Genomic DNA, 114411 nt, shown 5'->3' with positions numbered 1-114411 from the left:
CGAAGTCGACGTCGTCCACCTCGCGCAGGGTCGCCAGGCCGGCGCCCAGCTTTTTCTGCAGGGCTGCGGCTTCCTCGGCCAGCGCCTGGGCGTTGAAATCGAGCGGACCGTTCATCTCAGCGCTCCTTCTTCTTCGCGACATGCTTCTTCACGGCACGCCCCTTCGCGGCATGGGCGGTCTCGCGTTCGGTCATCGGCTCCGGGGCCATCGGCGCGGCGATCCCGGACATGGCGAACAGCGGGCCGCGCTTGATGCTGCGCGCATCGTGCGCGGCCTTGGCCGCGCTCTTCCTGCCGGCGGGCTTGACGGCGGGTTTCTTGCTGGCCGGTTTCTTGCCTGCCGCCCGTCGCGCGGGCGCCTTGACGACGCGCGGTGCGGGGGTCGCCGTCTGCGGCGGTGCCGACGCCGCGGCGCGCGCGGCCGATGGCGCGCGCCCCTGGGCCTCGCGCAACCGCCGCACCTGCCGTTCCAGCTCGACGATCTTGCGGTGCGCGCCGTCGAGTTCGCTGCGCGTGGGCATGTCCAGCAGCGCGCAGGCCTGCTCGACCTCGCGCTGGATGCCGCCGCGCAGGCGCATCTGTGCATCGACCATGCCCGCGTAGACCTGGCGGAACTCGCGCGAGAGCGCGATCCTGGCGTAGGCGTCCTCGGCGGCGTCCACCCACAGGTCGAACAGTGCGCGCGCCGTCTCGATCTTCCTGCCCGCGTCGGCGTGCTCGGACAGCTTGCGCTCGAACAGCGCGTAGGCGTCCTCGGTCGCCTTGAGCATCAGCGTGTTGTAGTCCTGGGTGCGCTGCTGGTAGTCCAGGTGCGCCTGCGCCAGGCGCTGCCAGCGCTCCTGGTGCTCGCGCGCCAGGCCGAAGGTCGGCAGTTGCAGCCAGGCGGCGCCTTCGTGGCGGAAGCCCTCGAAGGCGTTCATCCAGGGCGCGGCCTGCTGCAGCCAGCGCTCGAAGCTCTGCGCGCCCTGCCCGTGCATGGAGCCGGTGAATTGCGAGAAGGGATTGCCGCCGGCCGCGCCCAGCATGCGCTTCCAGGCCTGCGCGATCTCGTGCGCGCCGGCGTCGCCGCCGGCGAACTGCCCCGCCAGCTGCTGCATCTGCGCGAACCAGTGGCCGGCCTGGCTGCGCAGCCGGCCGACGGCGTCGTTCGCCTCGGGAACGCCGCCCTGGGCGAAGGCGGCCCACCCCTCCAGCGCCGCCTGCCACGGCGAGGCCGGCGCGCCGCGCGGCGGCAAGCCGCCGGCCGACGCCATGCCGCGCAGCGCCTCGTTCCAGGCCTTCCAGTACTGCCGGGTCAGCGCCTCGAAACCGTCCGGCGCCCCGGCGCCGCCCTCATTGCCGTCCCGCATCGAGCTTCTCCAGAATCAGGCGTTGTTCGAAACCGGACCGATGATAGCAACGCCCGGCGACAGGAAACGTTCGCGCGGCCGCCGGCCCTCAGGGCTTGGGAATGCGCAGCGTCTTGCTGATCATCAGCGAGCCGGACAGGGCGTAGAGCAGCGCCAGCGGATGCAGCTGCCACGGCCCCAGCGTCCATACGCCCAGCCACAGCGAGGCGCCGATGTGGCCGCCCCAGGCGGCGACGGCCAGCACCATCACGATCGCCAGGCTGGTCGGGATCGGCGTGCCCTCGAAATACTTCACCTTGTCGCCGCCGTCGGCGAGCGTCTCGGCGGTGACGTTGTAGCGCGCCAGGCGGCTGACGCCGCAGCCGACGAAGTAGCTCAGGATCACCCAATCCCAGCCCCCCTGCAGGCCGCAGGCGTAGCCCAGCGCCGCGGGCGCCACGCCGAAGGAAATCACGTCGGCCAGCGAGTCGAGTTCGCGCCCGAGCGTGGAGGCCACCTTGCGCCAGCGCGCGATGCGGCCGTCGAGGGCGTCGAAGACGAAGGCCAGCGGAATCAGCGCCATGCCGATCAGTAGATCCCGTCGGCTGTTGTCGAGTGCGCCGCCCTCCTGCAGGAAGCGCATCGCCGCGAACACCGCCCCGGTGCCGCAGAAGGCATTGGCCAGGGTGAACCAGTCGGCCAGGTGGAAATCGCGGAGCATGGAGAAATGGCGTCGTGTCATGCCGTCGTCCGGTTCGTTTCGAAAGCCGCCGTCATCGGCCGCCGCCGGCCTGGGCCTGCTCGCGGCGGTTGCGGGCGCCCTGCAGCGCCGCTTGCGATTGCGGGACATGCTCGCGCACCGCCCGCACGAAGGCGCGCGCCAGCGGAGCCGGCAGGCGGGTTCCCGGCTCCGCATCGACGCGCCGATAGTCGAAGATGCGCTTCTGGGCCCAGGGATCGAAACGGGCGGTGCCCAGGCTTTGCGCGCCATCGAGGAATACCTGCGAAGTCGGCACCACCACGCGCGTCTCCCGCGCACCCGGTTCGATCACCCACACCGCGACCGTGTGGTTGGCGGCGGGCCACAGCAGGCCGACCTGCGAGCGCTTCGACAAGCCGATGGCGTGCGCGACGAAGGCGAACAGCGCCGAAAGCTCGTCGCATTCGGCGATCGCGGTGATCGCCGGCAAATCCGCGCCACGCGAGGCCGCGAGCCCGCGCCATTGCGCCCAGATCCGATCCGACTGCGGCTGCTGATCGGTGATCCGCCACGCGAGGCCCCACAGTCCCCCCGCGCGCGTGGCCTCGAAGGCGAGACGGACGCGGACATAGTCCAGGTACAGCGCCTGGTCGTCGCGCCGCGCCAGCTCGGGAAGCAGGCTCTCGAAATCGCGGCGCACCTGCGGCGCGCGCGCCAGCACGGGCACCTCGGCGGCCAAAGCCGCGAACAAGGACTCCAGCCGCACCTCGTCCTGGCCAGGGAACGGGTCCGGCGACGGCGGCGCCGGGACGAGGGCATCACGCGCCGGAGGTTGTGCTCGCGCCATGCCGGCATCCGCCCCGCCCTCTTCGGCGGACGAACAGGCCGAGACGAGCATGGCGGCCAGGAGCGCCGCCGACGCACGGCGTGCAGGGGCCGCACCCGGTGTTCTCGCGCGATCATCCACGGCCTTCGTCATGGCGCCACGATACCCGCCATCGGCCACAAGGCGCCAATGCGGCTTTGATGCCCTTCGCGCACCCGCCGTTTCGGGCGCGAGTGCCGGCAATCAGCGCGGCAGTGCCAGGTGCGCGGCCGTCAGCGGCTTGCCGGCGCCGCGCAGCGCGGTCTCGATGGTGGCGCTGGCCGGCAATGGCGCGCCGTCGAGCGCGGCGTCGACGCGGTCGAGCGCCGCGTACACGTAGGGCAGCAGCGGCACGTAGCGCGCGGCATAGTCCGGCAGGCCGAGGAAGGCGTCGAAATGCTGGGCGTGGCGCACCTGCCAATAGCGCACGTCGCGGCCGGCGGCCTGCGCCTGCGCCACCCACGGCCGGCTGCTGAAGGCGATCGGCACCAGGCCGTCGTCGGTGCCGTGCACCACGATCACCGGCAGGCCGCGGCGCGGCAGGCCGGCACGCACCTCGGCGATGCCCTTGCGCACGCGCAGCGCATCGGCGCTCTCGCCGTCGTTCAGGGCGCGCAGGCATTGCAGCCCGGCGAAGCCAGGGTCCGGCACCGCCGCCGCCTTGGCGTCGAGCAATCCGACGCCGGCGCCCGGCGGAATGCCGGCGGCATCGCTCCACCAGGCCGCGCGTTCCCCGGCGCTGGCCGCGCGCGCGCGCAAGTCGGCGCCCTGCGCCGCGAAGGCATAGCCGCAGGGATGCTCGCCCACGCCATAGCGGCCATAGGCCGAGGCGTAGGTGGCGGCGACCGCGCGCCACAGGTCGAAGCCGGCCGAGAGGGCGCCCGCGCGCAGTGAGGCCTCGCTCCAGCCGCCGTCGAGCATGCGTGCGTAGGCCGAGGCCGCCTGCGCGGCCGCGTCCCCGCCCTCGACCAGGCCGGCGGCCTTGAGCGAGGCGCAGCGCGCCGCCCACAACGGTTCGACCTGGGCGCGCAGCGGCGGCTGCGCCAGATCCTGCAGATGCAACAGCGCGCAGGGCATCAGCAGCGCGGCCTCGGTGCTGTAGTCGTAGATCGAGCGCGCGCCCTCCGCCTGCACGTTGGGTTCGCCGGCGACGACCGCGTCGAGCCAGTCTTGGGTGCCGTCCAGTTCGGCGGCGCGCAGCACCGCGCCGCCGCCGTTGGAAATGCCCACCGCGATCACGCGCGTGTTGTCGAAGGTGAAGGGCGCGGCCTCGGGCATCGCCTGGCCGAGCGCGTGCAGCGCGAACTCGGCGGCCTGCTTCACGTGCCGCCCCCAGTCGGCCTCGGGATTGTCCTGCGAATGGGCGTGCTTGAAGGCCACGCCCGAGGCGTTCACCGGCGCGTCGGGGACGAAGGCGAGGTCCGCGTCGACGCCGAGCGCGCCCGGCGTGCCGTCGGCGCGTGCGCCGGCCTGCGCGTCGAGATCGAAATAATCGGTGCCCGCGCCCTTGTCGGTGTAAGCCACCGCGCAGCCCTTGGGCAGACCCCAGGCGCCGGCGACCGCGATGGCGCCGTAGATGCCGCGCGAGCCGGAGGACGCGCTCACCACCACGCAGCGCTTCTTCGCGTCGAAGGCGTCGGGCACCTGCACCAGCACGCGGTGCGGCTGGCGCGCACCGGGCAGCCTGGCGTAGGCGGAGTATTCGCGGCCGGGCACCTTGGCCAGGTTGCCGTAGACCTCGCCAAAGCCGCCGCCCGGGGCGAGATCGGCGATGCCGCGCCAGTTGTGCCAGAGCGCGCGGCGGCGCAGTTCAGCGGCAGTGGGACGGGCGGCGTCGGCGAAGGCCGGCGGCGTCATCGCGCGCAGGCCGTCCAGGCCGAGCCCGGCGCTGAGCAGATCGTCGGCGCCGCGGTGCTCGCTGCTGCGTTCCGAGGTGAACATGGGAGTCTCCGTGGCGCCGCGGCGCGGCCCGCTGGCGCAGGCGCCCAGCAGCAAGGCGAGGGACAGGACGGCGCAGGCGCGAATCGGAAGTCTGGTCATGCCGACACGTTAGCAAGGCCCGGGGCGGCCTTCATCGTACTTTGGTACCACGGCGCGCGCGGCGCCGCGCCCGATGCCTGCCGGGCAATTCCTGCCAGAATGGCCAGATGCCGCTGCTGCTGATCGCCGACGACCATCCGCTGTTCCGCGCCGCCCTGCGCCAGGCCGCGGCCGACGCCGTCGACGCGCTGCAGGTGCGCGAGGCCGGTTCCCTCGACGCCGTGCTGGCGGCGCTGGACGCCGAACCCGGCATCGACCTGGTGCTGCTCGACCTGCACATGCCCGGCAATCACGGCCTGGCCGGGCTGGCCGCGATCCGCGCCCAGCATCCGGGCGTGGCGGTGATCGTGGTCTCGGCCAACGACGACCCGCAGGTGGTGCGCCGCGCGCTCGATCACGGCGCCGCCGGCTACCTGCCCAAGAGCGCCGGCCTGGACGAGCTGCGCGAGGCGATCCGCAGCGTGATGGCCTGCGAGCAATGGCTGCCCGCCTCGCTGCGCGCGAGCGTGGCGCGGGCGCAGTCCTCCGGCTACGACAGCGCGCTGGCCGCACGCCTGGCCAGCCTGTCGCCGCAGCAGTTCCGGGTGCTGGCGCTGGTGGCCGAAGGCCTGCTCAACAAGCAGATCGCCGATCGCCTCGACGTGCAGGAGCGCACGGTGAAGGCGCACCTGTCGGCGATCTTCGACCGCCTGGGCGTGCGCAACCGCACCCAGGCCGGCGTGGTGCTGCGCGAGCTGGAACTCAGCGACCCGGCGCGCCGCCTCGAATCGTGAAGCACTCGACCGGACAACGGCGCGACCGTGCCGCATCCGTCTCCTCGATGGCCGTGCAGGCAGCGGCATGAAGGCCGCGACACGGGCGATGCCATGGGCGATCGCCTTGCTGATGTCCGGTTGCATCCATGCGCAGGATGCGGCCAGGACCGCACCGTCCGTGCGCGAGGCCGGACACGGCGAAGACACCTCCCGCCCGATGCGCAAGCAGGATTACATCCAGTGCCTGTTGCGCATGGAGGAGTCCCTGAGCCAGCGGATCGCCGGCGAGCGCGCGACCGCCGGGGCGGAGAAAGCCGACGACGACGCCAAACAGTGCATCGCCCGCAGCAGGCGCGAGCTCTCCGATCCCGGGCAGGCGGCCCTGTTCGAGCGCGCGCTCGGCTTTTACGACACGGGGATGGCGACCGGCTCCGAGGACGCGTCGATGCGGTTCTCCCGGGCGGCCCTGGAGTTTTCCTGGGCGCTGGACTAGACCTTAGGGGTGTTGCGCGGCAAGCAGGCGATCGAGCACCGATTTCAGCGCCAGCGGCTTGAGCGGCTTGGCCAGCAGCGGCAACCCGGCCTCGTGGACGGCGCGGCGCACGGCATCGCCGCCGTCGGCGCTGAGGATCAACGTCGGACGCGGGCCGAAGCGCTGCGCCAGGCGCGCATGCAGCGCGGCGCCGGTGTCGCCGCCGTCGAGGTGGTAGTCGAACAGCCACAGCGCCGCCTCGCGTTCGGCCAGCACGGACTCGGCCTGCGGGCCATCGGCCGCCGCCAGCACCTGGCAGCCCCAGCTTTCCAGCAATCCCCGCAGCGACCGCAGCGCATCCGGTTCGTTGTCCACGATCAGCACGCGCGTGCCGGCGAGGCCGGCGCGCCCGGTCGCGGCGACCGCGGGCGCGCGCGCGGCCACGCGCGGCACCGACAGCGCGAACACGGTGCCGTGGCCCACGCGGCTGCGCAGCGACAGCGGCGCCGCCAGCAGGCGCGCGATGCGATCGGCGATCGCCAATCCCAGCCCCAGCCCCTGCCCGGCCGCGCCCTCGCCGCGGCGGAACTCCTCGAAGATCGCCGCGCGCTGTGCGGCGGCGATGCCCGGGCCGGTGTCGTGCACCTCGATGCGCAGCGACTCTCCCTCGCGGCGCACGCCGAGCAGCACGCCGCCGTCGGCCGTATAGCGCACGGCGTTGGCGAGGAAGTTCTGCAGCACGCGGCGCAGCAGCTGCGGATCGCTGCGCACCCAGGCCGCGGTCGGCACGCAGGCGAAATCCAGACCGCGCTCGGCCGCCAGCGCGCGGAACTCGGAGGCCAGCGGGTCGAGCACGTCGGCCAGCGGGAATTCGCGCCACTGCGGCGCCAGCCCGCCCGCCTCCAGCCGCGACATGTCGAACAGGCCGGTGAGCAGGTCGGCGGTCGAGTCCAGCGCGCCGCGCAGCTGCGCCGCCGCCTCGCGCTGCAACGGTGCCGCGAGCTGCTGCGACAGCGTGTCCGTGAACAGGCGCGCGGCGTGCAGCGGCTGCATCAGGTCGTGGCCGATGGCGGTGAGGAAGCGGCTCTTGGCCTCGTTGGCGTGCTCGGCCTCGCGCTTGGCCGATTCCAGCAAGGCGGTGCGCTCGCCCACGCGCTGTTCCAGCGTCTCGTTGGCCTGGCGCAGGCCGCGCTCGACGCGGCGGAACGCGGTGACGTCGGTGAAGGTCGCCACGAAGCCGCCGCCGGGCAGCGGGTTGCCGCGGATTTCCACGGTCATGCCTTCGGCAGCCCCGCTTCCGCTCCCGCCGGCGTCGGGCAGCACGCGCTCGGACAGGTGCGGCGTGCCGGCGCGCATCCAGGCCAGGCGCCTTTGCAGCGCGTGCTCGATCTCCTGCGCCGGCAGCAGCCGCTGCAGGGTCCAGCGGCTGAGATCGGCGATCGGGCGGCCGACCTGCAGCAGCTCCGGCGGATAGCCGAACAGCTCGGCGTAGCGGCGGTTCCACGCCACCAGCCGCAACTGCGCATCGACCACGCTGATCCCCTGGCTCATGTTCTCCAGCGCGCCTTCCAGCAGACGCTGGTTGAAGCGCAGGTCCTGCGAGGCCTCGCCGACGATCGTGGCGACGGTCTCGAGATCGGGTCCCAGGTCCGGGCCGGCCTGCCGGCGCGCGGCATCGAGCAGCAGCCGCGCCGATGCGCTGCCGAGCACGGCGGCGAGTTCGCGCTCCAGCCGCGCCTCGATCTCCGGCGGCACCGGCCCGCGTTCGGGCGCGTCCGCCAGCAGCGCGTCGACGCTGCGCGCGGACAGGAAGCGGCGTCCCGCCCCGCGCAGCGTGCGCGCATCCGCGCCGCGGGCGACCGCGCGCGGCGCCACGCGCACCGCCGCCGCCAACAGCGTGGCCAGCGTGCCGGTGAACAGGCTGGCGCCGACGGCGCGGCCGAGCCGGCTCCATCCGGTCAGCCCGAACAGCGCACCGGGCGACAGCCAGGCGATGCCCAGCGGCCCCTGCCGCGTCCAGTCCGGGCCGCCGCTCCACATCGGCGCCAGCATCACCCAGGCCCAGGTGGCGAACGCGGCCAGCACGCCGATGCTGGCCGCGCGCGCCGGCGTCTGCGGCCGCCACACCGCGAAGACCAATGCCGGCGTCAGCGTCGCCAGCGCCGAGAACGACACCGCGCCGACATCGGCGAGCGCGTCGTTGCCGGCGATCAGGCGGCTGTAGGCCCAGGCCAGCAGCATGATCGCGACGATGCCGCCGCGGCGCAGCAGCAGCACGTCGCCGCGGCGGTCCGCATCGCCGCCGCGCCCGCGCGACCACGCCCCGCGCAGCAGGCCCGGCGCGAACCAGTGGTTGCCGATCATCAGGCTGAGCGTCAGCGTGCTCACCACCACCATGCCGGTGGCCGCGCTCAGGCCGCCGAGGAAGGCGAACAGCGCCACGCCCTCGTGTCCGCGCGAGAAGGGCAATGCCAATGCGTACATGTCCGAGGGCACGCTGTCGCCGAGCAGCGTCGCGCCGGCGCGCGCCAGCGGCAGTGCCGGCAGGGCGATCAGCAGCAGGTACAGCGGAAACTGCCAGCGCGAGGTGCGCACGTCGCCCGCGTCGCGGCACTCCACCACGCCGACATGGAACTGGTGCGGCAGGATGAACATCGCCAGCGCGCCCAGCAGCACCAGCGGCGCGAAGCCGTCGCTGGTCTGCGGCACCGACGGCGGCGGTGCCTGCGGCAGCGCATCCAACCCCAGCCAGACGAAGGCGCCCAGCGCCAGCATCGCCGCCAGCTTGAACAGCGACTCGAAGGCGATCGCCAGCACCAGCCCGTGGTTGTGCTCGACCGCGCTGGCGCGGCGCGCGCCGAACAGCATCGCGAACAGCGCCATCGCCAGCGCCACGTACAGCGCGCCGTCGCGCCAGAACGCCACCTCGGCGACGGCGCCGCCGCCGGTCAGGGTGGAGAAGCTCATCGTCACCGCCTTCAGCTGCAGGGCGATGTACGGGATCAGGCCAAGCGCGGCGACCAGGGTCACCACCGCCGCCAGCCAGGCGTCCTTGCCCAGGCGCGTGGCGATCAGGTCGGCCAACGAGGTGGCATTGGTCTCGCGCGCCAGCCGCACCAGCCGCACCATGAAGGCCACCGCCAGCGCGTAGAAGGCGATGGCGCCGAGGAAGGTCGGCGGCAGCGGCCAGCCGTAGCGCGCGGCCTGGGTGACGGTGCCGTAGAACGACCACGAGGTGCAGTGCACCGCCAGCGACAGCGCGTAGACGTGGCGCCAGTGCCGCGCCAGCGCCGCCGGGTGGCGCTCGCCGTACAGGGCGGTGCCGAACATCAGCGCCAGCCACAGCACCGCGGCCAGCACGACCACGCCGATGCTCAGCATCGGCGCGCCCCTGGCCGCGGCGGGAGTCCTTCCCCCTGCACGGCAACCGCCGCTTTCATGCAAGGCACGAAGCGATTCGCGTGCAACGGGTACTCAATGCGCTGACGGGGAGCGTGAAACAACGCCATGGCGGATTCGCAACCGGAGAATTGCGATGCGAGTTGGCAAGCCGCCGCCATCCGGCTCGGCCTACTTGACGCCTTCGGTGCGCTTTACGATACGCGTTCTGCCATCGGGCTCGATCTCGAACTCGTAGGTCACCAGATCGACCCGCTCCTCCTGGGCGATCGATATCCGGTACACGAGCGTGGACAAAGCCTTGATCTCGACAATGCCGCCGCCGCCCGTGTTCGGGTAAGTCGCCGCCAGGTCTTCCAGGGCCGCCTGGATCAGACACTGCGTCCTCGCCAGCGCGGGCTCATGGCACATCCGGGGCGGCGTTGCCGGCGCGGCGCCCCGGCCCCAGGCAGGGGCTGCGAAGCAGGACAAAGCCGCCATCGCCAAAGCCACCGTTCCCCCCAACCGGGCCGTCCTCATGAGCTCCCCGCTATCCGCCTGTCCAGGCGCAAGCATATCCGCTTCGGTCCGCGGGGGCCGCTCCGCCCGATGCGGCCCACGGCGACGCCGGCCTTGCGCACCGGAGCGGCCGCCGCGTCCTTGCGGTCGCATCGCGTCCCTGTCGGGGCCGTTTCCTGGAAACGCCGCCTCAGAACTCGTAGCGCGCGCTGAGCATGTACTGGCGCGGCGCGCCGTAGAAGCCGGTGAGCACGCCGTAGGCGGCGATGTTGTAGCCGGTGGTGCGGTATTCCTTGTCGGCCAGGTTGCTGCCCTGCAGCGAGAACGACCAGCGGTCGTCGTAGCGCCAGGTCACCCCCGCGTTGACCAGGCCGTAGGCGCCCTGGCGGATCAGCGGACTCAGGTCGGTGGTCGGCCAGACCTCGCTCTGGTAGCTGTAGCCCACGCGCGCCGACAGGTTGCCGCCGTTGGCCAGGTCGGTGCGGTATTCCAGGTTGAGCGCGCCCGAGAACTCCGGCGCGTTGGTGAACTTCTGGGTGTCGGCGATGTTGACGCCGCCGCTGATGAACTCGTCGTACTTGGCGTCGAGCCAGGCCAGGTTGCCGCTGAGCACCCAGTTCGGGGTCGGCAGGAACTGGAACTCCACCTCGGCGCCGTCCACGGTGCCCTTGCCGGCATTGGTGAAATCGCCGAAGAAGCTCTGGCTGCCGTCGGGCAAGGTGTAGGAGGTGAACACCGACAGCTGGATGTCCTTGTACACGTTGTGGAACAGCGACAGGTTCAGGAACAGGCGCTGGTCGAGCAGCGCCATCTTGCTGCCGATCTCGTAGCTGTCCACGGACTCGTCGTCGAAGGGCTCGCCCGAGCGCGGCACCGCGGTGGTGTTGGCGCGGATGTTGAAGCCGCCCGACTTGAAGCCGCGGCTGGCCAGGCCGTAGACCATGATGTCCGGGGTGATCTGGTAGTCCAGCGAGATCTTCGGCGACACGTTCTCGAAGCTGACGGTCCTGTCGAAGTTGGCGGCCGTGGCCCAGGCGGTGGTGAAGTCGCCGTTGGTGTAGAAGCGGTTCAGCGCGATCGCGTGCTTGTCCTCGTCGGTGTAGCGCGCGCCGACGTCCAGCTTCAGGCGGTCGGTGAGGTCGAACGTCCAGTCGGCGTACAGCGCCACGCTCTTGGTCAGCACCTTGCCCTGGGTGTCGCCGTACAGCGGGTTGGTCAGCGACGGCGGCAGGAAGGGGTTCTCGAAGTGGTTGCGCACCTGTCCGCCGGCCTCGCCGTCGAAGAAGTACAGGCCCATCACGCCGCGGGCGCGGCCGCCGGCGTCGAAGTTGGCCTGCAGCTCGTGGCTGACCTGCTCGTCGCTGTAGTAGGCCAGCACGTCGACCAGCGGCAGCGGCGTCTCGTCGAAGTCGATGTTGGTCTCGGTGTCGGACTCGCGCTTGGCCACCACGTACTTGAACGCCCAGTTCTCGTTCGGGCGCCAGTTCACCGTGGCCGAGGCGCCCTTCATGGTGGTGTCGTTGACGTTGGGCATGCCGCTGCGGATGTCGTAGCGGTCGTCCAGCGGCGGATAGGCCGGCGCCAGCGGGTTGGGCGCCAGCAGCTTGGCGCCGCGCACGCCGGACTGGTCGTCCAGCCAGTCCGCGGCGAACTGCACGTCGAACGCCTCGGTGGCGAAGGCGCCGAGCTGCACGCGCACGGCGTTGATCTCCTTGTCGCTGACCTCCTGGCCGTTGCTCAGGTTCTCGCCGAAGCCGTCGCGGTTGAGGCTGGCCACCGACAGCCGCCCGCGCAGCGCCTCGCTGCCGCCGATCGGCCCGCCGATCGCGGCCTTGGCGTCGAGCTGGTTGTAGCTGCCCACGGTGATCTGGCCGAAGCCGTGGACCTGCTTGGGCAGCTCGCGGGAAATGTATTTGATGGCGCCGCCGATGGTGTTCTTGCCGTACAGCGTGCCCTGCGGGCCGCGCAGCACCTCGATGCGGCCGACGTCGAACACGTCCAGCAGCGCGCCCTGCGGCCGTGCGATGTAGACGTCGTCGAGGTAGATGCCCACGCCCGGGTCCACGCCCCACAGCGGATCGGCCTGGCCGATGCCGCGGATGTAGGCGGTGGCGGTGCTGCTGGAACCGCGCGCGGCGTAGATGGTCAGGTTGGGCACCTGCGCGTCGAGGTCGCCGATGTCCTGCACGTTGAGCTTGTCGAGCAGGGCCGGCGTGAAGGCGGTCACCGCGACCGGCACCTCCTGCAGGGTTTCCTCGCGCTTGCGCGCGGTGACGGTGATGCTGTCGAGGGTGGTCGCCGCCGTGCCGTCGGCCGGCGCGGCCGCCTCCTGCGCGTGCAGGCCGGGGGCCGCGGTCAGGCCCAGCGCGACGGCCAGGCTGAGTGTGCTGTGCTTGCGGATGGCGCGCGTCATGAAATCCCCTCGACTGATGTAGTCATGCCTGGCATGGCGATACGTGCGGCCCATGGCCGCCGACGGGGAAAGACTAGGCCCGGCGCGGGCAGGCCCGCATCGTACCTTCGGACAATGGGCCGGCGCCGGCCGCGCGCGGACACTGCCCCGGCGATGCGCGGCCTCCCCGCGCAGGGATCGTCGAATGGCTTTCGCCACCCAATTTGCCGTCGTGCTGGCCGCGCTGTGCTTCCTGATGTTCGTCGCCTACCGCGGCTACAGCGTGATCCTGTTCGCGCCGGTGGCGGCGCTGGGCGCGGTGCTGCTGACCGACCCGTCGCTGGTGGCGCCGATGTTCACCGGGCTGTTCATGGACAAGATGGTCGGCTTCCTGAAGCTGTATTTCCCGGTGTTCCTGCTCGGCGCGGTGTTCGGCAAGCTGATCGAGCTGTCCGGGTTCTCCAAGGCGATCGTCGCGGCGGTGATCCGCCTGGTCGGCGCGCGCCGCGCGATGCTGTCGATCGTGCTGGTGTGCGCCCTGCTCACCTACGGCGGCGTGTCGCTGTTCGTGGTGGTGTTCGCCGTCTATCCCTTCGCCGCGGAGCTCTTCCGCCAGGGCGACATCCCCAAGCGCCTGATCCCCGGCACCATCGCGCTGGGCGCCTTCACCTTCACCATGGACGCGCTGCCGGGCACGCCGCAGATCCAGAACATCATCCCGACCGCCTTCTTCGGCACCAACGCCTGGGCGGCGCCCTGGCTGGGCACGCTCGGCGGGGTGTTCATCCTGAGCGTGGGCATGCTGTACCTGGAATGGCGCCGCCGCGCCGCACTCGCCGCCGGCGAGGGCTACGGCGATCCGGCCAAGCTGGTCAACGAGCCCGCGCCCTTCGCCGGCGGCAAACTCGCCCATCCGCTGCTGGCGCTGTCGCCGCTGCTGGTGGTGGGCGCGGCCAACAAGCTGCTTACCGGCTGGATTCCGCAGCTCTATGGCGAGAGCCACAGCTTCCTGCCCTCGGCCACCGGCAAGGCCGCGCCGGTGGTGCAGGAGATCTCCAAGGTGGCGGCGATCTGGGCGGTGGAAGGCGCGCTGCTGCTCGGCATCGCCACCATCCTGCTGTTCGCCTGGAAGGCGGTGATGGCCAGTTTCGCCGAGGGCAGCAAGTCGGCGATCGGCGGCGCGCTGCTGGCCTCGATGAACACCGCATCGGAATACGGCTTCGGCGCGGTGATCGCCGCCCTGCCCGGCTTCCTGGTGGTGGCCAACGCGCTCGGCGCGATTCCCAACCCGCTGGTCAACGAGGCGGTCACCGTCACCGCGCTGGCCGGCATCACCGGATCGGCCTCGGGCGGGATGAGCATCGCCCTGGCCGCCATGGGCGAGACCTTCATCGCCAACGCCCAGGCCGCCGGCATCCCGATGGAAGTGCTGCACCGCATCGCGGCCATGGCCTCCGGCGGCATGGACACGCTGCCGCACAACGGCGCGGTGATCACCCTGCTCGCCGTCACCGGCCTGAGCCATCGCCAGGCCTACAAGGACGTCTTCGCGATCACCCTGGTAAAGACGCTGGCCGTGTTCGTGGTGATCGCGCTGTTCTACGCCACCGGCCTGACCTGAACGCGACGCCGCAGCGCCGCATTGTCCGGCGCGCGCGCCGGGAAACATGACCGACGCCACATTCGGCACCACGATCCGTTGGCAGCACCGTGATTTTGCACCTGCAGCGCAGGCATGCGCCGCCGCCGCGAAATTTTTCGCTCCTATACTCGAAATCGAGGGGTATGGATCGGGGGAAAATCCGCATGGCTCAACGAGACTTCCAGGGCACGGGAGACGCGCCGCTTCGCATCCGGCGCGCCGCGACGCCGCACACGCCCGCGACGGCACCGCCGGCACCTGCGCCGGACTCGCCTTCCGCGATCCGCGCCATGTTGGAACGGCGCTACGGCCATGGCCGACCGCTGCAGTTCCGCCCGGCGCCGAAGCAGGCCTTTGCCGCGGCCGCCGCCGGTGCCGCCGCGAAGGCCCCGCCGATTTCCTCGCCGCTGCCGCCGCGCAGCGCGGGCCCGGCGGTCCTGCCGACCCCGCCCTTCGCGGTGCGCGCGCTCAACAACATGAGCTTCGGCGCCACCGCCGGCGAGATCGCCGCCTTCAACGCCCTGGGCGGCAGCGACAGCGCGCGGCTGACGGCCTATGTCGACAAGCAGCTCAACTGGAGCGCCATCGACGACAGCGCGGTGGAATCGCGGCTCGGCGCCGCCGGCTACAACACGCTCGGCAAGAGCCTCACCCAGCTCTGGGCCGACCACGTGCTGCCCGATCCCGCCTACGAGGTGCGGATGCGGCCGGCCTGGGAAATCCAGCGCGCCGCGCTGGTGCGCGCGGTGCATTCCAAGCGGCAGCTGCGCGAAGTGATGACGATGTTCTGGCACGACCACTTCAACGTCACCGCCAGCGACTACGTCGGCGGTCCGGTCTACGTGCACTACGACCGCGACGTCATCCGCAAGTACGCCTTCGGCAACTTCCGCGCGATGCTCGAGGCGGTGGCCGGCAGCACGGCGATGCTGTACTACCTCGACAACCAGTCCAACACCCGCGCCGGCCCCAACGAGAACTTCGCCCGCGAGCTGCTGGAGCTGCACACCTTCGGCAGCGAGAACTACCTCGGCCTGATGGATCCCTTCCAGGTCCCGCCCTGCCCGGAGGATCCGAGCTTCCCGATCGGCTACACCGACATCGACGTCTACGAGACCGCCGCCGCCTTCACCGGCTGGACGGTGAAGAACGGCAACTGGCAGTTCCCCAGCGAGAACGACGGCAGCTTCGTCTACCGCCCGTCCTGGCACGACACCGGGCCGAAGTACCCGCTGGGCATGTTCCTCTATCCCGAGCAGGCCGCGCTCAAGGACGGCCGCGACATCCTCAATCGCATCGCCCAGCATCCGCGCGTGGCGAAGTTCATCTGCCGCAAGCTGATCCGCCGCTTCTTTTCCGATACGCCCGACCCCGCGCTGGTCGACAGCGCGGCGGCGGTGTTCCGCGCCAACTGGCAGAACGCTGACCAGATCAAGCTCACCCTGCGCCACATCCTGCTGTCCTCGGCCGCCTACGACAGTTGGGGCGAGAAGATCCGCCGTCCGTTCGAGGCGGTGGCCGCGGCGCTGCGCGCCCTCGGCAGCCAGTGGACCCTGCCCATCGGCCAGCCCGGCGACGAGTTCTCCTGGCGCATGGGCCTGTCCGGCCACACGCCCTACGACTGGCCCGCGCCCAACGGCTACCCGGACACCGCCGCCGCCTGGTCGGGCTCGAACACGCTGGGCATGACCTGGAACCTGCTCGGCTGGCTGACCGAGAAGTCGGTGGACGGCACGCCGATCGCGCCGATCCTGAGCGCCACGCGCAGCGGCGTGACGCAATGGACCTCGCGCAACCTGGTGGATTTCTGGTGCCTGCGCCTGCTCGGCTACCTGCCGGCGCGGCGCCAGGTGCTGGTCGACTTCATGCGCCAGAACGGCGCCGAGACCGAGATCATCGCCGACACCGACACCTGGGCGATCAACGACCTGAAGAAGCACTACAACCAGCAGCGGTTGCGCAGCATGGTGGCGCTGGTGCTGCTGTCGCCCGAATTCCTGGCGCGCTGAGGAGGATGCCATGTCACGCCTGATCCTCAACCGCCGCGAATTCCTCAAGGGCTGCTGCGCCACGGCGACCGCCGGCGCCGCCGGACCGGCGCTGCTGTTCTCCGATGCCGCCTTCGCCGCCGCCAATCCCTACGACACCGTGGTGCACGTGTTCCTGCGCGGCGGCATCGACGGCCTCAACCTGGTGCCGCCGGTCTCCGGCGACGACCGCAGCTTCTACGAGCAGGCGCGGCCCAACCTCGCCCTGCCGGCCTCCGGCGCCTACGCTGCGCTGCCGCTGACCCTGGCCAACGGCGCCGCCACCGGTTTCGGCCTGCATCCCTCGGCCAGCGGCCTGCGCGATATCTGGAACGACGGCAGGCTGGCGATCGTGCAGAGCTGCGGCCTGCTGACCGCCGTCACGCGCAGCCATTTCGACGCGCAGCTCTATCTCGACCTCGGCACGCCCGGCCAGCACGGCACCGGCAGCGGCTGGATCACCCGCGCCTGGAACACGCAGCCGGGCACGATCGGCAACGAAACCATGCCGGCGCTGGCGGTGAACAGCCGCACGCCGGCCAACCTGCTCGGCGCCGCGCAGGCACTGACCATGGGCAGCCCGCAGGAATTCGCGCTCAACGCCAGCGCCTGGGCCTGGCAGCGGCGCCGCGAGGGCGATCCCGCCGGCTATCGCGGCATCAGCGAAACGCTGGCCTCGCTGTGGGCCGGCGGCACCGCGCTGGAGACCAGCGGACAGCGCGCCGACCTGTCGCTGCGCGTGATCGCCGCCCAGCCCTACTCCGATCCGCCGGCCGGCTGGCCGGCCACCGCCTTCGCGCGCCAGCTGTGGACGGTGGCGCAGTCGATCCGCTTCAACCTCGGCATGCGCTATGCCGCGCTCGACCTGGGCGGCTGGGACACCCACGAGGGCCAGGGCAGCGCGGGCAGCGGCTACCACTACTTCCAGAACAAGGTCGCCGAACTGTCGCAGGCGCTCACCGCCTTCTACGCCGAGCTCAAGACCGGCGGCGAACTGCCGCGGGTCACGGTGATCGTGCAGTCCGAGTTCGGCCGCCGCGTGCGCGAGAACGGCAGCGGCGGCACCGACCACGGCTACGGCAATCCCCTGCTGGTGCTCGGCGGCGCGGTCAACGGTCGCAAGCTGTACGGCACGTGGAAGGGGCTCGATCCCGAGGTGCTGTCGAGCTACTTCGGCGACGTGCCGGTGACCACCGATTTCCGCCGCGTGCTCTCGGAACTGCTGATCCAGCGCATGGGCAACAACCAGATCGGCACGGTGTTCCCCGGCTATGCCGGCTACGCGCCGCTGGGCCTGTTCGCGGCCGGCACGCTCGCGGCCGCGCCGCCCACCGCGTCGTTGCCGGCGCGCACGGGCCAACCGCCGTCCTCCAGCCTCGTCGGCACCGCGCCGCCCGCCAGGGAACACGCACCCCAAGCCCGGCGCAGGCTGTTGTGGCGCCTGCTGGCCTGGCTGGAGCGGATGTTCGCCTAGGCCGCGGCGCGCATCCCTCGCGGCCACGTCCGGTGCCGGCCTCGCGCCCGGCACCGGGAACCCGCCGCCCGATCCGCTTCAATCGAAGTGGACGTTGTACTCCAGCCAGAACTGCCGGCCGTAGGGATCGTAGTTGCCGACCGGGTAGAACGGCCAGCCGCCCTCGCCGGTCTTGTCCAGCGGCGGATGCGTGTTGCGCAGGTTGTTGACGATCAGCGACAGCGTGTTCTTGTCGTCGAAGCGATAGCCGATGCTGCCGTTGTAGAGCATGTACGGCGCGATGCGGCCGCTGCCGTTGGCATTGGGCAGGCTGCCGTAGCGGATGCCGTAGAGCGTGGCCGACCATGCTCCCCGCTCCCACGACAGGTTGCCGTTGAGCTTGCTGCGCCAGTCGTAGAAGTCGAGCGCGTTGCGCTGGTCGGTGATCGGATCGTCGGAGAACTGGCTGTACTCGTGCTTGATCACCAGGTTGTAGGACAGGCTGGCGCGGAAGTCGCCGTAGCGGCCGCCGCTCCAGCGGTAGTTGGTCTTCAGGTCGACGCCGCTGACCCGCTCGTAGGAGGCGTTGATCGCATTGGTGAGCACGCGGCGCACCTCGTTTGGCCCCACCGGCGCGTCGGGCGGGTTGCGGACCACGCGGGCCAGCGCGTCCTGGCACAAGGGCGAATTGATGTCGCGCGGGTCTCCGCCCAGGGTGCTGCCGACGCGGCAATCGGCCTCGTTGCGCAGGATGCGGTCGGTGTCCAGGTCGGTGACCTGGTCGTCCAGGCGCACGTTGTAGTAGTCCACCGACAGATCGAAGTTCTGCGAAGGCGACCAGACCACGCCGATGCCGTAGGACTTGCCGTTCTCCGGCTTCAGGTCCGGATTGCCGGTGCTGGTGTAGTCGATGTTCAACCCCGAATAGTCGCAGTCGTCGTAGGGCTGGCCGGCGGTGCGGCAGCGCCAGTAGTCGGTCATGCCCGGGTTGTAGCCGCGCGTCTGCGCCGCGAAGACGTAGTTCATGTCGGGCGCGCGGAAGCTGGTGGCGGCGGTGGCGCGCAGCAGCAGGCTGTCCACCGGCCGGAACTCCAGGCCGGCGTTCCAGGTGCTCTTGCTGATCTTGCGTCCGGCGAAGCGGAACTCGTCGTAGCGCGCGGCCGCGCTCGCGGTCAGGCGTTCGAAGACGGGCACCTTGATCTCGGCGCCGATCGCGTAACGGTCGCGCTCCCCGCGCGCCGGAACGCCGGCACTGCTGTTCCAGAATACGCCCTGCCCCAGGCGCGGATCGGGACGGTTGCTGTAGCCCTGCTGGCCGGCCTCGACCACGGCCGCCAGATCGACCCCGCCGGCCGGCAGGTCGAACAGCTTGCCGTTGACGGTGAAGCTGAAGTTGCTGATCCAGGAGCTGTTGACGCTCTCGTAGCGGCCGGTCAGCGCGTCGTATTCGCCAGGGCTCAGCGGCCGGTAGAAGCGCGCCATGTCCGGGTTGTAGACGTTGATGCCGTCCTGCTCGCCGAGCTTGGGACCGAGAAAATACTCGTTGATGCCGGTCAGGAAGGCGCGGCGCCGGGTGCGGTTCTCGTAGCGGCCGCGGTTGTAGGCGGCCTCGTAGTCCCAGTCCGAATCGCCGAACGTGCCCTTGGCGCCGACGGTGAATGCCCAGCTGCGCTCCAGGTAGTGGCGGTTGTTGGCGTGCGCCGAGCCGATCTCCTCCGGCATGAAGTTGCGTTGCAGCACTTCCGGCGTGTTTCCGTTGCCCTGGTTGATGAAATAGCCGTTGCTGGCGGCGTCCGAGGTCCAGGTCGGCACGCTGGTGTTGTTCTGGATGCTGGCGATGCCCAGCGCGACGTCGGCGAACAGGTCGGTGCGGTCGTTCAGATGCCAGGTCAGCGCGCCGTAGGCGTCGGCGTTCTTCTTTTCGGTCTGCACCGTCCAGAACTTGGGACGGCCCTCATAGCTGCCGCAGAAATAGCCCTGGCGCGGATTGAAGGCGCGGAAGGTGGTGTCTCCGGCCAGGTAGCCGCCCGCCGCGCAGGCGTCGGCCGGGTCGATGTAGCTGTTGCGCTGGAGATCGGGACGGCGCCGGACGAACACCGAATACGGCAGGCCCGGCACGCCGGTGGGATCGTCGGCGTAGGAATCCATGAAATCGCGCTGCGATCCCCAGATCGGCTTGCGATGCAGCAATTCGATGCCGTAGACCGCATCGAAGCGATCGGTGGAGTAGCCGCTGGTGAACTGCAGGCGCTGGTTCTGCCCGCCGCCCTCCTGGGTCCCGCCCACGCGCAGGTTGAGATCGCTGCCGTCGTAGCGCTGCTTGAGGATGATGTTGACCACGCCGGCGACCGCGTCCGATCCGTAAACGGCCGACGCGCCGCCGGCGAGCACCTCGATGCGCTCGATCAGGGCGCTGGGGATATTGGCCAGGTTGACGATGCTCAGCGAGCCCTCGTAGGCGATCGGATAGTCGGCCAGGCGCCGGCCGTTGAGCAGGATCAGGGTGTGGTTCGGCCCCAGGCCGCGCAGGTTGATGGTGTTGGCCGCCGGCGTGAAGGTATTGCCGAAGTCCTCGCCCTGCACCGCGCCGTTGTTCTGCGCCAGCGCGCTGACCGCGTCGAACACGCTGCGGAAGCCCTGCGCGTCGATGTCCTCCTTCTTGATCACGGTGACCGGCGAAGGGCCTTCCAGCGTCGCGCGCGGGATGCGCGAACCGGTGACCACCACGTTGTCCAGGGTGGTGGGCTGCTCCTGCGCCGGCGCCTGCTGCTGCGCTTGCGCTGCGGCCAGCCCGGGCAATCCGAGCAGCGGAAGAAGGGCCCACGGCAATGGGCGTCGCGAATGTCTGGCGGCGTGCATGAAATGTCCTTGGCGAGAGTCGCGGCCCCTGCCGCGTGATCGTATCGTGCGGCGGGCCGTGCGATGATTCTGTGTTTGCTGCACTGCGACATACAATGAAAGGGCGGCATGTCGTGATGCCCCTGGCTTATTTGCGCGCGCACCCGGCTTCGTGATGGCCCGCGCTTGCATCGCGTGGCGGCTTTTGCCAGCCTCCGCACTCCCCTTGCCGCCGCGGACGCCATGCCCAGCCCTTCCGCCCCCGCCCCGATGGATCGCCGTATCGCATGCGCCCCCTGAGCGGGCGCGATCCGGGCAGGGAATCCCCGGCATGCCATGACTGAGGACCTGTTCCGGCGCGAGGTGCTCGACGCCAGGAAGGAGCAATGGCTCGGCACCGTGCGGCTGACCTCCTCGCGGCTGGGCTGGCCGATGGCGATCGTCGCCGCGGCGGCCGTGCTGGCGCTGCTGCTGGTGCTGGCGTTCGGCAGCTACGCGCGCAAGGAGCGCGTGCAGGGGCGCCTGATCCCGGCCGACGGATTGCCGAGCGTCGCCGCTCCGGCCAAGGGCGTCGTCGCCCGCGTGCTGGTGCGCGAAGGCCAGCCGGTACGGCGCGGCCAGGATCTGCTGGAGCTCTCCTCCGACCTCGACGCGCCGCAACTGCCGGGTGGCCTGAGCGCCGCCATCGGCGCCGAGCTCGAGCGCAAGCGCACGCGGCTGCAGGCCGACCTGGCCGACCTGCGCCAGGGCGAGGGCCAGCGCGCCGCCGCGCTGCGCGCGAAGATCGCCTCGCTCTCGCAGCAGCGGGCCGCCGCCGAACAGCGCCACCGCCTGCGCGACGCCCAGGCCGCCAGCGCACGCGCCATGCTCGAGCGCGTGCGCCCGCTGGAGAAGCAGCAGATCGTCAGCGCGGTGCAGATCCAGGGCTACGAGAACGCCGCGCTGGAGGCCGAGGCCTCGGCGCAGGCCAGCCGCCAGGAGCAGCTCGACATCGAGCAGACGCTGGCGGCCGCGCGCGCCGAGCTGCAGGTGCTGCCGCTCGACACCGGACTGCGCCGCAGCGAAATCGAACGCACGCTCGCCGACGTCTCCCAGGAGCGCGCGCGCAACCGCGTCGAGGGCGGATTGCGCCTGCGCGCGCCGCGCGCGGGCACGGTCGCCGGCCTCGGCGTCGCGGCCGGCGATGCCGTCGTCCAGGGACAGCGCCTGCTCACCCTGATTCCGCAGGGCTCCGCGCTGCGCGCCGAGCTGTGGGTGCCCAGCCGCGCCGCCGGCGCCCTGCGCGTCGGTACGCGCGTGGCGATGCGCTTCCATGCCTTTCCCTACCAGCGCTACGGCCAGCGCTATGGCCGCGTCGTCGAGCTCTCCGGCAGCGCCCTGCCCGCGCAGGAGATCCAGGCGCGCAGCGGCATCCGCCTCGACGCCCCGGCCTATCGCGCCGTGATCGCGCTGGACCCGGGATCGGGCGCCCTGCCCCTGCGCGCGACCATGACGCTGGATGCCGACCTGCTGCTCGAACGCCGGCGCCTGTACCAGTTCCTGCTCGATCCGCTGCGCGCCGGCGCCGGAGCCGCGCCTTGAGGCGCGCCGATCGCCAGCGGCTGCCGGTGGTGCAGCAGAACGAGATCGCCGAATGCGGGCTGGCCTGCCTGGTGATGGTCGCCCGCTACCACGGCCACGACATCGACCTGGCCAGCATGCGCCGGCGCTTCCCGATCTCTCTCAAGGGCGCCGGCCTGTCGCGGCTGATCGCGATCGCCGGCACGCTCGGCTTCCAGGCGCGGCCGCTGCGCGCCGAGGTGGCGCACCTGCGCGAGATCGCCCTGCCCTGCATCCTGCATTGGGACCTGAACCACTTCGTGGTGCTCAAGGAGATCGGCCGCGAGCGCGCCACCGTCCACGACCCCGCGCGCGGCGAGGTGACGATGTCGCTGGCCGAATTCGGCCGCCACTTCACCGGCATCGCGCTCGAACTCGCCCCCGCGGCGGATTTCGAGCCGCTGCGCGAGCGCCAGCGGATCTCGCTGTCCTCGCTGATCGGCCGGGTCACCGGCGTGCGCCGCGCGCTGGCCCAGGTGCTGATGCTGGCGGTGGCGCTGGAGGTGCTGACGCTGGCGCTGCCCTTGTCGATGCAATGGGTGGTCGACGACGTGCTGGTCTCGGCCGATCTCGGGCTGCTGTCGCTGATCGGCATCGGCTTCCTCGCCATCGTGGTGCTGCAGTCGGCCATCGCCGCGATGCGCGGCTGGGTCGTCGCCGGCATCGGTGCCTCGCTCAACGCGCAATGGCTGGCCAACCTGTTCGGCCACCTGCTGCGGCTGCCGCTGGACTACTTCGAGAAGCGCAGCGTCGGCGGGGTGCTGTCGCGCTTCCTGTCGCTGCAGACGGTGCAGCAGACCCTCACCGGCAGCTTCGTCGAGGCGGTGTTGGACGGGCTGACCGTCTCGCTGGTGCTGATCCTGCTGCTGCTCTACAGCCCGCTGCTCACCGCGCTGGTGCTGGCCGCCTTCGCCGCCTACGCGCTGCTGCGCTGGCTGGCCTACCGCAAGCTGTGGTCGCTGAAGGAGGAACAGCTGACCTACGTGGCACGCCAGCAGAGCCAGCTGATCGAATCCATCCACGGCGTGCAGACCATCAAGCTGGCCAACCAGCAGGCGCAGCGGCGCGCGCGGGTGGCCAACGCCACGGTGGAGGTGGCCAACCGCGAGGCGGCCATCGGCCGCGTCGCCGCCCTGTTCGGCGGCCTGTCGCGCCTGGTGTTCGGTGCGCAGCGCGTGCTGCTGATCTGGATCGCCGCCTGGATGACGCTGCGCGGGCAGTTCAGCGCCGGCATGCTAGTGGTCTTCGTCACCTACGCCGACCTGTTCGCCACCCGCACCAGCAGCCTGATCGACAAGTTCGTCGACCTGCGCCTGCTGGGACTGCACGGCATGCGCATCGCCGACATCGCGCTGGAGCCGCCCGAGCCGCATGTCACGGGCCAATACGCCGGCCCTGCGCCGGCGCCGACGCTGCAGGTGGACGGCGTCAGCTTCCGCTACGCCGAGGACGAGCCGTGGATCCTGCGCGACTGCAGCCTGCGGATCGAGGCGGGCGAATCGGTGGCCATCGTCGGCCCCTCCGGCTGCGGCAAGACCACGCTGGCCAAGCTGCTGCTCGGCCTGCTGCACCCGGCCCATGGCCGGATCGGGATCGGCGGCGTCGACATCCGCCACTATGGCCTGGGCAACTACCGCGCCCGCTTCGGCACGGTGATGCAGGACGATGCGCTGTTCGCCGGCTCGATCGCGGAGAACATCTGCGGCTTCGACGCCGACGCGACCCAGGAGGCCATCGAGACCGCCGCGCGCGCCGCGCAGATCCACGACGACATCCTGCGCATGCCCATGGGCTACGAATCCCTGGTCGGCGACATGGGCTCGACCCTCTCCGGCGGCCAGAAGCAGCGCGTGCTGCTGGCGCGCGCGCTGTACCGGCAGCCGGCGATCCTGCTGCTGGACGAGGCCACCAGCCATCTCGACGTGGCACGCGAGCGCGCCATCAACGACTGCATCGCGGGATTGGCGATGACCCGCATCGTCATCGCCCACCGCCCGGAGACCATCCTGAACGCCGATCGCATCATCGAACTGCGCGAGGGCGCCGCGATCGCGCGTAGCGTGGACGAATACGCCCGCGCATCGAAAACCGAGCGTGCAGGCCATCACGATTAAGACGCTTCTAACAACTGCTCGACAAGCTTTGCCTTAGCATCGAAACGCAGCAAAAGCCGATGCCGGACGGCTTCCGTTTCCGGCGCATGCAGGAGATGTCATGAACCAGAATGACAAGACCGAGTCCACCCGCCCGCTCGCCCGCAACGTCGCCCGCGAACTGACGCCGGCCGAAATCGCGGCGATCGCCGGCGGCAGGCCGGACACCACGCACGCCACCGGTCCCAACGGCGACGACCCGGCCGATCCGGGCCAGCTGGACTGAACCGCATCGACGACCGCATGGACGCAGTTCCTGTCGTTTGACGCGGCCCAACCGCCTGTCCGGGCGGTAGCAGTCCCGATGCGCCCCGCGAGCCGGGGCGCATTTGCGTCGAGCCCCTGGAGTCCGCATCCCGCATGACCTCGCATTCGCGCAAGCCCTCGGCCGTCGATCCGCCGGCCGCCAATCCGCTCATCCTGTCCGTCTACGCCCACGACATCCACGCCCACGCCGTGCGCTGGGGACTGCGCCGCAACGGCTACGCGCCGGTCTGGGCGCACAGCCTGGCCGACGAGGCGCTGACGCCGGCGTCGCTGGAATTCGACGACCAGGGCGGCGTCGCCGCCTTCGGCGCACTCTCGCCCGGCGCCGTCAGCAGCGTCTGGTTCCGCCGCCCGAGGTTTCCCGAACACTTCCCGCGCACCCAGGAGAGCGACCTGCCGTTCGTGCGCAACGAGTGGAAGCGCTTCCTCCTCAACGCCTACGCCGTCGCCGACGCGCTTGCGGGCACGTTCTGGGTGAACCGGCCCAACGCCGCGGTCGAGGCCGAGAACAAGCTGGTGCAGATGCGCGCCGCGCAGCGCTGCGGCCTGACCTTCCCGCGCACCCTGGTGTCCTCGGACCCGGCGCAGATCCGCCGCTTCGTCGCCGACAACGGGCAGGTGGTCTACAAGCCGTTCCAGACCCACACCTGGCAGGACGCCGAAGGCCGCATGTACAGCACCTACGCGCGCACCATCGACGCGGCGATGCTCGAGGACGAGGACAGCCTGCGCCAGTGCCCCGGCATCTACCAGGCGCTGGTGCCCAAGACCCACGACGTGCGCGTCACCGTGGTCGGCGGCCGCTTCCTCGCCGCCAGGCTCGAGGGCGGCGGCGACGCCACCTTCGTCGACTGGCGCGCCTCCTCCATCGGCAACCGCGTCAGCAGCAGCGCGACGACGCTGCCGGCGGCGCTGGAAGCGAAGATTTCCGCGCTGATGCGCGAACTCGGCATCGTCTTCGGCTGCGTCGACCTGGCCATCGACGCCGAGGGCCGCGCCCACTTCCTCGAGGTCAACCAGTCCGGGCAGTTCCTGTTCCTGGAGCATTCGGTGCCGGAGTTGCCGATCCTGCAGGCCGTCTGCGCGATGCTGGGGCAGGCCCGCGCCGATTACGCGATCGAGGCGATCCAGGGCGTGTCCTACGCCGACTACCTGGCCAGCGACGAGCACCGGGAATGGTGGGACGCCGTCAGCGGCGACATCCGCCAGGACGGAAACATCCCCGGCGTCAGCCTGGAATGAGGCGCGGCGACGCTCAGGCGGAGACGAGCGCCAGCAGGCGCGAGGCCTCGCCCGCCACCGCCAGCGGATGCGAGGCTTCCTCGTCCGCGCCGTCGCCCAGCCACCACGCCGCCGACAGGCCGGCATAGGCCAGCAGCCACTGCAGCAGGCGGCGGCGATCCAGCCGCGCCGCCTCGGCGACGACCTCGACGCGCCGCGCCACCCGCTGCGGCGCCAGCGCGAATTCCTCCTCGGGATTGCACAGCATGTTGGCGTAGTCGAAGCCGCGCTCGCCATGCAGGCGCTTGGGATCGATGGCGAGCCAGCCGCGCCGTTCGCCGAAGTCGAGCACGTTGTCGTGATGCAGGTCGCCGTGCAGCACGACCGGATCGCGCGGCGCGTCCAGCAGCGCCCGCGCGGTGGCCTCGGCCTCGGCCAGCACGCCGCCGTGCCGCGCGGCCATCGGCGCCAGCTCGACGAACCACTCGCGCAGCGTCAGCAGTCCCGCCGGCGGCGGTTCGGGGCGGGCATGCAGATCGCCGACCACGGCGCAGAGGATGCGCGTGGCCTCGTCGTCGCGGCCTTCGCGCACCATGCGCGTCAGCGATCGCGTTCCGGTGGCGCGTTCGAGCAGCAAGGCGCCGCTGGCGGCCTCGTGTGCAAGCACCCGCGCGGCGCCCCGGCCGTTCCACCACGTCATCACCACGCCGCCCAGCTTCTCTTCCGCCTCGCGCGCGAGCTTGAGCATCCCGGGCGTGCCGTCGGCGCGGCGCACGGGCAGCAGGTCGCTGCTGTGGGTATGGATCGGCGCGCCGTCGGCGACGAGTTCCCAGCGGTCGAGATAGGGAGCGAAAGGCATGCGGCGGACTCCGGGAAGTGCCGCGCCGGCCGTCGGCGGTTGCGCGCGATGCGTCCGCCCATCGCGGCGGCGACGGCTTGCTGGGTTGCGGATGAGGTGCGGCCTTCGCCGGCGGTCTTCAAGGCGCGGCGCCGCGGCGCGCGCAAAAGAAAAGCGGGCCGAGGCCCGCTTTTCCGATGCGCTGCGATGGCGGGGCCGCTTATTCGGCGGTCACGCCCTCGCCTTCCTCGACGGCCTTCATCGACAGGCGGATGCGGCCCTGCTTGTCGACTTCCAGCACCTTGACCTTGACCACGTCGCCTTCCTTGAGCTTGTCGGAGACCTTCTCCACGCGCTCGTTGGAAATCTGCGAGACGTGCACCAGGCCGTCCTTGCCGGGCAGGATGGTGACGAAGGCGCCGAAGTCCATCAGCTTGACCACCTTGCCCTCGTAGATGCGGCCCGGCTCGACGTCCGAGGTGATCTGCTCGATGCGGTCCTTGGCGGCCTGCGCGGCGGCGGCGTTCACCGAGGCGATGACGATGGTGCCGTCGTCCTGGATGTCGATCTGGGTGCCGGTTTCCTTGGTGATGGCCTGGATGGTCGAACCGCCCTTGCCGATCACCTCGCGGATCTTGTCCGGGTGGATCTTCATGGTCAGCAGGCGCGGGGCGTACTCGCTCAGCTCGCCACGCGGCGCGGTCAGCGCGCTGCTCATCTCGCCCAGGATGTGCAGGCGGCCCTGCTTGGCCTGGGCCAGTGCCACCTTCATGATCTCCTCGGTGATGCCCTGGATCTTGATGTCCATCTGCAGCGCCGAGATGCCGTTGGCGGTGCCGGCCACCTTGAAGTCCATGTCGCCCAAGTGATCCTCGTCGCCGAGGATGTCGGACAGCACGACGAAGGCGTCGCCTTCCTTCACCAGGCCCATGGCGATGCCGGCCACCGGCGCCTTGATCGGCACGCCGGCGTCCATCAGCGCCAGCGAGCTGCCGCAGACCGAGGCCATCGACGAGGAGCCGTTGGACTCGGTGATTTCCGAGACCACGCGGATCGTGTACGGGAACTCCTCCATCGTCGGCATCACCGCCAGCACGCCGCGCTTGGCGAGGCGGCCGTGGCCGATCTCGCGACGCTTGGGCGCGCCGAAGCGGCCGGCCTCGCCCACCGAGAAGGGCGGGAAGTTGTAGTGGAACAGGAAGTGTTCCTTGTACTCGCCGGCGATGGCGTCGATGATCTGGCCGTCGCGGGCGGTGCCGAGCGTGGTGATGACCAGCGCCTGGGTCTCGCCGCGGGTGAACAGCGCCGAGCCGTGGGTACGCGGCAGCACGCCGACCTTGGAGGCGATCGGGCGCACGGTGTCGAGCGCGCGGCCGTCGATGCGCACCTTGGTGTCGAGCACCGCGTTGCGCATGGTGTAGTACTCGAGGTCGCCAAACTCCTTGCCCAGGTCCGCGGCATTCCAGCCCTCGGACTCGGCGCGCGGCGCCAGGGCGCCCAGCACGTCCTTCTTGATCGCCGAGATGGCGTCGCGGCGCTGCAGCTTGTCGCGCACCTGGAAGGCCTCGGCCAGCTGGCCGCCCACGGCTTCCTTCAGCGCGGCGACCAGCGCCTCGTTCTTGGCCGGAGCCTGCCAGTCCCAGGACTTGGTGCCGGCCTCGGTGACCAGCTCGTTGATGGCGTTGATCACCACCTGCTGCTGCTTGTGGCCGAACACCACCGCGCCGAGCATCACGTCCTCGGACAGCTCCTTGGCTTCCGATTCCACCATCAGCACGGCCTGCGAGGTGCCGGCGACCACCAGCTCCAGCTCGCTGTCGGCCAGCTCGGAGGCGGTCGGGTTGAGCAGGTACTGGCCGTTCTTGTAGCCGACCTTGGCGGCGGCGATCGGGCCCTGGAACGGCGCGCCGGTCAGCGCCAGAGCGGCGGAGGCGCCGATCATGGCCGGGATGTCGCCGTCCACTTCGGGATTGAGCGAGACCACCTGGGCGATGATCTGCACTTCGTTGCGGAATTCTTCCGGGAACAGCGGACGGATCGGACGGTCGATCAGGCGCGAGATCAGCGTTTCCTTCTCGGTCGGACGGCCTTCGCGCTTGAAGAAGCCGCCCGGGATGCGGCCGCCGGCGTAGAACTTCTCGACGTAATCGACGGTGAGCGGGAAGAAATCCTGCCCTTCGCGCTGCGACTTGGCCGCCACTGCGGTGACCAGCACCACGGTGCCGTCGATCGAGACCATGACCGCGCCGCCGGCCTGGCGGGCGATCTCGCCGGTCTCGAGCGTGACCGTCTGATTGCCGTACTGGAAGCTCTTGGTAACTTTTGCCACGTTGGGAATTCCTGGATTGGGCTTGCGATGGACTAGCGATGAACCGCGCGGGGCCCCTGCCCCTGGCGGGCGGACCGGCACGGCGGGCGCCGCGCCTGATCCATAAAATAACCGCGGCGCATTGCTGCGCCGCGGCGTGGTGTTCGATTAACGACGCAGACCGAGCTTCTCGATCAGGGCCTTGTACCGCGTCGCGTCTTTGCGATGCAGGTAGTCGAGCAGGCTGCGACGGCGGTTGACCATCTTCAGCAGGCCGCGACGGCTGTGGTGATCGTGCTTGTGGGTCTTGAAGTGCTCGGTGAGGTGGCTGATGCGGGCGCTGAGCAGGGCGACCTGCACTTCCGGCGAACCGGTGTCGTTATCGCCGCGCTTGTTGTCGGCGATGATCTGGTTGGTGTCGATGGACATCTGGAGGCCTTTGGTAGACGCGAAGCCGACAGGAACGTCCCGGGATGTGCCGGAAGCGCACCGTTATGGCTCGCCGTGAACGGGATGGTGCCGGAAAAATCGGCGACGTAGTGTACCGGCCGGAGCCTTGTGAAACAAGGCTTTAACGAAACGGAACCGACGGCCAGGGGCCGGGACGGCGCCGCATCGGGCATTTTCCGGCCGCCCGCCGCCGTCCGCGGACGGCGGCGCGTCCGGATCGCACCCGGCTCAGGGCGCCTGGTCGGGCGCCGGCGCAGGCGGGGCGTCCGGCGCCGGGGCCTCCTTGGCGCCCGCCCCCTGCTTCGAGGCCGACAGCATCTGCATCGCCTTAGCCATGCCCTCGATCTCCCCGTTCAGCAACACCTTCCAGGCGCCGCCGCGCCGGCGCAGGCTGACCACCTCCATCTTGGTGATGCCGATGCCCATGGCGGTGGCGCTGGTGCGGGTGACCACATGGCGCAGGTCCTCGCCCTCGGGGACGCTGCCCAGGATCTGCGAGGCGCTGATCCCGCCGCCCATCGAGGACAGGCGCGCCATCATCCCGCCCATGAAGGCGGCGAAGAATTCGGCATCGCCGGCCTGTTTCAGGCTGGCCGGGTCGGCGCCGTCGAACAGCGCGTTCGCGCCCGGCTGGCCCGAGGCGGAGGCCGCGTCGACCACCGGCTGCAGCATGCCGCGGAAGCGCTTGAGCGCGTCCTCGTCGAACAGCGCCGCGGCGCCCTTCCAGTCCGAGGCCTTGATGCGCGCATACAGCTCGGCGGCGACGGCTTCCGGGTCGCCGGCCCCGGCAGGCGCTTGCGCCCGGCACGCCGGGGCGAAGCCCAGGACCAGCGCCAGCAACAGCGGAAACATCATGGTCTTCATCGCGTACTCCTTTTCGCAGTCATGAATTCGCAGTCATGAAAAATGCGGCGGAACGTCCCGATGGCGCCATTACCCCGGCGCGGCGGCGCCCACCGCCCAGCTGAACATGCGTTGCGGGCGCAGGCGGCCGGCGACGTCCACCTCGCCCAGTCCCAGGGCACGGCCGCGCAGATCGAAGATCGCCACCGCGCCCTCGGGCCGGAAGCCGCCCTCCACGCCTTGCCCGTGCGCCAGCCGCGCGGCCTGCACGGGGCTCACGTCGACCGGCGGCCACGAGGCCATGCCCGTCTCGATCGGCAGCAGGCAAGCATCAAGGCCGTGCTCGCTTCGCCGCGCCAGCGCCTCCAGCGCCTCGAAGGTCCACAGCCGCGGATCGCGGAAGGGATCGACCCACAGCCGCCGCAGCTCGGCGACGTGGGCGCCGCAGCCCAGCGCCTCGCCCAGGTCGCGCACCAGGCTACGCACGTAGGTGCCCGAGCCGCATTCCACGTGCAGGCGCAGTTGCGGCGCATCGGGATGGTGCAGGCTGTCGAGCAGGTCGGCGGCCGACTGCAGCTCGAAGGCATGCACGTCGATCTCGCGCTCCTCCACCTCCACCGTTTCGCCGCGCCGGGCCTTGGCGTACAGCGGCTCGCCGCCGCGCTTGAGCGCGGAGTAGATCGGCGGGCGCTGCAGGATGCGGCCGTGGAAGACGCGCAGCGCGCGGTCGATGTCGTCGATGCTCAGCGCCGGCACCGGGCGCTCGCGCAGCGGCTGCCCGTCGGCGTCGTCGGTGTCGGTGACCACGCCCAGGCGCGCGACCGTGTCGTAGGCCTTGCGCGCCCCGAGCAGGCCGCCGGCGATCTTGGTGGCCTCGCCGAAGCACACCGGCAGCAAGCCGGTGGCGAGCGGGTCGAGGCTGCCGGTATGCCCGGCCTTCTCGGCGCGGAACAGATGGCGCACGCGCTGCAGCGCCTGGTTCGAACTCAGGCCGCGCGGCTTGTCGAGCAGCAGGATGCCGTCCAGCTTGCGGAACGTGCCCTTGCGCGTGCGCGGCTTCTGGCTCATCGGGCGTGAGAATGCTTGTTCGCCGCACGCCGATCAAGGGCTCGGCGGGGCATCCGTGCCGGCGCTCGGCAGGCGCGGCCCTGCCGGCGGCGCGCCAGCCGGTCCGTCGGCCGATCGGAGGATCGCATGCGGAGGATCGAAGCGTTCGCGAACCGGCGTTACGTCGGCTCGGAACCTGTCGGCTCGGAGCCGCCCGACAGGTCGCGCAGCAGGTTGTCGATGCGCTCGCCCCGATCCACCGAATCGTCGTAGTGGAAATGCAGCTCCGGGACGTGCCGCAGCTTCACCGCGCGGGCCAGGCGGAAGCGCACTTCCGGCGCCACGGCGCGCAGCCCCTTCATCGCCTCCTCGGCGCGCTCGGGCTGCAATGCGGTGACGAACACCTTGGCGTGCGCCATGTCGCGCGTGACCTCCACGTCCGAAACGCTGACCGAGGGCAGTCCGTGCTCCTGCACGGCCTCGCGCACCAGCGTGCCCAGCTCGCGGCGGAGCTGGGCGGAAATGCGGTCGGTGCGATGGAAGGACTTCTGCGCCACTAGAACATGTCCATGCTTACAGCGTGCGCTGCACTTCGATGCGCTCGAAGCACTCGATCTGGTCGCCCGGCTGCACGTCGTTGTAGGCCTTCACGCCGATGCCGCATTCGGTGCCGCTGCGCACTTCCTCGACGTTCTCCTTGAAGCGGCGCAGCGATTCCAGCTCGCCCTCGAAGACCACCGTGTTGTCGCGCAGCACGCGGATCGGCTTGGCCTTCTTGACCACGCCCTCCACCACCATGCAGCCGGCGACGGCGCCGAACTTGGAGCTGCGGAACACGTCGCGGACCTCGGCGATGCCGATGATCTCCTCGCGGATCTCCACGCCCAGCAGGCCGGAAGCGACCTGCTTCACCTGGTCGATGACGTCGTAGATGATCGAGAAGTAGCGCAGGTCGAGCGCGTTGGAATCGATGACCTTGCGCGCGGTGGCGTCGGCGCGGACGTTGAAGCCGATGATCGTGGCCTTGGCCGCCGCGGCCGAGTTGGCGTCGGACTCGGTGATGCCGCCCACGCCCGAGACGATGACGTTGATGCGGATCTGCTCGTTCGACAGCGCGGTGAGCGCCTGGCGCAGCGCTTCCACCGAACCCTGCACGTCGGCCTTGATGACCAGGTTGAGCGACTGCTGCGCCTCGCCCTGGCCCATCTGCGCCATGATGTCTTCCATGCGGTTGCCGGCCTGGGCGACCAGGCGCGACTCGCGGCGCTTGGCGTCGCGCTGCTGGGCGACGTCCTTGGCCAGGCGCTCATCGGCGACCACCACGAAGTCGTCGCCCGCGTCCGGCACGCCGGACAGGCCCAGCACCTGCACCGGGATCGACGGGCCGGCGCTCTGCACCTGCCGGCCGTTCTCGTCGAACAGCGCGCGCACGCGGCCGTACTGCACGCCGCAGACCAGGTAGTCGCCCTTCTGCAGCAGGCCCTGCTGCACCAGCACGGTGGCGACCGGGCCGCGGCCCTTGTCGAGCGAGGATTCGATGACCACGCCGGTGGCGCGGCCTTCGGGCACGGCCTTGAGCTCGAGCACTTCGGCCTGCAGCGAGATCGCGTCGAGCAGGTTGTCCACGCCCTGGCCGGTCTTGGCCGACAGCTCCACCATCTGCGTGTCGCCGCCGAAGTCCTCGGCGACGATTTCCTGGCCGAGCAGCTCGTTCTTGATGCGTCCCGGGTCGGCGTCGGACTTGTCGACCTTGTTGATCGCCACGATCAGCGGCACGCCGGCCGCCTTCGCATGCTGGATCGCCTCGATCGTCTGCGGCATCACGCCGTCGTCGGCGGCCACCACCAGCACCACGATGTCGGTGAGCTTGGCGCCGCGCGCGCGCATCGACGTGAACGCGGCGTGGCCGGGCGTGTCGAGGAAGCTGATCACACCCTTGCCGGTTTCGACGTGGTAGGCGCCGATGTGCTGGGTGATGCCGCCGGCCTCGCCGGAGGCCACCTTGGTGCGGCGGATGTAGTCGAGCAGCGAGGTCTTGCCGTGGTCGACGTGGCCCATGATGGTGACCACCGGCGGACGCGCGACCTTGTCGCCCTGCACTTCCTCGGCGTGGGCGAGCAGCTCGGTCTCGGCGTCGTCCGCGTCGGCGCGCACGGCCTTGTGGCCGAGTTCCTCGGTGACCAGCACCGCGGTGTCGTGGTCGATGCTCTGGGTGATGGTGGCCATCACGCCCATCTTGAACAGCGCCTTGACCACGTCGCCGCCCTTGAGCGCGAGTTTTTGCGCCAGGTCGGCCACGGTGATCGCCTCGCCGATGGCGACCTCGCGCACGATCGGCGCGGTCGGCCGCGAGAAGCCGTGCTCCCCGCCGCCGCTGCGGCTCTGCTCGACGTTGCGGCGCGCCTTCGGCTTGCCGCGCGCGGTGGTGCGGCGCGCGCGCTCGGAGGCGCTCAGGTGCAGCTGGCCGGCGAAACGCGCGGCGTTGTCGTCGTCCTCGACGCTCGTCACCATGACGTGCGAGCCGCGGGTCTTGTGCTTGTGGGCCGCGCTGGTGTTGCGGTCGTCGCTGCGCGGCGCCGCCGGCTTCGGATGGCCGTGTCCGCCCACCTTGCGCGCGGCGGGAGCCTCCTCGTCGCGCTGCTCGGCCGCGCTGGCCGCGGCCAGCTGGGCCTCGGCGCGCAGCCGCTCGGCCTCGGCCTCCTCCTGGCGCTTGCGCTCGGCGGCCTCGTCGGCGCGACGCTTGTCCTCTTCGGCCAGGCGCTGCTGCTCGGACAGGTTGCGCTGCCTGGATTCCTCCAGCTTGCGCAGGATCTCGGCCTGCTCGTCGTTCTGCGGCGCGCCCTGCGCGCCGGCGGCCTCGCTGGGCTTGACCAGCGTGACCTTCTTGCGCACGACCACGTCGACGGTGGTCTTGTTCTTGCCGCCGCCGACGGTGAGTTCCTGCTTGCGGCTGCGGTTGAGCGTGATCTTCTTCGGCGCCACGGCCTCCTCGGCCGGCTTTTCGGCCTTGCCGTGGGTGCGGCGCAGGAAGCCGAGCAGCTTGACCTTCTCGGTGCTGGTCACGACCTGGTCGGGGTCGTTGAAGGGCATGCCCGCTTCGGACAATTGCTCCAGCAACTTCTCGACCGGCGTGTTCACCAGTGCGGCCAGCTTGCGGATGGTGGTTTGCTGCGACATTCGGTTTCCGATGTTTTGGTGCGCGGGCCGCGGCCCGCGCGTGATATGACGATTTTAGTTCATGGCCGGGGACCGTAGATCATGCGACGTGCGGTTTCGGTTCCGAGCCGGCGTTCAGCCTTCCCGTTCCAGCCGTGCGATCTCCTCGGCGCGGGCGGCCAGGATCAGCGCGGCGGCGCGCGCCTCGTCCAGCCCCTCGATACCGAACTCGACCACTTCGTCCGCGCCCAGGTCCGACAGGTCCTCGCTGGTGCGTACGCCGTGCTCGGCCAGGGCGAAGGCGGTCTCCTCGTCCATGCCGGCCAGCTGCAGCAGGTCCTCGGCGGGGGCGTTCTCGTCCAGCCCCTCCTCCACGGCCAGGGCGTCGTTGAGCAGCGCATCGCGGGCGCGGGCGCGCAACTCCTCGACGATGTCCTCGTCGAAGCCTTCCACCGCCAGCAGCTCGCCGACCGGCACGTAGGCGATTTCCTCGACCGTGGTGAAGCCCTCGGACACCAGGATGCCGGCGATTTCCTCGTCGACCTCCAGCTTGTCCTGGAACAGCTGGCGCGCGGCGGCCTGCTCGGCCTCCGACTTCTCGGTGACCTGGTCCTGGGTCATCACGTTGAGCTGCCAGCCGGACAGGCGGCTGGCCAGGCGCACGTTCTGGCCGCCCTTGCCGATCGCCTGCGCCAGCCGCTCCTCGGCGACGGCCAGGTCCATCGAATGCTTTTCCTCGTCGACGATGATCGACTGCACTTCCGCCGGCGCCATCGCGTTGATGACGAACTGCGCCGGGTTGTCCGACCACAGCACGATGTCCACGCGCTCGCCGTTGAGCTCGTTGGACACCGCCTGCACGCGCGAACCGCGCATGCCGATGCAGGCCCCGATCGGATCGGTGCGGTTGTCGTAGGCCACCACGGCGATCTTGGCGCGGTCGCCCGGATCGCGGGCGCAGGCCTTGATCTCGACCAGGCCCTGGCCGACTTCCGGCACCTCCAGCTTGAACAGCTCCATCATGAATTCCGGCGCGGCGCGGCTGATGAACAGCTGCGGGCCGCGGGGCTCGCTGCGCACGTCGTACAGGTAGCCGCGGATGCGGTCGCCGGCGCGCACGACGTCGCGCGGGATGGCCTTGTCCTTGGGGATGAAGGCCTCGGCGTTGCCGCCGAGGTCGACGTAGACGTTGCCGCGCTCCACGCGCTTGACCACGCCGGTCACCAGCTCGCCGACGCGGTTCTTCCAGGCGTCGACGACCTGCGCACGCTCGGCCTCGCGCACGCGCTGCACGATCACCTGCTTGGCGGCCTGGGCGGCGATGCGGCCGAATTCGGCGTTCTCGATCTGCTCCTCGATGTAGTCGCCGACCTCGGCGCCCTCGCTTTCGTCGACCGCGTCCATCAGGCGGACCTGGCGGTCGGGCGATTCCATCACCACGTCGTCGGCCACCACTTCCCAGCGGCGGAAGGTCAGGTAGCTGCCGTCCTTGGGATCGATCTGCACGCGCGTAAGCACGTCCTGGTCGTGGTAGCGCTTCTTCGCCGCGGTGGCGAGCGCCGCCTCGATGGCTTCCAGGATGACGGCTTCCGGCACGCCCTTCTCGTTGGCGACCGCGTCGACGACTAGCAACAGTTCCTTGCTCATTCTGTTAGACCTCTGAAACTTGTATGTCCGTACTTCGGTAACAATCGCGAACGCCTCCACAACCCCGCCATTTGCAGCTTCGCTGCAAATGGCCGCCCCCTTAACTTAAGGGGGCTGATTACTTCGGTTGGGATTTCGGTGCGCCCGCCGGCTTGTTGGTGGGTTTGTTCGTGGGTTGTTTCTTGGCTTGCTTGCCGGGTCGCGCGTCGCGGCCCGATTTGTCTTTTGCCGGGGCGTAGCCCAGCGCCACCCAGTCCGGGACCAGCCGCGCCTTGTCGATGTTGTCGAAGGCGACCGCGACCGGCGTGCCGTCGACTTCGAAAGTGACGGTGTCGCCCTCGACGCCGGCGATCGCGCCCTGCAGCCTGCGGCGCCCGTCCTGCGGCAGCTTCAGCCCGACCTTGGCCTGCTCGCCGAGGAAGCGCGCGAAATGCGCCGGCGAGAACAGCGGCCTGTCGACGCCCGGCGAGGAGACTTCCAGGGTGTAATTGCCGCTGATCGGGTCCTCGACGTCGAGCTGCGCCGAAACCTCGCGGCTGACCGCCTCGCAGTCCTCGATGCCGACCACGCGCCCGTCCGCGGCGTCGGCCGGCACGTCGATGTACAGGCGCAGCACCGCGCTGCCCGGCGCCGGCAGATACTCGGCGCCCAGCAGCTCCAGGCCCAGCGAGTGGATCGTCGGCGCCAGCAGAGTCGCGATTTCGGTGGCTTTGTCGGTCATCTCTTTCCGTGGGAGCTTCGTCCTCGGGCGCGTTGCGCGCGCCCGAAAACAACAAGGGGCCCGTCGGGCCCCTTGTCCGATACCACTGGATTTCGGCGCCGGGGAGCAGCATGTCCCGGCGAAGCCCGACTTTCCCGCCATCAAAAAAAGCCTCCTCGGAGGCTTTTCGTCGATCGCGAAAAGCTGGTAGCGGGGGCAGGATTTGAACCTGCGACCTTCGGGTTATGAGCCCGACGAGCTGCCAGACTGCTCCACCCCGCATCAGAAGCGGAATTATGGTGACTGGGGCCGATGATTGCAAGTCTGCCCGGAATCCCGCCATTTCGGCGTATCCGGCGCAGCGCGCCGTCCCGGTCGATCCCTCCCGTTCCGATGACGCTTCGGCGCTACCGCGGCCTGGAACATCCGGGTCGAGCCTAGCCCTGTCTTTCGCCGGCACGCTGCGCGGCCAGGACCAGGATCCGCGGGGCCTATCGGGAGCGCGGCATGCGCTCCACCGCGCCGGTCGCGGCCAGCCATCCGAGCAAGGCGCGCATCCCCTGGCGATCGGCCGGCAGCCAGGGCATGCCGCGCGCCGCGCGCCCGGCGCCGGGCGCATCCGCGAAGGGCGCCAGCAGTTCGGCCACGCTCGCCGGCCCGGTCGAATTCAAGTCGCGGAACAGGCCGGCCACCCGCTCGCCGCCGGCCAGTATGCCGCGCACGTGGCCGCCCGCGCCGCACAGCACGCGATCGGCCGCCAGATCCGTCCACGCGATCGGGAAGCGGCGGTCCCGCAGCCGCAGCAATTCGCCATCGCCGGGCCCGCGCCCCCGCTGCGCAGGCGGCGCCGGAACGAATCCGCACCCGGTCAGCAGCTGCAGATAGCCGGCGGCGACGGCCGTGCGCAGACGCTCCTCGCCCAGGTCCTGGCGAAAGCGCGCCCACGCCGACGCCATGCCGGCCGGCAAGGCCGCGCCGCCGGCGCCGAACGCCTCCGGTCGCCTCGTGCGCCGGCGCGTCGCATTGCGCGCCGGCATCGCCTGGGCGAACTGTTCCAGGTCGTAGAGCAGCTTGTGCTCGTCCCTGGGAATGCCGACGTTGACGCTGGTCGCGTAATCCGCATCGGTCGTTTCGCCGACGTGGTAGTAGCTCGCCGGCCAGTACAGGATGTCGCCCGGCTCGACGTCGATCGCGAAGGACGCCTGGAGATAGTCGCCGTAATCCAGCCGGGTCGTCACCGCGTCGTCCCAGGGGCGCCGCGCCCAGAAGCGCATCCGCTTGCGCCCCTGCAGCGGGAACATGAACGTGGCGAAGCGGTCCTTGTGCACGCCGACCGGCGTGCTCTCGTAGCTGCCGTGGAACAGCGTGGTGATCGCCCCGGAAAGCGGCAGGCCGACCTGCCGCCACAGGCCATGGAAGAAGCCGCTCCCCGCCCGCCAGACCTCCGGCGAAAAATGATGGAGATAATTCACGATCAGCGCGTACCTGGCGTCGCCCGCGACGCGGCGCGCGTAGTCGCCGAAGGAGCGCTCTTCCGGGCGCGGCGCCCAGGCCGCGCCTCCCGGCTGCAGACGCCGGCCCAGCGCGAAACGGATCGCCGGCGCCGAAGGGTCGACGGCCGGCATGACGGCCGCGCGCGCCGCCGCGCGCAAGGCGTCCTCGGCGCGATACGGCGTCGCGCCCGAGCCCCGGAACAGCACGGGCCGCCGGTCCCAGTAGCGCTCGGCGAACCGTTTCCAGTCCAGCCTGCGTTCCACCGCGTAGTGCCGCGCCGTCATTGCTGCGTCCTCTCCCCGTCGTGCAGGCGCTGCAAGGCGCGCTGGTACTCGGCCAGAGGCGGCAACCCCATCTGCCGCCGGCGCGCATCCACCTGTCGTGGCCGTGCGATCGGGCACGGCACCAGCCGCCCGCGGCGCTTGACGAACTTGCTGCCGTAGAGCTGCTTGCGCCCGGTGTTCAGCCGCCAGGCATCGGTCAGGTAGGCGACATGGCGCATCGGCACCTCGCCCCTGGCCGCGGCCTCGGTCATCAGCCGCAGGCATCTCCCCTGCAAGCCGGCCTCCTCCTGCTCCGCATGCTGGATCAACTGCGCGGCGAACTCGCAGGCGCGCTTGCCCACCATCGCCCGCGTCGGCCATCCGTGCTCGCCGATCACTTGCGCGAGCCATTGCAGGCCCGCGGCCGTCAGCGCGTCGAGATGCCGCCCCAGCGTGCGATCGCGGAACGCGCCTGCCGCCCAGACCGCGCGCAGCGGCACGTCGACGGCGCGCAGGCGCAACAGCTGCCGCCTGACGTCGCTCCGCGTCGCGACCGGCGGCGGCAACGGCTCCGGCGTGAGCCGGACGTTGCGGCGGTTCCAGGAGAAGGTCAATCTCCGTCCCGCCTGCGGCCAGTCGAAGCTGGCGCTCCCGGCGCCGGCACGCTCGATGCGAAGCTCCACGCCGAGCGCGGCATCGCGCATGCGGTAGCCGTCGCCGTGCCTGAGCAGGCCGGGAACGGCGCGCTCCAGATCCGGATGGATGTACTCGATCGCGTCCTTGATCAGCACCGCCAGGTCGACGAATTCGAGATTCCGTCCGGCGAGGACGGCGGGATCGGGAAGCATGGAAGCCGTTTCCGTCGGCTGCCGTCCCGCGGCGCGAGCCGTCGCCGGCGCGTCCGGATCGAGCCATGAGAGAGCGCCGCCGCCGGCCGGCGCGAAAAAATACGGCACGTCCAGCCGATCCATCTGCAACGCTTCCTCGCGGCTGAAGCGCGCGGCCGCACGCCCTGGTCGCGGCACGCCCTTGCCGCCGCGCCGCCGCTCGAGTTCGCGCGCGTAGCTGGCGGTGAACTTGGCGAGCACGCGCACGCGCCGGCCGCGGACCAGCGCGCGCAGATGGCGCAACAACGCATCGCGGTGCAGGTTGACGCCGGTCCACAGGTCGAACATGCCGCGCAGCATGGGCAGCAGATACGCCCCATAGCCGGTGTTGCCGAGCGTATCGCCGACGACCGTGCGGGTTTCGCTCCTCGCCCAGGGCGTGGCGATCCGATGCAGGCGCAGCGCGCCGCCGCGCGATTCCAGGAACGCCACCGGCGGCCCTTCCGCGCTGCACCAGCGCGGCTCGGACTCGAAGCCGACATGATGGAAGCCGCCCCGCCCCTTCTCGATCAGGCCGGTGCCGCTCAGGCGCCGCAGCGGACAGGAAAAGACCTCCAGATCGACGATGTACGGCATCGGCACCTTCGCTTCCCGCCGCACGCCGGCCAGCAGATTGCCCTCGCCCAGATCGGAAATCCCGAATCCGTAGCAGGCGGCGGCCAGGGCGCCGGCGCGCGTCCAATAAGCGGCCGCCTCGCGCGGCGCCAGACGCGTTCCCGTCAGCCGCAGGCGCGGCGAATCGCGCAAGGTTCCCCATTGCGGCGGCCGGTCGATCCATTCCTGCCAGCTGTAGGTCCAGCGGTCGCGCCCGTTCCCCTGCCAGACCCGCAGCGTCGGCAGCTGCACCGGGCCGGAAGCGGGTGGCAAGGCGTTGATCCATTCGAACAGCGAGACCGGCGCGCCGCTTTCGCGCGCAGCCATGAAGATGCGCTCGCCGTCGGCCGGGCGCGGCTTGTAGGCGATGGCGGCGCCACCGGCGAAGCGCAGGCGCAGGACGCGCTGCTGGCCATTGTGGGTCTCGCTCGGGCTGGCCCAGAGCGCGACGACGGGACCATCGACGGCGCCGTTCTCGAACACGCCGCCGGCAAGGTCGCGCCGCAACCGTTTCGCGAATCGCTCGAAGAACGCCTGGAAGCCGCCGCGCAGGATCTCGAGTTCGCCGGCGCGGGCCTCGCCGCCCTCGGCGCAGGACTGGAACGCCTCGCCGATCAACGGCGCGAACAGATCGGCATTCTCCAGTCCGACCAGTCCGGGGCCAAACAGGTCGCGATACGCATCCTGCACGCGACGGCACCACGGCCCCAGGGACTCGATCATCTCCACGAAGGGCACGAATGCAGGACTCGCCAACGTCGCGGCCAGCCGTTCGGCATCCTCGCGCCCGCCCAACGACCGCGCGCGGGCGATCACGCCTTCGCGGCACAGGCGCGCCACGGCCGGGAACAGGCCGCCGCCGCGGCCGCGCGCGAGGCCTTGCAGCAGTTTTTCGGTTTCCGCCGGCAACGCCGGACGCGGCCTGCGCTTGTCCGGCCTGGCCAGCACCAGCAGCGCCTGCTCGGCCGCGTAGGCGCGGGACGGGATCGGACCTCCATGCTCGCCGTGGCGCGAACTCAAGGGCTCAACCGCGCGCGCTGCCGGGAACGGATGCGGGCGGCGTTCGGCTTCGCCCGGCGGATTCGCGCGCGCCCGTCCGTCGCAACGCGCGCGCGCCGCACAACCGGTGCAGAAGCGCGAGCGCCGCGTCCTCATCGCTGCCGGACACGCCGGAACCGCATAGCTCGGCCACCGTGTGCACGCCGCCCTCCGTCAATCGCCGCCGCAACAGCTCCGAGGCCGGCGTGTCCTGCACCGCGAAGGCGTAGCCATTGACGGCCCAGACCGCCACGCCCGCCCCCATCGGCATCATCACGATGCGCGCGCCGTCCGCCATGCGCACGCGATCCCGCGGCTGCAGCGCGTCGCAGGCGACGAAGCCGGGCACGGGCTCCAGGGCGCACGCGCTGACACGGCTGGCCCACTGCACGCGCAGAGCCTGTTCGGCCTGTTCCACGGCCTCGGCTTGCGCCAGGGCGCGATGCATGCGCGCCAGAACTGCGGGCACCGCCACGGCGCCGTTCGCGCGCTTGCGGGGCGGAAAAGGCAGATAGGGCGTTTCGTCGCGCGGATGGATCTCCGCCTGGCGCATCGTCGCGAACAGCTTGCGCACTTCCTCCAGCGGCGCAGCCGGATCGTGCGGAATCACCAGCCGCAGGGCCAGGCCGCCCTCCGCGCAGCGCTCCCGCACCCGGCAGCCCGCCGGCCAGTACAGCATCCGCCCGGGCCGGCACGCGAGCGAGATTGCATTGCCGAATCGCGCGGGCACGACGGCGTCCTCGAAGCGGACGCGGATTTCGCCCTGCAAGGGCACCAGCAGTACCGATTCATTCGCGTGCGCATGGTGGCGATCGAAGCGGCCGAGAACGAGGCTGGCGACGATCGGCGACAGCGGACAGCCCACGCGATCGCACAATCCCGCGAGGAAGCCCCTGACTTCGTCCCAGGCGGCGGCATCGGCCATCAGCGGCTGTTCGATCTCCACCCGGGCTAGGTCGTTCGGCAGGCGCGCCGCAAGCCTTTGCAGATATCCCGGCAAGTCGCGATCCCTGACGCCGGGCAGCAGCGCGCCGGGCGCGCGTATCTCCTCGCCGCCGGCGAAGAAGCGCACGTTGGGCAAGGTGAAGAAGCGCATTCCGCGCCTGAACGGCTTGCTGATTTCCACCGCCAGGCGAAACGCCCGATCGCGCAGCCCGGGCCATTCGGGCGATGCGAGGCGCGCCGGCACGCGCGCCCAGCGGCGCGCGACGAAACCGTCCCAATCGAATCGACGACCGGCCGACCCGGGTCCGCTCATCGCCGCGGGAGCCGGCCCGATGCGAACGGCGGAAAGCGCCCGCCCGCGCGCGAGGCGTCGGACGGGCGCATGGCGCGCGGACTCAAACGCAATAGATCCGCGTTCTGCAGGACGTGGCCGCTGCCGCGCCCTGCGCATCCAGGCCGGCGGCTTTCGGCATCTGCTTCTGGATCTGCCCGATCAGCCGGTTCAGCTTCTCGTTGGCCTGACGACCGGAAACGTCGCTTGCGTGGTCGCGGGAGATCGCTTTCGCTTTTCTCATACCATCCTCCGTTTCGGTTGAGGGCCGGACGCGGTTCGGATGCGGGTCAGGCGATCCGCTCGTCCGGCAGGTGGTCCGTCCCGTTCCGGACGGACGCCGTCTCGTACGCTCGTCCTCTCCCCCGCATGGCGGGAGAGAGGTGTTTCAAAGCGAGATCAAGGCGAGCAATAGATGCGGATGCACGTGGTCCACTGACCGCCGCCCTTGGCATCGAGTGCGGATCCCTTCGGAACCTGCTTCTGAATCTGGCCGATCAGCTGGTTCAGCTTGTCGCTGGCCTCCTGCTTCGAAGCGTTGCATGCGCCGCTCTTCGAGCTCTTGATCGCTTTCTTCATCATTCTCTCCTCGGATTGACGGCCGGACATCCATTCGATCGTCACGACAGGTTGAATGGCCGACCTGCACCCGTCCAACCGACGGGCGTCTTGCTTGTTAGCATGATGCATACGGCAATGCAAACCGCTTCGACGCGATCGTCGCCGTTTTTTTCGCACAGGCGCCGGCGATGCCGCACGCATCGCGCATTGCTGCGTTCGCACGCGAAAAGACGCGTATTTTCACGCGGCTTTCACCGCCGGACGGGTTCGATTTTTGCGTGCTTGGCGCGGCGATGCGCTCGAACGCGCCAGCGAAGAACGCGCGGCCGTCGGCCGCGCGGAGAATCAGGCGGCGAACGCCTTCTGGCACCACGCCATCACCGGGCTCCACGCCAGGCCCAGCGCCAGCAGCGCCAGCGCGTTGACCGCGAACATCGTGCGCAGCGGACGGTTGGGCCGCACCTGCAGCGGTTCGCCTGCCGGTTCGTCGAAGTACATCACCTTGATCACGCGCAGGTAGTAGAACGCGCCGATCACCGCGAACACGATGGCGACGATCGCCAGCCACAGCAGGTCGCCCTGCAGCGCGGCGCGCAGCACCGCCAGCTTGGCCCAGAAGCCCAGGAACGGCGGCACGCCGGCCAGCGAAGCCATGATGCACAGCACCAGGCCGGCCATCCACGGGTTGCGCGCGTTCAGGCCCTTGAAGTCGTCGATGCGGTCGGCCTCGAAGCCGCGCCGCGACAGCAGCACGATGGCGCCGAACGCCGCGGCCGACATGATCGCGTAGCTGATCGCGTAGAACATCGCCGAGGCATAGCCCTGCGCGGTGCCGCTGGCCAGGCCCAGGAACAGGAAGCCGACGTGCGAGACCGTCGAGTACGCCAGCATGCGCTTGAGGTTGGTCTGCGCGATCGCCAGCAGGTTGCCGATCGCCAGCGACAGCGCCGCCAGCCCGGCCAGCAGCAGGTGCCAGTACTCGCCGAGCGGGCCGACGCCCGACTCGAGCAGGCGGTAGGTCATGCCGAACGCGGCCAGTTTCGGCGCGGAGCCGATGAACAGCGTGATCGGGGTCGGCGCGCCCTGGTAGGTGTCCGGCAGCCACATGTGGAACGGCGCGGCGCCGAACTTGAAGGCGATGCCGACCACCAGAAACACGGCGCCGGCGAGCAGCAGCAGGCGGTCGGGACCGTCGATGGCGGCCGCCGCGGCGTTGATGCCGCCCAGGTCGAGCGTGCGGGTCGCCCCGTAGACCAGCGACATGCCGTACAGCAGCATGCCCGAGGCCAGCGCGCCGAGCACGAAGTACTTCATCGCCGCCTCCGAGGACAGCGGGCTGTCGCGGTCGATGGCGACCAGCGCGTAGGAACTGAGCGCCAGCAGCTCGAGGCCGAGGTAGACCATGGTGAGGTTGCCGGCCGAGACCAGCAGCATCATGCCCGCGACCGCGAACAGCATCAGCACCGGGATCTCGCCCTTGAACAGTCCGCGCTCGCGCAGGAAGGTCCAGCCGTAGGCGAGCGCGGCCGCGCTGACCAGCAGGATCGTCAGCTTGAGCACGTCGGCGGCGGTGTCGCGCACGAACATGCCGTTGAGGACGCTGATCGGACCTTCCGTTCCCTGCGCGCCCGTGCCGGTGAACACCAGCGCGGCCGCGGCCAGCAGCACGCCGATGGCCAGGGTCTGGGTGACGATGCGGCGCCTGTCGTCGAGGAACAGGTCCAGCATCAGCAGGGCGAAGGCGCCCAGGATCACCGTCAGCTCGGGCGCCAGCGGCGCAACGTCGGCAAGGGTTCGGATTTGCGGGGTCATGTCGGCAGACATCACGGCTTGAATTCCTCAAACGTTTCGGCATGACGCGATGTCGCCATGCCGGTATGAATCGATGCCGTCCATGTCGCCACATGGCCGGCTTCGGATCGTCCTGCCCGGCCATCCGTGGCCGGGCGTTCGGCGCCGCAGCAGACGCCTTGCGGGCGTCCGCTCAGCACGCGGCCCCTCACCCTCATAGCTTGCTTGCGGCGATCTGGCTCGCCAGTTGCGCGATGGACGGTTCCATCAGGTCGGTCAGCGGCTTCGGCCAGACGCCGATCAGGAGCACGCCGACCGCGAACACGCCCAGCACCAGCGCCTCGCGTCCGTTGATGTCCTGCAGCTCGGCCACGTGCGCGTTGCCCACCTCGCCGAACATCACCCGCTTCACCAGCCACAGCGTGTAGGCCGCGCCGATGATCAGCGTGAAGGCGGCGGCGAAGGCGATCAGCGGGTGCATCTTGAAACTGGCCAGGATCACCATGAACTCGCCGACGAAGCCCGAGGTGCCCGGCAGGCCGGAGTTGGCCATCGCGAACATCACCATGAAGAAGGCGAACCAGGGCATGACGTTGGCCACGCCGCCGTAGTCCTTGATCATGCGCGTGTGCATGCGGTCGTAGAGCACGCCGACGCAGGAGAACATCGCGCCGGAGATGAAGCCGTGCGAGACCATCTGCACCATCGCGCCCTGCAACCCGAGCCGCGCGGCGTCGGCGTCGCTCGGCTCGCCGCGCATCAGGGCGAAGGCAATGAAGATGCCCAGCGTGACGAAGCCCATGTGCGAGATCGACGAATAGGCGATCAGCTTCTTCATGTCGTCCTGCACCAGCGCCACCAGACCGACGTAGATCACCGCGATCAGGCTCATCGCGATCACCAGCCAGGCCCATTCGCTGCTGGCGTCGGGCACGATCGGCAGGCTGAAGCGCAGGAAGCCGTATCCGCCGATCTTCAGCATGATCGCGGCCAGGATCACCGAGCCGCCGGTCGGCGCCTCCACGTGCGCGTCCGGCAGCCAGGTGTGCACCGGGAACATCGGCACCTTGACCGCGAAGGCGATCAGGAAGGCGAAGAACAGCCACATCTGCTCGGTGGCCGACAGCGGCATCTGGTACAGGTCGGGCAGCTGCCAGCTGCCGCCCTTCAGGTACAGGTAGACCAGCCCGACCAGCATGAACACCGAGCCGAGGAAGGTGTACAGGAAGAACTTGACCGACGCGTACACGCGCCGCGGACCGCCCCAGACGCCGATGATGATGAACATCGGGATCAGCATGCCTTCGAAGAACACGTAGAACAGCATCGCGTCCACGGCCGAGAACACGCCGATCATCAGGCCTTCCAGGAACAGGAACGCCGCGTAGTACTGGCTGACGCGCTTGTCGATCGAGGTCCAGGCGCCGATCAGCACCAGGGCGGTGGTCAGCGTGGTCAGCACGATCAGCGCCACCGAGATGCCGTCGGCGCCGAGGTGGTACTGGATGTCGTAGGCGGGAATCCACTCGCGGCGCTCGAGGAACTGCAGGCCGGCGTTGGCGTAGTCGAAGCCGGCGAACAGCGGAATGCTCAGCGCGAACACCGCCAGGGACACGACCAGCGACAGCCAGCGCGCCGCGCCGGGGCGGGCGTTGCCGAGCGCGAGCACGAGCGCGCCGCCGAGGATCGGCAGCCAGATCAGGAGACTGAGGAGAGGCCAGCTATGGAAAGGCATGTCCGTCACGAATGAAATCCCATCAAGTCCAGTAACGGATCAGCACGAACAGCAGTGCGATCAGGCCGAGGATCATCGCGAACGCGTAGTCGTACAGGCGTCCGGATTGCAGGTTGCGCAGCACGCCGGCGAACAGGCCGGTGAAGCGCGCGCTGCCGTTGACGATGGCGCCGTCGATGACCTTTTCGTCGCCCTTGCGCGAAATCCTGCCCAGCAGCACGCCGCCGCCGGCGAAGCCCTTGATCCAAAGGTCGTCCATGCCGTACTTGTTGTTGAGCACGTGGATCGGCAGCGCGAACAGCTTCGCCGCCTTGTCGGCCAGCGAAGGCTTCCACCAGTACATGGCGGTCGCCAGGGCGAAGCCCGCCAGCACCAGCCAGAACGCCGGCGCGGCGAATCCGTGCAGCGCGAACGCCACCGGCCCGTGGAACTCCTCGGCCAGCTTGCCCATCACGTCGTGCCCGGCGAGCACGTCGATCACGCCGTAGAAGAACGGCAGCGGCAGCTTCTCGTGCCCCATCACGTCGGTGCCGAACAGCATCGGGCCGACGGTGAAGAAGCCGATCAGGATCGACGGGATCGCCAGCAGCACCAGCGGCAGCGTCACCACCCAGGGCGATTCGTGCGGCTCGACCGGGCCGTGGTGGTGGCCGTGGTCGTCGTGCGCGTGCGCATCGCCGTGGTGGCCGTCGTGGCCATGGTGGTCGCCGTGGGCATGGCGGAAGCGCTCCTCGCCGAAATAGGTCAGGTACAGCAGGCGGAAGCTGTAGAACGAGGTGACGAAGGCGCCCAGCAGCACCGACCAGTAGCCGTAGGTCGCGATCCAGTTGTGCGCCTCGTGGGCGTGCTCGGCGGCGGCCTCGATGATGGTGTCCTTCGAGTAGAAGCCGCTGAAGAACGGCGTGCCGATCAGCGCCAGGGTGCCGATCACGCTGGTCCAGAAGGTGATCGGCATGTACTTGCGCAGGCCGCCCATCTTGCGCATGTCCTGCTCGTGGTGCATGCCGATGATCACCGAGCCGGCGGCCAGGAACAGCAGCGCCTTGAAGAAGGCATGCGTCATCAGGTGGTACACGGCCGCCGAGTACGCCGACACGCCCAACGCCACGGTCATGTAGCCCAGCTGCGAGAGCGTGGAGTACGCCACCACTCGCTTGATGTCGTTCTGCACCATGCCGATCAGGCCGGTGAAGAAGGCGGTGGTCGCGCCGATGAACAGGATGAAGTTCAGCGCCGTTTCCGACAGCTCGAACAGCGGCGACATGCGCGCGACCATGAAGATGCCGGCGGTCACCATCGTCGCGGCGTGGATCAGCGCCGAAATGGGCGTGGGGCCTTCCATCGAGTCCGGCAGCCAGACGTGCAGCGGCACCTGCGCCGACTTGCCCATTGCGCCGATGAACAGGCAGATGCAGATCACCGTGGCCACCGACCAGGAATGGCCGGCCAGGATTTCCATGGTCTGCCCGCCGCCGATCTTGTCGGCGGCATTGGCGAACACGGTGGCGTAGTCGAGCGTGCCGAACCAGGCCAGCACCGCGGCGATGCCGAGCAGGAAGCCGAAGTCGCCGACGCGGTTGACCAGGAAGGCCTTGAGGTTGGCGAAGATCGCCGTCGGCCGCTTGAACCAGAAGCCGATCAGCAGGTACGACACCAGGCCCACCGCTTCCCAGCCGAAGAACAGCTGCAGGAAGTTGTTGGACATCACCAGCATCAGCATCGAGAAGGTGAACAGACTGATGTAGCTGAAGAAGCGCTGATAGCCGTCGTCCTCGGCCATGTAGCCGATGGTGTAGACGTGCACCAGCAGCGAGACGAAGGTGACCACCACCATCATCATCGCGGTCAGCTTGTCGATCATGAAGCCGACGTGTGCCTCGAAGCCGCCGACCTGGAAGAAGGTGTAGACGTTCTCGTTGAACGGCGCGGCGCCCTGCCCGGCCAGCTGCCACAGCACGTAGGCCGACAGCGCGCAGCTGACCGCCACGCCGAGGATCGTGACGCTGTGCGCGCCGACCCGTCCGACCTGCTTGCGGAACAGGCCGGCGACGATGGCACCCAGCAGCGGCGCCAGCACGATCGCCAGCAGCACGGACTTGGAGATGGCGTGTTCCATACCCGGCATCGCGTCAGCCCTTCAAAGTGTCGATTTCGGCGACGTTGATCGTGCGCCGGTTGCGGAACAGCGTGACCAGGATCGCCAGGCCGATGGCGGCCTCGGCCGCGGCCACGGTGAGGATGAAGAACACGAAGATCTGCCCGGCGGCGTCGCCGAACTCGCGCGAGAAGGCCACGAAGTTGATGTTGACCGCGAGCAGCATCAGCTCGATCGACATCAGCAGGATGATCACGTTCTTGCGGTTGAGGAAGATGCCGGCGACGCTGATGCAGAACAGCACCGCGCCGAGCGCGAGGTAGTGGCCGAGCGCCAGGCCCTGTCCGAAGACTTCCATCACTTCACCTCCGCCTTGGCTTCGGCTTCCGCCGGGGCCTGCTCGACCGCCGGCTGCTCGGCCGCCATCTGCACCATGCGGAAGCGGTCGCCGGCCTTCACCCGCGCCTGCTCGCCCGGGTTCTGGTGCTTGGTGTTCGCGCGCTTGCGCAGGGTCAGCATCACCGCCGCGATCACCGCCACGGTCAGGATCAGCGCGGCCACCTCGAACGGCAGCAGGAACTCGGTGAACAGCCGGCGCGCCAGCCAGGTGGAATTGGCGATGCCCGCCTCCGCCGCCGGGTCGGCGCCGAAAGGCGTCGTGCGCGACTTGATGCCGATCAGGGTCAGCATCTCGACCAGCATCACCACCGCGACCAGCAGGCCGACCGGGAGATAGCGCACGTAGCCTTCCCGCAGCGGCGCCACGTCGATGTCGAGCATCATCACCACGAACAGGAACAGCACCATCACCGCGCCCACGTACACCAGGATCAGGGCGATGCCGAGGAACTCGGCGCCGGCCAGCAGCCAGGTGCAGGCGACGGTGAAGAAGGTCAGCACCAGGAACAGCGCGGCATGCACCGGGTTGCGGACGCTGATCACGGAAACCGCCGCGATGACGGTCACGGCGGCGAAGGCGAGGAAGGCGAGCAGAACGAAATCCATGCGGTCCTCAGCTCATCGGTACGCGGAATCGGCGGCGCGGCGCTCGGCGATCTCGGCTTCGAGCCGGTCCCCGAGCGCCAGCAGCTGCGGCTTGGTGACGATGTTCTCGCCGCGGTGTTCGAAGTGGTATTCGTGGACGTGGGTCTCCACGATCGAGTCCACCGGGCAGGATTCCTCGCAGAACCCGCAGTAGATGCACTTGAACAGGTCGATGTCGTAGCGGGTGGTGCGGCGGGTGCCGTCCGCGCGCTGCTCCGAATCGATGGTGATGGCCAGCGCCGGGCACACCGCCTCGCACAGCTTGCAGGCGATGCAGCGCTCCTCGCCGTTGGGATAGCGGCGCAGCGCGTGCAGGCCGCGGAAGCGCGGCGACTGCGGCGTCTTCTCCATCGGGTACATCAGGGTGTACTTCGGGCGCCACAGGTACTTGAAGGTCAGCCACAGGCCGCCCAGCAGCTCGAGCAGCAGCAGTCCCTTGAACCAGGAAACGATTCGACTCATCACTTGCCCGCCTCGAACACGCCGAAGTACGCCAGCAGGGCCGTCACCACGATCCAGGCGATGCTGAGCGGAATGAACACCTTCCAGCCCAGGCGCATGATCTGGTCGTAGCGGTAGCGCGGGAAAGACGCGCGGAACCAGATGAAGCAGCTGGCGAAGAAGAAGACCTTGGCGAACAGCCACCACCAGCCGTCGCCGAGGATCACCGACAGCACCGGCACGTCGGGGATCCATGCCGACGGGATCGGCGACAGCCAGCCGCCCATGAAGAAGATCGCGGTCAGGAAGCTGACCAGGATCATGTTGGCGTACTCGGCCAGGAAGAACAGCGCGAAGGCCGAACCGGAATACTCGACCATGTGGCCGGCGACGATCTCCGATTCGCCCTCCACCACGTCGAACGGCGCGCGGTTGGTCTCGGCCACGCCGGACACGAAGTAGACGACGAACAGCGGCAGCATCGGCAGCCAGAACCACTCCAGCGCGCCGGCGTCGCCGGACTGCGCCATTACTATCTCGCTCAGGTTGAGGCTGCCCGCGCCGACCATCACGCCGACCAGGGCGAAGCCCATCGCGATCTCGTAGCTGACCACCTGCGCGGCCGAACGCATCGCGCCGAGGAAGGCGTACTTCGAGTTCGACGCCCAGCCGGCGAGGATGATGCCGTACACGCCCAGCGAGGTCATCGCCAGCAGGTACAGCAGGCCGGCGTTGGCGTTGGACAGCACCAGCTGCGCGTCGAAGGGCATCACCGCCCAGGCCGCGAACGCCGGCGCCAGCGTGATCAGCGGCGCCAGGATGTACAGCGCGCGCTGCGCGCTGCTGGGCTGGATCACTTCCTTGAACAGCAGCTTGAAGACGTCGGCGAAGGCCTGGAAGATGCCCATGCCCACGTACATCGGCCCATGGCGCACGTGCATCCAGCCGATCAGCTTGCGCTCCCAGACCACGTAGAAGGCCACCGCCAGGATCACCGGCACGGCGATGACGAGGATCTTCAGCACGATCCACAGCACCACGCCGATCGCGCCCAGCGAGAGCAGCCAGTCGTGCAGCGGCGCGGTCAGGTCGGAGAGCAGGCTGGCCGTGTTCATCGATGACATGCTCGTCGGCATGCTCATAAAAGACGTGCTCATGAAAGCGGCGCTCATGCGGCCACCACCTTGACGCGGCCGGCGCCGAGCGCGGCGGTGGCGCCGTAGCCGGATTCGATCCAGGCCGCGCCCTCGGCGACGCGGTCGTCGACGGCCACCTGCAAGGTGGCGGTGCCGACGGCGTTGGAGACCTTGGCCATCGCGCCCTCGCCCACGCCCAGGACGCCGGCGTCGCGAGAATGCAGCACGATGCGCGGGCCGACATTGAGCGGATGCGCCTGCAGCGCCTCGGCGCGGCGCGTCACCGCGTCCACGCGGTAGATCGCCTGCGAGACCGCCAGCTCCAGTCCCTCGCCCGCCTCGGCCGATGCCTGAGAGGCGGCCGGCGACACGGCGCGCGGCGCGATGCCGGCGCGCAGGCCGGCCAGGTCGGTGAAGTCGAAACCGGGCAGCCCCAGGTCGCCGCCGAGCGCGCGCAGCACGCGCCAGCCGGCGCGCGCCTCGGCCGGCAGCTTGCCGCCGGGCACGGCGCTCTGCTCGAGGCCGTCGAGGTTGGTGAGCGTGGCATCGACCTCGGGCAGCAGGCCGATCGGCAGGATCACGTCGGCGACCGCACGCGTGGACTGGCAGGCGAAGTGGCTGAAGGCCACCACCTGCGCGCCGCCCAGCGCCTGCATCGCGGCCGCCTGGTCGGCGAAATCCAGCCCCGGCTCGATCCCGTAGAGAAGATAGCCGCCGCGCGGCTGGGCCAGCATGGCCTGCGCGTCGCGCGTGGCCGGCAGCACGCCCAGGCGCGCCAGGCCGAGCGCGTTGGCGCCCTGCGGGATGCGGCACAGCGCGGCGTTGTTGGCCTGCGCGAACGCGCGCGCGGCCTGGCGGATCGCGGCCGCGTGCGGACCGTTCTCCGCGATCGCGCCGACCAGCACCACGGCATGCGCGGCGCCCTGCAGCGCCTGCGCCAGCTCGCCCGAGGCCAGGGCCCCGGCGATCCGCGAAGGCGGCACGATGGTCTTGGAGGCGAGGTCGAAGGCGAACTCGAAATCGACCGGGTTGACCACGTGCAGCTTGGCGCCACGGCGCCAGGCCTTGCGCAGGCGCTGGTGCAGCAGCGGCAGCTCGTGGCGCAGCTGGCTGCCCACGATCACCACGACGTCGGCCTTTTCGATCTCCGCGACCGGCGCGGCGAATGCTTCGGCGACGGCGGCGTCGGAGAGATCGCGCTGGGCGATGCGGTGGTCGAGGTTGCCGGTGCCCAACCCTTCCGCGAAGCGCGCCAGCAATGCGCCCTCCTCGTTCGAGGTGGCCGGGTGCACCAGGATGCCGAGGTCGTCGGCGGCATTGTCGCGCAGGATCTTCGCGGCCCTGGCCAGCGCTTCTTCCCATGAGACGTCGCGCCACTCGCCGTTGTCCTTGACCTGCGGACGCAGCGCGCGGTCGGGCGCGTACAGGCCCTGGTGCGAGTAGCGGTCGCGGTCGGACAGCCAGCACTCGTTGACCGCCTCGTTGTCGCGCGGCACGGCACGCAGCACGTCGCCGCGGCGGGCGTGCAGGAACAGGTTGCTGCCCATCGCATCGTGGTAGCCGAGCGAGTCCTTGGCGATCAGCTCCCAGGGGCGCGCGCGGAAGCGGAACACCTTGTTGGTCAGCGCGCCCACCGGGCAGACGTCGATGACGTTGCCCGACAGCTCGGTGGTCAGCGGCTTGCCGTCGTAGGTGCCGATCTGCAGGTTCTCGCCGCGTTGCATGCCGCCCAGCTCGTAGGTGCCGGCGACCTCGGCGGTGAAGCGGACGCAGCGCGTGCACTGGATGCAGCGCGTCATCTCGGTGGCCACCAGCGGACCGAGGTCCTCGTCGGCGACCACGCGCTTGCGCTCCTGGAAGCGGCTGACCGAACGGCCGTAGCCGAGCGAGAGGTCCTGCAGCTCGCACTCGCCGCCCTGATCGCAGATCGGGCAGTCGAGCGGATGGTTGATCAGCAGGAACTCCATCACGTTGCGCTGCGCCTTGAGCGCCTTGTCGTTGCGCGTGAACACCTTCATGCCGTCGGCCACCGGCGTGGCGCAGGCCGGGATGGGCTTGGGCGAAGGACGCCCGCCCATTTCCGAGTCGACCAGGCACATGCGGCAGTTGGCGGCGATCGCCAGCTTGTCGTGGTAGCAGAAGCGCGGGATCGGGATGCCGGCCTTGTCGGCGGCCTGGATGATCATCGAGCCCTTGGGCGCGGCCAGCTCGACGCCGTCGATGAAGACGGTGACGTGGTCGGGCGGCAGGTTCGGGTTGACCGGCTGCGCGCTCATGCGGCGACTCCGAGCTTTTCGTCGACGATAGAACGGCCGTTGCGGATGAAGTACTCGAACTCGTCCCAGAAGTGGCGCAGGAAGCCCTGCACCGGCCAGGCGGCGGCCTCGCCGAAGGCGCAGATGGTGTGGCCTTCGATCTGGCCGGCGGCGGCCTTGAGCATGTTCAGGTCGTCGAGCGTGGCCTGCCCGTCGACGATGCGGGTCAGCACGCGGTACATCCAGCCCGTGCCCTCGCGGCAGGGCGTGCACTGGCCGCAGCTTTCCTTGAAATAGAAGCGCGCGATGCGCTGGCAGGCGCGCACCATGCAGGTGGTCTCGTCCATCACGATCACGGCGCCCGACCCGAGGCCGGAACCTGCCTTCTGGATCGCGTCGTAGTCCATGGTCAGGCCCATCATGGTCTCGGCCGGCAGCACCGGCATCGACGAACCGCCCGGGATCACGCCCTTGAGCTTGTGGCCGTTGCGCACGCCGCCGGCCATCTCCAGCAGCTCCGCGAACGAGGTGCCCAGGCGGATCTCGTAGTTGCCCGGCCGGTTGACGTGGCCGGAGACCGAGAAGATCTTGCAGCCGCCGTTGTTGGGCTTGCCCAGCTCCATGAACCATTGCGCGCCGTTGCGCACGATGGCCGGCACCGAGGCGTAGGTCTCGGTGTTGTTGATGGTGGTCGGCTTGCCGTACAGGCCGAAGTTGGCCGGGAACGGCGGCTTGAAGCGCGGCTGGCCCTTCTTGCCTTCCAGCGATTCCATCAGCGCGGTTTCCTCGCCGCAGATGTAGGCGCCGGCGCCGAGGGCGTTGTACAGGTCGATGTCCACGCCGCTGCCGAGGATGTTCTTGCCCAGCCAGCCGTGCTTGTAGGCCTCGGCGGTGGCTTCCTCGAGATGCTCGAACGGCTCGTGGTGGAACTCGCCGCGCAGGTAGTTGTAGCCGACGCTGGAGCCGGTGGCATAGCAGGCGATCGCCATGCCCTCGATCACCGCATGCGGGTTGTAGCGCAGGATGTCGCGGTCCTTGGCGGTGCCGGGCTCGGATTCGTCGGAATTGCAGAGGATGTACTTCTGCATCTCGCCCTTGGGCATGAAGCTCCACTTCAGGCCGGTCGGGAAGCCCGCGCCGCCGCGGCCGCGCAGGCCGGACTGCTTGACCATCTCGACCACGTCGGCCGGCGCGATCTTCTCCTCGAGGATCTTGCGCAGCGCGCTGTAGCCGCCGGTCTTGAGGTAGTTCTCGTACGACCAGGGCTTGTCGAAATGCAGCGTGGTGTAGACGGCCTGGTGCTCCTTCGGCGCGGGGCCGACGGGTCCATAACCTTCCGAATGGGTGGGGTGATGTGCCATGCCTGATCCAGCCTCACTTCGCCATGCTTATTTCAACTGGTCGAGCAGCTCGTCGACCTTCGCGGCGTCGAGCTTCTCGTGGTAATGGCCATTGATCACGACCACCGGCGCGCCGCAGCAGCCGGCGACGCACTCTTCCTCGCGCTTGAGGTAGACGCGGCCGTCCGCGGTCGACTCTCCCAGCTTGCAGCCGAGCTTCTTCTCGGCGTGGCGGACCAGGTCCTCGGCGCCGTTGAGCCAGCAGCTGATGTTGGTGCAGAAGGCCACGTTGTTGCGGCCGACTTTCTGCGTCTCGAACATCGAGTAGAACGTCGCCACCTCGTAGGCCCACACCGGCGGCAGGTCGAGGTACTTGGCCACGCCGGCGATCAGCTCGTCGGTGAGCCAGCCGCCGTTCTGCTCCTGCGCCGCGAACAGGCCCTGCAGCACCGCCGAACGCTTGCGGTCGGGCGGGAACTTGGTCAGCCAGTGGTCGATGTGCGCGCGCGTGCGCTCCTCGAGCACCACCATCGGGTCGACGTTGCGCGCATTCTCGAAGTTGCCGGTCGCTCTCATCGGTCGCTCGCCTTCATCGGTCCAGCTTTCATCGGTCCAGCCCTCATCGGTCGATTTCCCCGAACACGATGTCGTAGGTGCCGATCATCGCCACCACGTCGGCCAGCATGTGGCCCTTCACGATCTCGTCCATCGACGACAGGTGCGCGAAGCCCGGCGCGCGCAGGTGCACGCGGAAGGGCTTGTTGGCGCCGTCGGAAATCAGGTAGCAGCCGAACTCGCCCTTGGGCGCCTCGACCGCGCTGTAGGTCTCGCCGGCCGGCACGCAGTAGCCTTCGCTGAACAGCTTGAAGTGATGGATCAGCGCTTCCATGTCGTCCTTCATCTCCTCGCGGGAGGGAGGCGACACCTTGTAGTTGTCGAGCATCACCGGGCCCGGATTGGCCCTCAGCCATTTCACGCACTGCTCGATGATGCGCACCGACTGGCGCATCTCGGCCACGCGCACCAGGTAGCGGTCGTAGCAGTCGCCCTTCACGCCCACCGGGATGTCGAAGTCGACCTCGGCGTACTTGGCGTAGGGCTGCTTCTTGCGCAGGTCCCAGGCCACGCCGGAACCGCGCAGCATCGGGCCGGTCATGCCCCAGGCCAGCGCCTGCTCGGGCGGGATCACGCCGATGCCGACGGTGCGCTGCTTCCAGATGCGGTTGTCGGTGAGCAGCGTCTCGTACTCGTCGATGCGGTGCGGGAAGTCCTTGGCGAAGGCCTCCAGGTAGTCCAGCATCGAGCCTTCGCGCCAGGCGTTGAAGCGCTTGAGGTTGGCGCCCTTCTTCCACGGCGACTCGCGGTACTGCGGCATGCGCTCGGGCAGGTCGCGGTAGACGCCGCCCGGGCGGTAGTAGGTGGCGTGCATGCGCGCGCCGCTCACCGCCTCGTACACGTCCATCAGTTCCTCGCGCTCGCGGAAGGCGTACAGGAACACCGCCATGGCGCCGAGGTCGAGCGCGTTCGAGCCCACCCACATCAGGTGGTTCAGGATGCGCGTGATCTCGTCGAACATCGTGCGGATCCACTGCGCGCGCTCGGGCGCCTCGATGCCCATCAGGGACTCGATGGCGCGCACGTATGCGTGCTCGTTGCACATCATCGACACGTAGTCCAGGCGATCCATGTAGCCGATCGACTGGTTGAACGGCTTGGACTCGGCCAGCTTCTCGGTGCCGCGATGCAGCAGGCCGACGTGCGGATCGGCGCGCTGCACCACCTCGCCGTCCATCTCCAGGATCAGGCGCAGCACGCCGTGCGCGGCGGGGTGCTGCGGGCCGAAGTTCAGCGTGTAGTTGCGGATCTCCTGCCTGGCCTCGTTGCCGTTGCTGGCGAAGGGCAGGTGCGAGGGATGCGGATGGGCTTCGGGTTGTGCGCTCATTTCGCGCCCTCCGCCTTGCGGCTCATCTGTTCGCCGGCCGCGGTCGCGTAGCGGGCGTCGTCGCGCACCACGCGCGGAACGCCCACGCGCGGCTCGACCGAGGTCACCGGCTCGTAGACCACGCGCTTCTTCTCGGCGTCGTAGCGCACCTCGACGTTGCCGATCAACGGGAAGTCCTTGCGGAAAGGATGGCCGACGAAGCCGTAGTCGGTGAGGATGCGGCGCAGGTCCGGATGCCCCTGGAAGACGATGCCGAACAGGTCGAAGGCCTCGCGCTCGAACCAGTTGGCCACCGGCCACAGGTCAGTCACCGAGGCGACGATCGGCAGGTCGTCGTTGGGCGCGAAGGTCTTCACGCGCAGGCGGCGGTTGTTGCGCACCGACAGCAGCTGCAGCACCGCGGCGAAGCGCTGCCGCGGCACCGGCATCGGCGCCTCGCCCTGCGGCTCGGCGACCTGACGGCTGGGCGCCTCGCCGAACTTGAAGCGCCCGACGTTGCGGCCCTCCACGCCACGGCTGAAGCCTTCCGAGGACACGTCGGTGTCCCATTCGTCGCTGCCGTAGCCGAGGTAGTCCACGCCGGCGACGTCGACCAGCTGCTCGAAGCCGAACTCGTCGCGCAGGATCCTGCAGTTTCCGTGCGAGGTCTCGTTGGAGAACACGATGCCGACCTCCCCGCGCGGCTGCGCGACGCTGACCTCGGCGTCGGGGAAGCGGGCGCGCAGGCGGTCGGCGAAAGCGTTTGCGGTTTCAGCAGTCATGGCATCAGCCTTCGCGCAGGCCGGTCTTGTTGTCGCCGAAGTTGGTACCGCGGCGGATCTTCTTCTGCAGCTGCAGGATGCCGTACACCAGCGCCTCGGCGGTGGGCGGACAGCCGGGCACGTACACGTCCACCGGCACGATGCGGTCGCAGCCGCGCACCACGGCGTAGGAATAGTGGTAGTAGCCGCCGCCGTTGGCGCAGCTGCCCATCGAGATGACCCACTTCGGGTCGGGCATCTGGTCGTAGACCTTGCGCAGCGCCGGGGCCATCTTGTTGACCAGGGTGCCGGCCACGATCATTACGTCGGACTGGCGCGGCGAGGGGCGGAACACCACGCCGTAGCGGTCCAGGTCCAGGCGCGCGGCGCCGGCGTGCATCATCTCCACCGCGCAGCAGGCCAGGCCGAAGGTCATCGGCCACATCGAGCCGGTGCGCGCCCAGTTGAGCAGCACGTCGGAGCTGGTGGTGACGAAACCGCGCTCGAGCAGCGGATTCTCACCCTCGGGGCGCAGGATGTCGTCGACCCGGCCTTCCGGCAGCGGGTTGTTCATCAGGCGCGCGACGGTCTGGCTCACTCCCATTCCAGCGCTCCTTTCTTCCAAACGTAGATGAAGCCGAGCAGCAGCATGCCGGCGAAGATGCCCATCTCGACCAGGCCGAGCGGACCGAGTTCGCGGAACACGGTGGCCCAGGGCACGATGAAGATGATTTCCAGGTCGAAAATGATGAACTGGATCGCGATCAGGTAGTAGCGCACGTCGAACTGCATGCGCGCGTCCTCGAACGCGGCGAAGCCGCATTCGTACGGCGACAGCTTCTCGGGGGTCGGGCGCTTGGGCCCGAGCACGTTGCCGATGATCAGCAATGCGATGCCGATTCCGGTGGCAACGAACAGGAACAGCAGGGTCGGCAGGTATTCGGCCAGCACTCGTGTTCTCTCGGCTTGAGAGCGGAAACGAAGCGAAGAGGAGTCGGATCGGAGTCGAGGACGCTACGGCCTGCCCTTCCCTCGTTTCCTGCTCCTCTTCAGCGCATTTCCGCTCTGTGGCTATGCGAGGAATGAAGCCTGGAAAAGAAGTCCGGCGAAACCAGCTGCCCGCTCTTCCTTTCCCGTGCCCACTCCCGCTCTACTAGTAAAAATGGTGCCCAAGGGGGGACTCGAACCCCCACGACCGAAGCCGCTACCACCTCAAGGTAGTGCGTCTACCAATTCCGCCACCTGGGCAATTTCTTCCGTCCCGCGCGAGAACCCCGCGCGGAACCCGACTATTGTAAGCGTTATCGCTTGTCCTGCGGAGAGGGTTGCGCGGGCGCCGGCTGCTGTGATTGCGGTTGCGCGCCGGCCGGCTGCGCCGGCGCCTGCGGCACCGATTGCGCGGGAGCCTGCGACGGAGCGTTCTGCGTCGGCGCCGGAGGCGCCTTGGCCGGATCGGCCGCCGGGACGGTCGGGATCTGCCCCATCACGCCGAGATCCTGCTGGCCGGCCGCGGCCGGGCGGGCGCTGTGGGTGGCGTTCCAGGCCATGTACAGCGTGATCACGAAGAACGCGACCGCCAGCCACTTGGTGGCCTTGGACAGGAAGTTGGACGAGCCGCGCGCGCCGAACACGGTGGCGGAGGCGCCGCCGCCGAAGCCGGAGCCGGCCTGTGCGCCTGCGCCGCGCTGCATGAGGATCAGCGCGATCATCGCGATGGCGATGAGCACGAATATGACGTTGAGGATCAGCAACAACATTCGGGTGGGACTCTTGTCGGAATTCAGTTCGCTTGCGGGTTGCCGGAATCGGATCGCCGCAGGTCAGTTCGCCGCGGCCGAGACGATCGCCAGGAAGTCGGCGGCCACCAGCGATGCGCCGCCGATGAGCCCGCCGTCCACGTCCGGCTGCGAAAACAGCGCGGCGGCGTTATCGGGCTTGACGCTGCCCCCGTACAGCAGCGGCAGCGAATCCGCGATTGTAGCATCGCGGGAAGCGGCCTCGCCACGGATGAATGCGTGCACCGCCTGGGCCTGGTCCGGGGTGGCGGTGCGGCCGGTGCCGATCGCCCAGACCGGCTCGTAGGCGACCACGGCGCCCTCCAGGGCCTGGGCGCCGGCCAGCTCGAACAGCGGGGCCAGCTGGGCGGCGATCACCGCCTCGGTCTGGCCGCCCTCGCGCTGCTCCAGGGTCTCGCCCACGCACAGGATCGGCGTCAGGCCGGCATGCCGGGCGGCCAGGAACTTGTGCGCGACCAGCTCGCTGCTCTCGTGGTGGTACTGGCGGCGCTCGGAGTGGCCGACCAAGCCGTAGCGCGCGCCCACGTCCGCCAGCATGGCGGCCGAGACCTCGCCGGTGTAGGCGCCCTTCTCGTTCCGGCTCACGTCCTGGGCGCCGAAGGCGACCGCATGGCCCTGGAACTCGCGCACCAGGTCGCCCAGGTAGGGCAGCGGCGGCAGCAGCACGGCCTCCACGCCCGCCACCGGCAGGCCCACCACCAGGTCGCCCACCAGTTCGGTGGCGAAGGTGCGGCTGCCGTGCAGCTTCCAGTTCCCGGCGACGATCCTGCGGCGCATCTGCGACTCCTGCACGTGGAAAGGCACAGAATAGCCGATCCCCCACCCGGCCCCGGCCGGACCGAGGAGCGCAGACCCGATGAACACAGCGATTCCCGAAGGCTACGCCCTGATCACCGGCGCCTCGAGCGGCATCGGCGAGGCGATCGCCCGCGAGTACGCGCGCCGGGGCGTGCCGCTGATCCTGACCGCGCGCCGCTTCGACCGGCTGCAGGCCCTGGCCGAGGAACTGCGCCCGCAGGTGCCGGTGGTGGTGATCGCCGCCAATCTCGCCGACCCGGAGACGCCGCGCGCCCTGGTCGCCGAGATCCGCCAGCGCGCCCTGCCGGTGCGCATCCTGGTCAACAACGCCGGCTACGGCGTGCCGGGCCGCTATCTGGCCAAGGACTGGGCCACCCACGCGCATTTCCTGCAGGTGATGGTCGGCGCGGTGTGCGAGCTGACCTGGCGGCTGCTGCCGGCGCTGCGCGCCCAGGGCCACGGCCGCATCCTCAACGTGGCCTCGTTCGCCGCGCTGGTGCCGGCCGCCGACGGCCAGACGCTGTACGCGCCGGTGAAGAGCTTCATGGTGAAGTTCAGCGAGGCGCTCTCGCTGGAGAACGCCGACGCCGGCCTGCACGCCACCGCGCTGTGCCCGGGCTTCACCCGATCCGAATTCCACGACGTCACCGGCACCCGCGCGCTGATGTCCAAGCTGCCCAAGTGGATGTGGCTGCGCGCCGAGGACGTGGCCCGGACCGGGATCGAGGCGGTCGAGCGCGGGCAGGTGGTCGCGGTTCCGGGCCTGGCCTACAAGCTGATGCGGGCGCTGGCCTGGATCCTCCCCGATGCCCTGCTGCTCAGGCTGATGGCGCGCAATTCGCGCCGGATCCGCGCGATCGACTGAGGCCGCCGTCCCCGGCCGCGACACGGCGCCCAACGCGACGCCGCCGCGCGCCCTATAGTGGAGACATGTCCATGCCCCGCCCTCAGCCCGCCAGACGCTTGCCCATCCTGCCCTACCAGAAGCCGACGCTCGGCCGCGACTACTGGCTGCTGGACGACGCCCTGCCCAATGCCGACGCGGTCCGCGCGCGCTGCCTGGCCAAGACCGACTGGAACGAGGGCTATCCGTACAAGCCGGAGAGCTGGCCGGGCCTGCGCGCGATCCCCGGCCTGGAACCGGACGAGCTGGCCCACATCGAGACCTGGGTGAAGCAGGTCACCGGCGCCAAGCAGCTGAAGGTGGCCAGCACCGGGGACGACACCCACCTCAACCACAATTGCGTACAGGTGGTCGGCATCGACGAATGCCAGCCCCGGCCGCATACCGACTCGCGCCACCTGTGCCGCTACGCCGCGGTGCTGTATCTCAACCCCGCGGTGCCCGACAGCTGCGGCACCGGGTTCTATCGCCAGCGCATGCCGGGCGGCCAGCTGGGCGGCAACACGGTGATGCCGCCGCACCGCAACCTGGCCGAGGCCCTGGGCGCGCGCTTCGTGGCCCCGGACGCCTTCGTCGAGGACATGCGCATCGCGCACCGCTACAACCGCCTGCTGCTGTACCGCGCCAACCTCATCCACAGCGCCACCGGCTACTGGGGACAGACGCTGGCCGAGAAGCGCATGGCGGCGGTGTTCTTCTGGCTGACCTGAGTCCGGCCTGCGCGCGCGGGGCTATTTCCTGCGCGGCAGCTCCGGCCCCTGGTGCAGGCTGAGCAGATTGCGGTCCGGGTCGACGAAGTCCAGCGACAGGCCGCCGTCGGGCGACTCGCCCACCGGCACCACGATCTCCACGCCGCGCGCGGCCAGCGCCTCGGCGTAGTCGTCGATACCCCCGTCCAGGCTGAACACCACCACCGGGGAATCCCCGGCCTTGGCCTGGTGGACGATGAAGACCAGGACCAGCTCGCCCACCTGCGCCATGGCGAACGCGCCGTCATGGCCTTCGGTCACCTCGACCGGCAACCCCAGCGTGTCGCGGTAGAACGCGACCGAGCGCGCCAGGTCGGAAACGAAGAACACGATGGCGCCTACCTTGCAATCGGACAACATGGGCTTCTCCTGTGTGTGATCCCGTCTATCCGTTGCCGCCGGGCGCCGGAACGTGAGCACGGCGGCGGATCACCAGCAGATGGCCGTCGCCGTCGTGCGTGCCCAGGCCCGCGCCGCCGCGCAGGGCCGCCTTCAGTGCCCGGCGGACCAGGCCGAACTGCAGTTCCACGCTGCGCGCCGGATCGCGCACGTAGGCCAGCGCCAGGCTTTCCGCCCGCTCGGCCGGGCGCAACCCGGCCAGGGCCTTGCGGATGCCGGTCAACCGCTGCCGGAACGCGGCCGGCGACAGCCCCAGGATCCAGCGGATCTCCTCGGCCGATAGGCCATGCAGGGCCAGCACCGCCACCCGGCGCCCCGCCGGCGGCAGCCGGCGCAACCAGTCCGGCACGGGAACGGAGGCATCGCCGGAGCCGGTTTCCGGGGGCGCTCCCGCCGCGGCATCGTCGGCCGCGGCGCGCTCGCGGCGGCGGCGGCGCACGGCGCCGCGCGCCTGCAGCGCCGCCTGCTTGCGCAGCACGCCGGCCAGCCAGGCGGCGTCGGAGCGTCCCGCCCGCAGCGCGGCCAGCAACGCCTCCTGCACCAGGTCCTCGGCGTCGGCTTCGGTCCTGGCCAGGCCGCGGGCCTGCGCGCGGAGGCGAAGATAGCTGTCCGGCTCCATCGCGCCCCGCTCAATCCGGGGCGTGGGTGATGAACACCAGCCGGTTGCCGTCGGGATCGAGGATGACCATGTCGCGCATCTCCTCGCCGAGGTTGTTGCCGGGCGCCTGATCGACCTCGACCCCCGCGGCCAGGCAGGCGGCGTAATAGGCGTCCACGTCCATGTCGGGGAGATAGAAATGCACCAGGCCGCCGAACGCGCAGTCGCCGGTGTGCTCGGTGAGGAAGATCGTCTGGCCGTGGCGCGAGATCGAGGCGAACACCGGAAAGCCCGGCCCGAACAGGTGCGTCCAGTCCTCGGCGAAGCCCAGCCGCTCGTAGAAGCGCCTGCTGTCTTCGTAGGACTTCACCCGCAGCGCCGGAACGACCGATTGTCTCGCCGATTGCATGGCCGTCCTCGCGCCGTGAGGGTTTTCGCCTACTTCAGCTTGATCTCGCGCAGCCGCTCCTCCAGGTATCCCTGGGCGGTGATCGGCTCGGGATAGCGCTTGGGGTTGTCGGGCGTGATCGTGGACGGCAGCACGTCGATCAGGAAATCCGGATTCGGATGCAGGAAGAACGGCACCGAGTAGCGCGGCTTGCGCGCCTGCTCGCCCGGCGGATTGACCACGCGATGGGTGGTGGACGGATACACGTGGTTGGTCAGGCGCTGCAGCATGTCGCCGATGTTGACCACGATGGTGTCCGCGTCGGAAGTGAACGGCACCCATTCGCCCTTCTTCGACAGCACTTCCAGGCCGGCTGCGCTGGCGCCGACCAGCAGCGTGATCAGGTTGATGTCCTCGTGCGCGCCGGCGCGCACGTTGGGGATGTCGTCGGCGGTGATCGGCGGATAGTGGATCGGGCGCAGGATCGAGTTGCCCGAGTCGGTCTTGTCGGCGAAGTAGTGCTCCGGCAGGCCGATGTGCAGGGCCAGCGCCGCGAGCACCTGCGAGCCGAGCCTGTCGAGCGCGTCGTAGAGCGCGTAGCCCTTCTCGCGGAAGCCCTCGACCTCCTCGGGCCACAGGTTCGGCGCCATCACGTCGGTGTACTTGGAGTCGCCCGGGATCTCGCGGCCGATGTGCCAGAACTCCTTCAGGTCGGAGTGCTTGGCGCCCTTGGCCGTCTCCACGCCGAAGGGCGTATAGCCGCGCGCGCCGCCGCCGCCGGCCACGTGGTAGTGCTTCTTGGTCTCCTCGGGCAGCGCGAAGAAGCGCTTGAACACGTCGTAGGAGGCGTCGATGAGGTCCTGCGGGATGCCGTGGTTGCGGATGCCGGCGAAGCCCCACTCGCGGTAGGCCGCGCCCAGCTCGTCGACGAAGGCCTGGCGATCCTCGGGGCTGGTCGGATGGGTGAAGCGGCGGATGTCGAGGGTGGGAATGCGTGCGGTCATGGGAAGGCCTTGGGTCTTGATTCTCGGGTCTGTCGTTGGGTCGGCCGCGTCACTGCCGGCATGCCTGCCGGTCCACGGCCCGCATCATCTGGGCGAAATAGGCGCGCATCTGCACATCGTCGAGCAGCGTGCCGAGGCCCAGGCCGAACGACGGGGAGGCGAGCTCGGCGCGCAATTCGGACAGGACGAGCCGGCATGATGCGTGGCTCGCGGCTTCCCCGGCCAGCCGCGCGGCGGCGACCTGGGGATCGACCGCGTAGCGCAGGCGCAGCAAGTAGGCCAGCGTCCGCAGGCGCTCGCCGGTGTCCTTCGCGTTTGCCAGCATCGTCCAGTCCATGCCGCTCGCCTATGCCGCCCGTCCATGCCGCTCGCAACACTCAGCCGGCGGTGGCCGCCGTGCGCACCGCCTCGGCCAGCCGCTCCAGCGTAGTCTGCACCAAGTCGGCGTCGTCCGCCTCCACGGTCACGCGCACCACCGGCTCGGTGCCCGACGGGCGCAGGAAGGCGCGCCCCCTGCCCTCCACGGCCTGCTGCGCCTGGCGCAGCGCCGCCTTTACGCTGTCCGCCTCGGCCGGCCTGGCGTCGCCGTCGTAGCGCACGTTGATGGTCTTCTGCGGCACCTTGCGCAGCCCCTGCAGGGCGTCCTGCAGGCGGATGCCGCGGCGGCGCAGCACTTCCAGCACCTGCAGCGCGCTGATGATGCCGTCGCCGGTGGTGGCGCGGTCCAGGCACAGCAGATGCCCGGAAGCCTCGCCGCCGAGGATGCCCTCGTGCTCGAGCAGCGCCTGGTGCACGTAGCGGTCGCCGACCTTGGCGCGCAGGAAGCCGATGCCGGCCTCGGCGAGCGCGCGCTCGAAGCCGTAGTTGCTCATCAAGGTGCCGACCACCGGGCCGTGCAGGCGCCCGGTCTGCTGCCAGTCGGTGGCCAGCAGGAACAGCAGGTCGTCGCCGTCGCGCAGCACGCCCTCGCCGTCGACGAACAGCACGCGGTCGCCGTCGCCGTCGAAGGCGATGCCGAGGTCGGCGCCGGTCTCGCGCACGCGCGCGGCCAGGCCCTCGGGATGGGTGGAGCCGACGCCGTCGTTGATGTTCAGGCCCGAGGGATCCACGCCGATCGCGTCGACGCGCGCGCCCAGCTCGCGCAGCACCAGCGGCCCGATCTGGTAGGTGGCGCCGTGCGCGCAGTCGACCACGATGCGCATGCCGTCGAGGTCGAAATGCCGCGAGACCGAGCTCTTGCAGGCCTCGACGTAGCGGCCGACGGCGTCGCGGGTACGGATCGCCTTGCCCAGCTGCTCGGAGGTCACGGTGCTGAAGGGCTTCTCCAGCGCGGCCTCGATGGCCAGCTCGGTGGCGTCGTCGAGCTTCTCGCCCTCGGCGGAGAAGAACTTGATGCCGTTGTCGTAGTGCGGGTTGTGCGAGGCGGAAATGACGATGCCGCCGTCGGCGCGCAGCGAGCGCGTCAGGTGCGCGACCGCGGGCGTGGGCATCGGCCCCATCAGCTGCACGTCGACGCCGGCGGCCACCAGGCCCGCCTCCAGCGCGGCCTCGAACATGTAGTTGGAGATGCGCGTGTCCTTGCCGATGATCACCTGCGGGCGGCGCCACTCGCCGCCGGCCTTCATCGCCGCGCGCAGGGTATGGCCGTAGGCATTGCCCAGGCGCAGCACGAAGTCGGCCGAGATGGGGCCTTCGCCGACACGGCCGCGGATGCCGTCGGTGCCGAAATATTTGCGGGTCATCGATCCTCTCTTTCGCAGGGCGGGATTACGTCGGGGATGGCAGATGCGCCGGAGGCTTGCCGCTGCGCGCCCGTCGGCCGGACGCGCATGGAGGAAGCCGGCCGCCGCCCTCGGCCCGTTCCGCGTCGCAAACCGTCTCCGCGACATGCGGGCGGTAAGGTACACGCAATGCTTGCACTTGTTCGTGAATCCCGGACTCCGCTTCGCGCGCGCCGGCGATCGCGATGACGCCGGCGCGTCCGGTGCAGGGCCTCAGCCCTCCACCACCACGTCGTCCTCGGGCTTGGGCTGCCGGGTCAGCAGCGCCAGCAGGTGCGCGATGCGCTCGCGCAGCTCGCGCCGGTCGCAGATCTGGTCGATCGCGCCATGCTCGAGCAGGAACTCCGAACGCTGGAAGCCCTCGGGCAGCGTCTCGCGCACGGTCTGCTCGATCACGCGCGGGCCGGCGAAGCCGATCAGCGCCTCCGGCTCGGCGATGTTGATGTCGCCCAGCATCGCGAACGAGGCCGAGACGCCGCCGGTGGTGGGATGGGTCAGCACCGAAACGTAGGGCAACCCGGCCTCGCGCAGGCGCGCCAGCGCGGCCGAGGTCTTGGCCATCTGCATCAGCGAGAACAGGCTCTCCTGCATGCGCGCCCCGCCGCTGGCGGAGAAGCACACGAACGGCGCGCCGATCTCCAGCGCGCGCTCGGCGCCGAGCGTGAAGCGCTCGCCGACCACCGAGCCCATCGAGCCGCCCATGTAGGCGAAGTCGAAGGCGCTGGCGACCAGCGGCCGCTGCTTCAGCGTGCCCTGCAGCGTGACCAGCGCGTCGCGCTCGCCGGTGGACTTCTGCGCGGCCTTGATGCGGTCGCCGTACTTCTTCTGGTCCTTGAACTTGAGCACGTCGGTCGGGCCGAGCGCCGCACCGATCTCCTCTGTACTGCCGGCGTCGAGGAAGGCCGCCAGGCGCACCCGCGCGCGGATCGGCATGTGGAAGTTGCACTTGGGGCAGACCTCGAGGTTCTCCTCGAGTTCGGGCCGGTACAGCACGGCGCCGCAGCGCTCGCACTTCTCCCACAGGCCCTCCGGCACGCTGCGCTTCTTGGTCGCACCGGCCTCGGTGCGGATGCGCGCGGGCATCAATTTCTTCAGCCAGGACGACATGCGATCGGGTCAACCTCGTAGCGGCCGGGCCGCGTTCGGGAGGAAGTTTAACGCACGCGCCCTGGACGCCCGTTCAGGCGCCACCATCCAGGGCCGTACGCAAGGGCGCCAGGAACGCCTGGGCGCGCGCCGCGGCCGTGCCGGCGTCCGCGCTTTCGGCCAAGGCCGCGACCAGCGCGCTGCCGACCACCACGCCGTCGGCATCCGCGGCCATGGCCGCCGCGCTGGCGGCGTCCTTGATGCCGAAGCCGGCCACCACGGGCGCGCGGCTGGCGGCGCGGATCGTGCGCAGGCGCGCGGCGGCGGCAGCGGTGTCAAGGCGCTCGGAAGCGCCGGTCACGCCGGCGAAGCTGACGTAGTACAGGTAGCCCTGCGCGTGCTCGCACAGCCAGGCCAGGCGCGCCTGCCCGGTGGTCGGCGAGGCCAGCAGGATCAGCGCCAGGCCGTGCGCGGCGAAGGCCTCGCGGAACGGCCCCGCCTCTTCCGGCGGCAGGTCGACCAGCAGCACGCCGTCGACGCCGGCCCGCGCGGCGGCGGCGGCGAAACGCTCGGCGCCGCGGATCTCCACCGGGTTCAGATAGCCCATCAGCACCACCGGCGTCTCGGCGTCGCGTTCGCGGAAGGCGCGCACGCTCTCCAGCACGAAGGCCATGCCCGCCCCGCGCGCCAGCGCGCGCTCGGAGCTGCGCTGGATGGTCGGGCCGTCGGCCATGGGGTCGGAGAACGGCACGCCGAGCTCGATCACGTCCGCGCCGGCCGCGACCAGGGCATGCATCACCGGCACGGTAGCCTCCAGCGAGGGATCGCCGGCGGTGATGAAAGGCACCAGGGCCTTGCGCTTGCTCGCCTGGAGCCGGGCGAAACGGGTTTGGATGCGGGTCATGGCCGGTCGGTCGTCTCGTGGGAAAGGGTCATCGCTTGGATCGTTTTGGGGTCCTGGGCTTCGGCGCGGGCAACCCGGCGGCGGTGGCCGTCAGCAGGCGCCGCAGCAGCTCGGAATCGTCGAGCGCCTCGTCGATCAGGAAGTGCGGCTTGGCGCCGGGGTACGGACTGGCCTCGACGACCTCGCCGAGCAGCCGGCGCGCGGCCTCGGTGGGTTTGAGATAGAGGCTGTTGTCGCAGGCCAGGGCCACGACCTTGCCGTCCACGTACAGGGCGTATTCGCCGAACATCTTCTTGTGCGTCAGGGTGCCGGGCATGTCCGCCTGCTCGCGCACGTAGTCGATGAAATCCGCTTCGGTGGCCATGGCGGTCTCCGGCAGGCGCGCGGCGCTAGAGTTCCAGGCCCTCGCGCGCGGCGATGGTGTGTACGTCCTTGTCGCCGCGCCCGGAGAGGTTGCACAGCACCAGCCTGTCCTTGGGCAGCTCGCGCGCCAGCTTGATCGCCTGGGCGATGGCGTGGCTGGACTCGAGCGCGGCGAGGATGCCCTCGGTCCTGGCGAGCAGGTGGAAGGCCGCCAGCGCCTCGTCGTCGCTGACGCCGACGTACTCGGCGCGGCCGCTGTCGGCGAGGAAGGCGTGCTCGGGCCCTACGCCCGGGTAGTCCAGCCCGGCGGAGACCGAATGCGTCTCGATGATCTGCCCGTCGTCGTCGCAGATCACGTAGGTGCGGTTGCCGTGCAGCACGCCCGGGCGCCCGGCGGCGATGGAAGCGGCGTGCCGGCCGCTGGCGATGCCCTCGCCCGCCGCCTCGGCGCCGACGATGCGCACCTCGCGGTCGTTGAGGAAGGCGTGGAACAGGCCGATGGCGTTGCTGCCGCCGCCGACGCAGGCGGTGATCGCGTCCGGCAGGCGGCCGTATTCGGCCAGCATCTGCTCGCGCGCCTCGCACCCGACCACGGCGTTGAAATCGCGCACCATGCGCGGATAGGGATCCGGCCCGGCCACGGTGCCGATGATGTAGAAGGTGTCGCGCACGTTGGTGACCCAGTCGCGCATCGCCTCGTTGAGCGCGTCCTTCAGCGTCGCCGACCCGCTGCGCACCGGCACCACGGTGGCGCCGAGCAGGCGCATCCGGTAGACGTTGATCTTCTGCCGCTCGATGTCGGTGGCGCCCATGTACACCACGCACTCCAGCCCCAGGCGCGCGGCGACCGTGGCGCTGGCCACGCCGTGCTGGCCGGCGCCGGTCTCGGCGATGATGCGGGTCTTGCCCATGCGGCTGGCCAGCAGCGCCTGGCCGATGGTGTTGTTGATCTTGTGCGCGCCGGTGTGGTTGAGGTCCTCGCGCTTGAGCAGGATGCGCGCGCCGCCGACGTGCTCGGCCAGGCGCGCGGCCTCGTAGATCGGGCTCGGCCGGCCGACGTAATGGGCGAGGTCGCGCTCGAAGGCCTGCACGAAGGCCGGATCCACGCGCGCGGCGTCGTAGGCGGCGGCCAGCTCCTCCAGCGGGCCGATCAGGGTTTCGGCGACGAAGCGGCCGCCGTAGCGGCCGAAATGGCCGTCGGCGTCGGGGTAGCGGTGGTAATCGATCGCCGCGCCGGACGCGGCTTCAGGCTTCGGGAGGTGCGACATGGTGTTCTCCAGGACCGGGCGCCGCGGCCGCGATCGGGCCATGCGGGCGAGAAGCTGACGTATCGATCGGGCCGGGGCGGCCGCGACTCGTCCAGGCGGCGCGCTTATCGAACGGCGGCCGCGGGCACGCGGCGCCAGCGTCGCAGGGAGCGACCGAAGGGCGACGGCGGGCGATTCGAGAAGTTCATGGCGTGCGCCTAGCTTACCCAATCCACGGCGCTTCGTCTCGCGCCGGAATGCCCGGCACGCGCCGGGGTCATTCCGTGCAATCCGCCCTTCGGACCTCTTCGACGAAGCGCCGCATCTTGTCGCCGTCCTTGATGCCGGGCTCGCTCTCGATGCCGCTGGCCAGGTCCAGGCCCCAGGGACGCACCGCGCAGACGGCATCGAAGACGTTCTCCGGCGTGATGCCCCCGGCGAGCAGGAAGGGCTTCTGCAGGCCGGCCGGAATGCGGCTCCAGTCGAAGGTCTTGCCGCTGCCCCCGCCTCCGCCGCTGGCGTGGCTGTCGAACAGGAAGCCGGCCGCGGAGGGATAGCGCCCGAGCAGGGCCGGCAGCGACGCCTCGATGCCGGCATCGCCCATCGCCACCGCCTTCATGTAGGGCACGCCGAAGCTACGGCAGAAGACTTCGTTCTCGCCGCCGTGGAACTGCAGCAGATGCGGGCGGACCTGCCGCACCACCTCGCGCACCTCCTCGGCGGGGTTGTCGTTGAACAGCGCCACCGAGCTCACCATCGGCGTCAGCGCCTGGCGCAGCGCGCGCGCTTCCTCGGCGGCGATGCGGCGCTTGCTGTTCGCGGCGAAGATGAAGCCGACCGCGTCCACGCCCAGTTCGCAGGCCAGCCGCACGTCGCCCGCGCGGGTGAAGCCGCAGAACTTGATGCGGGTGCGGAATTGGGGGCGTGCCATCGTGCTGTCGATCTCCCGGATGCCAGGAGCGTACCCGCTTTGCGCCGCCGCCACGAAACCCCAACGACGGCAACCAGTTACGCCGTCAGGCTGACTTCCGTCGGCAATCCCCACGAGGCCGGATACAGCGGACCGAGGAAAACCAGCCCGGTCGACGGCGCAGTCGGCCCCGCCAGCGTGCGGTCGCGCCCGGCCAGCAGTTCGGCGATCCAGGCCTCCGGGCGCTCGCCGCGCCCGACCGGAAGCAGGCTGCCGACGATGTTGCGCACCATGTGGTGCAGGAAGGCGTTGGCCTGCACGTCGATCTCCACGAGATCGCCGTCCCGGCGCACCGAAATCGCCTGCAGGTCGCGCCGCGGATGCGGCGCCTGGCAGTGCACGGTGCGGAAGGCGGAGAAGTCGTGCTCGCCGAGCAGGGCCTGGGCGGCGCGGTGCATGGCCTCGGCGTCCAGCGGGCGGCGTTCCCAGGTCAGGTAATGGCGCTGCAGGGCCGGCCGCACGGGGCGGTTGAGGATGCGGTAGCGATAGCGCCGCGCGCGCGCGGCGAAGCGCGCATGGAACTCCGCGGCCACCGGCAGGCACCAGCGCACGCTGATCGCCTCCGGCAGCCGCGTCGTGGTGCCCAGCACCCAGGCGCGCGGGTCGCGCGGCGCATCGCTGTCGAAATGCACCACCTGGCATTGCGCGTGCACGCCGGCGTCGGTGCGGCCGGCGCAGACGGTGTCGATGCGCGCGTCGGCGACGAAGGACAGCGCCTGTTCGATGCGGGTCTGGATCGCGCCGTCGTCGTCGGCGCCGGGCTGGCTCAGGCGCTGCCAGCCGAGGAATTGCGCGCCGTCGTATTCGATGCCCAGCGCATGGCGCATGGCTGACTCCGCGCCGCCGGCGATTACAGGTCGCGCAGCAGGCGCGCGGCCTCGCCGCGTGCGGTCGCGTCGCCGCCCGCCGCCACTTCCTGCAGCAGGCTGCGCGCGGTGTCGACATCGCCCAGGTCGAGATAGGCGCGCGCCAGTTCCAGGCGCTCGTCGTCGATCGGCGTCGCGGGTTCGGTCGCCGCCGTCGAAGCGACGGCAGACGGGGCGGCGGCGGCCGACGCGGTCGAGGCCGCGGCCAGATCGCCGGCATGCCAGGTGGGCGCGCGCGTGGCCGCCGGCGGAGGCGGCGCGCGGTCGGCGCCGGGCGCGGCATCGCGGGCGGTGAGCTCGGACAGGGTCGGCGCGCTGTCGAAGACGGCGCGGCGCGCAGGCGCAGGCGCGGCCTTGCGGCGCAGGAACAGCCAGGCCAGCAGCGCCACCACGACGGCCACGGTCAGCCACGGCCAGAGCGCCACCGAGCTGCCCTGCGAGGTCGACGGCGACGGCGCGGGCGTGGCGGGCTGCTGCTGGGCGGCGAGCTTGCGCTGCGCGGCGGCCAGTTCGCCGTCCTTCATCGCGATGAGCTTCTGCTGGTCCTGCTGCAGCTTCTCCAGATCGGCCACGCGCGCCTTCAGTTCCTGCACCTCGGCATCGCGCGCGGCCAGGGTTTCCCGCGTCTGTTGCACGTCTTCTTGTCGCAGCATGTCGCCCCCGCCCTTCGCATCGAGCCCGGATTGTGTGCCGGCGCGCTGGCCGCCATTGGCCGACGGCGGCACGATCTCCAGCCGCGCGTCGGCCGTGCGCGGCGCGGCGGCCTTGTCGACCGGCTTGCGTTCGGCCGCCACGGGTTTGTTGACCGCCGCCTGCGGCGCGGCGGCGGCGGACTTGTCGTCCGTGCCGGTCTCCGCGCCGGCGACGGCCGACGGCTGCAGCACCGGCTTGCGCAGCCCATCGCGCCACTTGCCGATCTGCTCGCGCACCAGCGCGCGCGCCTCGGCGGCGTTGTGCTGCGACAGGTCCTCGGCCTGCGGAATGCGCAGGCTGGCGCCGGTGCGCAACAGGTTGATGTTGCCGCCGATGAAGGCGTCCGGATTGGCGCGCAACAGGGCCAGCATGGTCTGGTCGAGCGTCGCGTCCTGCAGGGCCAGCCCGCGCGCGATGCCCGACAGGGTATCGCCCGCCTTGACCGGTCCGTATTCGTTCGTCGTCTTGCTGGCGGCCGGAGGCTTCGCGGCCGCCGCGGCGCCGGTCGCTTTCGCCGGCGCCACCGAAGCATCGTTGCCGGGTTTCTCCAGTGGCGCGGCCGCGACCGGGGTCGGCGGGAAGGCCGCCTCCGGCCTGGCCGGTTCCGTCTTCGCCGGCTGGGCCGGGGCCGGCGCCGGTTCGGACACCGCCGTTTCCGCCGGCGCGGCGTCGCTGCCGCGCTCGATGGCGTTCGAGCTCGCCGTGGTCGGCGCCTGGATCGCCGGCTGCAGCGGCGAGGAGACCGTGCGCGGCGCGTCGAGCAGCGCGGAGTATTCGCGCACCAGCCTGCCCTGCCCCCAGTCCACCTCGACCAGGAAGGTCAGCAGCGGCTGCTGCACCGGCGCGCTGGTGGTGACGCGGATCACCGGCCGCCCCTGCGGATCGAGGGCCACGACGAACTGCAGGTCGGCGACCGCGCCCTGCGGCGGCGCCAGCCCGATGCGCGCGAAGGTTTCCGGCGAGGCCAGCCGCGCCTGCAGGTTCTCCAGCTCGGCCGGGTCGCTGGAGACGATCGGGATCTCGGCCAGCAGCGGCTGCCCGGCCTGCGACTTCACCTGGATCTGTCCCAGGCCCAGCGCGAACGCGGGGCCGGCCAGCAACGCGAACGTCGCCACCAGCGCGGCGACCAATGCTCGACGCATTGCCGCGGTGATCATGTTTCCCCGGGTCATGCGCGGCACTCTAGCCGCGCACGCCATTGATCCGCAACGGTTTCATGGAAACTGGCGCGGATTTCGCGGCGGCCGTGACCGCCGGCACGCTCAGTCCTCGAGCGCGCGCAACAGGCGCGCGGCCGCCTCGCCGGCGTTGTCCTCGCCGCTGTCGGCGACTTCCTGCAACAGGCGGCGCCCGGTCTCGAAATCGCCGAGGTCGAGATAGGCCTGCGCCAGGCGGATGCGCTTGAGGCCGTCGGATGCGGGCGAGGCGCCCGTTGCCAGCGGTCCCGCGGCGCGGCCGTGCCAGGTCGGCGCGGACGTGGCGGGCGCGGGCTCCTCTTCCTCGACGGCCGGCGACGGCACGGCGGCGGCCAGGGTCTCGGGATCGAAGGCGCGGCGCGCCGGCGCGGCGGGGCCGCGCAGCCGCGAAACCAGCCAGACCAGCAGCAGGAGCAGCACCAGCGCGCCCACCAGCCAGGGCCAGACCGGCGCGCGGTCGGCGGCGGGCGCCGCCTTCGCGGACGCCGACGCCTGCTCGGCCTCGCGCTTTTGCGCCGCGCCGGTATTGCGCTGCGCGGCGGCCAGTTCGGTGCCCTGCAGCTCGATCAGCTTCTGCTGGTCCTGCTGGATCTTCTCCAGCCCGGACAGGCGATCGCGCAGTTCGCGGATCTCGGCCTCGCGCGAGGCCAGCGTTTCCTGGGTCTGCTGCAGTTCCTGGCGCAGTTCGCCGCCGCCACCGCCCGCGGCGATGCCCGAGCGCGTACCGGCGCTCGCGCCGCGCTCGGCAGCCGAGGCCGCCGGCACGATTTCCAGGCGCGCGCTGGCCGCGCGCGGCGGCGGCTTGCTTCCCGGCGCGGCCGCCATCACCCCCGGTTTCACGGGCGCCGGCGGCGGCAGCGCCGGCGGACGCGGCGGCTCCCCGGCCAGCGCGGCCGGCTGCGGCGTGGTCGGATGCCCGCCCCGCCACTGGTTGATCTGATCGCGCACCATGATCGCGGCCTGCGCGGCGCTGAAACGCGACACCTCGGCCTCGCTGGGCGCGTGCAGGGTCGCGCCCTTGCGGATCAGGTTGATGTTGCCGCCGATGAAGGCGCCGGGATTGGTGCGCAGCAGCGCCAGCATCACCTGGTCGCGGGTATAGCCTTCCGGCCCCAGGTTGGCGGCGATCTTGCTCAGGTTGTCGCCGCCCTTCACCGGCCCGTAGCGTTCGGCCTTGGCGCCAGCGGCCGCCGGTTGCGGCGCGGGTGCGGGCGCCGCGGGCACCGGCTTCTTCTGCGCCGCGACCTCCGCCTTCGGCGCCGGCTTGGCCTCGGGCGGGGCGGCGGGCTTGGGCTTGGGGTCGGGCCTGGGCGCCGGCTTGGGCTTGGCCGGCGCCGGAATGTCGTTGCCGGCCACGGGGCGCTCGCGCGGCTTGGCCGGCGGCGGCGGGTTGCCCTGCAGCGGGATCGGGGCCGGCGGCATCTGCGCCGGCGGAACGGGCGCAGGCAGCGAGGCCGGCGCCTGCTGCGCCTGTCCCGCCAGCGGGATCGGCTGCGGCAGGTCCGGCAAGGATTCGGGCTCGCGGGCGATGGCGTTCGACGGCCCGGCCACCGGCGCCTGGATCAGCGGCGGCTGCGAGGCCGTCAGCGTGTTGGGCGTGCCCAGCGACACCGAGTACTCGCGCACCATGCGGCCGCTGCCCCAGTTCACCTCGATCAGGAAGGTGAAGAAGTCTTCCTGCACCGGCGACGCGGTGGTGATGCGGATCACCGACTTGCCGCGCTTGTCCCGCACCACCGCGAAGCGCAGTTCGGCCACCACGCCGTGCGGACGCTGCAGGCCGACGCGGGCGAAGGTCACCGCCGAGGCCAGCTGCGCCTGCACCTTCTGCAGTTCGGCCGGATCGTCGGAGACGACCGGAATCTCGGCCAGCAGCGGCTCGCCGATCCGCGACTTGATCTCGATCTGGTCGACGTCCACCGCCCACGCCGCCGGCGACATCGCGGCGGCCAGGGTCACGGCCAGCGCCAGCACCCCTGCCTTCAGCATCCCTGCCCTGAACGGTATTCCGGTCACGCGCGTTTCAACCCCGATGTCTCACTCATGGCGCGACTTTAGCCGCGCCCCGGTGACATCCGCAACGAATCCCCGTCGCGGCAGGCGCGCCGGACGCCGGAACGGGCGCCGGGCGCGCGCGGCCGCCTCAGGCCTGCTCGGCCGCCACCAGCTCGGCGACCTGCACCGCGTTCAGCGCGGCGCCCTTGCGGATGTTGTCCGAGACCACCCACAGGTCCAGCCCGCGCGGGTGCGAGAGGTCCTCGCGGATGCGGCCGACGTAGACCGCGTCGTTGCCCGAGGCATGCGTCACCGGCGTCGGGTAGCCGCCGGGCTTGCGATCGTCCACCACCTCCACGCCCGGCGCGGCCTGCAGCAGCTCGCGGGCCCGTTCCGGGGTGATCTTGCGCCGGGTCTCGATGTGCACGGCCTCGGAATGGCCGTAGAACACCGGCACGCGCACCGCGGTCGGGTTCACCTGGATGCTGTCGTCGGCGAGGATCTTGCGCGTTTCCCAGACCAGCTTCATCTCCTCCTTGGTGAAGCCGTTGTCCAGGAACTCGTCGATGTGCGGGATCAGGTTGAAGGCGATCTGCACCGGGAAGCGCTGCGGGTCGGCGTCCTGGAAGTTGAGCAGTGCGCCGGTCTGGCGGCCGAGCTCCTCCAGCGCGGAGCGCCCGGCGCCGGACACAGACTGGTAGGTCGCCACGTTGATGCGCTCGATGCCGGCCTCGCGGTGGATGGGCGCCAGCGCCACCAGCATCTGCATGGTCGAGCAGTTCGGATTGGCGATGATGCCGCGCGGACGCTGCCGCGCCGCGTCCGGGTTGACCTCGCTCACCACCAGCGGCACGTCGTCGTCGTAGCGGAAGGCCGAACTGTTGTCGATCACCACCGCGCCGGCGGCCGCGAACCTGGGCGCGTACTCCTTGGAAATGGAGCCGCCCGCGGAGAACAGCGCGATCTCCACGCCGGCCGGATCGAAGGTCGCCAGGTCCTGCACCACCACGTCGCCGTTGCCGAATTTCACTGTCTCGCCGGCCGAGCGCTCGCTGGCCAGGGCGACGAGTTTGCCGACCGGGAACTTGCGCTCGGCCAGGATGTTCAGCATGGTTTCGCCGACGGCGCCGGTGGCGCCGACGACCGCGACTGTGTAGCGACGACTTTCGTTGCTCATGTGGGGATCGGGGAATGAGTGGGGGGGCGCCGGCCCGACGCGTCCCGCGGCGCGGGAGCGGAAAAACCGCCGGCGTGCGGCAAGCATACGGCACGCGTCCGCGCCGCGCGGCCCGCCGCTTAGGAATTTTTCGCATGAGCGCAAAAGCGCTCCACCCGAGGCCGTATCGCCCGCGGCGCGCCTTCAGCGCGCCAGCGCGTCCGCGTTCACCGGCGTGGGCGGGCGCCCGGCATGCGGTCCACGGCCCAGCGCCGCGATCAGGTTGTCCACGGCCAGCGACACCATCGCCCGGCGCGTGGCCAGGCTGCCGCTGCCGATGTGCGGGGTCAGCACGACGTTGCGCAGCGCCAGCAGCCGCGGATTGACCGCCGGCTCGCCCTCGAACACGTCGAGGCCGGCGGCGGCCAGGCGCCCGCCGGCCAGGGCGTCGGCCAGCGCGTCCTCGTCGATCAGGCCGCCGCGGGCGATGTTGGTCAGCGTGGCGCTCGGCTTCATCTTCGCCAGCGCCGCCGCGTCGACGATGTGGCGGCTTTGCGCCGAGTACGGCAGCACCAGCACCAGATGGTCGGCGCGCGCCAGCAGCGCGTCGAAGGCCACGTACTCGGCGCCACATTCGCGTTCCACCGCCTCCGGCAGGCGGCTGCGGTTGTGGTAGAGCACGCGCATGCCGAAGCCGCCCGCGCGCCGGGCGATGCCCTGCCCGATCCGGCCCATGCCGAGGATGCCCAGCGTGCTGCCGTGGATGTCGGCGCCCAGCAGGCTGCGGAACGACCAGCCCCGCCACTGGCCCTCGCGCAGCCAGCGCTCGGCCTCGGTGATGCGGCGCGCGGCGGCCATCATCAGCGCGAAGCCGAGGTCGGCGGTGGTCTCGGTGAGCACGTCCGGGGTGTTGGTGACCAGGATGCCCGCCTTCGACAGCGCCGGCACATCGAGGTTGTTGTAGCCGACCGCAACGTTGGCCAGCACGCGCAGGCGCGATGCCTGCGCCACCTCGTCCGCGCCGACCGGCTCGTTGAGGGTGATCAGGGCGCCGTCGGCCTCGTGCAGCGCCGCGGCGATCCGCGCCGGGGCGTGGTCGGCCACCTCGCGGTTGGCCTCGACCTCGAAATATTCGTCCAGCCGCCCGACGATGTCGTCGAACAGCGGCTGCGAGACCCAGACGCGCGGCCGCTCAGCGGCCATCGCCGGGAATGCGGCCGTCGGGAATGCGGAAGCCCGCCTCCACGTCCGCGCACTGCGCGCGGTGCCGCAGCGCCTGGTCCATCAGCACCAGCGCCAGCATCGCCTCGCAGATCGGCGTGGCGCGGATGCCCACGCAGGGATCGTGGCGGCCGGTGGTGACCACCTCGACCTCCTCGCCGTGCACGTCCAGCCCGCGCGCCGGCAGGCGCAGGCTCGAGGTCGGCTTGAACGCCACCGAGACCGACACCTGCTGGCCGCTGCTGATGCCGCCGAGGATGCCGCCGGCATGGTTGGAGAGGAAGCCCGCGAGGGTGGCCTCGTCGCGGTGCTCGCTGCCCTTCTGCGCCACGCTGGCGAAGCCGTCGCCGATCTCCACGCCCTTGACCGCGTTGATCGACATCATCGCCGCGGCCAGTTCGCCGTCGAGCTTGCCGTAGATCGGCTCGCCCCAGCCCGGCGGCACGCCGTCGGCGACCACGGTGACGCGCGCACCGACCGAATCGCCGGACTTGCGCAGCGCGTCCATGTACGTTTCCAGCTCCGCCACCTGCTCGGCGCAGGGCCAGAAGAAGGCGTTGTCCTCGACCGCGGCCCAGTCGTGCGCGCGCGGCACGACCTCGCCGATCTGCGCCAGATGGCCGCGCACGCGCACGCCGAAGCGCTCGGCCAGCCATTTCTTGGCGATCACCGCCGCGGCCACCCGCATCGTGGTCTCGCGCGCCGAGGAGCGGCCGCCGCCGCGCGGATCGCGGGTGCCGTACTTCTGCCAGTAGGTGTAGTCGGCGTGCCCGGGGCGGAACTGCTCGACGATGCGGTCGTAGTCCTTGCTGCGCGCGTCGGTGTTGCGGATCAGCAGCGCGATCGGCGTGCCGGTGGTGCGGCCCTGGTAGACGCCGCTGAGGATCTCGATCTCGTCGGCCTCGCGCCGCGCCGAGGTGTGCCGCGTGCGCCCGGTGGCGCGCCGCGCCAGGTCGTGGGCGAAGTCCTCGGCGGCGATGGCGATCCCGGGCGGGCAGCCGTCCAGCACGCAACCGATCGCCGGCCCGTGCGATTCGCCGAAGGTGGTCACGCGCAGCAGGTGGCCGAAACTGTTCATGGGGAAGTATTCATGCGCGCAGTTTCATGGCCGCGCGTTCGCCAGCTCGCGGATGCGCGGGTGGTGCACGATCAGCTCGGCGCACTCCACCGCGAAGATGCCCATCTGCCCGACCTTGAACTCGATCCAGGCGAACTCGACGTCCGGCAGCAGCTTGACCAGCGCGCGCTCGGACTCGCCGACCTCGCAGATCAGCAGCCCGTCCTCGCTCAGGTGCAGCGGCGCGTCGCGCAGGATCTTCAGCACCAGGTCCAGGCCGTCGTCGCCGGCGCGCAGCCCCATCTCGGGCTCGTAGGAATATTCCTTCGGCAGCGCGTCGGTCTCGGCGTTGCTGACGTAGGGCGGATTGGTGACGATCAGCTCGTAGTGCTCGCCGGACAGCCCGGCGAACAGGTCGGACTTGCGCAGGCGCACGTTGTCGGCGTGCAGGCGCGCCTTGTTCTCGGCCGCCAGCGCCAGCGCCTCGTCGCTGAGGTCGACGCCGTCCACCTGCCATTCGGGGTTGTAGTGGCCCATGGCGATGGCGATGCAGCCCGAGCCGGTGCACAGGTCCAGGGCGCGCCGCACCTCGCGGCCGCCGAGCCAGGGCTCAAAACCACTTTCGATCAGTTCGGCGATCGGCGAGCGCGGCACCAGCGCGCGCTTGTCGCTCTTGAAGCTCAGGCCCGCGAACCAGGTCTCGCCGGTCAGGTACGAGGCCGGGACGCGCTCCTCGATGCGGCGCGTGAACAGCGCCAGCACCTCCGCCTTCTCGGCCGCGGTCACGCGCGAGGCGCCATAGACCGGCGACAGGTCGTGCGGCAGGTGCAGGGCGTGCAGCACCAGCTGGGTGGCCTCGTCCAGGGCGTTGTCGTAGCTGTGGCCGAAGGTGAGCCCGGCCGCGTTGAAGCGGCTGGCGCCGTAGCGGATCAGATCGATGATCGTCTTCAGTTCGTCGGTCATGGCCGCGCGCGGCGGTTTCGGCGTCTGCGCCGGGCCGGGAAGTATAAGGGAAGGCCAAAATCCGCGGCGGCGCGGGCCTGCGGACCCATGCGCGTATCATGGCCGCCTCCGAGCAGCCGCTCCGCACGCCCGCCTCCCGCGCCCATGTTCAATCGCCCCATCGCCCTAGTCCTGATCGTCGCCCTCGCCGCCGGCCTGGGGCTGTTGGTATCACAGAAGTTCTTCGGCGCCCGCGCGCCCGCCGGCCCGCAGTTGCAGACGGTCAAGCTGTTCCCGCAGCCGCGCGTGCTGCCGGCCTATGCCCTGCAGCAATCCGACGGCACGCAGCTGGTGCCGGGCGAGCTGAAGGGGCACTGGACCCTGGTATTCCTCGGCTTCACCTTCTGCCCGGACGTCTGCCCGACCACGCTGACCGAGCTGGCGCAGGCGCAGAAGCAGTGGGAAGCGCTGCCCGAATCCACCCGTCCGCGGGTGCTGTTCGTCTCCGCCGATCCCGAGCGCGACACGCCGGACCGCATCGGCGAGTACGCCCACGCCTTCCACCGCGACACGCTGGCGGCCACCGCCGACATTCCGGCGCTGGAAAACTTCGCCCGCTCGCTGTCGCTGGTGTTCGCCAAGGTGCCGGCGCCCGCCGGCGCGCCGGCCGACCAGTACACCATCGACCATTCGGCCACCATCGCCCTGCTCGACCCGCAGGGCCGCATGGCCGGCGTGATCCAGCCGCCGCTGCAGCCCAAGGCCATCGCCGCCGACCTGCTCGCGCTGAGCAAGGCACCGGCTCGATGAGCCTGGTCACCACGCTCACCTACGTCCTGCCCCACCGCCTGCTGTCCTCGCTGGCCCGCCGCCTGGCGTATTCGCGCAGCCCCGGGCTCAAGCAATGGCTGATCGACACGGTGACGCGCCGCTTCGGCGTCGACCTGTCCGAGGCGGCCGAACCCGATCCGCGCGCCTATCCGAGCTTCAATGCCTTCTTCACCCGTGCCCTGAAGACCGGTGCGCGCGTGCCCGACGCCGATCCGCGCGCACTGCTGATGCCAGCCGACGGCCACATCAGCCAGTGCGGCGCGATCGAGGGCGATCGCATCTTCCAGGCCAAGGGGCAGTCCTTCACCGCGACGGAGCTGCTCGGCGATGCCACCGGCGCCGCGCCCTTCGCCAACGGCCTGTTCGCCACCGTGTACCTGTCGCCGCGCGACTACCATCGCGTGCACATGCCCTGGCGCGGCCGGCTGCTGGAGACCGTGCATGTTCCCGGCCGCCTGTTCAGCGTCGGCACCGACGCGGTACGCAACGTGCCGCGCCTGTTCGCGCGCAACGAGCGCCTGGTCTGCCATTTCGAGACCGACTTCGGCCCGATGGCGGTGGTGATGGTCGGCGCCCTGCTCGTCTCCGGCGTGGAAACGGTGTGGAGCGGCGTGGAGATTCCCCGCTACGCCGATGCCGTGACGCGCAAGGATTACCGCCGGCAGAGCATCGTCCTCGACCGCTTCGAGGAAATGGCGCGCTTCAACTACGGCAGCACGGTGATCGTGCTGCTGCCCGCCGGCACGGCCGAACTGGCCTCCTCGCTGGCCGCGGAATCGCCGGTCAGGCTCGGGCAGCGCCTGGCGACGCGCGTCGGCTGAGCGCGCTGTCCGGCCTGGGCGGCTCACTTCGCCGCGGGATGGGCTGTCCGCGCAGTCGAAGCCCATCGACACCTTCAGCTTGGCCTTGGCCGGCACGGTGAACTCATCGTCCCCCTGGCGCGTCTGGCAGGCATAGTCCTCGCCATCCATCGCGGTGACGGTGACTATGGTTGTTCTGCGCGAGTGATTCGACGGCAACCGTCCCAAGAAAATCAAGGGTTCGTCGCCGGCCCCTTGCCCACGGACAACGCGATCATCGTCTGCGCCAGCCAGTAGGCCGCCAGCACCACCAGGCTGGCGGCGGCGAACGGCATCGCGAAGCGATCGGTGGCCAGCACCGCATCGGACAACACGAATACGCCGCCACCCGCCGCGCCCCATGCCGCGGTGGCCTCGGCGCGCACGCGCCAGACGACGGCCGCCTGCGCCGCCATCGCCGCCAGCACCGCCACGTACACGACCACCGGCACGCGCAGCGCCACCGGCAGCGAGGGCCAGAGCATCGCCAGCACGCCGCCGGCGACCAACGCGTAGGCGGCGAACGGCCACGGCACGGCGGCCAGGCGCGCGCACCGCGTGAAGGCGAACAGGTAGGCCAGATGCGCGAGAAGAAAACTAGCCAGCCCGTGCACGAACCAGCGCGGGGCCAGCATCAGGAACACGTCGCCGAGCGTGGACAGCAGCAGCCCGGCGACGATCGCGCGCCGATAGCCCGTTTCGGACGCGGGCAGGCGCAGCGCCAGCGCCACGATCAATAGCGTGGTCAGCGGCTTGCACAGCAGGTGCAGCCAGTGCGCCCCCGGCGCGTAGGCGCCGGCGATCGCCAGCGCCGCGCTCAGCGCGATCGCGGCGATCCACGCGCGCAGCGCCGCCGCGGACATGCTATTGCCTGCAGCCGCTGAGCGTCAGGCGCTGCCCGGCGTGCACGGCGTAGCGCGGCCCCTTGATGCCGTTGGCCTTGGCCAGCGACTTGGTGTCGCAGGAATAGCGCTGCGCGATCGAGACCAGGGTGTCTCCACGCGCGACACGGTGCTCGCGCGGCGTCTTGCGCGGCGCCGGCGCGGCCGGCGTCTGCATCGCGGACGTGGCCACGGCGCTGCCCGCGCCCGGCCCCGGGCCGGCGGGCGCGCCGACCAGCCCCGCGGGCGGGGACACCGGCAGCGTGGTCAGCGGTCCGGTCCGCACGATCGCGGTGGTGGGGTCGCTCATCACCAGCTGCTTGGCCAGCTGCGCGCGCGGGCCGTTGATGCAGTGGCGGCTGTACAGGCCGGCGATCTGCGTGGTCGCGTTGAGGCTGGTGCCCGCCGGCAGCCAGCTGTCGGACTGGTAGCGCGGATTGAGGTTGCGCAGCGCGCGCATGAAGCCCTCGCGGGTGCCGGCGTTGCCCAGGCAGATGGTCAGCTCGTAGATCGAGGACGGCTGCTGCAGGCGCAGCTGCGCCGGCCTGGTTTCCACCTTCGGGAAGGTCAGGCCGTACTTCTTCGGATGCAGGAACAGCCAGGCCGCGGCGATCACCATCGGCACGTAGTCGCGGGTCTCGGCCGGGAACTGGTTGTAGACGTCCGCGTCCCAGAAACCGCGCCCGCCGCTGCCGTTGTAGACGCGCAGCGCGCGCCCCTCGCCGCCGTTGTAGGCAGCCAGGGCCATCTCGATGCTGCGGTTGAGCTCGCCCATGCGCTCGTTGAGGTAGGCCGCGCTCGCCTCGGCGGCGGCGTGCGGGTCGTAGCGGGTATCGAAGCCGGTCGCGTCCGGCCCCAGGCCGAAACGCAGCCCGGTGGCGTACATGAACTGCATCGGCCCGGCCGCGCCCGCGCGCGAGGTGACGTGCACCTTGCCGTTGGATTCCTTGGCCATGATGCCGAACAGCAGCGCCTCGGGCAGGCCGGCGCGCTCGTAGGACGGCCACATCAGCTGGCGCATGTAGGCGTAGTTCTCGTAGCTCTGGATCAGCGAGCCGCGCATGTCGGTGAGCCAGCGGCGGATGCCGGCCTGCACCGCCGGGTTGTACTGCACCATCTTGTCGAAACGGTGGCTGCGGTCGTCGAGCAGGCTGGCCGCGCGCGCCGCCTCCGGCACGTCGGCGGCCAGGCCGACGTCGCCGGCATGGTCGGGGTCCGGGTTCATCGGGTCGTCGTCGTCGCTGTCGGCCTGCGCGGCGTCGGCGTCGGCGTTGAGCTTGAGCAGGCGCTTGTAGGCGGCCAGCTGCTGCCCGACCTGGCAGCCCTTCTGCTTCACGCAGGCGTCGACCGCGTCCTCCATGTCCTCCAGCGCGGCGTTGCTTTCCGGCACGCCGGTCGGATCGTTGTTGCCGATCTTCACCAGGGCGTCCCGGTAGCGTTTCTCCGCCGCCGCCATGCGCTGGTCGATCGCCTGGACGCCGGCGGCGTCGCGCTTGGACAGCGCCTGCGCGGCCGGCGCGACCAGCAGGATCAGGATCGGGGCGATGGCGGCGAAAAGCGGCGCGGAACGCATTTGGAGACTGGCGGCAACGGGCATCGGACGGCAACTGCGGCGAAAAAGGGGGGTAGCGAGGGTAGCCTCGTTGCCCGCGATGCGGCAACCGCAGCACGTCACGAGCGGAGCGGCGGCCGCCGTACGGCGCCATGCGCGGCCATGGCATAGAATCGGCGTCCCCTTCGACAGGCGCCCCCATGGACCCCATTCTCGTTGGCAAGGCGGTGACCACCGCCAGCTCGTTGCCGGAAAGCAGTGGCCAGGTGTTCCTGCTGCCGAAATTCGGCAATCGCCACGGCCTGGTCGCCGGCGCCACCGGCACCGGCAAGACCGTCACCCTGATGACCCTCGCCGAGGGCTTCTCGCGCCTGGGCGTGCCGGTGTTCATGGCCGACGTGAAGGGCGACGTCGCCGGCCTGGCCGCAGCCGGCACCGACAGCGAGAAGCTGCAGGAGCGGCTCAAGCAGATCGGCGTCCCCGACTACAGGAACGAAGCCAGCCCGGTCGTGTTCTGGGACCTGTACGGCAAGCTCGGCCACCCGGTGCGCAGCACCATCAGCGAGGTCGGCCCGACCCTGCTGGCGCGCATCCTGGAGCTGAACGACACCCAGGCCGGGGTGCTGGAGATCGTCTTCAAGCTCGCCGACGACAACGGCCTGCTGCTGCTCGACCTGGAGGACCTGCGCGCCCTGCTCGCCTACGCCAGCGAGAACCGCAAGGACATCTCCGCCAAGTACGGACTGATCAGCACGCAGTCGATCGGCGCCATCCAGCGCGCGCTGCTGCAGATCGAGCAGCAGGGTGGCAACCTGTTCTTCGGCGAGCCGGCGCTCGAGCTGGCCGACATCATGCGCACCACCACCGACGGACGCGGCGTGGTCAACATCCTGGCCGCCGACCAACTGGTGCTCAAGCCGCGCCTGTATTCCAGCTTCCTGCTGTGGCTGCTCTCGGAACTGTTCGAGAACCTGCCGGAAGTGGGCGACCTGGACAAGCCCAAGCTGGTGTTCGTCTTCGACGAGGCCCACCTGCTGTTCGACGACGCGCCCGCCGCGCTGCAGCAGCGCATCGAACAGGTGGTGCGGCTGATCCGCTCCAAGGGAGTGGGCGTGTATTTCTGCTCGCAGTTCCCCGACGACGTGCCCGACAACGTGCTCGGCCAGCTCGGCAACCGCGTGCAGCACGCGCTGCGCGCCTTCACCCCGCGCGACCAGAAGGCGGTCAAGACCGCCGCCGAGACCTTCGTGGCCAATCCCAACCTGGACGTGGCCAAGACCATCGGCCAGCTCGGCACCGGCGAGGCCCTGGTCTCCACGCTGCAGGACAAGGGCGTGCCGATGCCGGTGGAAAAGACCCTGATCGCGCCGCCGCGCTGCCGCATGGGCGCGATCACCGAGGCCGAGCGCAAGCAGACGATGGCCGGCAGCCCGGTCGGCGGCAAGTACGACCAGACCGTGAACCGCGAATCGGCGGCCGAGAAGCTGGCCGCGCGCGTGGCCGGCGCCGACGCCGGCAACAAGGAATCGGCATTGGAAAGTCCGCACAAGGATGTGCGGGCTCCTGCGAAGGACTCGCATGACGAAGGCGGCATCGGCCAGGCGGTGAAGGACGCCGTGTTCGGCACCAAGCGCCGCCAGGGCATGATCGAGACCATGGCCAAGCAGACCGCGCGCACCGTCGGCAGCCAGGTCGGCCGGCAGATCCTGCGCGGCATCCTCGGCGGCATCTTCGGCGGCAAGCGCTGACCCACGACCCCGGAACATCCCCAGGAACATCCCGATGAAGCACACCCTGATCGCAATCGCCCTGTGTTCCCTGCTCGTCGCCACCGCCGCGTGCAAGCGCGACGGTGCCGAGGCGCCGGCCGCACCGCCGGCCGATGCCGCGGCCGCGCCCGCCGATGCCAACGCCGCAGCCGAGGACGCGCACAGGACCGACGTGATCTCCGAAGTGGACCATGCGACGCCGCCGGCGGACTTCGACGTCAAGGGCTTCGCCGGCGTATTCGCCGGCACCCTGCCCTGCGCCGACTGCCCGGGCATCGACACCCGCCTGGAGCTCAAGGCCGACGGCACCTACGCCCTGCGGGAAACCTATCTCGAGCGCAAGGCCGAACCGCTCAAGAGCGACGGCACCTGGACGCTGGAAGCCGCCAACAAGCACATCCGCCTCGATCCCAACAGCAAGGACGAGCAGGACGGCCAGTTCGAGATCCTCGGCAAGGACGAACTGCGCAAGCTCGACATCGAAGGCAAGCCCATCGAGAGCAGCCTCCCCTACAACCTCAAGCGCAGCGCCGGCTGAGTGGGCCGCTGGCGCCCGCCCGCCGAGAAAAGCACCGCGCTGGTCACCCCGGAAGGCCATGCACGCCTGAAAGCCGAACTGGACGAGCTCTGGCGGGTGAAACGCCCGGAGGTGGTGCGCGCGCTGGCTGCGGCCGCCGCCGAGGGCGACCGTTCCGAGAACGCCGAATACACCTACCGCAAGAAGCAGCTCGGCGAGATCGACCGCCGCGTGCGCTACCTGAGCAAGCGCCTGGAGAGCCTGCGCGTGGTCGACGCGCCGCCCACAGACCGCGAGGCGGTGTACTTCGGCGCCGACGTGGAGCTTGAGGATGCGGCCAGCGGCGAACTGACCCGCTACCGCATCGTCGGCCCCGACGAGACCGACGCCAGGCTCGGCTGGATCAGCATCGACTCGCCGCTGGCGCGCGCGATGCTGAAAAAGCGCATCGACGATGAATTCGAGGCGATGCTGCCCGGCGGCCCGCGCCGCTTCTGCATCACCGACGTGCGCTACGGCGCCGCCGGCTGAAGCCCGCTCACGACGCGGCCTGCGCCTCGCCGTACAGATCGTATTCGTCGCTGCCCATCACCAGCACGTCGGCGAAATCGCCGGGCTTGAGCCCCGCCTCGGCGCCGTTCTGGATCTGCACCACGCCGTCGATCCCCGGCGCGTCCGCGCTGGAGCGCGCGATCGCCAGATCGCCGTCGATGGCGTCCACCAGGCAGCGCTGCACCGTGCCGACCTTGGCTTCCAGGCGCACGGCGCTGATCTCGGCCTGCCGCTCCATGAAACGCGCCAGGCGTTCCTGCTTCACGTCCTCCGGCACCGGATCGGGCAGCGCGTTCGCCCGGGCGCCTTCCACCGGCGAATAGGCGAAGGCGCCGACGCGGTCGAGCTGCGCCTCGTCGAGGAAATCCAGCAGTTCCTCGAATTCGGCCTCGGTTTCGCCGGGGAAGCCGACGATGAAGGTCGAGCGAATGGTGAGCTCCGGGCAGATCGCGCGCCAGCGCTGGATGCGCTCCAGCGTCTTGTCCACCGCACCCGGACGCTTCATGAGCCGCAGCACGCGCGGACTGGCGTGCTGGAACGGGATGTCCAGGTAGGGCAGCAGCTTGCCCTCGGCCATCAGCGGAATGATGCCGTCCACGTGCGGATAGGGATACACGTAATGCAGCCGCGTCCACGCGCCGAGCGCCGACAGGCCCTCGCACAGGGCCTGCATGCGCGTCTGGTAGGCCTTGCCCTGCCACTCGCGCTCGGCGTACTTCACGTCGACGCCATAGGCCGAGGTGTCCTGCGAGATCACCAGCAGCTCGCGCACCCCGCCGCGCACCAGCCGCTCGGCCTCGCGCAGCACCTCGTCCACCGGCCGCGACACCAGGTCGCCGCGCATCGAGGGGATGATGCAGAAGGTGCAGCGGTGGTTGCAGCCTTCGGAAATCTTCAGATAGGCGTAATGCCTGGGGGTGAGCTTGACCCCGACCTCGTCGACCTCGGCCGCACGGCGCGGCACCAGGTCCACGAACGGGTCGTACTTGGGCGGCAGGGCGCGATGCACGGCCTCCATGACGCTGCCGTAGTCCTGCGGGCCGCTGATCGAGAGCACGTCCGGATGCGCCTCGCGGATCACCTCCTGGCGCTTGCCCAGGCAGCCGGTGACGATCACCTTGCCGTTCTCGGCCATCGCCTCGCCGATCGCGTCCAGCGACTCGGTCACCGCCGAGTCGATGAAGCCGCAGGTGTTCACCACCACCACGTCGGCCGCGTCGTAGCTCTGCACGATGTCGTAGCCCTCCACGCGCAGCTGGGTGAGGATGCGCTCGGAGTCGACCAGGGCCTTGGGGCAGCCGAGGCTGACGAAACCGACTTTGGGATTGGCTAGTGACATGGGAACTGGTCGTCTGGCGAGGCGGAATTATAGCGGCAGGCGTCCGGCCGCCCCCGTTTCCCGGGCCCGGCGCCCACGGGTCCGGCGCCGGGCGGCGCCAACGGGATTTTCGCGGACGCTCCGCTAGAATCCGGCCGCACCGCTTGTCGAGGTCGTGCACATGGGCGAGAAGATCGAAATCCAGGTCGAGGGCGTCGGCCCCGTCGGCGGCTGGCTGGCCAGGCCCGCCGGCCCCCCGCGCGGCGCGCTGGTGGTTATCCAGGAGATCTTCGGCGTCAACGCGCACATCCGCGCGGTGGCCGAGGCCTACGCGCGCGACGACGGTTTCCTGGCTCTCGCCCCGGCCTTCTTCGACCCGATCGAACGCGACCTCGAGCTGGACTACGGCGAGGACGGCTTCCGGCGCGGCCGCGAGCTGATCGGCGCGCTGGGCTTCGACCGCGCGCTGGCCATCGTCTCGGCCGCCGCCGACCACCTGCGCACGCTGTCGGCCACGCCCGGGGACGCGGGACTGCGCGTGGGCGCGGTCGGCTTCTGCTGGGGCGGCACCCTCGCCTACCTGGCCAACACCCGCCTCGGCCTGCCGGCGGTGAGCTACTACGGCGCGCGCACCGTGCAGTTCCTCGACGAACCCCTGCGCGCGCCGATGATGTTCCACTTCGGCGAGCAGGACCATTCCATTCCGGCGCAGGACGTGGCCCGGCATCGCGAACGGCAGCCCGAAGCCGAGGTCTTCGTCTATCCGGCCGGCCACGGCTTCAACCGCGACGTCGATCCCCGCGTCTTCGATGCCGCCAGCGCCGAGCTGGCGCACGCGCGCACGCTGGCGCTGTTCCGTTCCGCACTGTCCTGAGAGAGGCCGGCCATGTCGCGCAAGCACGCAACGCCCTCGCATTACGAACTGCACCCGCAGCTGGCCGCCGACACGCATCCGGTGATCGCGCTGGGCCTGTGCGAGCTGCGGCTGATGGACGACAGCAACTATCCGTGGCTGGTGCTGGTGCCCCGGGTCGCGGACGCGCGCGAGCTGATCGACCTGGACAGCGACCAGCGCCGCCAGCTCACCGAGGAGATCGATCTCGCCGCGCGGCTGCTGCGCGACCAGTTCCAGCCGTTCAAGCTCAACGTGGCCGCGCTCGGCAACCTGGTGCCGCAATTGCACGTCCACGTCATCGCCCGCTTCGAGCACGATCCCGCCTGGCCCGCGCCGGTGTGGGGGCGCGTGACGGCCAAACCCTACAGCCCCGAAACCCTGGTCGAGCGCATCAACGCGCTGCGCGAGGGGCTGCTGCTCTGAGCGAGGATCTCGCTCGCCAACTGGATACGCCGCCGCACGGAACGTGCGTCGTTCTTGCCGCTTATTTCCAAATGTTCTAACGCAACATGCCTCTGCGGTTGAGGGTGTGCTACGTTCGAGACCGTGCGTCCGGATCGCCGACGGCATTGCGGCACGCGCATTGGGGGGAACACAAAAACTGACCTGGGGAATAGTATGACGACCACGATCTTCGCTGGGCCGCGGCCCAGTCCGTTGGGCACCGCCTTGCTCGCCGCATTGCTGCTTCCGGGCGCCGCACTCGCCCAGGACGCCGCGCAGCAGCAAACTTCGGATCCACAGGCCGCCGGCGCGGCCGATGCCGACTCGAAGGAAGCCACGAACCTGGACAAGGTGTCGGTCGTCGGATCGAGAATCAAGCGCTCCGAAATCGAAGGCCCTTCGCCGGTCACGATTCTTTCTTCCGAGCAGATCGAGCGAGAAGGCTTCAACACGGTGCAGGACGCGCTGGAAACGCTGACCCAGGCCACCGGCGATGCACAGAACGAATTCAACTCCAGCGGCGGCTTCACGCCGAACGCCGGCGTGATCAACCTGCGCGGCCTCGGCCCCGGGCGGACGCTGCTGCTCGTCAACGGACGCCGCGCCGCCGACTACCCGTTCCCCTACAACGGCCAGAGCAATTTCCAGAACTTCAACAACATCCCGGCCGCCGCCGTCGAACGCATCGAAATCCTCGCGGGCGGCGCATCGGCCATCTACGGCTCCGACGCGGTGGCCGGCGTGATCAACGTCGTGCTCAAGACCAACTACGACGGCGACCAGCTCAAGATCCGCGGGCAGACCTCCACGCGCGGCGGACGCGACATCGGCGACGTGCAATGGGTGGGCGGCAAGACCGGCGAGCGCTCCTCGCTGACCTATGCGTTCGAGTCCTACAACGCGGAGCCGCTGTTCGGTTATCAGCGCGATTTCATGGATTCGGCCATGGACAACCCTGCCCCGCCTGGCGTGAACGGCAGGCCGGGCGTCGGCGGCTACCAGCCTCCGATCGGCGCGCAGATCCGCCGCCAGGGCGGCGGCACCACGAACTCCTACCTGTTCCCGGAAGGGTATGACTGCAGCGCCAACCCGGAATGGCGCCCCTGGACGTATACCAGCACCACGACCGGCAACAGGCTCGGCCCTGGCTGCGGTTACGACGGCCAACCCGCGCAGCAGACGGTGCTCAACCGAGTGCACGATCTGTCGGCCTATCTGTACGGCACCTACGACTTCGGCAACGGCCTGAGCGCCTGGGCCAGCGCCATGGCCTACCACTCCAGGACCTGGCTGACCGGCGGCGACGAACAATGGTTCGGCGGCCCGCAGCCCAACGGCACGTTCTTCGACCCGCAATTCGGCGTTCGCATCCAGCCGATCCGCTACATGACCCCGAGCGCCTTCGGCGGAATGGAAGGCTCGTACCAGCGGTTCGTCGAGAAATCGTACGATTTCGCCGCCGGCCTGCACGGCTCGTTCGGCGACCGTTTCGACTGGGACGTGACGCTCAGCCGCTCGCAGTACGATTCCGACCGCACTCGGCCGCGCATGACCGTGGCGGGCGCCACCGAGTATTTCCTCGGCCAGCGGCTCGGCACCACCGATGCCGGCATTCCGATCTACCAGCTCAACCTGGACCGGTTCTACGGGCGAATCTCGCCGGAGGACTATGCGCGGATGAGCACCCAGGTGAAATACGACGCTAAGTCCGAGAACAACTCCATCAACTTCGCGGTGACGGGCGACCTGTTCGAGCTTCCGGCCGGCCCGGTGGGCTTCGCCGGCATTCTCGAGGCCTCGAAGCAGTCCTATAGCCTCAAGACCGATCCGCGTCTGCTGCCGACGCGGCGCGAGATCTACAACCTGACAGGCACGGGCGGCGAAGGCGACCGCAACCGCTACGCCGCCGGCATCGAGTTGAAGATTCCGGTGCTCGATTCGCTGACGGCGAGCCTTGCCGGCCGCTTCGACAAGTACGACGACGTCACCAGCGTGAACGACGCCAAGACCTGGGGCGCGGGCCTGGAATGGCGCCCGCTGTCCAACCTGCTGATTCGCGCGAACTACGCCACCAGCTTCAAGGCGCCCGACATGCACTACATCTTCGCGGGCGACAGCGGCACTTTCTCCCAGGTCGTCGACACCTATCGCTGCCTGCAGGACGGATTGACCAAGGACGTCTGCGCCGCGGCAGGCGCCCCGGCCCGCTACCAGTACTCGCCCTTCGGCATCCGCCGCGGCACCCGGGACCTGGAGGAGGAAACCGGGAACTCCTGGTCGACGGGCTTCGTCTGGGACGTCACCAACGACCTGTCGGTCACCGTCGACTACTACAGCATCAAGCTCGAGAACAGCATCGCCGACATCAGCTCGGAGTACATCCTGGACAACGAGGCCGGCTGCCGGACTGGCCTGACCCCGCAACGCCAGCCCTTCCAGCACGCCATCGATTCCGAGTTCTGCCGGAACCTGCTGGCGCGCGTAACCCGCAATCCGGTGGACGACACGACCCAATCGGAAGCGATCAACCAGATCGTCCGCGGCCCCATCAATACCGCCGACCTGCGGACCACGGGCGTCGATGCGTCCTTGCGCTACCGCCTGGACACCGACCACTGGGGCCGCTTCAACTACTCGCTCTCGTATTCGCACACCCTGAAATCCGAGCGGCGCGAATTTCCCGGCGATCCTATCCGGGACCGCCGCGACGACCTGCAGAACTTCGACTTCCGCAGCCGGGTGCGCAGCACGCTGACCTGGGAAAAGGACGATTGGTCGGCGGCTCTGTTCATGTTGCGCTACGGCTCGCTGCCCAACTGGCTCGAGACCGGACGCATCGGCCCCTACTTCATCTGGAACGCAAGTGTCGGCAAGTCGCTGACGGACAAGGTGTCCGCGCGCTTCTTCGTCAACAACATCTTCGACAACATCTCGCCGCGCGACGAAGGCTTCTACACCTACCCCTATTTCTACTCGGCCTATAGCCCGGTGGGACGCGAGATCGCCGCGGAAGTGACCATCAAGTTCAAATGACGGCCTCGTGCGCCGCCTGGATGTTCGCGCGGACAGGCGGCGCATGCTTCATGCCACCGGGATTCGGGCGGCGGTAGCAGGTTGGCCCCCAGGGGGTCCTGGATGACCGGCATCCGAGCGCTTTCACGATCCCTTGCGGGCAACCGCGATCTCCGGGACAGTTCTCCACCCAATCCCTCCGAGATCAGCCCCATGAAACCGCTCCTTCTGGCGCTACTGCTGGCGGCGGCGCCCGCGCAGGCCGCCCTCTTCGACAAATCCCCGGACAAAGCCGCCGCCGAGGCCGCGCGCGACGGCCTGCTCGCGGCGACGATCTGGGTCGACGCCAGCTGGGGCTTCCGCAACCAGGGCGCGGCCAATTCGCTGAGCAAGGCCCATCAGGCCTTCGCCACGCGCGGCTACAGGGTGGTCAGCGTGGAACCCTATATCGAGAACGGCGATCTGCAGGGCTTCTTCGTCACCTACCAGAAGCCCTGAGCACGAATGCCTCGCGACGGCTTCAGCCAGCCGGCACGACCCGGGTGCCGGCGATCAGGTCGTGGCCGCAGCGGCGGTCGTTGCGGAAGATCAGCAGCGCGTCGACCACGGTCAGCAGGCCGCCGATGAAGGGGATCGCGCTGACGAGGCTGATCGGCAGCATGCGCAGCGCCAGCAGCCTGAGCAGCGGCGGCTTGTTGCCGGCCAGGTCGACGATCTTGACCTTGACCACCCGCTTGCCCCAGGTCTGCCCCGTCGCATGCAGGGGGTAGGCCTGGATCGCGGCGATAATCACGAAGACGATGAGCGTCCAGACCAGGACCAGACCGAAGCCGACTTGCCGCCCCTGCTGCGCGGCCGCGAAGACTTCCGTGAAATAGCCGCCGACGTACATCAGCGGCAAGGTCACCACCATCGCGATAATGCCGTCGATCAGGGCTGCGCCCAGGCGCACCCAGCGCCCGGCCGCCGTCATGTCGTCGCCGGGCAGCGCCATCACCTGCGACGCCGGGCTCTTGTACGGGTTCTGTTCGTCCATTGAATTGCTCTCCATGCGAATGATCAGGTCTTCGGCAGCGTGACGCCGGTCTGTCCCTGGTACTTGCCGCCGCGGTCCTTGTACGAGGTCTCGCAGACCTCGTCGGACTGGTAGAACAGCATTTGCGCCACGCCCTCGTTGGCGTAGATGCGCGCCGGCAGCGGCGTGGTGTTGCTGAACTCGAGGGTGACATGCCCTTCCCATTCCGGCTCGAGCGGCGTCACGTTGACGATGATGCCGCAGCGCGCGTAGGTGCTCTTGCCCAGGCACACCACCAGCACGTCGCGCGGGATGCGGAAGTACTCGACGGTGCGCGCCAGCGCGAAGGAGTTGGGCGGAATGATGCACACGTCCGCCTCGATGTCGACGAAGCTGCCGCTGTCGAAGTGCTTCGGGTCGACGATGGTCGAGTTGATGTTGGTGAACACCTTGAACTCGCGCGAGCAGCGCACGTCGTAGCCGTAGCTGGAGGTGCCGTAGCTGACGATGCGGTGGCCGTCGGCGGCGGTCTTCACCTGTCCCGGCTCGAACGGCTCGATCATGCCCTGCCCCTCGGCCATCCGCCGGATCCAGCGGTCGCTCTTGATGCTCATCCAGAAATCCTAAAGGTCGTGGGAGATATTGTAGGGCCGAAGCGCCGGCGCCGCCGGCATGGGCGGCGATTCGGCCGCGACGAGGCGGCCCATCCCGCTACAGCAGCGAGGCCGAGATCGGCGTGGCCGCGCGCGGCCGCCTGGCCAGCTCCTCGACCAGCCTGTGCGCCGCCTGGCGATAGGCCTCGGCCGCCGTCGAGGCCGGCTGCGCGGCGACGACGGGAATCCCCGCGTCGCCCTGTTCGCGGATGCCGATCTCCAGCGGCAGCGCCCCCAGCAGCGGCACGCCGTACTGCGCCGCCATCCGCTCGCCGCCGCCGCTGCCGAAGATGTGCTCGGCGTGGCCGCAGTTCGAGCAGACGTGGACCGCCATGTTCTCGATCAGGCCGAGCACGGGCACCTGCACCTTCTCGAACATCTTCAGCGCCTTGCGGGCGTCGAGCGTGGCCACGTCCTGCGGCGTGGTGACGATCACCGCGCCGGCCACGGGAATCTTCTGGGCCAGGGTCAGCTGGATGTCGCCGGTGCCCGGCGGCAGGTCGACGAGCAGGTAGTCCAGCCCCTCCTCGCCGCCCCACAGCGTTTCGGTGAGCAATTGGGTGAGGGCTGAGGTCGCCATCGGGCCGCGCCAGATCATCGGCGTGTCCTGTTCGATCAGCAGCCCGATCGACATTGCCTCCACGCCATGGGCGCGCATCGGCTCGATGGACTTGCCGTCCGGGCTGTCCGGGCGGCCGGACAGACCGAGCATGGTCGGCACGCTCGGGCCGTAGACGTCGGCATCCAGTACGCCGACCCGCGCGCCCTCCGCCGCCAGTGCCAGGGCCAGGTTCACCGCCGTCGTCGACTTGCCTACGCCGCCCTTGCCCGAGCCCACCGCGATGATGTTGCGGATGCGCGGGAGCGGCTGGAGGTTGGGTTGGACTGCGTGCGAGGGGGGGCGCCCGCTCATCGGAACGCTCGTAGGAAGGGGGACATCGTTGCTCGTGCTGCGTCGAGAGTCGGAGTGGATTGTGCGTCGCACAAAACCTCGGGGCAACTCGCGACGCCGCACAAGGTTACCAAGGTGTGGCAACACCATTAATTACATGTTAAGTTCGCGTGTACGGCATGTGAATCAATGTCGTTAATGGACGTAACTAATTGAAATCAATAGGGGATTCAATGATGAATGTTCACAAATGGGGAATCAGACGACACCAACTGGCTGCGGCGCTGTCCGCGGCACTGGTGATGCCGGTATCCGGATTTGCCCTGGCCCAGGAAGCACAAGCCGAGCCGGCCAGCCCGCAAGCCACTGGCGAAGGATCGTCCTCCTCCACGACCAATCTCGATAAGGTCACGGTGGTCGGTTCGCGCATCAAGCGCGCCGAGATCGAAGGCCCCACGCCGGTGACGGTAATCACCGCCGACGACATCGAGAAGCAAGGCTTTTCCACGGTCTATGACGCGCTGACGACGCTCACCCAGTTCACCGGCACCGTTCAGAACGAGCTCAACCAGAGTGGCTTCACGCCCAATGCGAGCTTCCTGAACCTGCGCGGCCTCGGCCCGGGCTATCAGCTGATCCTGATCAACGGCCGCCGCACGGCGGACTACCCGTTGCCGTACAACAGCCAGTCCAACGCGGTGAACCTGGCCAACATCCCCGCCGCAGCCATCGAGCGCATTGAAGTGCTTTCCGGCGGCGCGTCGGCGATCTACGGCTCCGATGCCGTGGCCGGTGTGGTCAATATCGTCATGAAGACCAACTTCGATGGCGACGAATTCACCCTGCGCGGCGGCACCACCACGCGCGGTGGCGGCGACAGCGCCCGTCTGCAGTGGGTCGGCGGCAAGACCAGCGACAACTGGAACCTGACCTACGCATTCGAATACCTGTCGCGCGAGGAGATTTTCGCTTCCCAGCGCGACTTCATGGACTCCTACCGGGACGATCCGTCGGTGGATCCCAAGGACGCCACCGCGACGATCGGCATCCGCCTGCGCGACCGCTTGATCGGTACCGGCCTGAGCTCGTACGTCTATCCGAACGGCGAAACCGCCGCTTCCACCTGCGCCCGATTCTCGGAATTCGAGCTCGAGGCCCGCGGCACCTGCGGTTATTTCGGATACCCCGCCACCCAGGAAATCCGCAACTCCGACAGGTCGCTCAGCGCATACCTGTACGGCACGTATGATTTCAGCAACGGCCTTCAGGGTTTCGCGCAGTTCAGCGGCTCGAAGTCGGACGCAAAGATCGCCTCCGCGACGCAGTTCTGGCAGGCGCCGCTGTTCTACGATCCCAACCTCGACACGATTCTCGACAGCCAGCGCATCTTCACGCCCAGCGAAGCGGGTGGCCTGAATGCCAACCAGACCAAGGTCAGCGAGCGCTCCTTCGACATCGCCGCTGGTTTGCGCGGAAGCATGTTCAACGACCGCTTCGACTGGGAAGCGACCATCTCGCACGCACGTTACGAGTTGGAATCGAGCCAGCCGCGCTTCCTGGCGAACAAGGTCAGCGAGTACTTCCTCGGACCGCAGTTGGGCCTGGACCCGTACTTCAACCAGTACCCGGTTCACCAGATCAACATGAACCGCTACTTCTCCCCGCTCACGCCCGACACCTTCGATTCGCTGATCACGCGCATCAAGACCGAGGCCGAGTCGGAAGTGTCGCAGGCCTCGTTCGTGATTTCCGGCGACCTCTTCGAACTCCCGGCCGGGCCTGTCGGCGTGGCGGCGACCATCGAAGGCGCCCGCCAGAAGTACGATCTCAAAGCCGACCCGCGCATCCGTCCCGACTACGCCGGTCCCGAGCCGATCTACAACCTGACCGGCACGGGCGGCGGCGGCGAACGCGATCGTTACGCCCTCGGCGTCGAGTTCAGCATTCCTGTCTTCGCCCCGCTGAAGCTGAACCTCGCCGGCCGCTACGACAAGTACGACGACGTCACCGACGTGAACGGGGCTTTCACCTGGTCGGCCGGCCTGGAATACCGCCCGGTCGAAAGTCTGTTGCTGCGCGGCAGCTATGCCACCAGCTTCCGCGCTCCCGACATGCACTACATCTTCGCCGAGGAATCGGGCTTTTTCCTTCCGGGCGTGCTCGACGAATACCGTTGCCGTCGTGATGGCTTCAGTCCGACCAGCGCCACCTGCAAAGGCCCCGAGTACACGTACACCATGCAAGGCCTGCGTCGCGGCAGCACGGACCTGGAAGAGGAAGAGGGCAAGTCCTACACCGCCGGCTTCGTCTGGGACATCGTCGACGGCATGTCGGTGAGCATGGACTACTACAACATCAAGCTCGAAGGCGCCGTCGACGACATCAACCCCGACTATCTGTTCCGCGAGGAAGCGGCATGCCGTCTCGGAACCGATCGCGCGGGCAACCCCGTCGACCAGAACTCCAGCAGCTGCCAGTTCTTCACCGGTCTGGTCAAGCGTCTCGGCGTCGACCAAGTGAACGACGACGAAGTGGATGTCTACCGCTCGTTCCCGATCAACCAGGCAATGCTCAAGACCAGCGGCATCGATGCACGCTGGCGCTATCGCCTGGATACGGATCGCGCCGGCCAGTTCAACTTCAGCCTGGGCTGGACCCATGTGCTGAAGATGGAAGACCAGCAGTTCCCGGGCAGCGATATCCGCAACATCCGCGACCACAAGCAGTTCTTCAATTTCCGCAGCCGCGTGAATTGGGAAGTGAACTGGGAGCGTGACGACTGGACCGTCAACGTGAACGGCTATCGCTGGGGCTCGCTGCCGAACTGGGCCGAAACTGGCCGCATCGGTTCGTACGTGATCTGGAACCTGGCGGTGCAGAAGGAGATCACCGACAAGGCCACGCTCGGCATCGCGGTGAACAACGTGTTCGACAAGCTGCACCCGTCGGACAACACCTACAACACCTATCCGTTCTTCTGGCGCGCTTACAGCCCGATCGGGCGCGAGATCTTCGCCAGCTTCAAGTACAAGTTCAACTGATGCATGCAACCCAGGAAGCCCGGCGAAAGCCGGGCTTCTTCTTTTGGGGCGTCGCAAAATGGCCAGCGGCCAAAGCCGCCGCATCCCGCATCGGGTACGCTAGCGGCGTCGGTCCCTTTCCCAGGAGTGAGAAATGCGCCTGCAATCCCTAGTCTGCCTGCTGATGCTGGCACTGCCGTCTACCGCCGCCTTCGCCCAGAACTCCCCGGTCGGCCGCTGGAAGACCGTCGACGACGAGACCGGCAAGGTGAAGTCGATCGTGGAGATTTCGCAGGCGTCCAACGGCACGCTGCAGGGCAAGGTGGTGGAGATCCTGCAATCCGAGCACGGACCGAATCCGCTGTGCGAGAAATGCGAGGGCTCCAACAGGAACAAGCCGGTCAAGGGCATGACCATCCTGTGGGGACTGAAGCAGGACGGGAAGATCTGGAGCGGCGGTACCGTGCTCGATCCGGAAAAGGGCAAGACCTACAAGTCCAAGCTGGAACTGCTGGACGGCGGGCAGAAGCTCGGCATGTCGGGCTGCATCGCCTTCATTTGCCGGCAGCAGGTCTGGTTGCGCCAATAAGCGTCAAACGACCGACGGTGCCGGGGAGCGGCCGGCCGCGACGGATGCGGGTACCGATGCCGATGGGCATCGGCGATGCGAGGAATTAAGAACCCAGCCGCGATCGCGGGCGGCGCTCTGTCGGCCTGGATCATCCGGCCCGCCATCGACGGCAACATGGCCATCGACGGCAGCATGCCCGCCGTCCACCGGACGCCTCATGGGCGCCCGGTGGGTGCGATGCCTCAGCCTTTCAGCAACGCGGTCTTCAGGTCGTCCTGCACCGGCTTCTTGCCGACCCACAGGCCAAGCAGGGCCGAGGCCAGCTGCGGGCTGCGGATCTCGTCGAGCTGGCGGCCCTTGTAGCCGAAGGTGGTGCTGCCTTCCGCGCTGAAGTCCAGCGTCAGGCGGTCGCCCTCCTTCACGTTGCCGACCTGCTTGAACAGCTTGTCGAGCTCGGCGATCTGCGGCTTGAGGGCGTTGAACTCGGCGGCGCTCAGGCTGTTCTCCAGGCCTTCGTGGAAGGCCTCGGACAGCGTGGCGGCCTCGAGGTCGCGCTTCATCACCAGGACCGCGCGACGCGGCTCCTTGGCGTTCTGGATGGCGCTGCCGTCCTTGGTCTTGGCCTGCACGTACAGGCCGATCACGTAGACCTTGAACATCGCGTACTTCGAGCGCACGCCGGCGCCATTGAGCACCAGCGGGGTTCCGCCGACGGTCACCGAGTCCTCCAGCTTCACGCCGGAGACCTGGGCGGCGAAGGCGGTGGCGGTGGTGCCGGCCAGCAAGAGGGATAAGACGACGCGTTTCATGTGCTTGGGACTCCAATCGATGTGGTCGAAACCTGCTCCGCCCGAGGCGGCGGCATCTGCACCCGCCCCCTCCCGGAGATCGAGTCACGCGGAACATAGCATGGCCGTCGCGCGCTGGAATCCTCCTCCCGGCGGCCTGAACGCAGCCGTTCCGCACGGCCGGCCGCCCTGGGCGCGCGTAGGCACCGCACTGTCCGCAAGACCCCGTCCGGCGCGCATGTGATAATCCCCGGGCCTTCCCACGCCGTCGAATCATGTCCCGCACCGCGCTCGTCACCACCGCCCTGCCCTACGCCAACGGCCCGCTGCACATCGGCCACCTGGTGGGCTATGTCCAGACCGACATCTGGGTGCGGGCGCGACGCATGGCGGGCGAGACCGTCCACTACGTCTGCGCCGACGACACCCATGGCACGCCGATCATGCTGGCGGCGGAAAAGGCCGGGGTCTCGCCGGAGCAGTTCATCGCCGGCATCCAGGCCAGCCACGAGCGCGATTTCGCCGCGTTCGGCGTGGCCTTCGACCACTACGACTCGACCAATTCCGAGCGCAACCGCGCCTTGACCGAGGCGTTCTACGTCAAGCTCGACGCGGCCGGACATATTTCGCGGCGCTCGGTGGCGCAGCTGTACGACCCGGTGAAGGGCATGTTCCTGCCCGACCGCTACGTCAAGGGCACCTGCCCCAACTGCGGCACGCCGGACCAGTACGGCGACAACTGCGAGAACTGCGGCGCCACGTATTCGCCGACCGACCTGAAATCGCCCTACTCGGTGGTCAGCGGCGCGACCCCGGAGCTGCGCGAGTCGGAGCATTTCTTCTTCGAGGTCGGGCAGTTCGACGCCTTCCTGCGCCAATGGCTGGCGGGCGATGTCGCCGTGCCGGGCGTCAAGGCCAAGCTGCAGGAATGGCTGGACGGCGAAGGCGGCCTGCGCGCCTGGGACATCTCGCGCGACGCGCCCTACTTCGGCTTCCAGATTCCCGGGCATCCGGGCAAGTTCCTGTACGTGTGGCTGGACGCGCCGATCGGCTATCTGAGCAGTTTCCAGGCGCTTTGCGAACGAGAGGGCCTGAATTTCTTCGATTACCTGGCGCGCGACAGCGCGGCCGAGATGCATCACTTCATCGGCAAGGACATCGTCAACTTCCACGGCCTGTTCTGGCCGGCGGTGCTGCATGGCGCGGGCTTCCGCGCGCCCACGCGCCTGCACGTCAACGGCTACCTGACGGTGAACGGCGCCAAGATGTCCAAGTCGCGCGGCACCTTCATCATGGCGCGCACCTACCTCGACGTCGGGCTGCCGCCGGAAGCGCTGCGCTACTACTACGCCGCGAAGTCCTCCGGCGGCGTCGACGATCTCGACCTGAACCTCGCCGATTTCGTCGCCCGCGTGAACTCCGACGTGGTCGGCAAGTTCGTCAATCTGGCCAGCCGCTGCGCCGGTTTCGTGGAGAAGCGTTTCGGCGGCCGGCTCGCCGCCGCCCTGCCCGAGTCGCCGACCTATGCCCGTTTCGTGCAGGCCCTCGGCCCGGTGCGCGAGGCCTACGAGCGCAACGACCCCGCCTCGGCGCTGCGCGCGACCATGGCGCTGGCGGACGAGGCCAACCGCTACATCGACGAACGCAAGCCGTGGGTGCTGGCCAAGCAGGCCGGCGCCGACGACGAACTGCAGCAGGTCTGCACGCAGGGGCTGAACCTGTTCCGCGTGCTGTCCGCGGCACTGGCGCCGGTGCTGCCGGCGATGGCGCGGCAGATCGCCGAATTCCTCGACGCGCCCCTCGACCGCTGGGACGCCCTGGACGCGCCGCTGCTGGACCGCGCGATCCGTCCCTATACCCCGTTGTTCACCCGCATCGACCCGAAACAGACCCAAGCCATGACCGACGCCAGCCAGGACACCCTCGCCCCGAGCGAGCCCGCAAGCCCGCCCGCCAAGCCCGCCGCGGCGAGCGCCGCGCCCGCGCAGGCCGGGACGGTCGGCATCGAGGATTTCGGCAAGCTCGACCTGCGCATCGGCAAGGTGCTGGCCTGCGCCTTCGTCGAAGGCTCGGACAAGCTGCTGCGCTTCGAGCTGGACGCGGGCGAGCTGGGACGCCGCCAGATCTTCTCCGGCATCCGCGCCAGCTACGGCGAGCCGGAACGGCTGATCGGGCGCAACGTGGTCTTCATCGCCAACCTCGCGCCGCGCAAGATGCGCTTCGGCATGAGCGAAGGCATGATCCTGTCCGCGGGCTTCGACGGCGGCGAGCTGAAGCTGCTCGACGCCGACGCCGGCGCGCAGCCGGGCATGCCCGTCCGCTGAGCCCGCGACGGCGCGTTCCGGCAACGCATCCGCGAAACGCGCCGGCAGATCGACCGCGAGCACTCCGCACCGCGCCGGCATGAACCTGACCGACCGCATCGACCGCCTCCTGCCGCAGACCCAGTGCGGACAGTGCGGCTTCGACGGCTGCCGCCCCTATGCCGAGGCGATGGCGCACGGCGAGGCCGGGATCGATCGCTGTCCGCCGGGCGGCGACGCCGGCGCGCGCGCCCTGGCGAACCTGCTGGGCGTGCCGGCCAGGCCCTACGACCGCGCACGCGGCGCGCACAAGCCGGCGATCGTCGCCGTGGTGATCGAGGCCGACTGCATCGGCTGCACCAAATGCATCCAGGCCTGCCCGGTGGACGCGATCGTCGGGGCCTCCAAGCTGATGCACACCGTGCTCGAACCGCTGTGCACCGGCTGCGAGCTGTGCGTGCCCGCCTGTCCGGTGGATTGCATCGAGATGGTGGCCGCCTGAGCACCCCATTCCGGCATGAGCCGGAATGACGGGAGGGCGGCCGGCGGCGCCTTACTGGGCGCGCGGCTTCTTGCGGTGCGCCGGCTCTTCCGCCAGCTTGCAGGCCGAGCAGATGCGCTCGACCGTATAGCCCTTCGCGCGCAGCTTCTCGACGATGCCGTCCTCGCCGAGCAGGTGCAGCGTGCCGACCACGACCATCTTGTCGTCGGTGCCCGGCGCGCTCAGCAGGCTTTCGATCTTCGGCACCCAGGCGTCGTTGCGCTCGACGTTGATGCGCTGGTACAGGCGCGGATAGTCGCGCTTCATCTCGCCGGCCATCTCGTTCCACAGCCTGGCCTCGTCGGCGGTGCGCCAGGCGCTATGCATCTGCTCGATCTGCTGGTTGCCCTCCCCGGCCTCGGTGATGGCCTCGTCGAGGAACTGCAACTGCTCCTCCCGGCTCATGCCGTCGAGGAAGGCGATCTGCTCGTCGGCCGTCTCCAGGCCCGAGGCCGGCTTCTTCGCCGCGGCCGCGGCGGCGATGAAATGCTGGTCGAGGCCGAGCTTGGCGTCGAGGCCGTACTTGTTCATCTCGATCAGCGTGATCAGCAGCCCCGCGTACCAGGGCTCGAAGCGCTGCAGCGCCTGCGCCGGCATGCCGATCTGCTCCAGGGCGCCCTGGTTGGCGTCCGCCCAGCCCTTGAGCTTGTCGCGCAGTTGCGGCGAAAGATCGCTGTCCAGCGTCTTGCCGTCCAGCCGCATCGCCGCCTGCGCCATGCGCAGGCCCAGCTGCGGCGAGGACATCTCGTCCGGTCCCAGTTCGAACACCAGCGCCTTGGCGTCGGCGAAGGCGCGGTTCACGTCCGCCGACAGCGGATAGTCGTCCGGCTTGAGCAGGTGGAAGGAACCGAGCAGGTAGACCGCGTTGTCCGCGTCCGAGACCTTCCACAGCAGCGGCAGCGGCGGATCTTGCGGCGGCGCCAGCACGATCGCCTCGGTCGGCGGCGGCGGGGCCGTCGGCGGCACGGGCGTCTGTGCGGCGACGGCGCCGACCAGCAGTGCGCAGGCGGCGGCCAGCGGCAGGAGGGCGACGCGCCATTTGGCGATCGGAATCATGCGCATGGGCTCCTGGCGGTCAATGCTTGAGTCCGCCGTACTGCTTCTCCCCGGCCAAGACCGCGAGGTCGAGCCGGTTCTCCGGCGGCGGCAGCGGACAGGTGGCGAACGGCGTGAAGGCGCACGGCGGGTTGTAGGCGCGATTGAAATCCAGCACCACCTTGCCGGCGGCGTCGGGCTTGCCGGCATCGAGGAAGCGCCCGGCGCCGTAGCTGCCGTGGCCGTTGGTGCGGTCGGCGAAGATCAGGAACAGGCTGCCGTCGCCCTCGTCCAGCGCCTCGATGCGGTAGGTCTTGCCGCCGCGCTGGAATTCCACGGCGCCCGGATTGGGGATGTCGTTGGTGTCGCCGATGATGTCGGGGATCGGCAGGGTCTTGCCCGGCGCATTGGCCACGAACCTGCCTTCGATCTTCCACGACGGATCGGCGGGCCAGTAGTCCAGGCCGGCGAAGCCGGTGCGGGTGTCCGCGTCGGCGTGCTTCACGCGCAGCGCGTGGCGCCCGCCGCGCTCGATCACCGTCAGCTTGCCCTTGCCCTGGTCGAAACCGATCACGCTCGGCGACTCGCTCTTGTCGTCGAACAGCTGCACCCGGCCCTTGAGCGGCTGGTCGTCGAGCGTCAACTCCGCGCCCCGCTCGGGCGTGAAGAACAGCTTGCCGTCCTGCTGCTGCAGCAGGCCCATCTTCTCCGGTCCCTTGGCCAGGCGGATGCCGCTGCCCGGGCTGCTGCCCAGGAAGTGGGCCTTGAGCTGGATCCAGTGCAGGCCGATCAGGCTGGTCCAGCCGTCGGGCCTGAGCAGATTCTCGCGCCGCTGCTGGCGCCAGGCGTTCTCCTCCGCCCGGAAGCCGGCGTTGGCGTCCTTGGCCGAGGCCGCGGCAGGCGGCCGCGGCGATTCGCCGCAGGCCGCGAGCGCGCCGCCGCACAACAACAGCCACAGCATCGTCTTGCGCATCGTCAGCGTCCTCGCAGGAACCAGCGGTCGATTTCCGACAGGGTGAAGCGCGCCCAGGTCGGGCGCCCGTGATTGCATTGCCCCGAACGCTCTGTGGCTTCCATCTCGCGCAGCAACGCGTTCATTTCCGGCACCGTGAGGCGCCGGTTGGCGCGCACCGCGCCGTGGCAGGCCATGGTCGAGAGCAGCTCGTCGCGCGCGGACTTCACGCGCAGGCTCTCGCCGTGTTCGCGCAGGTCGGTCAGCACGTCGCGCAGCAGCGCCTCGGTGTCGCCGTTGGCGAGCAGCGCCGGGACGCTGCGCAGCAGCAGCGACTGCGGCCCGGTGCGCGAAAGCTCGAAGCCGAGCTCGGCCAGCGTCGCGGCCTCGCGCTCGGCGATGTCCGCCTCGCGCTCGCTCACCGCCACGCTGCGCGGCACCAGCAGAGGCTGGGTACGCAGGCCCTCGCCGTCGTGCGCGTTCTTGAGCTTCTCGTAGCCGATGCGCTCGTGCGCGGCGTGCATGTCGACCACGATCAGGCCGTCCGCGGTCTCGGCCAGCACGTAGATGCCATGCAGCTGCGCGATGGCGTAGCCCAGCGGCGGCACGCTGTCGTCGCGCGTCTCGGGCAGGCCGTAGTTGGCCACCACCGGCGCCTGGCCCGGCGTCGCCCGCATTGAAGGCGCCGCGGCCCCATCGCCGTAGAGCGCGGCATAGGCGGCGCCCGCCTCGTGCACGCGCAGCGACAGGCCGGCCTGCGACGAGGAAAACGACCCGCCGTTCGACGGCCAGGCCGGCGCGCCGCGCGCATAGCCTTCGGCCATCGCCGCCGGCTGCGAGGCGTCGGTGGACACCGCCACGCCCATGCCCGCGCGCGTCTGCGACAGGGCCTCGTGCAGGGTGCGGTAGACGAAATCGTGGATCAGGCGCGAATCGCGGAAGCGCACCTCATGCTTGGCCGGATGCACGTTGACGTCGACCCGCGTCGGGTCCAGTTCCAGGAACAGCACGTACGCCGGCTGGCGGCCGTGGAACAGCACGTCGGCGTAGGCCTGCTTCACGGCATGCGCGACATTGCGGTCGCGCACGCTGCGGCCGTTGACGTAGAGGTACTGCTGGTCGGCGCTGGCGCGCGAGTACACCGGCTGCGCGATCCAGCCATGCAGGCGCAGGCCCGCCGCCTCGTGCTCGATGCGCAGCACATGCTTGGCGAATTCGTCGCCCAGCGTCTCGGTGAGGCGTTCGCCGGAGAACAGTTCGCGGCCTGCCCCCGCTTCCGAAAAGCCACGATACCGCCGCGACGGCTTGCCGTTGTGCGAGACGCGCAGCTCCACGTCCGGGCGCGCCAGCGCCAGCGAACGCAGCCATTCCTCGATGTGGCCGAGCTCGGTGCGCTCGGCGCGCAGGAACTTGCGCCGCGCCGGCACGTTGTAGAACAGGTCGCGCACCTCGACCGTGGTGCCGCGCGGGTGCGCCTTGGGCGCCGGCGCGCCGACGCTGCCGCCCTCCACCTGCAGCGCCGCACCGCGTTCGTCGTCCTCGCGGCGCGAGCTGAGCACGAACCGGCTGACCGAGGCGATCGAGGGCAGCGCCTCGCCGCGAAAGCCCAGCGTGGCGACCGATTCGAGATCGTCGAGCGATGCGATCTTGCTGGTGGCGTGGCGGGAGACCGCCAGCGGCAGCTCGTCGGCGGCGATGCCGCCGCCGTCGTCGCGCACGCGGATCAGGCGCACGCCACCCTCCTCCAGGTCGATGTCGATGCGGCGGGCGCCCGCGTCGAGCGCGTTCTCGACCAGTTCCTTGACCACGGAGGCGGGCCGTTCGACGACCTCGCCCGCGGCGATCTGGTTGATGAGGGTGTCGGGAAGCTGTCGGATGCTCACCCGCAAATCATAAGGGAACGGCCGCGGCGGAACGAGGCGACGCCCCGCCGTCCGCCCCCTATGCGATGGCTTCCGCGTCCGTGCGATCCGGGCACGCCGCAGGCAGGCCGCGTGCGATCAGGGGCTGCCGCCGCCCGCCGTGCCGCCGCCACCCGCATCGGCGCGGGCGGCATACATCGTCCCGGGCGGAGGTTGCTGCTGGAAGTAGGCGTCGATGCCGCCGAGCACGGCGCGCGCCAGCGTGCGCTGGTAGGACGGGTCCGACAGGCGCCGTTCTTCCTCGGGATTGGAGATGAACGCGGTTTCCACCAGCATCGCCGGCATGTCCGAGGTGCGCAGCACCGCGAAGTTGGCGCGCTCGATGCGCGGCTTGTGGTTGTTGCCCACGCGCGAGAGGCCGCTGAGCACATGGCCGGCGGCGTCCTCGGAGGCCTTCATGTGCCCGCTCTGGGTGAGGTCGAGCAGCACCGAGGCCAGGGTGTTGTCGGAGGCCGGCATGCGCCCGCCGATCAGGTCGGCGGCGTTTTCCTTGTCGGCGAGCCAGCGCGCGCGCTGCGACGAGGCGCCCTTGAGCGAGAGCACGTACACCGAGGAGCCGCTGGCGCTGCGGTTCTCGGCGGCGTCGGCATGGATCGAGACGAAGATGTCGGCCTTGGCCGAGCGCGCCAGCTGCGCGCGCTGCGGCAGCGGGATGAAGACGTCGCGGTCGCGGGTCAGGTAGGCCTTCAGGCCCGGCGTGGCGTTGATCTGGCGCGCCAGCTCGCGGCCGATCGCCAGAGTGACGTCCTTCTCGCGCTTGCCGTTCAGGCCGATCGCGCCGGGATCCTGCCCGCCGTGGCCGGGATCGATGGCGACGATCAACGGACGCATGCCGCGGGTCCAGGCGCGGGTCGGCGCAGGCGGCGGCGCCTCCTCGGAAGCGGGCGCCTGCTGGGCCGACGCCGGATTGACCGGCGCCGGCACGCCGGTGGCGACGCGCGTGGGCACGCCCGTGGCGATCCGGGTCGGGATGCCGGTGGCCACCCGGGTGCCCGGCGGCAGGGAAGACGGGGTCGGCATCGTCCGCTGCAGCGACGGATCGCTCGTTGGCTGCGGCTGCGGCGGCGATGCCGGGTTCGAAGCGGTTTGCTGGGCGCCGGCCTGCTGGGTGCCGGAAGGCGCCACGGTGGAGGCGATCAGGCGCGAGGTGGCCGCAGCCGAAGCGGCCGCCAGCTCGGCCTCGGTCGGCGCGGGAGCGGTGGTCGGCGCAGACGCCGCCGCGGAGGCCGCGGGTGTGGGTGCGGATGCGGCCGGGGCACGCGGTGCGGGCGAGGCGCCGCCGGCCACGGCCTCGTCGCCCGGCCATTCCAGCACCAGGCGGTTGCCGTCCGGCCCTTTCTCGAAACGCGGCTTCAGCGGCACCACGGCCGCGCCCAGATCGAAGACGACGCGGGTCGTGCCCGGCACCGGATGGCCGGTACGCACGGCCTTCACCAGGCCCGCCGGCGCCGGCAGCTTGGCGCCGCGGCCCAGGGTGGTGCCCGGCAGGTCGACGACCAGGCGGTCGGGGCCGCTCAGGGACAGGATCTTGTATTCGGCCTGCTGGTCCAGGACCAGCTCGGCGCGGGTGCCCGTGGCGCCGGCACTCACGCGCAAGTGATTGATTTCAGAGGCGCGCGCGAGATTCCAGGCCAGCGCCGCCAGGAGCGCCAGCCCGAGCAGGAATTGTTGGAAAGTGGCCCCCTTCACGCGCATGGGCGGTAGTCAAGCACCAAGCGCGGATTTTTGCAATCAGTTTTCCCTTACAAATCCGCAGCCTGCCGGTCTTTGCTACGGAGTCGATTCAGGAAACGCTCGCAAGCGACCAGAATCCTCCAGCCGGGCCAGCCACGCCTCCCCGGCGGAGCTGGCCGGAACCAGCGCGGCGATTCTTCCGGTCCCGCGGACGGCCAGCTCGACCCGCAGGTCGGCCGCGGGCAGGCCGCCCCGCCCGCGCTCGGGCCACTCCACCAGCCACAGCGCGGCGTCGCTGTCGTCCAGGCCGAGGAATTCGAGTTCGCCCGCGTCGCCGATCCGATACAGGTCCAGGTGCAGGGCCTCGCCGCGCGCGATGTCGTAGCGTTCGACCAGGGTGTAGGTGGGGCTGCGGATGCCGCCTTCCACGCCGAGCGCGCGCAGCCATGCGCGCGCGAGCGTGGACTTGCCGGCGCCGAGATCGCCGTGCAGGTACACCACCGCGCGCCCGGGCTGCGTCGCCGCGAGCGCGCGCGCGAGCGCGTCGGTGTCGTCGCTCTCGCGCAGGAACAATGCATTCGGAAACGGGCGGTCAGGCATGGTCGCGCTCATGGATTGGCCAAGCCTCGCACGTGCGCGAACAAGTCGGAAGGGAGCAGGCCGCGTTCGCCGCCCTCGCGCGCCGCGGCATCGCCCGCGGCGCCGTGCAGCAGCGCGCCGCAACAGGCGGCGTCGAAGGCGGCAAGCCCCTGCGCGCGCAGCGCGGCGATCACGCCGGTCAGCACGTCGCCCATGCCGCCCACGGCCATGCCGGGATTGCCCGCCGCGATCACGCACGTGGTCTCGTTCGCGCAAGCGACCAGGGTGCCCGCGCCCTTGAGCACGACGATGCAGCCATGGCGTTCGCACAGGTGACGCGCAGCGGCATGGCGGTCGGCCTGGATTTCCCGCGTGGAGATGCCCAGCAGGCGCGCGGCCTCGCCCGGATGCGGAGTCAGGATGGCATCGCCCGGCAGCGACCGGGGCGCCGACGCCAGCGCGTTCAAGGCATCGGCATCCAGCACCAGCGGTTTTTCCGCGGCCAGAACGGCATCGAGCAGGCTTTCCCCCCAGGCGTCGCGGCCGAGCCCGGGCCCGGCCGCGATCGCGTCCGCGGCATCGAGCAAGGCTTGCAAGTCTTCGGCTTGATCGATGCCGTGCGCCATCGCTTCCGGCCGCCGCGCGAGCAAGGCCGCCACGTGTTCGGCGCGCGTGGCCACCTCGACCAGGCCGGCGCCGGCGCGCAGGGCCGCCTCCGCGCACAGCACGATCGCGCCGCCCTTGCCGTGATCGCCGCCGACGCACAGCACCCGTCCCGATTCGCCCTTGTGGCTGTTGCGGCCGCGTCGCGGCAGGTAGCCGCGCAGTGCGCTCGGCGCAAGCAACCTTGCCGCGGGCGGCAGGGCGTCCAGCATCGATGCCGGCACTTCGAGCGAAGCGGTGCTGCGCGCGCCGACGTATTCGAGCGCCGCGCCCGTGGCCAGCCCCGGATGCGCCGCGATGAACTGCACGGTGCGCTCGGCGCGCACCGCCGCGCCGGGAACGCATCCGCTGTCCGCATCCACGCCGCTGGGCGCGTCCAGGGCGAGCACCGGCGCGGACGAGGCATTGATCGCCTCGATCAGCGCCGCCGTGTCCGCATCCGGCGCGCGCGAGAAGCCGATGCCGAACAGGGCATCGACGATGAGGTCGGCGTTCGCCAGCGCATCCTGCGTCGCATCGGCGTCGCCGCCGCCGTCGAGGTAGTCCTGCCGCATGCGCCGCGCCAGCGCGCCGCGCGGGGCTTGCGCAGGCCATTGCAGCACGCGCACCTGGCGACCGGCCTCGCGCGCATGGCGCGCCACCACCCAGCCGTCGCCGCCGTTGTTGCCGGGCCCGCAGACGACCACCAGGCGACGCGCGCGCGGCCAATGCGCCAGCGCCTCGTGCCAGGCGGCCAGGCCGGCGCGCTGCATCAGCGCCTCCTCGCCGCCGAACGCCTCGGCCCGCGCCTCGATGCGGCGCAGCGCACTGGCGTCGTAGAGCGGCATCGCCGGGATCGCAGGTTCGATGGCAGCGTCCTCGCCGCGCTGACGGCGCGGTTCGATGCCGCGATTCTATACTTGCGCCATGTCCCTCCAGGCCGCGACCGTCCCGCTCGACCCCGCCGCCGCCGCGCTGCGGATCAAGGCGCTCGCGCGCGAGGCCGGTTTCCAGCGCTGCGGCATCGCCGGAATCGAGCTGGGCGCCGACGAGGACCACCTGCGCGACTGGCTCGCCAACGGCCTGTACGGTTCCATGGACTGGATGGCGCGGCATGGCGACTTGCGCTCGCGCCCGCAGGAACTGGTCCCGGGCACGCTGCGGGTGATTTCGGTCGGCCTCGACTACGGCCGCGGCGACGACGAACAGGCCTGGCGCACCCTGGCCGAGGGCGAGCGCGCCTACGTCGCGCGCTACGCGCTCGGCCGCGACTACCACAAGCTGATGCGCAACCGGCTGCAGAAACTGGCCGAACGCATCGCGGCGGAGATCGGCCCGTTCGGCCACCGCGTCTTCGTCGATTCGGCGCCGGTGCTCGAACGCGCGCTGGCCCGCAACGCCGGCCTGGGCTGGATCGGCAAGCACACCTGCCTGATCGACAAGGACGGCGGCTCCTGGTTCTTCCTCGGCGAGATCTACGTCGACCTGCCGCTGCCGCTCGACCCGCTGGCCAGCGCGCATTGCGGCACCTGCGCGCGCTGCATCGACGTGTGCCCCACCCAGGCCATCGTGGCGCCGCACCGCCTCGACGCGCGGCGCTGCATCGCCTATCTCACCATCGAGCACGAAGGCGCGATCGACGAGGCGCTGCGCCCGCTGATCGGCAACCGCATCTTCGGCTGCGACGACTGCCAGCTGGTCTGCCCGTGGAACAAGTTCGCCAGGCGCAACGACGAACCGGATTTCCGCGCCCGCAACGACCTCGACAACGCGACGCTGGCGCAGCTGTTCGCCTGGAGCGAGGAGGAGTTCCTGCAGCGCACCGAAGGCTCGGCGATCCGCCGCAGCGGCTACCGGCGCTGGCTGCGCAATATCGCGGTGGCGCTGGGCAATGCGCCCGGGTCACCGGACGTCCTGGCCGCGCTGGAATCGCGACGCGACAGCGCCGATCCGATCGTTCAAGAACATGTGGCCTGGGCGCTGGCGCGCCATGCCGGCGGCACCTGCGCCGCCGCTTCGCCTGGCCTCGCACCGGCCGACTAGTGCGGTCCGACGGCCGGCGTGAAGGGTCGCCGGCCCGGTTTGCGATCTATGCGAGCGAGGCTCCGCGCCTGCCACGCCCGCACGTCCGGCATCCGGCGGCCTCGCTCCCCCGAGGACCTCTTCCAAGGAATGCCCATGAGAACCCTGCCTGCCGCGCTGATCCTGCTCTCCAGCCTCGCCGCCCCCTCCCTCGCGCTCGCCCAAAGCACCTCGGTGACCGTGGACAAGGTGCGCTACTGCCGAAGCATCTGGCCGTTCTGCAACGACACCACCGATCCCGAATACCACGCCTGGGCCGATTTCGACGTCCCCGACTCCTCGCAGAAGCAGACCTACATCGCGCGCTACAACGAGCCGGCGCGCGAGAACACCGAGAACATCGTGTTCCTGGCGGCCGGCACGCGGCTGGGCGACAGCGGCGATCCCACCTGGGTGACCGGACAGACGCCCTGGGAAGGCCACGCCGGGCGCGAGCACCAGTTCGGCAACACGATCCAGGACAATTCGCTGGCCTACCGCATTTTCTCGCAAGGCATCTATTCGCGCAGCAACACCTTCGTCGGACTCGGGTTCGATTCGCGCTATCGCGGCGGATTCCAGGATTGGCATCTGGACCGCATCGTCAACGCCCATTTCGCCTGGCTGACCAGCAAGGTCGATCCCGCCAAGCTCAAGTCCGTGTACCTGGCCGGCCACAGCCGCAGCGGCGCCTTGGTGCTGCGCCTGGCCAGGAAGTTCAAGGAAGCCTTCCCCGATGTTCCGGTCATCGTGGATGCGATCGAACCGGTCGCCCGGGCCTACGACTGCTGGGTCTGCACCGGCGACGACGATCGCGACCGCCTCGGCATGAGCATCCACAACGGCTACATCAACAACCCGACGGTCAACTTCCCCGCCAACACGGGCGGGCTCAACGACAAGGGCAACTGGTCGTGGAAGACCGACCTGCAGGCGCAGTTCCCCAACAAGACCTATCTGGCGCTGAACAACTACCTCAACGGCGGGCACATGCCCGCGTCCTTCCCGCTCAACATCCCGCAGGAGACGCGCTCGCTGACCCACATGAGCGGCAACGAACGGTTCCTCGATCTCGGCTGGCTCTACCAGGAATGGTTCCCGGTGCCGCACGATGCCGCCTGGCACGTGCAGATCGCCCAGGATGCCGGTCTCGGCGTCATGGACCTCGCGCTGGACCGTCTGCGCGACCGGCTCGACATGTTCGCGCGCAACATCGCTCCGCAGGCCACCGCCACCGCGTCCTCCACGTTCGACGGTTACGCCGCCGGACGCGTCAACGACAAGAACCTCGATTCGCGGCTGGGCGGGGACTACAGCTGGGCCAATGCCGGCTACAGCCAGGATCCGCAATGGCTGCAGCTGCGCTGGCCCAATGCCGTGCGCACCGACTACGTCGAGATCATCTCGTCGGAAGGCTACCCGCTGCAGCGCTTCGAGCTGCAATATCTCGACCCGGCCACCAATGCCTGGGTCGCGGTCACGCCGCAGCAGGGATACCCGAGCAAGCTCGGGGTGACCACGCGCCTGTATTTCGACGCCGTCACCACCAGCGCGATGCGCCTGGTCGACATGGCCGGTCCCGAGCACCAGCCCGGCTTCTTCCGGGTCAACGAGATCCTGGTGCGCAACGCGCCGGAAACCCTGCCCAACATCGCGCCGCGCGCCACCGCCAGCGCCTTCTCGACCTATTCGGGCTATTCGCCCGCCAAGGCCAATGACGGCGACGCCAACACCGCCCTGGGCGGAGAGTACAGCTGGGCCAACGGCGGTTACGAGCAGAATCCCGCCGACGTCTGGTTCGAGCTTGCCTGGCCGAGCGCGGTGCGCACCTCGATGATCCAGGTCCATTCCACCCAGGGCTATGCCCTGCGCGGCTTCGACGTGCAGTACTTCAACGGGTCCGGCTGGGTGCCGGTGCCCTCGCGCGTGTCCAGCACGCTGGATACCACGACCACCGTCAGTTTCGACGAGGTGCAGACCACCAGGCTGCGGCTGATCAACTTCGTCGGCCCGGCCAACCAGGCGTTCTTCTACCGGATCAACGAGTTCCAGGTCTTCGGCAGGTGAGGGGAAGCCTCCGCGCGGCGAACGCGATTCGCCGCGCGGAGGCCTTATACGTGCGATGCGTCGGTACGGTCAGCCGGCGCGGCCGAGGATTTCCGCGAGCAGCGCCTGCGTCACGGGATCGTCGGCCCCAATCTCCCCGCGCAGCGCCGGCAGCAGGCGGTTGGCCACCTGCTTGCCGAGCTCGACGCCGAACTGGTCGAAGGCGTTGATGCCCCAGGCCACCGACTGCAGGTAGACGCTGTGCTCGTACAGCGCGATCAGCTGGCCGAGCGACTCGGGCGTGAGCGCGTCCAGCAGCAACAGCGTGCTGGGACGGTTGCCGGCGTAGCTGCGGTGCGGGTCGTCGTTGGCCTGGCCGTTGGCCAGGGCCTCGGTCTGCGCCAGCAGGTTGGCCAGCAGCGCCAGGTGGTTCTCGCCGTGCGGATCGTCGCCGCGCGCCACGCCGATGAAGTCGGCCGGCACGATCTGCGTGCCCTGGTGCAGGGCCTGGAAAAAACTGTGCTGGGTGTCGGTGCCCGGACCGCCCCACCACACCGGCACGGTCTGCTCGCGCAGCGGCGCGCCGTCCAGGCGCACGGACTTGCCCAGGCTCTCCATCACCAGTTGCTGCAGGTAGTTCGGCAGCAGCCGCAGGCGTTCGTCGTAAGGCAGCACGGCCTGGGTGGCGGCGCCGAGCGCGTTGCGGTTCCATAGCGCGGTCAGCGCATGCCAGACGGCGAGATTCTCGCGCGGCGCCGCGTTCAGCGCGTGCGCGTCCATTGCGGCGGCGCCGGCCAGCAGCGCCTCGAAGCGCTCCATGCCGATGGCCAGCGCAATCGGGAAGCCGACCGCCGACCACAGCGAATACCGTCCCCCGACCCAATCCCACATCGGCAGGATGCGCTCGGGCGCGACGCCGAACCTGGCGGCGCGCTCGACGTTGGCGCTGACCGCATAGACGCGGCTGTCGTCGCCGAGCCAGTCGCGGACGATGCCGCCATTGAGCAGGGTCTCCTGGGTGCCGAAGGTCTTGGAGATCAGGACCGCGGCGCTGCGCGCCGGATCGAGCCCGGCCAGGGTGCGCTGCGCGGCGGCGCCGTCGACATTGGACAGGAAATGCACGCGAAAGCGTGCCTCCGGCAGGCGCAGCGCGTCGGCGACCAGGCGCGGACCGAGGTCGGAACCGCCGATGCCGACGCTGACGATGTCGGTGACGTCCGAGGCCGACAGCGCGTCGATCAGCGCGGCCATGCTCGCGCGCGCCTCGCGCGCCTGCACGGACGCGGCGTGGGCGACGGCGACGCGGGAAAGATCCCCGCGCAGCGCGGTATGCAGCGCGGCGCGGCCTTCGGTGGCGTTGACGGTCTCGCCGTCGATCAGGCGTCGCATCGCACCGCTGAAATCGGCGCTCTCGGCCAGTGCGAACAGCGCATCGAGCGCGACGCGATCGTAGCGCTGGCGGGCGAAGTTGGCGTACAGCGCGCCAGTTCGCACCGCGAAATCGCCGGCGCGTGCGGGATCGTCCGCGATCAGTCGGGCGATGGGCGCCTCTTGCAGGCGCGCGGCGGCGTTTCTCAGGACTTCGAAATCCACCGTCGCCATCCTAGAACCTGCCGATGCGCTGCCCATGGCTCGCGCGGGGACTGTCTGCGCGCAGGGCAAGGAAGAGTGAGGAAGTGGATGCCGATCCACGACCGATCGATGACGCCGCCCTGCGCGCAGAC

The 114411-nt window shown here is 69.9% G+C and carries 98 protein-coding genes and 2 tRNA genes (1 of these 100 running past the window's edge); 26 read left to right on the top strand and 74 right to left on the bottom strand.

Annotated elements, in window-relative coordinates:
* The 5 genes from MD221_RS00770 to MD221_RS00750 all read right to left on the bottom strand — a co-directional run.
* Nucleotides 1–115: the beginning of a class III poly(R)-hydroxyalkanoic acid synthase subunit PhaC gene (locus MD221_RS00770; RefSeq protein WP_242107039.1), read on the bottom strand. It extends 956 nt beyond the left edge of the window; only the first 115 of its 1071 coding nucleotides appear in the window; it begins with the start codon at nt 113–115; its stop codon lies off the left edge, out of view.
* Nucleotide 116: 1 nt separating this feature from the next.
* Nucleotides 117–1349 carry a class III poly(R)-hydroxyalkanoic acid synthase subunit PhaE gene (gene phaE, locus MD221_RS00765; RefSeq protein ID WP_242107038.1) on the bottom strand — a complete coding sequence of 411 codons (1233 nt, stop codon included), beginning with the start codon at nt 1347–1349 and terminating at the stop codon, nt 117–119.
* Nucleotides 1350–1437: 88 nt separating this feature from the next.
* Nucleotides 1438–2070 carry a CDP-alcohol phosphatidyltransferase family protein gene (locus MD221_RS00760; protein WP_242107037.1) on the bottom strand — a complete coding sequence of 211 codons (633 nt, stop codon included), beginning with the start codon at nt 2068–2070 and terminating at the stop codon, nt 1438–1440.
* Between the two features lie 31 nt (nt 2071–2101).
* Nucleotides 2102–3007: a hypothetical protein gene (locus MD221_RS00755; RefSeq protein ID WP_242107036.1), complete on the bottom strand. Its 906-nt coding sequence runs from the start codon at nt 3005–3007 to the stop codon at nt 2102–2104.
* A 90-nt stretch (nt 3008–3097) separates the two neighbouring features.
* Nucleotides 3098–4834 (bottom strand): D-(-)-3-hydroxybutyrate oligomer hydrolase, encoded by a 1737-nt coding sequence (locus MD221_RS00750; RefSeq protein ID WP_242107035.1) that lies wholly within the window; start codon nt 4832–4834, stop codon nt 3098–3100.
* Between the two features lie 206 nt (nt 4835–5040).
* Here MD221_RS00750 and MD221_RS00745 point away from each other — a divergent pair, with 206 nt between their 5' ends.
* Both MD221_RS00745 and MD221_RS00740 read left to right on the top strand, forming a co-directional pair.
* The gene (locus MD221_RS00745) at nt 5041–5706 is read left to right on the top strand and encodes a response regulator transcription factor (RefSeq protein WP_242107034.1); all 666 of its coding nucleotides are present in this window, start codon (nt 5041–5043) and stop codon (nt 5704–5706) included.
* Nucleotides 5707–5773: 67 nt separating this feature from the next.
* Nucleotides 5774–6181 (top strand): hypothetical protein, encoded by a 408-nt coding sequence (locus tag MD221_RS00740; protein WP_242107033.1) that lies wholly within the window; start codon nt 5774–5776, stop codon nt 6179–6181.
* Between the two features lie 3 nt (nt 6182–6184).
* On the opposite strand, the gene MD221_RS00735 is transcribed toward MD221_RS00740, so the two are convergent.
* The 3 genes from MD221_RS00735 to MD221_RS00725 all read right to left on the bottom strand — a co-directional run bounded on the left by MD221_RS00735 (nt 6185) and on the right by MD221_RS00725 (nt 12470).
* Complete coding sequence (locus tag MD221_RS00735) at nt 6185–9541, bottom strand: hybrid sensor histidine kinase/response regulator (protein ID WP_242107031.1); 3357 nt, start codon at nt 9539–9541, stop codon at nt 6185–6187.
* 189 nt (nt 9542–9730) lie between these two features.
* On the bottom strand, nt 9731–10039 hold the full coding sequence (locus MD221_RS00730) for a hypothetical protein (RefSeq protein ID WP_242107028.1): 309 nt from the start codon (nt 10037–10039) through the stop codon (nt 9731–9733).
* Between the two features lie 208 nt (nt 10040–10247).
* Nucleotides 10248–12470: a TonB-dependent receptor gene (locus tag MD221_RS00725; RefSeq protein WP_242107026.1), complete on the bottom strand. Its 2223-nt coding sequence runs from the start codon at nt 12468–12470 to the stop codon at nt 10248–10250.
* 184 nt (nt 12471–12654) lie between these two features.
* Between MD221_RS00725 and MD221_RS00720 the strand changes: the two genes are divergently transcribed.
* From MD221_RS00720 to MD221_RS00710, 3 genes are all read left to right on the top strand, one after another.
* Entirely contained in the window at nt 12655–14070 is a 1416-nt protein-coding gene (locus MD221_RS00720; RefSeq protein WP_242107024.1) for a GntP family permease, read from the top strand.
* Nucleotides 14071–14381: 311 nt separating this feature from the next.
* The gene (locus MD221_RS00715) at nt 14382–16100 is read left to right on the top strand and encodes a DUF1800 domain-containing protein (protein ID WP_242107022.1); all 1719 of its coding nucleotides are present in this window, start codon (nt 14382–14384) and stop codon (nt 16098–16100) included.
* A 10-nt stretch (nt 16101–16110) separates the two neighbouring features.
* Complete coding sequence (locus MD221_RS00710; protein ID WP_242107020.1) at nt 16111–17592, top strand: DUF1501 domain-containing protein; 1482 nt, start codon at nt 16111–16113, stop codon at nt 17590–17592.
* Nucleotides 17593–17670: 78 nt separating this feature from the next.
* Here the strand turns inward: MD221_RS00710 and MD221_RS00705 are convergent, their stop codons facing one another.
* The gene (locus MD221_RS00705; protein WP_242107018.1) at nt 17671–20430 is read right to left on the bottom strand and encodes a TonB-dependent receptor plug domain-containing protein; all 2760 of its coding nucleotides are present in this window, start codon (nt 20428–20430) and stop codon (nt 17671–17673) included.
* A gap of 315 nt (nt 20431–20745) precedes the next feature.
* Here MD221_RS00705 and MD221_RS00700 point away from each other — a divergent pair, with 315 nt between their 5' ends.
* The 4 genes from MD221_RS00700 to MD221_RS00685 all read left to right on the top strand — a co-directional run bounded on the left by MD221_RS00700 (nt 20746) and on the right by MD221_RS00685 (nt 25670).
* A complete protein-coding gene (locus MD221_RS00700) occupies nt 20746–21990 on the top strand; it encodes an HlyD family secretion protein (protein WP_242107016.1) in 1245 nt (414 codons plus the stop codon).
* Nucleotides 21987–24122, top strand: coding sequence for a peptidase domain-containing ABC transporter (locus MD221_RS00695; RefSeq protein WP_242107015.1), 2136 nt, complete (start codon nt 21987–21989; stop codon nt 24120–24122). Before MD221_RS00700 ends, MD221_RS00695 begins: the two co-directional genes overlap by 4 nt.
* 100 nt (nt 24123–24222) lie before the next feature.
* On the top strand, nt 24223–24387 hold the full coding sequence (locus MD221_RS00690) for a hypothetical protein (protein WP_242107013.1): 165 nt from the start codon (nt 24223–24225) through the stop codon (nt 24385–24387).
* Between the two features lie 134 nt (nt 24388–24521).
* The gene (locus MD221_RS00685) at nt 24522–25670 is read left to right on the top strand and encodes an MvdC/MvdD family ATP grasp protein (RefSeq protein WP_242107011.1); all 1149 of its coding nucleotides are present in this window, start codon (nt 24522–24524) and stop codon (nt 25668–25670) included.
* A gap of 13 nt (nt 25671–25683) precedes the next feature.
* Here MD221_RS00685 and MD221_RS00680 read toward each other — a convergent pair whose 3' ends face one another.
* The 33 genes from MD221_RS00680 to tpiA form a co-directional block, all read right to left on the bottom strand.
* Nucleotides 25684–26508 carry an aminoglycoside phosphotransferase family protein gene (locus tag MD221_RS00680; protein ID WP_242107009.1) on the bottom strand — a complete coding sequence of 275 codons (825 nt, stop codon included), beginning with the start codon at nt 26506–26508 and terminating at the stop codon, nt 25684–25686.
* A gap of 199 nt (nt 26509–26707) precedes the next feature.
* Nucleotides 26708–28816, bottom strand: a complete 2109-nt coding sequence (pnp, locus tag MD221_RS00675) for a polyribonucleotide nucleotidyltransferase (RefSeq protein ID WP_242107007.1) — start codon at nt 28814–28816, stop codon at nt 26708–26710.
* 147 nt (nt 28817–28963) lie between these two features.
* Entirely contained in the window at nt 28964–29224 is a 261-nt protein-coding gene (gene rpsO, locus MD221_RS00670; protein WP_242107004.1) for a 30S ribosomal protein S15, read from the bottom strand.
* Nucleotides 29225–29473: 249 nt separating this feature from the next.
* On the bottom strand, nt 29474–30109 hold the full coding sequence (locus tag MD221_RS00665) for a hypothetical protein (protein WP_242107002.1): 636 nt from the start codon (nt 30107–30109) through the stop codon (nt 29474–29476).
* 69 nt (nt 30110–30178) lie between these two features.
* Nucleotides 30179–31156, bottom strand: coding sequence for a tRNA pseudouridine(55) synthase TruB (gene truB / locus MD221_RS00660; protein WP_242107000.1), 978 nt, complete (start codon nt 31154–31156; stop codon nt 30179–30181).
* Between the two features lie 158 nt (nt 31157–31314).
* Nucleotides 31315–31692 carry a 30S ribosome-binding factor RbfA gene (rbfA, locus tag MD221_RS00655; protein WP_242106998.1) on the bottom strand — a complete coding sequence of 126 codons (378 nt, stop codon included), beginning with the start codon at nt 31690–31692 and terminating at the stop codon, nt 31315–31317.
* Between the two features lie 16 nt (nt 31693–31708).
* Nucleotides 31709–34312 (bottom strand): translation initiation factor IF-2, encoded by a 2604-nt coding sequence (gene infB, locus MD221_RS00650; RefSeq protein ID WP_242106996.1) that lies wholly within the window; start codon nt 34310–34312, stop codon nt 31709–31711.
* Nucleotides 34313–34426: 114 nt separating this feature from the next.
* Nucleotides 34427–35938 carry a transcription termination factor NusA gene (gene nusA, locus MD221_RS00645; RefSeq protein ID WP_242106994.1) on the bottom strand — a complete coding sequence of 504 codons (1512 nt, stop codon included), beginning with the start codon at nt 35936–35938 and terminating at the stop codon, nt 34427–34429.
* A gap of 118 nt (nt 35939–36056) precedes the next feature.
* On the bottom strand, nt 36057–36659 hold the full coding sequence (gene rimP / locus MD221_RS00640; RefSeq protein WP_242106992.1) for a ribosome maturation factor RimP: 603 nt from the start codon (nt 36657–36659) through the stop codon (nt 36057–36059).
* 184 nt (nt 36660–36843) lie between these two features.
* Nucleotides 36844–36920, bottom strand: a tRNA-Met gene (locus MD221_RS00635).
* A 209-nt stretch (nt 36921–37129) separates the two neighbouring features.
* A complete protein-coding gene (locus MD221_RS00630) occupies nt 37130–38416 on the bottom strand; it encodes a JmjC domain-containing protein (protein WP_242106990.1) in 1287 nt (428 codons plus the stop codon).
* Nucleotides 38413–40896, bottom strand: coding sequence for a type 2 lantipeptide synthetase LanM (locus MD221_RS00625; protein ID WP_242106988.1), 2484 nt, complete (start codon nt 40894–40896; stop codon nt 38413–38415). The genes MD221_RS00630 and MD221_RS00625 overlap by 4 nt, the downstream gene beginning before the upstream one ends.
* Nucleotides 40897–40900: 4 nt before the next feature.
* Nucleotides 40901–42172 (bottom strand): hypothetical protein, encoded by a 1272-nt coding sequence (locus tag MD221_RS00620; RefSeq protein ID WP_242106986.1) that lies wholly within the window; start codon nt 42170–42172, stop codon nt 40901–40903.
* Between the two features lie 82 nt (nt 42173–42254).
* The gene (locus MD221_RS00615; RefSeq protein ID WP_242106984.1) at nt 42255–42434 is read right to left on the bottom strand and encodes a hypothetical protein; all 180 of its coding nucleotides are present in this window, start codon (nt 42432–42434) and stop codon (nt 42255–42257) included.
* 155 nt (nt 42435–42589) lie between these two features.
* A complete protein-coding gene (locus tag MD221_RS00610) occupies nt 42590–42769 on the bottom strand; it encodes a hypothetical protein (RefSeq protein WP_242106982.1) in 180 nt (59 codons plus the stop codon).
* Nucleotides 42770–42866: 97 nt separating this feature from the next.
* Entirely contained in the window at nt 42867–43124 is a 258-nt protein-coding gene (locus MD221_RS00605; RefSeq protein WP_242106979.1) for a hypothetical protein, read from the bottom strand.
* A complete protein-coding gene (nuoN, locus tag MD221_RS00600) occupies nt 43097–44563 on the bottom strand; it encodes an NADH-quinone oxidoreductase subunit NuoN (RefSeq protein ID WP_242106977.1) in 1467 nt (488 codons plus the stop codon). Before nuoN ends, MD221_RS00605 begins: the two co-directional genes overlap by 28 nt.
* A 193-nt stretch (nt 44564–44756) precedes the next feature.
* Nucleotides 44757–46277: an NADH-quinone oxidoreductase subunit M gene (locus MD221_RS00595; RefSeq protein WP_242108552.1), complete on the bottom strand. Its 1521-nt coding sequence runs from the start codon at nt 46275–46277 to the stop codon at nt 44757–44759.
* Between the two features lie 22 nt (nt 46278–46299).
* Nucleotides 46300–48393, bottom strand: a complete 2094-nt coding sequence (gene nuoL / locus MD221_RS00590; protein WP_242108550.1) for an NADH-quinone oxidoreductase subunit L — start codon at nt 48391–48393, stop codon at nt 46300–46302.
* Between the two features lie 13 nt (nt 48394–48406).
* On the bottom strand, nt 48407–48730 hold the full coding sequence (nuoK, locus tag MD221_RS00585) for an NADH-quinone oxidoreductase subunit NuoK (protein ID WP_226468700.1): 324 nt from the start codon (nt 48728–48730) through the stop codon (nt 48407–48409).
* On the bottom strand, nt 48730–49377 hold the full coding sequence (locus tag MD221_RS00580; protein ID WP_242106976.1) for an NADH-quinone oxidoreductase subunit J: 648 nt from the start codon (nt 49375–49377) through the stop codon (nt 48730–48732). The genes nuoK and MD221_RS00580 overlap by 1 nt, the downstream gene beginning before the upstream one ends.
* A 12-nt stretch (nt 49378–49389) precedes the next feature.
* On the bottom strand, nt 49390–49878 hold the full coding sequence (nuoI, locus tag MD221_RS00575) for an NADH-quinone oxidoreductase subunit NuoI (RefSeq protein ID WP_242106974.1): 489 nt from the start codon (nt 49876–49878) through the stop codon (nt 49390–49392).
* Nucleotides 49878–50972 carry an NADH-quinone oxidoreductase subunit NuoH gene (nuoH, locus tag MD221_RS00570; protein WP_242106972.1) on the bottom strand — a complete coding sequence of 365 codons (1095 nt, stop codon included), beginning with the start codon at nt 50970–50972 and terminating at the stop codon, nt 49878–49880. The genes nuoI and nuoH overlap by 1 nt, the downstream gene beginning before the upstream one ends.
* Before the next feature lie 53 nt (nt 50973–51025).
* The gene (nuoG, locus tag MD221_RS00565; RefSeq protein WP_242106971.1) at nt 51026–53269 is read right to left on the bottom strand and encodes an NADH-quinone oxidoreductase subunit NuoG; all 2244 of its coding nucleotides are present in this window, start codon (nt 53267–53269) and stop codon (nt 51026–51028) included.
* The gene (gene nuoF, locus MD221_RS00560; protein WP_242106969.1) at nt 53266–54609 is read right to left on the bottom strand and encodes an NADH-quinone oxidoreductase subunit NuoF; all 1344 of its coding nucleotides are present in this window, start codon (nt 54607–54609) and stop codon (nt 53266–53268) included. The genes nuoG and nuoF overlap by 4 nt, the downstream gene beginning before the upstream one ends.
* A 27-nt stretch (nt 54610–54636) precedes the next feature.
* Nucleotides 54637–55164, bottom strand: a complete 528-nt coding sequence (gene nuoE, locus MD221_RS00555) for an NADH-quinone oxidoreductase subunit NuoE (protein WP_242106967.1) — start codon at nt 55162–55164, stop codon at nt 54637–54639.
* 43 nt (nt 55165–55207) lie between these two features.
* Nucleotides 55208–56530: an NADH-quinone oxidoreductase subunit D gene (locus MD221_RS00550; protein ID WP_242106965.1), complete on the bottom strand. Its 1323-nt coding sequence runs from the start codon at nt 56528–56530 to the stop codon at nt 55208–55210.
* Nucleotides 56527–57291, bottom strand: coding sequence for an NADH-quinone oxidoreductase subunit C (locus MD221_RS00545; RefSeq protein ID WP_242106963.1), 765 nt, complete (start codon nt 57289–57291; stop codon nt 56527–56529). Before MD221_RS00545 ends, MD221_RS00550 begins: the two co-directional genes overlap by 4 nt.
* Nucleotides 57292–57295: 4 nt before the next feature.
* Nucleotides 57296–57874, bottom strand: a complete 579-nt coding sequence (locus MD221_RS00540; RefSeq protein WP_242106961.1) for a NuoB/complex I 20 kDa subunit family protein — start codon at nt 57872–57874, stop codon at nt 57296–57298.
* Complete coding sequence (locus MD221_RS00535; protein ID WP_242106959.1) at nt 57865–58221, bottom strand: NADH-quinone oxidoreductase subunit A; 357 nt, start codon at nt 58219–58221, stop codon at nt 57865–57867. The genes MD221_RS00540 and MD221_RS00535 overlap by 10 nt, the downstream gene beginning before the upstream one ends.
* A gap of 212 nt (nt 58222–58433) precedes the next feature.
* Nucleotides 58434–58518: transfer RNA gene (locus MD221_RS00530), tRNA-Leu, on the bottom strand.
* Between the two features lie 53 nt (nt 58519–58571).
* The gene (gene secG / locus MD221_RS00525; RefSeq protein ID WP_242106957.1) at nt 58572–59027 is read right to left on the bottom strand and encodes a preprotein translocase subunit SecG; all 456 of its coding nucleotides are present in this window, start codon (nt 59025–59027) and stop codon (nt 58572–58574) included.
* A gap of 63 nt (nt 59028–59090) precedes the next feature.
* Nucleotides 59091–59843 carry a triose-phosphate isomerase gene (tpiA, locus tag MD221_RS00520; protein WP_242106955.1) on the bottom strand — a complete coding sequence of 251 codons (753 nt, stop codon included), beginning with the start codon at nt 59841–59843 and terminating at the stop codon, nt 59091–59093.
* 79 nt (nt 59844–59922) lie between these two features.
* Between tpiA and MD221_RS00515 the strand changes: the two genes are divergently transcribed.
* Together MD221_RS00515 and MD221_RS00510 are read left to right on the top strand one after the other, a co-directional pair.
* The gene (locus MD221_RS00515) at nt 59923–60729 is read left to right on the top strand and encodes an SDR family NAD(P)-dependent oxidoreductase (RefSeq protein WP_242106954.1); all 807 of its coding nucleotides are present in this window, start codon (nt 59923–59925) and stop codon (nt 60727–60729) included.
* A 71-nt stretch (nt 60730–60800) separates the two neighbouring features.
* The gene (locus MD221_RS00510; RefSeq protein ID WP_242106952.1) at nt 60801–61478 is read left to right on the top strand and encodes a DUF6445 family protein; all 678 of its coding nucleotides are present in this window, start codon (nt 60801–60803) and stop codon (nt 61476–61478) included.
* Between the two features lie 21 nt (nt 61479–61499).
* Here the strand turns inward: MD221_RS00510 and MD221_RS00505 are convergent, their stop codons facing one another.
* The 18 genes from MD221_RS00505 to prmB all read right to left on the bottom strand — a co-directional run bounded on the left by MD221_RS00505 (nt 61500) and on the right by prmB (nt 79404).
* On the bottom strand, nt 61500–61877 hold the full coding sequence (locus tag MD221_RS00505; protein ID WP_242106949.1) for a VOC family protein: 378 nt from the start codon (nt 61875–61877) through the stop codon (nt 61500–61502).
* A 25-nt stretch (nt 61878–61902) separates the two neighbouring features.
* Complete coding sequence (locus tag MD221_RS00500; protein ID WP_242106947.1) at nt 61903–62535, bottom strand: RNA polymerase sigma factor; 633 nt, start codon at nt 62533–62535, stop codon at nt 61903–61905.
* 10 nt (nt 62536–62545) lie between these two features.
* On the bottom strand, nt 62546–62923 hold the full coding sequence (locus MD221_RS00495; protein WP_242106945.1) for a glyoxalase superfamily protein: 378 nt from the start codon (nt 62921–62923) through the stop codon (nt 62546–62548).
* A 29-nt stretch (nt 62924–62952) separates the two neighbouring features.
* Complete coding sequence (locus MD221_RS00490; protein ID WP_242106943.1) at nt 62953–63906, bottom strand: isopenicillin N synthase family dioxygenase; 954 nt, start codon at nt 63904–63906, stop codon at nt 62953–62955.
* 49 nt (nt 63907–63955) lie between these two features.
* Nucleotides 63956–64243, bottom strand: a complete 288-nt coding sequence (locus MD221_RS00485) for a hypothetical protein (RefSeq protein WP_242106941.1) — start codon at nt 64241–64243, stop codon at nt 63956–63958.
* A 40-nt stretch (nt 64244–64283) separates the two neighbouring features.
* Nucleotides 64284–65648, bottom strand: coding sequence for a phosphoglucosamine mutase (glmM, locus tag MD221_RS00480; protein ID WP_242106939.1), 1365 nt, complete (start codon nt 65646–65648; stop codon nt 64284–64286).
* 252 nt (nt 65649–65900) lie between these two features.
* Nucleotides 65901–66794 carry an acetyl-CoA carboxylase, carboxyltransferase subunit beta gene (accD, locus tag MD221_RS00475; protein ID WP_242106938.1) on the bottom strand — a complete coding sequence of 298 codons (894 nt, stop codon included), beginning with the start codon at nt 66792–66794 and terminating at the stop codon, nt 65901–65903.
* 73 nt (nt 66795–66867) lie between these two features.
* Nucleotides 66868–67677 carry a tryptophan synthase subunit alpha gene (gene trpA / locus MD221_RS00470; protein WP_242106937.1) on the bottom strand — a complete coding sequence of 270 codons (810 nt, stop codon included), beginning with the start codon at nt 67675–67677 and terminating at the stop codon, nt 66868–66870.
* 28 nt (nt 67678–67705) lie between these two features.
* Nucleotides 67706–68041, bottom strand: coding sequence for a TfoX/Sxy family protein (locus MD221_RS00465; protein WP_242106936.1), 336 nt, complete (start codon nt 68039–68041; stop codon nt 67706–67708).
* A 25-nt stretch (nt 68042–68066) separates the two neighbouring features.
* Entirely contained in the window at nt 68067–69308 is a 1242-nt protein-coding gene (gene trpB / locus MD221_RS00460; RefSeq protein ID WP_242106935.1) for a tryptophan synthase subunit beta, read from the bottom strand.
* A 256-nt stretch (nt 69309–69564) separates the two neighbouring features.
* Complete coding sequence (locus MD221_RS00455; RefSeq protein WP_242106934.1) at nt 69565–70218, bottom strand: phosphoribosylanthranilate isomerase; 654 nt, start codon at nt 70216–70218, stop codon at nt 69565–69567.
* Between the two features lie 77 nt (nt 70219–70295).
* Nucleotides 70296–71084 (bottom strand): tRNA pseudouridine(38-40) synthase TruA, encoded by a 789-nt coding sequence (gene truA / locus MD221_RS00450; protein ID WP_242106933.1) that lies wholly within the window; start codon nt 71082–71084, stop codon nt 70296–70298.
* 23 nt (nt 71085–71107) lie between these two features.
* Nucleotides 71108–72988 carry a motility hub landmark protein FimV gene (locus tag MD221_RS00445; protein WP_486624457.1) on the bottom strand — a complete coding sequence of 627 codons (1881 nt, stop codon included), beginning with the start codon at nt 72986–72988 and terminating at the stop codon, nt 71108–71110.
* A gap of 90 nt (nt 72989–73078) precedes the next feature.
* Nucleotides 73079–75001, bottom strand: coding sequence for a FimV/HubP family polar landmark protein (locus tag MD221_RS00440; protein ID WP_242106931.1), 1923 nt, complete (start codon nt 74999–75001; stop codon nt 73079–73081).
* 154 nt (nt 75002–75155) lie between these two features.
* A complete protein-coding gene (locus MD221_RS00435; protein ID WP_242106930.1) occupies nt 75156–76184 on the bottom strand; it encodes an aspartate-semialdehyde dehydrogenase in 1029 nt (342 codons plus the stop codon).
* A 183-nt stretch (nt 76185–76367) separates the two neighbouring features.
* Nucleotides 76368–77366 (bottom strand): 2-hydroxyacid dehydrogenase, encoded by a 999-nt coding sequence (locus MD221_RS00430; protein WP_242106928.1) that lies wholly within the window; start codon nt 77364–77366, stop codon nt 76368–76370.
* On the bottom strand, nt 77356–78462 hold the full coding sequence (gene aroC / locus MD221_RS00425; RefSeq protein WP_242106925.1) for a chorismate synthase: 1107 nt from the start codon (nt 78460–78462) through the stop codon (nt 77356–77358). Before aroC ends, MD221_RS00430 begins: the two co-directional genes overlap by 11 nt.
* A 24-nt stretch (nt 78463–78486) precedes the next feature.
* Nucleotides 78487–79404: a 50S ribosomal protein L3 N(5)-glutamine methyltransferase gene (gene prmB, locus MD221_RS00420; protein ID WP_242106923.1), complete on the bottom strand. Its 918-nt coding sequence runs from the start codon at nt 79402–79404 to the stop codon at nt 78487–78489.
* A 144-nt stretch (nt 79405–79548) separates the two neighbouring features.
* Here prmB and MD221_RS00415 point away from each other — a divergent pair, with 144 nt between their 5' ends.
* Nucleotides 79549–80193 (top strand): SCO family protein, encoded by a 645-nt coding sequence (locus MD221_RS00415; RefSeq protein WP_242106921.1) that lies wholly within the window; start codon nt 79549–79551, stop codon nt 80191–80193.
* Nucleotides 80190–81035, top strand: coding sequence for an archaetidylserine decarboxylase (gene asd, locus MD221_RS00410; protein WP_242106919.1), 846 nt, complete (start codon nt 80190–80192; stop codon nt 81033–81035). Before MD221_RS00415 ends, asd begins: the two co-directional genes overlap by 4 nt.
* Nucleotides 81036–81247: 212 nt before the next feature.
* On the opposite strand, the gene MD221_RS00405 is transcribed toward asd, so the two are convergent.
* Together MD221_RS00405 and MD221_RS00400 are read right to left on the bottom strand one after the other, a co-directional pair.
* Nucleotides 81248–81916, bottom strand: coding sequence for a lysoplasmalogenase (locus tag MD221_RS00405; RefSeq protein WP_242106917.1), 669 nt, complete (start codon nt 81914–81916; stop codon nt 81248–81250).
* 1 nt (nt 81917) lies between these two features.
* Nucleotides 81918–83531: a transglycosylase SLT domain-containing protein gene (locus MD221_RS00400; RefSeq protein ID WP_242106915.1), complete on the bottom strand. Its 1614-nt coding sequence runs from the start codon at nt 83529–83531 to the stop codon at nt 81918–81920.
* Nucleotides 83532–83686: 155 nt separating this feature from the next.
* Between MD221_RS00400 and MD221_RS00395 the strand changes: the two genes are divergently transcribed.
* Genes MD221_RS00395 through greB form a run of 3 tightly spaced genes read left to right on the top strand, consistent with a single transcriptional unit; the run spans nt 83687 to nt 86303 of the window.
* Entirely contained in the window at nt 83687–85234 is a 1548-nt protein-coding gene (locus MD221_RS00395; protein WP_242106913.1) for a helicase HerA-like domain-containing protein, read from the top strand.
* Nucleotides 85235–85268: 34 nt separating this feature from the next.
* Nucleotides 85269–85793 carry a copper resistance protein NlpE gene (locus MD221_RS00390; protein WP_242106911.1) on the top strand — a complete coding sequence of 175 codons (525 nt, stop codon included), beginning with the start codon at nt 85269–85271 and terminating at the stop codon, nt 85791–85793.
* Entirely contained in the window at nt 85794–86303 is a 510-nt protein-coding gene (gene greB, locus MD221_RS00385; RefSeq protein ID WP_242106909.1) for a transcription elongation factor GreB, read from the top strand.
* 7 nt (nt 86304–86310) lie between these two features.
* Here greB and rimO read toward each other — a convergent pair whose 3' ends face one another.
* A complete protein-coding gene (gene rimO, locus MD221_RS00380) occupies nt 86311–87663 on the bottom strand; it encodes a 30S ribosomal protein S12 methylthiotransferase RimO (RefSeq protein WP_242106907.1) in 1353 nt (450 codons plus the stop codon).
* Nucleotides 87664–87823: 160 nt separating this feature from the next.
* On the opposite strand from rimO, the gene MD221_RS00375 reads away from it, so the two are divergent.
* The 4 genes from MD221_RS00375 to MD221_RS00360 all read left to right on the top strand — a co-directional run bounded on the left by MD221_RS00375 (nt 87824) and on the right by MD221_RS00360 (nt 92491).
* Nucleotides 87824–88516: a dienelactone hydrolase family protein gene (locus MD221_RS00375; protein WP_242106905.1), complete on the top strand. Its 693-nt coding sequence runs from the start codon at nt 87824–87826 to the stop codon at nt 88514–88516.
* Nucleotides 88517–88528: 12 nt separating this feature from the next.
* Complete coding sequence (locus MD221_RS00370; protein WP_242106904.1) at nt 88529–88960, top strand: HIT domain-containing protein; 432 nt, start codon at nt 88529–88531, stop codon at nt 88958–88960.
* A gap of 195 nt (nt 88961–89155) precedes the next feature.
* Nucleotides 89156–92014 (top strand): TonB-dependent receptor plug domain-containing protein, encoded by a 2859-nt coding sequence (locus MD221_RS00365; protein WP_242106902.1) that lies wholly within the window; start codon nt 89156–89158, stop codon nt 92012–92014.
* Between the two features lie 192 nt (nt 92015–92206).
* Nucleotides 92207–92491: a hypothetical protein gene (locus tag MD221_RS00360; RefSeq protein WP_242106900.1), complete on the top strand. Its 285-nt coding sequence runs from the start codon at nt 92207–92209 to the stop codon at nt 92489–92491.
* Between the two features lie 22 nt (nt 92492–92513).
* Here the strand turns inward: MD221_RS00360 and MD221_RS00355 are convergent, their stop codons facing one another.
* The 3 genes from MD221_RS00355 to apbC form a co-directional block, all read right to left on the bottom strand.
* Entirely contained in the window at nt 92514–93029 is a 516-nt protein-coding gene (locus MD221_RS00355) for an RDD family protein (protein WP_242106899.1), read from the bottom strand.
* Nucleotides 93030–93052: 23 nt separating this feature from the next.
* Entirely contained in the window at nt 93053–93622 is a 570-nt protein-coding gene (dcd, locus tag MD221_RS00350; protein WP_242106897.1) for a dCTP deaminase, read from the bottom strand.
* A 97-nt stretch (nt 93623–93719) separates the two neighbouring features.
* Nucleotides 93720–94574: an iron-sulfur cluster carrier protein ApbC gene (gene apbC / locus MD221_RS00345; RefSeq protein WP_242106895.1), complete on the bottom strand. Its 855-nt coding sequence runs from the start codon at nt 94572–94574 to the stop codon at nt 93720–93722.
* 281 nt (nt 94575–94855) lie between these two features.
* Between apbC and MD221_RS00340 the strand changes: the two genes are divergently transcribed.
* Together MD221_RS00340 and MD221_RS00335 are read left to right on the top strand one after the other, a co-directional pair.
* Nucleotides 94856–97594 carry a TonB-dependent receptor plug domain-containing protein gene (locus tag MD221_RS00340; RefSeq protein ID WP_242106894.1) on the top strand — a complete coding sequence of 913 codons (2739 nt, stop codon included), beginning with the start codon at nt 94856–94858 and terminating at the stop codon, nt 97592–97594.
* Nucleotides 97595–97727: 133 nt separating this feature from the next.
* Nucleotides 97728–98162 carry a DUF2147 domain-containing protein gene (locus tag MD221_RS00335; protein ID WP_242106893.1) on the top strand — a complete coding sequence of 145 codons (435 nt, stop codon included), beginning with the start codon at nt 97728–97730 and terminating at the stop codon, nt 98160–98162.
* 224 nt (nt 98163–98386) lie between these two features.
* On the opposite strand, the gene MD221_RS00330 is transcribed toward MD221_RS00335, so the two are convergent.
* Complete coding sequence (locus tag MD221_RS00330) at nt 98387–98953, bottom strand: chalcone isomerase family protein (protein WP_242106892.1); 567 nt, start codon at nt 98951–98953, stop codon at nt 98387–98389.
* A gap of 254 nt (nt 98954–99207) precedes the next feature.
* Between MD221_RS00330 and metG the strand changes: the two genes are divergently transcribed.
* Together metG and rnfB are read left to right on the top strand one after the other, a co-directional pair.
* The gene (gene metG, locus MD221_RS00325; protein ID WP_242106891.1) at nt 99208–101256 is read left to right on the top strand and encodes a methionine--tRNA ligase; all 2049 of its coding nucleotides are present in this window, start codon (nt 99208–99210) and stop codon (nt 101254–101256) included.
* A gap of 79 nt (nt 101257–101335) precedes the next feature.
* On the top strand, nt 101336–101737 hold the full coding sequence (gene rnfB, locus MD221_RS00320; protein ID WP_242106890.1) for an Rnf electron transport complex subunit RnfB: 402 nt from the start codon (nt 101336–101338) through the stop codon (nt 101735–101737).
* Between the two features lie 51 nt (nt 101738–101788).
* Here the strand turns inward: rnfB and MD221_RS00315 are convergent, their stop codons facing one another.
* From MD221_RS00315 to MD221_RS00290, 6 genes are all read right to left on the bottom strand, one after another.
* Complete coding sequence (locus tag MD221_RS00315; protein ID WP_242106889.1) at nt 101789–102832, bottom strand: TraB/GumN family protein; 1044 nt, start codon at nt 102830–102832, stop codon at nt 101789–101791.
* A 19-nt stretch (nt 102833–102851) separates the two neighbouring features.
* On the bottom strand, nt 102852–103790 hold the full coding sequence (locus tag MD221_RS00310; protein WP_425602209.1) for a DUF1684 domain-containing protein: 939 nt from the start codon (nt 103788–103790) through the stop codon (nt 102852–102854).
* Complete coding sequence (gene mutL / locus MD221_RS00305) at nt 103787–105646, bottom strand: DNA mismatch repair endonuclease MutL (protein ID WP_242106885.1); 1860 nt, start codon at nt 105644–105646, stop codon at nt 103787–103789. Before mutL ends, MD221_RS00310 begins: the two co-directional genes overlap by 4 nt.
* A gap of 117 nt (nt 105647–105763) precedes the next feature.
* On the bottom strand, nt 105764–107380 hold the full coding sequence (locus MD221_RS00300; protein ID WP_242106883.1) for an N-acetylmuramoyl-L-alanine amidase: 1617 nt from the start codon (nt 107378–107380) through the stop codon (nt 105764–105766).
* A 75-nt stretch (nt 107381–107455) separates the two neighbouring features.
* Nucleotides 107456–107959, bottom strand: coding sequence for a tRNA (adenosine(37)-N6)-threonylcarbamoyltransferase complex ATPase subunit type 1 TsaE (gene tsaE, locus MD221_RS00295; protein WP_242106881.1), 504 nt, complete (start codon nt 107957–107959; stop codon nt 107456–107458).
* A gap of 8 nt (nt 107960–107967) precedes the next feature.
* The gene (locus tag MD221_RS00290; protein WP_242106879.1) at nt 107968–109428 is read right to left on the bottom strand and encodes an NAD(P)H-hydrate dehydratase; all 1461 of its coding nucleotides are present in this window, start codon (nt 109426–109428) and stop codon (nt 107968–107970) included.
* Between the two features lie 79 nt (nt 109429–109507).
* Here MD221_RS00290 and queG point away from each other — a divergent pair, with 79 nt between their 5' ends.
* Both queG and MD221_RS00280 read left to right on the top strand, forming a co-directional pair.
* A complete protein-coding gene (queG, locus tag MD221_RS00285; RefSeq protein ID WP_242106877.1) occupies nt 109508–110623 on the top strand; it encodes a tRNA epoxyqueuosine(34) reductase QueG in 1116 nt (371 codons plus the stop codon).
* 135 nt (nt 110624–110758) lie between these two features.
* The gene (locus tag MD221_RS00280) at nt 110759–112708 is read left to right on the top strand and encodes a hypothetical protein (protein WP_242106876.1); all 1950 of its coding nucleotides are present in this window, start codon (nt 110759–110761) and stop codon (nt 112706–112708) included.
* A gap of 69 nt (nt 112709–112777) precedes the next feature.
* Here MD221_RS00280 and pgi read toward each other — a convergent pair whose 3' ends face one another.
* Entirely contained in the window at nt 112778–114289 is a 1512-nt protein-coding gene (gene pgi, locus MD221_RS00275; protein WP_242106874.1) for a glucose-6-phosphate isomerase, read from the bottom strand.
* Nucleotides 114290–114411 lie beyond the last annotated feature (122 nt).

It is taken from the genome of Luteimonas aquatica (assembly GCF_022662575.1).
GTDB lineage: Bacteria > Pseudomonadota > Gammaproteobacteria > Xanthomonadales > Xanthomonadaceae > Luteimonas > Luteimonas aquatica.
The sequence above is the reverse complement of the archived record's forward strand: the minus strand, read 5'-3'. Positions and strand labels throughout refer to the sequence as shown.

Coding starts and splice junctions, on each gene's coding strand:
- MD221_RS00395 (WP_242106913.1), top strand. CDS start 83,687: ATGGACCCCATTCTCGTTGGCAAGGCGGTGACCACCGCCAGCTCGTTG.
- MD221_RS00545 (WP_242106963.1), bottom strand. CDS start 57,291: ATGACTGCTGAAACCGCAAACGCTTTCGCCGACCGCCTGCGCGCCCGC.
- MD221_RS00630 (WP_242106990.1), bottom strand. CDS start 38,416: ATGACGGCGCGGCACTACGCGGTGGAACGCAGGCTGGACTGGAAACGG.
- MD221_RS00680 (WP_242107009.1), bottom strand. CDS start 26,508: ATGCCTTTCGCTCCCTATCTCGACCGCTGGGAACTCGTCGCCGACGGC.
- MD221_RS00330 (WP_242106892.1), bottom strand. CDS start 98,953: ATGAAACGCGTCGTCTTATCCCTCTTGCTGGCCGGCACCACCGCCACC.
- MD221_RS00510 (WP_242106952.1), top strand. CDS start 60,801: ATGCCCCGCCCTCAGCCCGCCAGACGCTTGCCCATCCTGCCCTACCAG.
- nuoL (WP_242108550.1), bottom strand. CDS start 48,393: ATGGAACACGCCATCTCCAAGTCCGTGCTGCTGGCGATCGTGCTGGCG.
- MD221_RS00730 (WP_242107028.1), bottom strand. CDS start 10,039: ATGGCGGCTTTGTCCTGCTTCGCAGCCCCTGCCTGGGGCCGGGGCGCC.
- MD221_RS00430 (WP_242106928.1), bottom strand. CDS start 77,366: ATGGCCGCTGAGCGGCCGCGCGTCTGGGTCTCGCAGCCGCTGTTCGAC.
- MD221_RS00355 (WP_242106899.1), bottom strand. CDS start 93,029: ATGGACGAACAGAACCCGTACAAGAGCCCGGCGTCGCAGGTGATGGCG.
- MD221_RS00485 (WP_242106941.1), bottom strand. CDS start 64,243: ATGGACTGGACGATGCTGGCAAACGCGAAGGACACCGGCGAGCGCCTG.
- MD221_RS00580 (WP_242106976.1), bottom strand. CDS start 49,377: ATGGATTTCGTTCTGCTCGCCTTCCTCGCCTTCGCCGCCGTGACCGTC.
- nuoK (WP_226468700.1), bottom strand. CDS start 48,730: ATGGAAGTCTTCGGACAGGGCCTGGCGCTCGGCCACTACCTCGCGCTC.
- MD221_RS00400 (WP_242106915.1), bottom strand. CDS start 83,531: ATGCCCGTTGCCGCCAGTCTCCAAATGCGTTCCGCGCCGCTTTTCGCC.
- MD221_RS00735 (WP_242107031.1), bottom strand. CDS start 9,541: ATGCTGAGCATCGGCGTGGTCGTGCTGGCCGCGGTGCTGTGGCTGGCG.
- MD221_RS00540 (WP_242106961.1), bottom strand. CDS start 57,874: ATGGGAGTGAGCCAGACCGTCGCGCGCCTGATGAACAACCCGCTGCCG.
- MD221_RS00465 (WP_242106936.1), bottom strand. CDS start 68,041: ATGGCCACCGAAGCGGATTTCATCGACTACGTGCGCGAGCAGGCGGAC.
- accD (WP_242106938.1), bottom strand. CDS start 66,794: ATGTCGTCCTGGCTGAAGAAATTGATGCCCGCGCGCATCCGCACCGAG.
- MD221_RS00715 (WP_242107022.1), top strand. CDS start 14,382: ATGTTGGAACGGCGCTACGGCCATGGCCGACCGCTGCAGTTCCGCCCG.
- MD221_RS00725 (WP_242107026.1), bottom strand. CDS start 12,470: ATGACGCGCGCCATCCGCAAGCACAGCACACTCAGCCTGGCCGTCGCG.
- MD221_RS00455 (WP_242106934.1), bottom strand. CDS start 70,218: ATGGCACGCCCCCAATTCCGCACCCGCATCAAGTTCTGCGGCTTCACC.
- MD221_RS00505 (WP_242106949.1), bottom strand. CDS start 61,877: ATGTTGTCCGATTGCAAGGTAGGCGCCATCGTGTTCTTCGTTTCCGAC.
- nuoI (WP_242106974.1), bottom strand. CDS start 49,878: ATGAGTCGAATCGTTTCCTGGTTCAAGGGACTGCTGCTGCTCGAGCTG.
- MD221_RS00610 (WP_242106982.1), bottom strand. CDS start 42,769: ATGAAGAAAGCGATCAAGAGCTCGAAGAGCGGCGCATGCAACGCTTCG.
- MD221_RS00515 (WP_242106954.1), top strand. CDS start 59,923: ATGAACACAGCGATTCCCGAAGGCTACGCCCTGATCACCGGCGCCTCG.
- queG (WP_242106877.1), top strand. CDS start 109,508: ATGTCCCTCCAGGCCGCGACCGTCCCGCTCGACCCCGCCGCCGCCGCG.
- prmB (WP_242106923.1), bottom strand. CDS start 79,404: ATGACCGACGAACTGAAGACGATCATCGATCTGATCCGCTACGGCGCC.
- nuoN (WP_242106977.1), bottom strand. CDS start 44,563: ATGACCCCGCAAATCCGAACCCTTGCCGACGTTGCGCCGCTGGCGCCC.
- MD221_RS00760 (WP_242107037.1), bottom strand. CDS start 2,070: ATGACACGACGCCATTTCTCCATGCTCCGCGATTTCCACCTGGCCGAC.
- MD221_RS00710 (WP_242107020.1), top strand. CDS start 16,111: ATGTCACGCCTGATCCTCAACCGCCGCGAATTCCTCAAGGGCTGCTGC.
- tpiA (WP_242106955.1), bottom strand. CDS start 59,843: ATGCGCCGCAGGATCGTCGCCGGGAACTGGAAGCTGCACGGCAGCCGC.
- MD221_RS00300 (WP_242106883.1), bottom strand. CDS start 107,380: ATGCGCGTGAAGGGGGCCACTTTCCAACAATTCCTGCTCGGGCTGGCG.
- trpB (WP_242106935.1), bottom strand. CDS start 69,308: ATGTCGCACCTCCCGAAGCCTGAAGCCGCGTCCGGCGCGGCGATCGAT.
- rimP (WP_242106992.1), bottom strand. CDS start 36,659: ATGACCGACAAAGCCACCGAAATCGCGACTCTGCTGGCGCCGACGATC.
- dcd (WP_242106897.1), bottom strand. CDS start 93,622: ATGAGCATCAAGAGCGACCGCTGGATCCGGCGGATGGCCGAGGGGCAG.
- phaE (WP_242107038.1), bottom strand. CDS start 1,349: ATGCGGGACGGCAATGAGGGCGGCGCCGGGGCGCCGGACGGTTTCGAG.
- MD221_RS00500 (WP_242106947.1), bottom strand. CDS start 62,535: ATGGAGCCGGACAGCTATCTTCGCCTCCGCGCGCAGGCCCGCGGCCTG.
- MD221_RS00290 (WP_242106879.1), bottom strand. CDS start 109,428: ATGCCGCTCTACGACGCCAGTGCGCTGCGCCGCATCGAGGCGCGGGCC.
- MD221_RS00755 (WP_242107036.1), bottom strand. CDS start 3,007: ATGACGAAGGCCGTGGATGATCGCGCGAGAACACCGGGTGCGGCCCCT.
- MD221_RS00595 (WP_242108552.1), bottom strand. CDS start 46,277: ATGCCTTTCCATAGCTGGCCTCTCCTCAGTCTCCTGATCTGGCTGCCG.
- metG (WP_242106891.1), top strand. CDS start 99,208: ATGTCCCGCACCGCGCTCGTCACCACCGCCCTGCCCTACGCCAACGGC.
- MD221_RS00550 (WP_242106965.1), bottom strand. CDS start 56,530: ATGAGCGCACAACCCGAAGCCCATCCGCATCCCTCGCACCTGCCCTTC.
- MD221_RS00360 (WP_242106900.1), top strand. CDS start 92,207: ATGAAACCGCTCCTTCTGGCGCTACTGCTGGCGGCGGCGCCCGCGCAG.
- truB (WP_242107000.1), bottom strand. CDS start 31,156: ATGAGCCAGAAGCCGCGCACGCGCAAGGGCACGTTCCGCAAGCTGGAC.
- MD221_RS00370 (WP_242106904.1), top strand. CDS start 88,529: ATGTCGCGCAAGCACGCAACGCCCTCGCATTACGAACTGCACCCGCAG.
- asd (WP_242106919.1), top strand. CDS start 80,190: ATGAGCCTGGTCACCACGCTCACCTACGTCCTGCCCCACCGCCTGCTG.
- nuoH (WP_242106972.1), bottom strand. CDS start 50,972: ATGAACACGGCCAGCCTGCTCTCCGACCTGACCGCGCCGCTGCACGAC.
- glmM (WP_242106939.1), bottom strand. CDS start 65,648: ATGACCCGCAAATATTTCGGCACCGACGGCATCCGCGGCCGTGTCGGC.
- MD221_RS00445 (WP_486624457.1), bottom strand. CDS start 72,988: ATGACCCGGGGAAACATGATCACCGCGGCAATGCGTCGAGCATTGGTC.
- nuoG (WP_242106971.1), bottom strand. CDS start 53,269: ATGAGCGCGCAGCCGGTCAACCCGAACCTGCCGCCCGACCACGTCACC.
- MD221_RS00390 (WP_242106911.1), top strand. CDS start 85,269: ATGAAGCACACCCTGATCGCAATCGCCCTGTGTTCCCTGCTCGTCGCC.
- apbC (WP_242106895.1), bottom strand. CDS start 94,574: ATGAGCGGGCGCCCCCCCTCGCACGCAGTCCAACCCAACCTCCAGCCG.
- truA (WP_242106933.1), bottom strand. CDS start 71,084: ATGCGCCATGCGCTGGGCATCGAATACGACGGCGCGCAATTCCTCGGC.
- MD221_RS00315 (WP_242106889.1), bottom strand. CDS start 102,832: ATGATTCCGATCGCCAAATGGCGCGTCGCCCTCCTGCCGCTGGCCGCC.
- aroC (WP_242106925.1), bottom strand. CDS start 78,462: ATGAACAGTTTCGGCCACCTGCTGCGCGTGACCACCTTCGGCGAATCG.
- rimO (WP_242106907.1), bottom strand. CDS start 87,663: ATGTCACTAGCCAATCCCAAAGTCGGTTTCGTCAGCCTCGGCTGCCCC.
- rpsO (WP_242107004.1), bottom strand. CDS start 29,224: ATGTCCATCGACACCAACCAGATCATCGCCGACAACAAGCGCGGCGAT.
- nuoF (WP_242106969.1), bottom strand. CDS start 54,609: ATGGCACATCACCCCACCCATTCGGAAGGTTATGGACCCGTCGGCCCC.
- rnfB (WP_242106890.1), top strand. CDS start 101,336: ATGAACCTGACCGACCGCATCGACCGCCTCCTGCCGCAGACCCAGTGC.
- MD221_RS00685 (WP_242107011.1), top strand. CDS start 24,522: ATGACCTCGCATTCGCGCAAGCCCTCGGCCGTCGATCCGCCGGCCGCC.
- MD221_RS00280 (WP_242106876.1), top strand. CDS start 110,759: ATGAGAACCCTGCCTGCCGCGCTGATCCTGCTCTCCAGCCTCGCCGCC.
- MD221_RS00335 (WP_242106893.1), top strand. CDS start 97,728: ATGCGCCTGCAATCCCTAGTCTGCCTGCTGATGCTGGCACTGCCGTCT.
- MD221_RS00405 (WP_242106917.1), bottom strand. CDS start 81,916: ATGTCCGCGGCGGCGCTGCGCGCGTGGATCGCCGCGATCGCGCTGAGC.
- MD221_RS00665 (WP_242107002.1), bottom strand. CDS start 30,109: ATGAAGACCATGATGTTTCCGCTGTTGCTGGCGCTGGTCCTGGGCTTC.
- MD221_RS00615 (WP_242106984.1), bottom strand. CDS start 42,434: ATGAGAAAAGCGAAAGCGATCTCCCGCGACCACGCAAGCGACGTTTCC.
- MD221_RS00705 (WP_242107018.1), bottom strand. CDS start 20,430: ATGCACGCCGCCAGACATTCGCGACGCCCATTGCCGTGGGCCCTTCTT.
- MD221_RS00365 (WP_242106902.1), top strand. CDS start 89,156: ATGACGACCACGATCTTCGCTGGGCCGCGGCCCAGTCCGTTGGGCACC.
- nuoE (WP_242106967.1), bottom strand. CDS start 55,164: ATGAGAGCGACCGGCAACTTCGAGAATGCGCGCAACGTCGACCCGATG.
- MD221_RS00720 (WP_242107024.1), top strand. CDS start 12,655: ATGGCTTTCGCCACCCAATTTGCCGTCGTGCTGGCCGCGCTGTGCTTC.
- trpA (WP_242106937.1), bottom strand. CDS start 67,677: ATGACCCGCATCCAAACCCGTTTCGCCCGGCTCCAGGCGAGCAAGCGC.
- MD221_RS00375 (WP_242106905.1), top strand. CDS start 87,824: ATGGGCGAGAAGATCGAAATCCAGGTCGAGGGCGTCGGCCCCGTCGGC.
- MD221_RS00690 (WP_242107013.1), top strand. CDS start 24,223: ATGAACCAGAATGACAAGACCGAGTCCACCCGCCCGCTCGCCCGCAAC.
- MD221_RS00495 (WP_242106945.1), bottom strand. CDS start 62,923: ATGCAATCGGCGAGACAATCGGTCGTTCCGGCGCTGCGGGTGAAGTCC.
- tsaE (WP_242106881.1), bottom strand. CDS start 107,959: ATGCCTGACCGCCCGTTTCCGAATGCATTGTTCCTGCGCGAGAGCGAC.
- MD221_RS00745 (WP_242107034.1), top strand. CDS start 5,041: ATGCCGCTGCTGCTGATCGCCGACGACCATCCGCTGTTCCGCGCCGCC.
- MD221_RS00620 (WP_242106986.1), bottom strand. CDS start 42,172: ATGAGCGGACCCGGGTCGGCCGGTCGTCGATTCGATTGGGACGGTTTC.
- MD221_RS00340 (WP_242106894.1), top strand. CDS start 94,856: ATGCCGGTATCCGGATTTGCCCTGGCCCAGGAAGCACAAGCCGAGCCG.
- MD221_RS00440 (WP_242106931.1), bottom strand. CDS start 75,001: ATGCTGAAGGCAGGGGTGCTGGCGCTGGCCGTGACCCTGGCCGCCGCG.
- secG (WP_242106957.1), bottom strand. CDS start 59,027: ATGTTGTTGCTGATCCTCAACGTCATATTCGTGCTCATCGCCATCGCG.
- MD221_RS00740 (WP_242107033.1), top strand. CDS start 5,774: ATGAAGGCCGCGACACGGGCGATGCCATGGGCGATCGCCTTGCTGATG.
- MD221_RS00700 (WP_242107016.1), top strand. CDS start 20,746: ATGACTGAGGACCTGTTCCGGCGCGAGGTGCTCGACGCCAGGAAGGAG.
- MD221_RS00415 (WP_242106921.1), top strand. CDS start 79,549: ATGTTCAATCGCCCCATCGCCCTAGTCCTGATCGTCGCCCTCGCCGCC.
- MD221_RS00435 (WP_242106930.1), bottom strand. CDS start 76,184: ATGAGCAACGAAAGTCGTCGCTACACAGTCGCGGTCGTCGGCGCCACC.
- pgi (WP_242106874.1), bottom strand. CDS start 114,289: ATGGCGACGGTGGATTTCGAAGTCCTGAGAAACGCCGCCGCGCGCCTG.
- MD221_RS00490 (WP_242106943.1), bottom strand. CDS start 63,906: ATGACCGCACGCATTCCCACCCTCGACATCCGCCGCTTCACCCATCCG.
- MD221_RS00750 (WP_242107035.1), bottom strand. CDS start 4,834: ATGTTCACCTCGGAACGCAGCAGCGAGCACCGCGGCGCCGACGATCTG.
- nusA (WP_242106994.1), bottom strand. CDS start 35,938: ATGAGCAAGGAACTGTTGCTAGTCGTCGACGCGGTCGCCAACGAGAAG.
- infB (WP_242106996.1), bottom strand. CDS start 34,312: ATGTCGCAGCAAACCACCATCCGCAAGCTGGCCGCACTGGTGAACACG.